The sequence below is a fragment of the Paenibacillus plantarum genome (genome assembly GCF_013141695.1).
Classification (GTDB): Bacteria; Bacillota; Bacilli; order Paenibacillales; family NBRC-103111; genus Paenibacillus_E; species Paenibacillus_E plantarum.
Genome location: NZ_WHNY01000067.1, coordinates 1 through 115343 on the forward strand (window position 1 = coordinate 1; position 115343 = coordinate 115343).

Consider the following 115343-nt stretch of genomic DNA (forward strand, 5'->3'; position numbering starts at 1 on the left):
TCAAAATTAATGAGTATACATAAATAAGCATTTTTTATGCATGTTCCAGTAGAAGAATAATAAAAATAACGAAATAAGCCCGGGGATTATGCATAAATTTCATCCTAGGGCTTATTTCGTTTGTCTAAGTAAAAAATATCTGTAAACAGATTATTAACTCAACTTTCGCACCTACGAGATACTAGATAACCCTTATGGTTACAAGAAATAATGCTACAAATTGGTCAACTCTTACGAAAAGCTGGAATTAACAAGTCGTTTGGTCCGTCTAGTTTAGCTGTGTTTCAGATCTTGTTCTCTCTCGTGTTTGAAGGTCGAAACTGGTTCCGTCTTTTGGAAAGTGAGCGTGGTGCATCGCTACCTGGAAAAGATGTCATTTATCGTTTTCTTAATCAAGGCACTTTCGCTTGGCGGAAGTTTCATCATAGCTTTGCTTTAAAAAAATCCAACACTTTGAATCGCTTATTGCTCCTTCGCGTACGCGTGTTTTCATCATCGACGATTCCGTTTTAAACCGTAATCGGAGTAAGAAAGCGGAACTGCTAGCTCGTGTATTCGACCATACAACGGGACGTTTCACCAAAGGATTTACCATGCTAACACTTGGTTGGTCAGATGGGTTTAGTTTTGCTCCAATTGACTTCGTCATGCTTTCTTCGGCTAAACTAGTGAATCGAATTTGCGAAATGAAGGAACATATTTACAAACGCAGCCATGGGTATAAGCGTAGATTGGAAGCACTCACCCGTAAACCGGATGCTGTCGTAGACTTGTTACAGCGTGCACTTTCTGCCGGATTTACAGCTGACTTTGTGCTGATGGACAGTTGGTTTACTCAAGCGCCGTTACTTCAAAAGCTACATGCAATGGGACTTTCGGTTATTGGAATGATCAAAGAGATGAAACAACGCTACCGCTTGAATGGCAAGTTAATGAGCTTAAAAGAGCTGTACAGCACACTTCCTAAGAACAAAGACAATGAAATCCTTGGCTCAATCATTGTCGAAACAGCATGTGGATTACGGGTTAAGTTAGTTTTCGTTCAGAACCGTAACAAACGCAGGGAATGGTTGGCAATTCTCAGTACCGATCTGACGGTAAGTGCAGATGAGATCGTTCGACGGAATGCGTTGGAGCATCGAGACTTTTTTCAAATTCACAAAAAGTTTTCTAAAGCTAGGAACAGAGTTCCAAGGTCGTTCATTTGACATGCTGATCAGCTATACAACGGTAGTATTTAGCCGTTATTTAGTTATGGAATTTGAGTGTCGGCAGGAGAATGATGCCAAGTCGCTAGGCGGTCTATTTTTCCTCTTTGCCGATGAAGTAAGAGATCTGGATTACCAAACCGCCTTGCAGCAGCTGATGACGTTTTTCCTGCAGATCGCCGCAGCCAAGACAAAACTGGAGAAGTCCAATGTATTTTGTCAACTCCGTGAGTGGATCCTCGGTTTGCCTAGCTACATCAAGGGATTGCTCATAGATTTAAGCTGCGAAAGTTGAGTTAATTAATAGTAATCAGGTTGTTTACGTTGGTCCTTTTGATGGACTTAATAGCTGGCAGAAGAATATATCTCAATGGAACAATTACGTTATCGACAAATAAATAAGTCAATAAATAAAAAAATAGAGTAAGGCAGTAGACCTGAAACAGGCGTATAGTAAGATACGATTCCGACGTAAATGGAGGGGAAGTATCCAACTGAGTTTCCGTTAATCCGGTTTATACTCCTGCTAGGGCTGCACTGTTAACCGGAAAGTTTACACATCAAATTGGAATGACTTCGATGTCGACCCACAAATTCACTCGGGCCGTTAGCAGCTCGGCTTTATCAGGTAAGATTGTATGTTTAGATGATTGCCATCTTTTCGGGCTGGATGAATTACGTCGTCTTGATGAAAATGGATTAAATCCTGGTTATGATGAAAATTTATCATAACCTTTTTTAAATTCTATTAAAGACTTTACTTGCAAATATCCTGCCTCACCACTTTAGTACTACTAAATATGTAAAACAGTCAATGATTGTAGTATATTATGACGGCAAAGCATGAATATTCCTTAGCAGAAATAGAGACCCTCTGAATAGGGTATTACTAAACGCAAACGCTATCAAAGGAATCGGCAGGAAGGAATGGGTGACATTTATGTATCAAGTACTTGTTGCGGAAGATGAATTCTGGATCCGAAATCAGGTCATTGAGTTGATTGAAAGGGTTGAAGGATTTAAAGTGATTGGCGAAGCCAGAGACGGCGAAGAAGCGTGGAACCTAATGAATGAGTTGTGGCCACACGTGTTGATAACCGACATTATGATGCCGAAGATGGATGGGCTCTCACTGCTGCAAAGAGTGTATGAATATCAAGTGTCTGTTGTACCGATTATTATCAGCGGTTATGACAACTTTTCCTATGCCCAAGAAGCGATGAGGTATGGGGTTGCAGAGTATGTCCTTAAACCGATTTCAGAAGAGAAAATAAAGAAAGCCCTTACAAACTCCGTGGAAATTATGCAGCGTACGCACCGACACCGGGAACATTGGCTTCACATACACGAATTTATTCATAAGCTGGATACGTTTGATCAGCCAAAAGCTTGGCGGGAATTATCTGAGTTAATTAAATCCGTGTTAACTGTCAAGAATGCAGCACATGGTGAAAAAATGGGAATGCTGCGTATCTTATCGGACAAGTTATATGAACAAACCGGCCATACAGCGGACAGACAGGAATGGGCTTCCTTAGACGGACAAGATAAAGAAGCGGTTCTGAAATATTTTTATTCCTTATTAGAGAATTGGTTTCGGTATATGGAAACGGCTCCGACTCAAACAACGAATCTGATTATGAAGAGAGTTCAAGAGTTCGTACAGAAAAATTATATGAAAGAAATTGCGCTGTCTCAAATTGCTGAAATTGCGGATTTAAGTGTTTCGAGGTTTTGCGTCATATTCAAAAAGAATACCGGAGATTCGTTCGTCAACTATTTGAACCAATATCGAATCGATAAGGCGAAACAACTGCTGCTGCTTGAGACGGATTTGAAAATATATGAAATTGCCGATATGGTGGGCTTTTCGACGCTTCCGTATTTCAACCGCCTGTTTAAAACGGTAACAGGGCTATCGCCGAACGAATATAAAAGGAGTCTGGGACTATGAGGCTGGGGTTGTTTCGCATTTCCTCCCTTGCAGCAAGAATGTTCACCATTTTCATGTGCTTGTCCATTCTGGTCGTTGTCTTAATGACCAGCTTTTCTTATTTTTTCTACAACAAAGCGGTGAAGCAGGATTTCAAGACGATCACGGGAGAAGCCTCTGAGCGCCTGAGCCATCACCTCGAGTTTTATTTGAAGTTAATGTCGCAATCGTCAACCACCCTAATCTCGACGGAGCTGATTCAGAGGTGGCTGGAAGGAGCCTCGCCCTTATCCCGGGATGAAGTCGCCGATATGCAAAAGGAAATGGAATTATATACGTCTTTTCATTTTTCGGAGATCGTCAACCTATACTTGGTTTCGGCTGACAAGCGAGTGGTTGCGCTGAATAAAATCGACACTTCGTTTACCGATGCGCCATGGTATCAGGAGATTCCGGCAAACCATACGAAAACACTGCCTACGTACAAAGTTTCCAGAAACGAATTGCCAGTTATGAGCATGCTCATTCCCGTATACAGTTCTCAAAGTGTAACCTTCCTAGGAAACCTAGTTATCGAGTTCACTTTGGCCGAAATCAACGCTACGTTCCAAAAATCTACATTAGGCAAAAGCGGCTTCTTCTTCATCCTTTCGCCGGAAGACGACGTTATCTATTATCCGGACGAAAGGTGGGTCGGCTTTCCTCGCAGCAAAACGGATTTGGCTAAGCTTTCCCTGAAGCCGGACGGCCAATCCAGCATTCAGGAATGGAATGGCAAACGATCGCTCGTTCATGTGACGAAATCCGAACAAACCGGCTGGTATATCGTTGCGATCGTCCCGTATCAGGAAATCGCGAGCGGATTGAATACGGCTATCAACTCTTCCATCGTCACCGTTGCCATTATGATTCTCTGTCTTATCCTGATTATTCCACTAGTGCTGAGGCAGTTTGTCAGCCCAGTCAAAAAAATGAAGTCCGCTATAGAGAAAGTAGCCAGAGGAGATTTAAGCGTGCGCTTGGAGCCGATCTCCGACATCAGTGAGTTTCAAATATTAAGTCACAGCTTTAACAAGATGACGGAGCAACTGAACGATACGATGCGTATGGTAGCCGAACTGGAAATGAAGGAAATGAAGCTGCAATTGCATCAGCAGGAGGCCACCATCCAGGCGCTGCAAAACCAGATCAATCCCCATTTACTCTATAATACGCTGAACATCATCAGCGGCATTGCGTGCCTAGAGGGGAATCCGTTAACGGAAAAGCTTTCCCAGAATTTGGCCGATGTATATCGCTACGCGGCGAGCTTCGCCAATATGGAGGTAAGGCTAAAAGACGAGCTATCCATTCTGACGAAATATTTGGAAATTATCCATATCCGGTTTCCCAAAAACTTTGAAAGCAAAGTCGTGATCAACGAAAAGTTTTTAGATTGCCGAATCTTGAAGCTGACGCTGCAGCCAATTGTGGAGAATGCGGTAAAATACGGGGTCGAGCCGCGTGGAGGGAACGGGGCGATCATCGTCACCGCCTATGCCGAAGGCAATGATTTGATCATAGAAATCGCCGATAACGGCCCCGGCATTGACGAAAGCAAGCAGCAAAGCTTTGAACATTTGCTCGCGATGAAATTGTCCGAAGATTCGGAGCTTCAACGTGAGTCACTCGGTCTGCCCAATGTCCACAATCGCATTCAGCTCAAATATGGCCGTTCCTACGGAGTCTCGATTCACTCTTTTCCGGGCAGAGGCACTGTGATCGGCATTCGAATTCCTTTGGAGAAAAAAATAAGTCAATAAATAAAAAAAACGGGTAAAGAATTAGGCCGGGCAGAGCAGGTATCGTAGGTAGCGGGATAACTATGAACCTAGGAGGGAACGTATGCCGCAGTCTATGAAAAACATTATTTTGCTTATGACCGATCAGCACCGGCTCGATCACGTCAGTTATCACGGATTAGGCCGGATGGCAACGCCAAATATCGACCGTATCGCCGAAAGTGTCGGGTTTACGAATTGCGTCTCCGTCAATCCGGTCTGCACGCCGGCACGTTGCGCTCTGCTGACAGGCAAATACACGCATCAAATCGGCATGACCGCGATGTCGGGCGATTTATCGCTGCAGCATCCGACCTACCCGCGCGCGCTGCAGACCGCCGGCTATAAAACGTACGGAATCGGCAAATTTCACTGGCTGCAGGGGTGGAAATTCGGCTGTCCTATCGGACAAGGCCATCCGCTCATCAGCATCAAGGAGGAGATTCGCGGGTATGGCTTTGACGAGGTTTGGGAAGCTTCCGGCAAGCAGCTCGTGAGTCGCAACTACTGCGATTATGCGGAGCACCTAGATCGTCAAGGCTTGCTGGAATCGTATCGGGCGTTCAACGACAGGAGCGGCAAAAACGGCAACGACGCCGAAACCCAAAATTTCAGCGGAGAACCGTTCCCGTTTGGCGAGCACAATTACATGGATATCGTCATCGGCGACAAGATCGTGGAAGCGATCGAGCATCGGCCTAAGGATATCCCGTTTTTTGTTTTCGGATCGTTCGTCGGACCGCATCCGCCTTATGATCCGCCGCAATCGTATCTGGACCAGATTCCGTACGAGGAGATCGCCGATTTTCTTCCCGGCCCGAAGGGGCAACTTACCGATGAAGCCAAGAAGCGGCTGTACAACATGCGCCGGGCCTACAAGGCCATGATCGCGGTCATCGACGAGCAGATCGGACGTATCCTCGCGAAGCTGGAGGAAGCCGGCATTTTGGACGAAACCGTCATATTGTTTACGGCCGACCATGGCGAAATGATGGGGGATCACGGCCGCGTGCAGAAGCAATCCCCTTACCATGCTTCCGCAGTTGTGCCTACGGCGATCCGCCATCCAGACTATTTGTACAGGAAGCTGAATGCTTCGCCGGTAGAGCTGACGGACCTAACGGCAACGATGCTCGACATCGCCGGCATCGATTCGAAAGCGGCGCTCAATAAAGACTGGCCAGCTTTTCACGATCGGGTGCCTTGCCGCTCGCTGCTGCCGATCGTCACCGGGGAAGCCGAACGCATTCGCGACTATGCTTTCTCGGAATGCGCTGGAGAGTGGCAAATGATACAGTCGGACCACTTTAAGTATGTCCGCATGCTTCAGTACGACGATCCCGACCACGTGCCGGAGCAATTGTACGATCTCCAGGAAGATCCGCAGGAGCTGGTCAATGTGATCGGTCATCCGGCTTATGCGAAAGCAGCGGACTGGTGCCGCAGGCGCCGGGATTTCGTGCTCGACCGTACGCCCGCCGCCCAGCTGCAATGGGCTCCGATAATCGGGGATCACGGTGCAATAAAATGAGACAATAAATAAAAAAATCGGATAACGTTAATTCGATAAGATGCTTGTATAGTAAGTGGTGTGATAAAGATCACATCGATACCTTCAAGGGGGAATGAATAAATGAAGAAACTCGCCGTAATCGCCTTATCTTCATTACTGGCTGTAAGTGTTGTCGGCTGCGGGAAAGCAAGCAATACAACTGCGCCTAAATCGTCGGGAGAAGCCAAGGGGGCGGATACTTCCAAGAAATTGACGATCAGCCTTCTTGCGCCGAGCTTTGCCGGCGGCGGATGGCCGAGCGATAATGCCATTGTACAAAAGTTGGATGAGAAGCTGAACATCGATTTGCAAATTCAGTGGGTACCGGCCGATACAATGGCCCAAAAATTAAACGTTATGGCTGCTTCCAACAGCTTCCCGGACGTATATTGGGTTCAGCAAAATGAATTTATCAAGTGGCGAGATAAAAATATTTTCATGGATGTCAAGCCGGTTTTGAGCCAGTATCCGAATCTTTCCAAGCAAATTACTGCGGAAGCTTTGCAGCTCAATAATCCGAAGGATAAATACTACGGACTGCCCTATTATATCCAGGATACCCGGGATTCAATAGCAATCCGCCAGGATTGGCTGGACAAGCTGGGACTGAAAATGCCGACGACCGTCGATGAGTTTGCGGAAGTAGCCAAAGCCTTTGCAACCAAAGACCCAGACGGCAACGGCCAACAAGACACAAGCGGATTTTCGTTCGGTTTCTTGAACAACAAATTTACCGGGGCTGGGCCGATCATGGCAGCATTTGGTCTCGGCAACGAGTGGATCAAAATCGGCGATCAGCTGGTCAACTTCAAAACACAAAACAAGGAAATGAAGCAGTTTGTTACCTATTTAAACAAGATGTACCAAAGTGGGGCTTTGGATAAAGACTTCGCTACCAATAAAGTCGCCGATCACAAGGACAAATTTGTAGCCAACAAGGTAGGGATCGCGGAATTTGTCCCTGGCGAGTTGTTAACTACTTCGTTCCAGACGTTGAAAAAAGCGCAGCCTAACGCTGTGATCGCGCAAGTGATTCCGCCTAAAGGTCCTGATGGAAAGCAAGGTACCACGACAAACTCGATGACGACGGCTAAAGTTGTAATCAACAATGCCATCGACAAAGACAAGCAGCAGCGCATCCTCAAGATGTTGGATTATATGGTGTCCGACGAAGGTTACGACTTGATCAAGAACGGTATTGAGAATGTGCACTATAAGTCGGATAACGGAAAGATAGTCAAGCTGGAAGCTTACGACAAGGAACGCCCGCAACTGTTGTCGATATGGTTCTTCCGACGTTTCGACCCGCTTATTCAAATGCATAAATGGGAGGATCCGAACCTTGTAAAGCAGCTCGAGGCCTGGAACGCCAATAACGCCAAGTATCCTTGGCCGAACCAAGGAGCCGAAGTGCTTACGGAATCCCAGTCTAAACTCGGCCCGAATATCGACCAGAAGTGGATCGCGGCCATAACCAAAATCATTATGGGTCAAGCGCCGGTGGACAGCGTCGACCAAGCGGCAGCTGATTGGCTCAAGAACGGCGGCGAGCAAATTACGAAGGACGTTAATGAAGAGTACATGAAGCTGAAAAATTAACGGTTGGAGTTGATTCGTTCTTATGCGTAACATTGGGAATCGCAGTATACCGCTCTACCTCATGATTCTGCCCGGACTGCTATTTTTCTTGTTGTTTCGCTATATTCCGATGGGGGGGCTAGTCCTTGCATTCAAGGACTACGACCCGCTTAGCGGATTTGCAAGCAGTCCGTGGGTTGGCTTTGATAATTTTCGCAAGCTGTTCGTCGATCCGGATTTCTGGATTATTCTGCGCAATACGTTTGTGTTAAGCGGCATTAATTTGATTTTCTTCTTCCCGGTTCCGATCATTATGGCGCTTATCTTGAACGAAGCTAGATTGCCGTGGGTGAAGAAAATCGTGCAGACGACGATTTACATCCCGCACTTTGTTTCTTGGGTCGTTGTCGCCGGCATTACCATCGTTTTATTTGCCACACAGGATGGCGGCATCAACAAGCTGTTGGTGCAGAACGGACTACCGCGATTTGAGCTTTTGACCGATCCGTCTTACTTCCGTGGCTTGTTCTTATTTCAAAATATTTGGAAGGAAATGGGCTGGAGCACCATCATATTTCTTGCCTCTTTAGCCTCTGTTGATCCAGGTCTATATGAAGCGGCTTATGTCGATGGTGCAGGTCGCTGGCGACAAATGTGGCATATCACGCTTCCGAGCTTACGTTCTATTGCCGTCATTTTGTTTATTCTTCGATTGGGACAAGTGATGGATGTTGGCTTTGAACAAATTTTGCTTTTGCAAAACTCTTTGAATCTGCAAGTGTCTGATGTTTTCGATACGTTTGTGTTCCGGAAAGGGGTTCAACAAGGAGAGTTCAGTTTTACGACAGCAGTAGGATTGTTTAAATCGGTTGTCGGCTTGATTCTTGTGCTGTCGTTCAATTGGATTGCCAGGAAGTTCGGGGAGGAGGGGGTTTACTAATATGAAAAAGGCAAACTTTTTGTTTGATGGTTTCATCTATCTGTTACTGATTGTCTGTTTTCTCTTTATCGCTTTTCCATTTGCCTATGTATTATTCAGCTCCTTCTCCTCGAACAGCGAATATTTGACGCGCGGATTTTTTATACTCCCGCATAAGTGGACGATTAATGCGTACGGGTATTTGCTGATGAATAAAAATTTCCTTCAATCTTACCGAAATACGTTTGTGATCACGATTTGCGGAACGGCCATCAGCCTGCTGTTCACGGTATTAATGGCTTACGGCCTGTCCAAAAGCTGGCTCAAGGGACGCAAAGTGCTCAATATGATGGTGTTGTTCACGATGATCTTCAACGGCGGCATGATTCCGACTTACTTGATCGTGCGGCAATTGCACCTGCTCAATACGTACTGGGCCCTATTTTTGCCAGCGGCGATCTTTCCGTTTCTCTTGATTATTATGCGCAGCTTTTTTGCCAGCGTTCCCCTTGAGCTGGAAGAAGCGGCAAGAATGGACGGTTGCGGGGAGTGGCTGCTTCTATTCCGCATTATTTTGCCGCTGTCGCTGCCTTCGGTCGTGACAATCGGGCTTATGTACGGGGTCGCTCATTGGAACAATTATTTCCAAGCCATTTTGTATTTGAATGATTCCAACAAATGGCCGGTACAAGCATTCCTGCGTCAATTTTTGCTCGACTCCGATACCGGGATGCTGACCGACATCGGCGGGTTCGAATATGGGCCGCCGGTCAAGATGGCCGCTGTTATTGCGACAGCTTTGCCGCTCATCCTGATCTATCCGTTCGTACAAAAGTATTTTAATAAGGGCATGATGGTAGGATCTGTGAAAGGGTAAGAAATTCAATGAGGAGCCCACTATGCGAAATATAATCATGATTGCAACAGATCAGCAGCAAATGCAGGCCATGAGCTGCGCCGACCCGAGCTATCGCACGCCCAACCTGGATCGTCTCGCCCGCATGGGCGTCAGGTTTACGGGGGCAATCAGCACGTCAGCCCAATGCTCGCCTTCAAGAGCGACATGGATGACAGGTAAATATCCTCATCAGGTAGGCGTCAACAATATCGGCCATATGTTGGATCCGAACGAGTGGGGAATCGCCAAAGAATTCAACGCTCACGGATTTGAAACGAGCTATTTCGGCAAATGGCATCTTGGCCTGACGCCAGCCGATCACGATTTTCAGATTACCAATTACCGGGTTGACGGACTGGAGCTGGACGGTGCGAACGAAGATCCGCGGTTTCACAGCTACAAGGATTCCGTTACGACGATACAAGCGATCAATTATTTGGCGGACTACCAGAGCGAGAAGCCGTTCTTTATGACGGTTTGCTGGTACATGCCTCATCCGAATGCTCCGGAGGATTACCCGTTCGAATACCTCCCGCAGGATGTTGCCGCATTCTCGAAAGAGCTGATGCCGATGCCGGAAAGCTTTTACAAAGACGATTTATCTACGAAGCCGGCATTCCAAAGAGAGCGGGCTACAAAAAACGAGTCAGTGCTGACTGAGGAGATCGTGAAACGCGATGCATGGCGCTATCGCGCCATGCTGAGTTTAATGGACCGTAATTTGGGTCGTTTACTCAACCAACTCGAAAGCAAAGGACTGAAGGACAATACAGTGATCTTATTTACCAGCGATCATGGAGATATGCAGGGTGCGCACAGGCTGCGCTTAAAAGGAGTTATTCCTTATAAAGAGCTGTACAATGTACCAATGATTCTTTATGTCCCGGGAATGAAGCCGCCTAGGAAAGTGGTTCCAGATCTCTTTTCCACAGCAGCGGTTCCAGGAACGCTGCTGGAAGCGGCAGGACTTCCGGTTTCCGAGCATTTTGAAGGCGGATCGTTTCTACATCTACTACAGAGGGTGGAACGTCCTTCGGAGGAAATAGTATTTTTCGAGCACTACAAGGCATATTGGGGATACCATCCGTTCCGGGGCATACAGACGGCGAAGTGGAAGTATGTGTTTTATTACGAAGAAGGCTTTGAGGAAATGTATGACCTAGTAGAAGATCCGGACGAGAACGTCAATATAGCGGACAGACTTGATGTCGATGAGATTCGACGAGAGCTCAAGAACGCGGTAGACCGCTGGTGGGAGGAGACAGGAGCGCTGTCCCGGGAGCCGATTATCGACGAAAACAATCCGTGGGGTAAAGATATTTAAGGACGATGGGAGAGGTTGGGAAAATGAGAATCTTATTTTTGGATTTGGATTCACTGAGCCCAGATCATATGGGCTGTTACGGATACGAACGGAATACGACGCCGAATATTGACAAAATCGCAGCCGAAGGCGTGCGGTTTACGAACTATTACACGTCTGACGCCCCGTGCGCCCCTTCCCGGACCGCGCTTATGAGCGGCAAGTTCGGCATCATTAATGGTCTTGTTGGCCACGGCGGAACCGCGGGTGACATGAAGCTGGAAGGAACGGAACGCGAGCTAATGGGCAAGCTGTCGCGCGGAGGCGCGCTCCCGACTTACTTGGGGCTGGCGGCCGATCTGAACACGGTTCTGATCAGCCCTTTTGCTCAACGGCATTCGACCTTCCATTTTTACGCTGGATTCAATGAGATTCTGAATACAGGCAGATATGGCAATGAGTCGGCCGAGCATGTAACTCCTGTCGCACTTGATTGGATCGATCGCAATGGGAAGAAGGAAGACTGGTTCCTGTATATCAATTACTGGGATCCGCATACGCCATACCGCGCGCCTTCGGAGTTCGGCAATCCGTTCGAGAACGAGCCGCTGCCAGCATGGCTTACGGAGGAAGTGCTCGAGAGGCACAAGCAAATGGTCGGTTCCCATAGCGTGAATGAATTGAACATCGATTACCGCAACAAAACCTACGATAACCAAACGAGTCCGGTATTCCCAAGGCACCCAGGGGACATTCAAGACATGGACGGCATGAGAACGATGATCGACGGCTACGATTGCGGCATCCGTTATATGGATGAGCATCTTGGCCGGTTGTTCGCCTCTTTGGAAGAGCAGGGCGTCATGGACGATCTAATTATTATCATTTCCGCCGATCACGGCGAGAATATGGGGCAATTGGGCATTTACGGGGAGCATGCAACCGCTGATCAGGGTACCTGCCACATTCCAATGATTATTCGTTGGCCGGGCATGAAGCAGGGAATCGTGGATGACGGGCTGCATTACCATCTCGACCTGCTGCCGACGCTGGCGGACATGCTGGGGACTCCGGTCGTGCCCGACTGGTGTGGTGCCAGCTACGCTCCTGTCCTGAAAGAAGGAACGGACTGCGGACGCGAGTATTTGGTCGTCTCACAATGCGCGCATGTCGTTCAGCGCAGCGTTCGCTTCCGGAATTGGATATACATTCGATCCTATCATGACGGATTCCATCTGTTCGATGAAGAGATGCTGTTTAATCTGGACGAAGACCCGAAGGAACAGTTCAATGTTGCGTCCGAACATCGCAATGTTTGTATGGAAGCAGTCTATTATTTGAACCAATGGCATGACGAGGCGATGCGCCGGAATAGCGACGCCGTAGACCCACTGTGGACCGTGATGAAAGAAGGCGGGCCGTTCCATGCCAGGGGCTATCTGCCTGGGTATGCCAAGCGGTTAGAAGAGACAGGCCGAGGTCATCTTGTGCCAGAGCTCGTGCGCAGGCATCCCGGCGAGTTCCCGCAAGAGCCGAATACCGTCATGGCGCAGTTCCAAGCAAAAATTGGCGCCAAAATGGCGGGGAAATGAGGAGCAGACTGACAATGGACATTGATCATATCATCCGCAAGCTGACGGTTGAGGAGAAGATCAGCCTGCTCGCCGGAGCATCGTTTTGGACCACACAAGCAATCGAACGGTTGGGGATTCCTTCCGTCACTTTGACTGACGGCCCCCACGGGCTCAGACTTTCGACCGGTTCGGACGTAGGAGAGATGTTATCCAATACGAAGCCAGCCACTGCCTTTCCAAACGAAGCAGCGATGGCGGCTACGTGGAACGAGCAGTTGGTCTGTGAGCTCGGCGCCGTGATCGCTGAGGAATGCCAACACTACGGCGTCGGCATTCTCCTCGGCCCCGGCATGAACGGCAAGCGTTCTCCGCTCGGCGGGCGCAACTTTGAGTATTTCTCCGAGGATCCGTACCTAACGGGGAAAATGGGAACTGCCTTCGTACAAGGCGTGCAAAGCGGCGGCGTTGGAACGTCCGTGAAGCACTTTGTCGCCAACGAACAGGAAATGAACCGGATGGTCGTCAGTTCGGAAGTGGACGAGCGCACCTTAAGGGAGATGTATTTGCTTCCTTTTGAAATGGCAGTAGAAGAGGCGGAGCCTTGGACGGTCATGTGTGCTTACAACAAAGTGAACGGCACCCATATGGCAAACAATGACAAGTATCTGAACGGTGTTCTAAAGCAGGAATGGGGCTTTGATGGGCTGGTGATGTCCGATTGGGGCGCCGTTGTGGACAAGGTACCGTCCGTACAGTACGGTCTGGATTTGGAAATGCCGGGACCCGGCCTTCGCAGTGAAGAAGTGATGGAGGCGTACCTCAGCGGAAAGGTAACGGACGCGCAGCTTGACGATCATGTCCGCCGGGTTCTTACGGTCGTGCAGAAGGTACTGGGTAACAAGCGAAACGTACCATCAATCGATGCGACACGCCATCATGCGGTTGCCCGCAAGGTGGCGGAAGAAGCGATCGTACTTCTGAAGAACCAAGACGCAATGCTACCTATTTCCAAGCATGCCAAAGTGGCAGTACTGGGCAAGTTTGCAGAAGAGCCCCGTTTCCAAGGCGGCGGCAGCTCCCATATGAACCCGGCAAAGCTCGATATTCCGCTTCAAGAAATCTCCAAATATGCCCAGGTTACATATGGAGCGGGTTATGACGAAACGGATGACAACGAAGCGCTTATCAAAGAAGCTGGCAAGCTGGCAGCTGGGCAGGACGCCGCGATCGTTTTCGTCGGAACAACGGAGAAAATCGAAAGCGAAGGATATGACCGTACGGACTTGAACATTCCGCGCAGTCATACGCGGCTGATCGAAGAGGTTTCGAAGGTCAATCCTAACGTTATTGTCGTAGTCAATAGCGGCTCGGCAACCAATATTGGTGCGTATGATTCACAGGCAAAAGCAATCGTTCAGGCGTGGCTGCCAGGCCAGGCGGGAGGTTCGGCGATCGCAAACGTTTTGTTCGGCGAAGTAAACCCGTCAGGGAAGCTGACGGAAACGTTCCCGATCGCTGTGGAGCATAATCCGTCCTATCTTACTTTTCCAGGTAATATTAACCGGGTGAATTACTCGGAAGGCATCTTTGTCGGGTACCGTTACTACGATACGAAGAAGCTGGAGGTGCAATATCCATTCGGATACGGTCTTTCCTATACGGAGTTCGAGTATTCGAATTTGCGTCTGTCAAATGGCAGCTTGAAGAACGGCGATGTGTTGAAGGTAACAGTGGATGTGAAAAACGTAGGCGGGCGCGCCGGCAAAGAGGTCGTTCAGGTGTATGTGAACGACGTGAAGTCGACCGTGAAGAAAGCTGATAAGGAGCTGAAGGGCTTTGCGAAGGTTGAGTTGGCCCCAGATGAAACCCAGTCCGTTCAGATTGAATTGAATGAGCGCGCTTTCTCCCATTGGGTGGAGCATTTCGGCAAATTTGCCGTCGAAACCGGCGAGTTTCACATTCTCGTAGGCTCCTCTTCTCGCGATATCCGCCTTGCTGAGACAATCGAGTTCACCGCTTCCGAAGATACGAGAGAGCCGCTAACTGTTCTGCACTCCCTTCATGAATGGAGAATCGACGACCGTCATACGGATAAAGTCCAGTACGTGATGGATCAAATGAATCTGACGGAAGAGAGCCCTATGTTCCCTATCTTCCTTGGTATGCCGATCCGGACCCTGATCGCTTTTCTTCCACGGCGTTTCGCTGCGGAGCAGGATGCGGTCGATAGGATCTGCACAATGTTCGGAGTGAATCAGTAAAAGTAACAAATCGTTCGTCGCGCAACCCTTTGTCAAAAGGGTTGCGTTCCTATTCTCAGTAAAAGAGGGATGTTATGGACAGGCCCAATATTTTGTGGATCTCGCTCGAAGACACTAGCCCGCGATTCGGCTGTTACGGCGATTCTTTAGCAAGAACTCCCAACATCGACAGCCTTGCACAGCATGGGACTCTGTACTCTCATGCGTATGCGGTTGCCGGTGTGTGCTCCCCTAGCCGGTCGGCTGTCATCACAAGCATGTATCCGACATCGATCGGAACGCATCATATGCGGACCGAGCATACGAATCATTATATGCCGGAGCTTCCGACCCCGTATTTTGCGGTTCCTCCGGCCCATGTCAAGACGTTTACGGAGTATTTGCGCGCGGACGGCTATTTTTGTACGAATAATTTTAAGACGGATTATCAATTCGCTTCGCCTTTAACGGCATGGGACCAAGACGGGAAGGAAGGCCATTGGCGCCATCGGGAGCCGGGCCAGCCGTTCTTTGCCGTGTTCAACCATTTGCTAACGCACGAAAGCAGTATGTGGGGAAATATGATGCGGAAATATGTTCACCCTGATCAGGATAACGATGTGACGCTTGCTACCGACCCTGATAAAGTTCAGATTCCACCTTACTTGCCCGACACGCCGAAGTCGCGTGAGTCACTCGCCAAGTACTATGACCTCATTGCCGAGGCGGACGATTATGTCGGTGAGCTGTTACGGCAGTTGGAGGAAGACGGGCTCGCGGACAATACTGTCGTATTTTTGTGGAGCGACCACGGCGAAGGTCTGCCCCGCGCCAAACGCTGGCCTTACGATGCGGGAATCCGCGTTCCGCTTATTGTCCGCTGGCCGGGCGTGGTGGAAGTGGGGCGGGTCAGTGATCAATTGGTTAGTATGATCGATTTGGGAGCGACGGTGCTTTCGCTGGCGGGAGTAATCCTTCCCTGCCATTTGCAAGGGCAGCCTTTCTTAGGTCCCAAGCAGGACAAACCGCGAAATTATGTATTCGCCACCCGCGACCGGTATGACGAATCGTACGACATGATGCGCGCCATTCGTGACAAGCGGTTCAAATACATCCGGAATTATTACCCGGAGAAGCCTTATCTGCAGTGGATCAAGTTCAGCCACCAGCATCCGATGTTCCAGGAGCTGTGGAGGTTGCATCTTTCTGGTAAGCTGGAAGGGGACACGAAGCTCTTCATGCAGAACAATCGGCCTGCCGAAGAGCTATACGATTGCATGGAAGATCCTTACGAAATCCGCAACCTGGCGGACGACCCGAAGTACAAGGATGACTTGGAACGGCTGCGGAGCGCGTTGGACAAATGGCGGAGTAAATACGACGTATGGGGCGACGTACCGGAAGAGTGGATGGTGGCGCAAATGTGGCCGGGCGGCGTGCAGCCGGTTACTGCGGCGCCGATCTTCATCCCGATCAACGGTCATATACCAGGGATAGTGCCTTGTTTGCAAGGAACCTTTGATGAACAAACGGCGGTCATGCTGCATACAGCGACTCAAGGCGCGTCCATTGCCTATACGACAGACGAAGGGTCGAAACCGCGTTGGAAGCTGTATACCGGTCCCATTATTTTGAACCAAGGGTCCGCGACCATTCGCTCGAAAGCGATTCGAATCGGCTATAAAGATAGTGAAGAAGCGATTGCCTCTTATGTGATCGCGTACTGAATTGTGAAGAACGTGAAGAACGTCGGTACCCGAATATCACGGGGCTGATTATTTATGCGGCCAAACATTTCGGTTTTTCAGGTACGGGCAGGGGGAACATAACTTGGAAAGAGTGACACGTTAGAAAGTGAGGTAATGAATATGACAGATTCGAATAAGCCTTCCTGCTGCTCTGCTTCCAGAAGTCAGGCTTCCTTGAAGTTCATCCCTGATGTGAGGGACAAAGAAATTGAAGCGAATCAGGCTTGCCCACCAACTCGACCTGCCAAAGAAGATATGATTTACTCACCGGGCGGGGAGTTTCTGATGGGGACAGACGATAGGGAGGGCTTTCCCTCGGATGGGGAAGGTCCTGTTCGAGCCGTCACCATTGATCCGTTCTATATTGATCCGTATACGGTAACGAATTCGGAATTCAAGAAGTTTGTAGACGCAACAGGGTATGTAACAGAGGCGGAGAAATTCGGATGGTCGTATGTCTTTCATCTGTTTGTACCCGGAACCGGAGTCAACATTATCGGTTCGCCTAGACAAACGCCGTGGTGGCTGGGAGTCGAAGGTGCCAGCTGGCATGTTCCGGAAGGGCCTGGCTCTGGCATCGAAGAAAGGCTCGACCACCCGGTGATTCATATTTCTTGGAATGACGCGGAAGATTACTGCAGATGGGCTGGCAAACGACTGCCGACAGAAGCAGAATGGGAATTCGCAGCCCGCGGAGGACTCGTTCAGAAACGATATCCTTGGGGAGATGAGATCAAACCTGGCGGCAAACATATGTGCAATATATGGCAGGGGAAATTCCCAGAAAAAAACAACGCTAGTGATGGATTTGCCGGGACGGCGCCAGTAAAGTCCTTTGAGCCGAATGGATTCGGCCTATATCAAGTGGCCGGCAATGTGTGGGAATGGTGCGCGGATTGGTTCAGTCCAACCTTTCATATGAACGCTCCGCGGGTTAACCCTTCTGGTCCGCCGGAGGGGACGGGCCGTGTCATGCGCGGCGGGTCATATTTATGCCATAGATCCTACTGCAACCGCTACCGTGTAGCTGCCCGCAGCAAAAATACACCGGACAGTTCGACAGGCAATATGGGCTTTCGCTGTGCTGCTGATGTTTAGGTTGTACTCACTTTCGAAACTAGATGAATGCTGGTCATGTCCCTGTTTAATAGATATTATGTAGGTGAATTTTTAAAAGACAAAAAACACGATAACCCACATTGGGGATTCGTGTTTTTTGTCTTTTAGGAAGGGGGATATGCTCTTAAATGTTCCCACCTGGGAGGGGATTCCTCGTATGCATCTAAATGAATAATCATACATTTCCTTGGTTGCGGATAGTCTCAACAATTATGGTAATAAGGATATCTTTGCGATATGGCGTATGAGTGAATTCTCACTATTTATGAAAACTACCCTTTAAAAAATCGCATAAAACATCAATATTTTCTTAGTAATTATGACGCCACACACCATTGCCGATTGAAAATGATCCGCTAATAACTGGTAGATACTATGCTCGGATTGTCTTATTTCCTGTAGTTGTTCCTCATTTAAAAAGGGCTCAGCCTCTCTCAGCATCGTTTCGATTTCGGCATGGGGATTGGTTAACCGTGCTCAGCTACTGTAACCAATCCCTCTTCGAGGTGTTCGGCCTCCTGTAGAATACGAGATATATGCCTATGTACTTGATTTAAGACGGTCGTAACTGCCACATTAAATAATTCCGGTTTGCTAATGAAATGATAATAAATAGCAGGCTTGGACACTTGGCATTCTTCGGCGATTTGAAGCAGCGACACAGACTCGTATCCGTACTCCATAAAGCGTTTGGATGCAGTCTTAATAATCATTTCTTGTATGGAAGGATCATTTTTTGCATGCTTGGGTCTACCTGGCGCGCTTTGCGAGTGTTTTTTATCATAACTACCTCCATGAATATTTTATGACAATTCATCATTTTAAAAAGCGTCTTGATAATTAACCTACTGGTATATATAATTTAATGAGATCAAAGTATCTCCTCCATGAAAATTATTGTCATGGTTGCATCAAGAACAGGCAGGTGAAAAATACTGGCAACGATTACTCGGTTGAAATGGCTTAGTTACGCAACAACGCTGTTTATGTTTTTCGCGACATTTGGAGGTGGCATCGTCACCAGAACAGAGTCCGGTCTGGGATGCGGCACGGAATGGCCACTGTGTCACGGGAAATTTGTTCCGGCTCATACGCTTGCTTCTGTCATCGAATACACGCATAGGCTGGTGAGTACGACTGCAGGCATTTTGGCCGTGGCTACACTGCTAACTTTTTTAGTGTATTTGAAGCAGCGAAAAGATTTGCAATTTTTTGCAGCGCTAACACTGGTTTTTGTCGTCATTCAAGGCACAATGGGTGCATTAGCAGTCGTATTTTCACAATCTCCCCCCGTGATGGCGCTCCATTTGGGCTTCGCTTTTATCGCTTTAGCGAGTTCTTTAATGACGAGTCTTGGCTCGAGGCAAGAACAGAAGGCGCGGGGACTTGCGAAATTCGAGCAGATGCCGAGGACAAGCAAGGCATTTCGCAATTTTGTATGGTGCTTGACCGTATATTCTTATTTGGTGGTCTATACCGGCGCATTTGTAAGTCATACCGATTCGGCAGGTTCCTGTACCGGATTGTTTTGCACAGGCAGTCGACTGCAGGAAGTGGCAGGAGGGATAACAATCGAATTGACTCACCGGATCGCCGGAATGCTGCTGGTTTTGCTGGTTGTCATGTTGTGGTTTTGGATTTACAAAAATTACAAGAGCAATCGTGAATTGACGATGCAAGCCCAGTTTGCTGTTGGTCTCATTTTGTTCCAAGTTCTTACTGGCGTAGGCATGCTGTATACGCTTAGCCGCCCGGAAGTGTACATGTTCGTTGTACTAGCCCATATGACCACTATTGCTGTACTATTTGGCATGCTTGCCTACATGAGCTATCTGACATGGAGGCTTTCCAAGCCCGCAACAATTGAAAAATAATGAAAGTTATTCAAAGGAGAGTTGCTCAGTGACAAAGACAAAACGAAAACGCATATGGCTGCGCATCCTGTTGGCGGGCTTCGTCCTCATCGCGCTTGTTGCCGCCGGATCATTCCTGTATCTAAAATCTCAAACATACGCACCAAGCAATAAAGCGGAGTCGGCATTGCAAAGCAACAGCGAGGTAAATGTAACAGAGGGGAAAAACGGGTATACATTCGAGCCTGCGGATGGAAGCATCATGCAGCCCAACATTATTTTTTATCCTGGCGGATTAGTTGAGCCGGGCAGCTATTCGCCGTTTGCAAGCGAGCTTGCTAAGCTAGGTCATCGTGTATACATTGCAAAAATGCCGCTTAATCTGGCTATTTTTGGGCAAAACAAAGCCGATTCCTTCGTGAAGGAGCATCCGGGCGAATCCTTTGTCATCGGAGGACACTCGCTAGGGGGCGCGTTTGCGGCCAGATATGCTTCAGAGCACAGCGATCAACTGGCAGGCATCTACTTCTTAGCTTCGTATGCTGATGAGAGCGGAAGCCTTTCCGAAACCGACCTTGCCGCGCTGCAAATTACAGGTACGTCTGACGGGGTTCTTAAACTTGAGGAATGGGAAAGCTCAAAAGCCAATCTTCCCGAGTTAACGGAATATGTTTCGATCAATGGCGGGAATCACGGACAATTCGGATCCTATGGCCCGCAAAAGGGAGATAGTGATCCTCAAATCGGAGAAGATGACCAGTTGGAGAAGGTTGTTGATGCCATGCAGAATTGGATGGAGCAATTTAAAAATAATTAGCACAATCTAAAGGATATGTGCAATAACGGCATGAGGGCAGCCATCATCGATCGGCTGCCTTCATATCATTTAGTTGTTCAATCTATTGTCGCCTTCCTTCCAATACACCATAATGATCAAATTAATAAGGTTGAAAGTGATTTTTTAATTAATATTAATGCTTTTTGGCGGAGACTTTATGGAAGTGAAAAAACTGGATAAGAATTGGTATTAGGTATCGTGTTTTTTTGCGTTCTTAAATAATTTCACGACGTATCATCTTACAATTTTCATATGAAATGACAGAACTTGAGTATAGTATCCCGTGCGGACACTCTTTTTTTACGACAGTACATGTTTGCTGAAAGAAAGCGCTCTATATTTCATGTATGCGCTTTAAAAATTACAAGAAATCATAGAAAAGTGATATATGCCCTTAACTTTGCCTTTGATAAAATCAAATCAGAAGGAGAGGGAGAGCATATGTCAGAAGCCATCACAACTGTGCAAACGAAAGAAAATACGAAGAAAAATACAAAGAAAAAATTATTTTCGGATTTTAGAGACCATAAAACGTATTATTTCATGCTTGCCCCAATGATCATATTCTTTATCCTATTTTCATATCTGCCGATGTTTGGTGTCTATTACGCCTTTGTGGACTATGATTTTAGCAAAGGAATCGCAAGTAAGTTTGTCTGGTTCAAAAACTTTGAGTTTTTGTTCCAAGGTGGGTTTGACTCCATCATATGGAAATTAACGAAAAACACAATTCTTTACAATATTGCTTTTATTGGACTAAATACTTTTTTTCAAATCGTAACGCAAGCAGCTCCGGCAAAAGCAGTATTGTCGAACAACAATTGGGATAATGACGGGAACTTCAACGTCACAATGAATATGTGGTGGGGAACGAATGGTACAAGTTATCGTTTATATGAAAATGATGTTGTCATCTATTCGCAAGAGTTGACGAACAATTCACCGTCAGCTCAATCGGCAACAGCCATAATAACGAACAAGGCCTATACCGCGCGGAGTTAGTGAACTATGCTGGTGCAACATCCAGCAATACGATGAGTGTGACAGTAACTAAGTAACAAAATAAGTCCTGCATAATCCCTCTTACGTTCATTTCGTTGGATATTTCATTGCCAATCGCGTAAGAGGGATTTTTGTATAGGCGTGATAATGGATGTCTTGAACAGAGTACGTTACAACGAACATTGGAAATATTCGAAGCATGAGAGATATATTATAGATGGGTAGTTTAGCTTTCAATAGTTATTAGCCATTTCCTCTTGTTTAATCTCTTCAAAGCCAGTGTCAATCCAACCCGTTGGCGTAGCCTGTTTAGCTGCGGCGAGAAGTTGCTCAATGATCAGATTACCCCATAGATGCTCATTTTCAGAAACCACAGCATTGATTTGACCATTCAATAAGGCCTCTTTCACTTCAGGTGTCAAACCGAACGTCATCGCATAACGCTTCAGTCCTTGCGATTTCCACACCAAGATTGCATTGGAGCTGGAAACAATATCGAGCGGGACGAGAGCGTCAAAATGTGGATGCTCATTAATCATGGATTCTAGATCTGTAATAGCTTTCTCATTATCGCCGTTATGATATTTCTTCTCCAGAACTTGAATTTCCGTGTTTAATTTCAAATATTGTTCTAATCCCTGTAGTCGTTGGCGTATTTGAGGAGAGCCGGACATACTTCCCTCGATCATGATCATGCCTCTGCCTTTCAGATTATGATCAATCATTTGCCCCATGAGCGTACCTTCTTGAAGTGGATCACTGCCGATAAAGGAGTAACGCTTACTGTTAGGCACGTCGGATTCGAAACAAATCACAGGAATACCAGCCTGCACGGCCTTATTAATCAAGGGCTCGAAGGCAATAGGATCAATGGGATCTATGGCGATTCCGCTGACTCTCTGAGTAATTAGAGTTTCCATCATTCGCATTTGCTGCTCTAAGTTAATTTCATCAGGTGCTTTGACAATTAATTGTACAGGATGTGGCTTACTCGCAATCTCAATAGAATCGGTAATCATTTCATAGAAAGGATGGGCCATCGGATAGATGATTCCAAATGTGAGCATATCGGCACGTTTCGTGTTAGAACTCGTTGAATTTGGTGAGCTTGATGTCGAATAAGATACTTCAGGAGTGGAAGCTGAACTTCTACATCCCGTTAACACCAGTAACATCAACGTTCCAAGTGTCACCCATTTAATCATCCTCATGAAGAGAATCTCCCTTCGTGCTATCGAGAGCTTCATCAGCAGTCCCATTCTTTCTAAATTCTTTGGGGGTCATACCGGTTAAGCGTTTGAATAAATTGGAAAAATAATGGGGGTCATTATAACCCACTAAAAAAGCGATCTCATAGGATTTCGCCGACGTGCTTTTAAGCAGATCCATCGCTTTGCGAATGCGTATTTGGGTCAAAAACTCAATGAAGGTTTGACCCGTTTCCTGGCTGAATACTCTGCTCAAGTAATTAGGACTTAGATTGACATACTCGGCAGCATCTTGTAAGGAGAAATTATCCCTCTCAAAACTCAATTGCATGTAATCTTTGACCTTCGTAATCATATCACTGTATTTATCGTAAATACGAGAACGCCAGTTCCAGAACTGTTCGATCAAACTGACCAAATAAGCACAAGTTTCTTCCCAGCTCCGTATATTGCCGATCATCTGTTGGAATTGATGAAGTGACTTTTCAGGTTCAGCAAGATGTCGATACATATCTTTATTGGAACGGAAAGCTTCAATGGTCACGTCATTTAAAATATAAAAACCAATGGAAGAGGAATGCCAATTAATATCAGCTAATGCTGCAGCATATTCAGCGACGAAGGATCCTAATTTATTATGCGACCCAATTTTCAAAAAATCCATAAAAGCACCACGGTCCAAAAAGAGCGTCGGATCTAAGGTTTCTGTCTTCATCTCACTTAGCACATTTCGATTTTGACGGGATAGCCTCCGCCAGTGAGCATCTTCCATGGCATCAAGAAAGGATAAATGTACATTCTGGAGGCGATCTTGCACACTGCCAATGCCAATGGAGATCGGCAGAGAGTGAGCTTCTTCGGAGATCTCTTTTTGTAAATCTTGAAATACCTGTAACTCAAGTTTCAAATTCTCTAAGGTATCGCTCTTAATGATCCAAACACTTTCAGAGCGGCTGCGTTGAAACATCAAATGCTCAACATTCACCTTCAATCGAACACACTTGTCCAATAGTAAGCGCTCATGTTCATACATAGCATTCAAGTCATTATGTTTATATGCCTCTGTCTCACGTAAATCCAGTACGGTTACGACATAATAATGAGCGATAATAGTCAATTGAATAGAAGCACTATGATGCATCACCTCTGAGGTGGTCATGAAACCACTGCAGAGATCATTCAATAACTTTTCTTGCGAAATGACGCTATGTTCGTTTTCTTTATCTTTAAGTAATTGGAGTTGAGTTTGTATGTCTAGCTCTTTATCAATTTGTTGACTGACTCTGTGGAGCACCTTCAACAGCTCATCTGGGCTAATTGGTTTCAAACAGTATTCTTCAACACCAATTTGCATCGCTGTTCTTGCATATTCAAACTCCGCATGGCCACTAATAATAATGATCTTCATATCTGGAAACTGCTTACTCATAATGCTGCTTAATTCCAGCCCGTTCATGAAAGGCATAAGAATATCCGTAATCAAGATGTCAGGTTGTAAGCTTTCAATAATAGGAAGGGCAACCTCGCCATCTGATGCATCGCCACAGTATATAAACCCTTCTTTCTCCCAATCAATACAATCACGAATGATCTCTCTAATTAATATCTCATCGTCAACTAGCAATATTTTTTTCACGGACATCATCCCCAATCACACGGTATTCGAATGCTAACAATCGTTCCTTCACCTTCCATGCTGTCTACCTGTACGCCATAAGCTTCTCCATAATATAAGCGAATTCGTCTATGAACATTGTGCAATCCGAACCCTCCGGATACCTCATTTCCAGTTTCCTTCGGCGTATGCGGTTCCATTAAATCCTTCCGCAGTTGTTGAAGTCGCTCTTCCGTGATGCCTTTACCGTTATCTTGTACCACAATTAGGAAATTATCTTCGTCCTCAATCTTCGCGGTAATCCGAATTAACCCTTTGCCCCGCTTATTTTTAAGCCCATGATAGAGGGCATTTTCAACAATGGGCTGCAAGGTCATTTTAAGAATAAGTAGAGAGTTAAGGCTTGAATCTATAGCAATTTCATAGTCTAAAATATCCCGATACCGCATCTGTTGAATGGTTAAATAGCTCTGAAGGTGTTCAATTTCAGTTTCAAATGTGATCCAATCTCTTCCTTTGCTTAAGCTAATTCGAAACAGTTTGGATAAAGCCATGACCATCTGGACGACTTGATCCTTTTTCTCAGATTGTGCCAACCAAAGGATGGAATCCAATGTATTGTATAAGAAATGGGGGTTTATTTGCGCCTGTAAGGCTCTAAGCTCCGATTTTTTGATTTCTTGCTGTTCTTTAATACTCTGATCAAGCAACATGCGAATTTTCCCAATCATAATGTTAAAGCTATTGCCCAAATCGGAGATTTCATCCGTACCCGTAAGAACGACTTTAGCTTCAAGAAAGCCAGATGCGGCGAGTTGCATTTTATTTTTGAGTATGCGAACCGGTCGAGTCAAGCGAGTAGAGACAAAGAAATGCAAGGTTATAGCAAAAACGATGCTAAGCATAACGCTAATGATGATGAGTTGACGAATGGAATTGGCCTCTTCCACAATTTCTTGCAGCGGTACCACTCCAACGATATTCCAACCCGTGGACATGGAAAGAGAAGTCACAATAAATTCTGGTTTACCTTCGGAAGAATCCACATAGTCTTTGGTTTTGTTTTCTATTATAGAAGAAATATTTTTATTCTGTAGCCGATTTGTACTATTGGTGGCTTTAGATGGTAAGAATATGGCGTTACCTTCGTTGTCTGCGACATAAAAAAAACCGCTTTTCCCTATTATGACGTTATCACTAAACTTTTTTACAATACTGTCATCGACATCAATAATAATGAATCCAATGACTTCATGCGTAACGCGTTGTTTAACCGTGGAAACGATGGATATAATATTATGCTTTTTGTATTGAAAACCATCTAATGGATCTATAGAGGCAGGATCATCAGGTGGGATATTCAAGACAGCCTCAGGATGTTGAATCAGATATTCAAAATGCGGATTTCGTAAGGCGTTTTTATTAAGTTGAAAGACACCTTTCCTCTCGCTGATGCCTCGGCCATAAAGATTAATCATCGTAATGTTCAACACGCCATCATATTGATACGTCTGTCTATAGGAAGACATTGTTTGTAAAATCTCTCGTGCATCTAAATTGGAATCTGTTTGTGAAAAAAGAAAATGTAAAACATTAGGGTTTTTCTCCAGTTCCAATAGTTTCTTCGTATCTGTAAATACATTATCAATGTCTGTGGCTAGTTGTGTTGCAAGCATCATCGTTGCTGCTTTGCTGTTATTAAATACGGTATTGTACGATTTATTATATGAAATGAGACCTACAACAATTAAAGGAAGACAGGTGAGTATAACAAACATCGTTAAAAGTTTAGCCCGAAGGCTGGAAGTGATTTTTCGATATATATCCATCCTACAAATACCTTTCATTAGATCAGAAGTGTCGAAAGCTTATTGTAAATTATGAATCAATCGTTTTGAAAACGCAATCATTAAACAAAAAAGTGCACTTTTTGAATAAAAAAGTACTGTTTTTAATTTTGGGATTCAAAAAGTGAATAATAATTTACAAGAAGTGTCTACGAAACTCCGTATACCCTTGCCTGATTCGTATCCTATACTTTAGTTACACCGAAGCAAACAGGTGAAATAAGGGAGGAAATATAAAATGAAAAAGTCTCTAGGGGTAGTATTAGTAGCTTCAGCAATGATGATGTTCACAGCAGCTTGTGGTAGTTCAGGCGAAACCAAGACAGCAAGCAGCACAGCTGCAGCAGCTGTAAGCCCAAGTACAGCAGCAGTAGCGACTGCGAAAGCGGACAAGAAAATCACAATGGGCTTTGCTCAAGTAGGTGCTGAGAGCGGATGGCGTTCAGCGAACACGAAATCCGTTCAAGATTCTGCGAAAGAAGCAGGCATTGAATTGAAATTCTCCGATGCACAACAAAAACAAGAAAATCAAATTAAAGCTATTCGCACATATATCCAGCAAAAAGTTGATGTCATCGCTTTCTCTCCGGTTGTTGAATCCGGTTGGGATACTGTATTGAAAGAAGCGAAAGATGCTGGCATCCCAGTTATCTTGACAGATAGAGCTGTAGATTCCAAAGATACTTCCCTTTACAGAACGTTCATTGGTTCAGACTTCGTAGAAGAAGGCCGCAGCGCAGGGAAATGGGTAGTTGACAAATATAAAGATACGAAAGAAGCAGTTAATATCGTAGAGCTTCAAGGAACTACAGGTTCTGCTCCTGCGAATGATCGTAAAGCTGGATTCGACGAAATTATTAAATCCAATCCAAACCTGAAAGTCATCGCTTCACAAACAGGTGATTTCACACGTGCCAAAGGTAAAGAGGTTATGCAAGCCTTCTTGAAAGCCAACAAGAACATTAATGTTCTCTATGCACATAACGATGATATGGCACTTGGCGCAATCCAAGCGATTGAAGAAGCGGGACTTAAACCAGGTAAAGATATCATCATTATCTCGGTTGATGGCGTGAAAGATGGCTTCGTAGCGGCAAGCGAAGGGAAAATCAACTTCATCGTAGAGTGTAACCCACTACTTGGTGGACAATTGATGCAAGCGGCTAAGGATGTACTTAGTGGTAAAGAACTTCCGAAACGTATTGTTACGAAAGAAGGCGTATTTACTTCCGAAGATGCGAAACGTGAATTGCCGAATCGCCAATACTAATCGATCGCATACGTCATTGTTTTTATAAATAAAAAGGGCAGAGCTGCTCCATCTTGCTAGTAGGGAGTAGCTCTCGTTCATATAGGAGAGGAGTGGCATGATGAAACAGGGTGGTCCGGTATTGCAGATGACCGGAATTCATAAGCAGTTTCCGGGTGTTAAAGCGTTAACTAACGTTAATTTCAGCATGTTCCCCGGAGAAGTTCATGCATTAATGGGAGAAAACGGGGCAGGTAAATCTACATTAATCAAAGTTCTTACAGGCGTGCATTCCATCGATCAGGGTGTCGTTGAGATGGATAAACAGCCAATTCGAATTCTTAGCCCGCTTGACGCGCAAAATGCAGGTATTAGTACGGTTTACCAAGAGGTTAACCTCTGCTCGAACTTGTCCGTAGCTGAAAATATTTATATTGGACGTGAACCACGTCGTTTCGGTCGTATTTTATGGAAAAAAATGAATGAAGATGCTGGGCAATTACTGAAGAAGAGAATGAATCTTGAAATCGATGTTACACAACCCTTGCATGTGTATTCCGTAGCTGTTCAACAACTTGTATCGATTGCCAGAGCCTTGAGCATTTCGGCCAAAGTGTTAATTCTAGATGAGCCAACCTCCAGTTTAGATAGAGGCGAGGTTATACAACTATTTTCTGTCATGACTCGATTGAAAAATGAAGGACTTGCAATTCTATTCGTCACTCATTTCTTGGATCAGGTGTACGACATTTCAGATCGCATAACCATACTCCGTAATGGAGAGTTTATTGGGGAATATTTAGCCAAAGATCTTCCTCGTATAGAGCTGGTTTCCAAGATGATTGGAAAAGACCTTGAGCTGTTAGAAGAGTTGCCCAAAGGTGATGCAGCTAATCAAATTAGTCATGAGGTATTCATTCAAGCAACTGATTTCGGGAAGAAAGGTTCCATCGAACCTGTTGATCTCACCATTCACAAAGGAGAGATTGTTGGTCTAGCGGGCTTGTTGGGTTCAGGTAGAACGGAACTAGCTAGATTATTCTTTGCAGCAGATAAGGCTGATTCAGGTGAAATGACCATTGCAGGTTCAAGCGATGCGATTCATACGCCAAGACAAGCGATTGATCAAGGAATTGCATTTTGCTCCGAGAATCGTAAGTTAGAGGGAATTATAGATGATTTGACGATTCGAGAAAATATCATTCTTGCCCTTCAAGCGTCTCAAGGTTGGTTTAAAACCATCTCAAGAAAGCGCCAGGATGAAATGGCAGATGAATATATTCGCGCATTAAACATTAATCCACCTAACCCTGAACATCTGATCAAAAATTTGAGCGGCGGGAATCAACAGAAAGTGTTGCTTGCTCGTTGGTTGCTCACAGATCCTAGCTTGTTGATCCTGGATGAACCTACGAGAGGTATTGATATTGGAGCTAAAGCTGAAATTCAGAAATTAGTTTTGTCATTAGCGCAAAAAGGGATGTCCGTTCTATTTATTTCATCGGAACTCGAGGAAGTTTTACGTGTCAGTCATAAAATCGTCGTTCTACGAGATCGTCACAAGGTGAAGGAAATGGTTGGCGATGAAATCAGTCAGAAAAATGTCATGAAGGCAATTGCGGGAGGTTAATAGACATGGTGAAGCATCATTTGTTTTGGCCACTCATTTTTTTGGGTGCATTATTAGTATTTAACTTAATCTACTCCCCTGATTTCTTTGCGATAAAAATGCGTGATGGGCATCTATATGGGAGTTTAATTGATATTTTAAACTTTGGCTCTCCGCTAATGATTGTATCCATTGGAATGACATTAGTTATTGCAGCTACGAAAGGGGTGGATCTTTCCGTAGGTTCAGTCGTAGCCATTTCAGGAGCGATAGCGTGCCTGATGATCAGTAATGGGGACGGTGGTTTAGTCAATGTTATCATTTCAGTGGGTACTGCACTGCTGGTTTCGCTTGTACTAGGTGTTTGGAATGGATTCCTAGTTGCCAATATTGGCATGCAACCGATTATCGCGACGCTAATTTTAATGGTTTCTGGACGCGGTGTATCGCAATTAATAACGAGTGGTCAAATCATTACGATTTCGAACCCTCATTATAAGTTCATTGGTGCAGGATCGTTACTAACACTTCCATTTTCCATATTTATCGTTGCCATTGTATTCACTATTGCTTATCTCTTAACAAGAAAGACAGCACTCGGTTTATTTATTGAATCTGTTGGTTGTAAGCCAACAGCAAGTAATCTTGCCGGAGTGAAATCGAAGACGGTTATGTTCTTCGTATATATGTTTTGTAGCTTATGTGCAGCAATTGCTGGACTAATTCTGAGCTCGAATGTCTCAAGCGCAGATGGCAATAATGCTGGATTATGGTATGAACTCGATGCGATCCTAGCTGTCGTTATTGGCGGAACCGCACTAACTGGTGGACGCTTTTACTTAGCTGGTACATTAGTTGGAGCGTTAATCATTCAAACATTGACGACAACGATCTATATGATTGGTGTACCGCCAGAAATAACGTTGGTTGTAAAAGCCTTCGTTGTTCTAATTGTTTGTTTAATTCAATCGGAATCTTTCCGCAAATCGATTGCCTTCCGTTGGAAAACGCGCCATTATCCGGCTGAGAGGGAGGTCAAACAGCATGCTTAAGAAACAGCATATTCCAATCCTAGTGACCATGGGATTATTTGTACTCATGTTCGCTATCGGTTCTTTCCGTTATACAGGATTCTTTTCCTTACAAGTATTGATGAATTTGCTCATTGATAATGCCTTCTTATTAATAACGGCAGTTGGAATGACATTTGTCATTGTATCTGGTGGTATTGATTTATCGGTTGGTTCCGTCATTGCCTTAACGACGATGATCTCGGCAAGTTTAGTCCAAGCAGGATGGCCGCCTGGCCTTGTCATTCCGATGGTACTGTTAATCGGCGCTCTATTCGGATGGGGGATGGGGGCCATCATTCACTACTTCAAGATTGAACCCTTCATCGTTACTTTATCGGGGATGTTCCTTGCTAGAGGATTGTGTTACATCATTAGTATTAATACCATTACCATCGATAATGGCTTCTACACGAGTGTGGCTCAAACGAAAATCAGCCTACCTGGTGGTAACTTTGTCTCGATTAGTGTCATCATTGCCTTGTTGGTTGTTTTTCTTGGGTTCTACATTGCCCATTACACGCGTTTTGGTAGAAATACGTATGCACTGGGTGGAAGTGAGCAATCTTCCATATTGATGGGATTACCGGTTGGACGTACGAAAATGTTAATTTACGCTTTTAGCGGATTCTGCTCAGCACTTGCAGGTGTGGTATTTACCTTTTACATGTTGTCAGGTTACGGCTTGCATGCGATGGGGATGGAGTTGGATGCGATCGCAGCGGTTGTTATCGGGGGTACACTACTCACCGGAGGCGTTGGATACATTGTAGGAACTTTCTTCGGCGTCATGATTCAAGGTGTTATTCAAACAATTATTAGCTTCGAAGGGACGCTAAGTTCTTGGTGGACGAAGATTGTTATTGGAATTCTATTGTTTATGTTCATTATCTTACAACGTTTGTTAAGTCAACGGCGCTGGATGCAACGTAGATAAAAAAGTCTGAAGAAGGGCATTCATTGACATGTTTTGTCGAGAGATGCCCTTTTTTCATATGTAAATTGGGGGATCTTACATGACATATATGATGAACATCGTGCGGATGCTATTTCAACGGCCTAGTCGGTCGATCGGTACTAAACTTTTCCTCATCTTTTTTTGCTCCTTAGGTGTCTCCGTTATAGGGATGGGGTTATTTTCTTCCCGTATTGCTGAAAACGCAATCATTGATCAAATGAAAAAGAGCTCGCAGGATTTAGTTACAACTGCGGGGGAGAAATTAGACATGAAGCAGCAGTTTTACATAGATTTATCGAATCAACTTATTAGTGATAGCACGTTTACGAAAAATTTATTTCAAATTTCTAATGCAGGGATTGCAAAAGCTGAATTGCAACGAAGGACTTCCGAAATGAGAGATGTATTCGACCAATTAGCATTATCGGATCAGAGCATTCGAGATATCACACTGATTCCCATTCAAACTTCCCTTGATATCATAAGTACGCAGCGAGAAGGGCTGAGTTCAGATCTAAGAACGGCTAGTTGGATTCAAACGATTCGTAGTGCGAGCGGTAAACCCGTCTGGATGCCCATTGAAGATAAAGGGTACTTAGGAGATTCACCTAAGCCACTCTTTGCTTACGGGAGATTACTAGGTAAAAATAATGTAGGCTCTGAGGATTTCATCCTAATCGTTCAAATAGAAGCTAATGTTTTGCAAACGATGGTCAATGCTTTTCAGCTTAGTGATGGCGCGGAAACGTTTATCACAACTCAATCTGGAAAGTTGATTTTGAGCAATAACAAGGTATCGAACACTCATACTATTTCATTACCAGCGAATCCAACAGTTTCAGGCAGCTTCATAGATAAACATGTGAGCGGGGTTCGAAATTTGATGGCCTATCGCCAATCATCTATCAGTAATTGGTCATTCATTGCGGTTGCGCCGTTGGCTGAGTTAACGAAGTCTGTTAGTAAAATTCAGAAAATGACCTATTTATTTATAGGTTTGAACATTCTGATTGCTTTGATGATTGGTTTATGGATTGTATTCATGGTTGGCAAACCACTTGCTCATATTGTGAAGTTAATGAGGTTAGCTGCCGATGGCAATTTAACCGGAAGACTGTCTGTTCAGAATCGGAACGATGAGATTGGACAGGTAGAATTCGCATACGAGCAGATGATGGAGAATATTGGAGCTCTTATTTTGAGCTCTAGAGAAAGTGTGATTGAAGTCACTGAATTTAGTAAGCGTATGAGCAGTGCAGCCGAAATCACCGTTATCTCTGCAAGAGAAATACACGCAGCGACAGATCAAATAGCTGGTGGTGCGATTGACTTGGCTTCGAATGCCGAGCAAAGTGCGGAGCGTATGGAACAAATGAGTACTTCTTTAACTGATGTGTTTTCACTTCAACGTATAATGGCTCATTCCGCTGAAGAGGTAGAAGAGGTTTGTAGAACGGGTGGAAACTCAGTACATGATCTCTTGCGTAAAGCTGGGGATACTGAAGCTAGTTTTCGAGTTGTAGCAGGTAAAGTTAACAGTCTCCAGGAATCTGCAAGTTCTGTTCGTGCGATACTGAAAATTTTGAAAGAGATCACGAATTCAACCAAGATATTGTCTCTTAATGCCTCGATTGAAGCAACCAGGGCTGGAGCCGCAGGAGCTAGTTTTAAAGTCATTGCGACTGAGATACGCCAACTGGCGGTACGATCCAATGCCTCCATTGGTCAAGTAGGACAATATACAGATATTATTTTGCAAGAGGTGGAATCTACAGTTGGGGCTATGTCTGATGCACTGCCTTTCTTTCAAGATATGAATGTGGAAGTATTTGAGGTGTTCAACTTATTTACACGAATTCAAGAAGAAATGAAGCAGTTATTAACACGAGCAACGGATGTTACCTTGTCATTGAATAAATTAAACGCTGTACAAAGCGTACTCGGTCAGGCTATATTCGAAGTATCTGCTGTATCGCAGGAGTCATCAGCTTCAACGGAGCAAGTCGCTTCACTCTGTTCAACGCAGCTAACGATCGGCGAGCAACTTTTAGAACTCTCTACGAGATTGAATCAGATATCAGGGCAATTAGCACGACATATGTCTCATTTCCACACGAAATAATCTTCAAGGGGGACTTGAATAACATGTACAAGAGTAGACCGAAGAGTATGTTGTTAGCGCTTACCAAACTGATTGTGTCGCTAAGCATTCTAATGTGCTTCTTTGGTTGTGAGCAAGTTCAAGTAGATGAAGCAACTAGAAAGGTTGGACAAGCAAGACATGAGGAGTCTGTAACAACGCCTTCAATTAAAGAGCCGGTCTTAGGATTCTCGCAGTTAGGATCTGAAAGTGAATGGCGTCTTGCCAATACGTCATCTATTAAAAATTCTGCAGCCGAATCTGATGTCGAACTCAACTTTCAAAACGCAGAGCAATCGCAAGATAAGCAAATAGAGGCTATCCGAGAGTTTGTCAAACAGAAAGTGGATGTCATCGCCATTGCTCCTGTTGTAGAAACGGGATGGGAGCCTATTCTGAAAGAAGTAAAACAAGCAGGAATTCCAGTCATTATTATTGATCGGCTGGTCGATGTCACTGACCCATCGCTGTATGTGACCTATATTGGTTCTGATTTTTATGAGGAAGGTCGAAAAGCAGGGAAGTACTTATTAGATAAAATTCCTAAATCGATGAAATCAGTAGGTATTGTTGAATTAAAAGGTACAGAGGGATCAACGCCATCCATTGCTCGGGGGAAGGGATTCCGTGACGTCATTTCTTCACGCAGTGATTTACAATTTTTAAAGAGTGAGAACGCGGATTTCACTGTTGCCAAAGGCAAAGAAGTGATGAAGAAATTTTTGCAAGAAAAAGGGAGTGAGATTCGTGTGTTATATTCCCATAACGATGATATGACCTTTGGTGCCTTAGAGGCGATAGAAGAATATGGATTAGTTCCGGGCAAAGATATTGTGGTCATCACCGTAGATGGCACGAGGAAAGCACTTGAGAAGATGAATGAGGGTAAAATTAATTTAGTGGTTGAGTGTAATCCGTTGCTGGGGCCAAATATCATTCAAGCTGTGAAAGAAATCGTGAAAGGCAGCACACTGCCGAAACGTATTGTTACTCCTGAAAATGTATTTACACAAGTGACAGCAGAGAAAGAAATCGCTTCTCGTAGTTATTAAAGGAAGAATTGGAATAAATCATAAAAGTAAAACGGTTATTATTTTATAGTAAATGTATACTTTTATATGATCCACTTATTGGTTGAATTTATATCGTATATTCGTAGAAATATTCACTTTTCGAATAAGAAATTACATTCTGAAATGATTGCTTTCTAGTTATACTGAACTTAGTAATTATCACGCCACAGTAATTTTGGTAATTACAACTGACTAAAAGTAGCAGTAAGAGCTTTTAATAGGCAAATATTGAAGCTGTTGTAGATAAGACAGCTTTGATAGTAGCCAATACCGTTTGTAATATAAATATTACTATCCTTGCGTATGTTTCAGCGAAAATAGTTGAAAAGGAGATTAACATGAGAAAAGGAAAATTAACTGTCGTAATGTGTGTACTTGCAGTGATGATAGTTGCTAGTATACCCCGTGCAGGATATGCAGAAGGGGATACGGGTTTTACTCTTAATAAAAGTGCAGAAAACGCGTTGCCTGATCAAGCGCTCGAAGTTACGGTGAATGGAAACAACTTGAAAGCCCTTTACGCCTATGAAGCATTGATTACGTTCGATCCTGATATTGTTGAGTTGGATACGGCGAAATCGAAGTTGGAGGGTTTTTTTATACCTCCAAAGGTGGTAGATAACAGAAAAATGACGGTTGCCTTCACAATGGTTGGAAAGAAGGCAGGAGAGCAAGGAAGCATAGCACTGAGTACCATCACCTTCAAAGGGAAGGCTCAGGGAAATGCCAATATTAAGCTGATCTCCGTGAAGGCATTGGATCCGAGTCTGACAGCAACTATATACAGTTATGGAACCACCTTCGACGACCTTGAAGGCTATGAATGGGCGAATATGGAGATAGAGGCTCTTGCATCTTCGGGAATAATCAAGGGAGCATCCGCTACTACCTTTAAACCTGGAGACAACATCACCAGAGCAGACTTCATTTGCTTGCTCATCAGGGCATTAAATCTTAATGCAGAAGTAGACGGCAATTTCAATGATGTGGAAGATTCCGACTATTATTACAAAGAAGTAGGGATAGCCAAAAAACTTGGAATTGCTCAGGGAACTGGCGACAACCAGCTCGAGCCGAGGTTAAGTATATCCAGACAGGATATGATGGTGGTGGCAGCACGAGCAATGGAAATTGCCGGAAGAATGCAGCATGAATCAGTGTCAGACTTAAGCAGCTTTAGCGATTCCAGTGAGGTAGCAGCTTATGCAGTAAGCCCATTGGCTCAACTGGTCAAGAAAGGAATCATCCAGGGCTACAATGGCATGATAAAGCCAAATGATACGGCGATAAGAGCGGAAGCGGCCGTTATTATACACAGGTTATTGAACAAGTAGTAACTTATGGTGGCATTCAGGATACAGGAAATAATTACTGCATCAGCAGTGAAAGGAGGTGCTTCCTTTTTCGGAGGAGTCAAATGAAATAGGAGTCAAAATGCTATTATTAATCAATTCATGAAGGTGGAGGTTATTCTATGAAGAAATTGAACAAAATGCTGGGGATGACGATGGCTTTAACTCTTGCATTTACATTAAGTCCAGTTATGGAAAAGCAGGCAGCGGCAGCTACGACGCTCACTCCAGCGCTGGCTAAAACACCTGGTAATAACAATCCGCTATTTACGCAAAAGTTTGGTGCCGATCCGTATGCCATGGTTTATAATGGCAGAGTTTATGTCTACATGACCAATGATGTATTGGAGTACAATGCTGACGGGACAGTTAAGGATAATGGATACGGTAAGATCAATAAGATTACGGTTGTTTCGTCCGATGATATGGTGAACTGGACAGACCACGGAGAAATACCTGTAGCCGGGCCACAAGGTGCGGCAAAATGGGCAAACAACTCCTGGGCGCCGGCGGCTGCACATAAAACGATTGATGGCAAGGAGAAGTTCTTCCTATATTTTGCGGATAATGGAAGCGGCATTGGTGTGCTCACAGCAGATAGTCCGATCGGCCCATTTACAGATCCACTAGGCAAACAATTGATAAGCAGAAGTACTCCTGGGGCGAGTGATGTTACATGGCTTTTTGATCCTGCGGTGCTAGTTGACGACGATGGAAGCGCTTACATATATTTTGGCGGCGGTATTCCGACAGGCAAAGATGCTGACCCAGGAACAGCACGTGTTGCAAAGCTTGGTGCGGATATGATCAGTTTGGATCTGAGTGCAAGTGGCGGATCTGCAAAACCTATCAATCCGCCGTGGTTGTTTGAGGATTCAGGTATCCACAAATACAACGGGAAGTATTATTACTCCTATTGTACGAACTTCTCTAGCGGGCATCCGTCGGATATCCCTACGGGAGCAATTGGCTATATGGTAAGTGACAACCCAATGGGGCCATTTACCTTTGTCAAAACAATACTGCCAAACCCTGCTACGTTCTTTGGTGCAGGAGGTAACAACCACCATGCGATTTTTGAATTCAACAACCAGTGGTATGTTACCTACCACGCACAGACCGTAGCAAAGGCAATGGCTGAAAGCGGTATGTATCCACAAATGGGTGGGCAACCGCATGGATACCGTAATACAAACATCAATAAGGTCAGTTTTGATGCAAACGGGGTTATTAATCCTATTACTGGCGATTACGCAGGTGTTCCGCAGCTCCAAAATTTGAATCCTTATACAAGGGTTGAGGCCGAAACAATTGGTTGGAATGGCGGGATATCCACTGAAACTACTACACAACCAGGAGGCATGGTAAGCAGTATAAATCTGGCTGTCAGCAGCATAAATGATGGAGACTGGACTGCGGTATCCAAAGTTGATTTTGGAGCTACAGGCGCAGGAACATTCAAAGCTAATGTTGCAAGTGGTTCGGGCGGTGGAAACATTGAACTTCATCTTGACAGTGCTACTGGCCCATTGATCGGGACACTTCCTATTTCCAACACAGGCGGAGACGATGTTTGGAAGACAAAAACAACGAGTGTTTCTGGTGCTACAGGTGTCCATAATGTATATATGGTATACACGGGAGCATCAACAGGTAATCTCTTCAAGGTAGATTCTTGGCAATTCGAGCAAAAGACAGTTGCTCATGATCTAGTTGCCATCAACGCATCCATTGATAAACAAAAGATTGATACTGTTTCCGGAACTAATCAGGCTAACCTGAAGGTTTCAGCCATATACGCCGATGGAACAAGTGCAGATATTAGTGCTCAGGCCCTTGCAACACCGGCACAAGGCGGTATTGTAAGTGTAAACAACGGAGTTGTCACTGGGGTGGGCTATGGCTCCACAAGCATTGACATAAGCTATGGTGGAAAAACAGATACAGTTAATATGCTTGTAAAAGACTTGAACAGCGAACTGACGGTGAAGAAGATTACCATTGACAATGGTTCAGTTACGCTGGATTCTGGCAAAACTGCAACCTTTAAAGTAACAGCAGAATATGTTGACGGACACACGGAAGATGTAACCAAAACAGCAACGTATTCCAATCCAAGTCCTACTATTGCAGAAGTTGCGGGCGGTACTATAACGGCTAAAGCAAGTGGAACGGCAAATGTTACTGTAAGTTTTAAGGGAGCATTAGGCGCTGCTGCAACATCGCAAATTAGTGTGCTTGTCAATACGCCTTCTGTTGTGGCCATTGAGGCAGAAACAGCAGCAGAAAATACAGTTAATGCCTATGTATATGGCACCATAAATGGTCATACTTGGTCGCTTGTTGATGGACAGTCCACGAAAGCGATGTTTTTCGGGCCTAATACGGTGTTCACTGCGTCAGGTACGGATGCAGCTTCACTTGCAGCCAATTCCAGACTTGGATATAAAGTTAACTTTCCAACTTCAGGAAGCTATAATGTTTGGATACTTGTCAAGACGCTTGGCTACGATTCGGACTCCATCCACGTTGGATTAGATAATCAGTATAAATTCACTACTAACGGTATTGAGGGTCTTACTCTTGGTACTCAGTATAAATGGGCGAATATCAGTGGTTCTAGCGGTGGTATGTTTGGCGGTGCTACTTTGAATGTTACCGCTGGCGTACATGAATTGAACTTCTGGGGAAGAGAAGACGGACTTGCAATTGACAGAATCTATCTAACCACAAGCAATGCAACGACAGATCCTGTGTGGCCTCAGCCGCTTTTACCTACAGCTGCCATTTCAGCAGACAGCAGTGTGCAGCCTGGAAGCAGCTTTACAGTGGCTGTTAGTGCGGACAACGTGACACAAAGTGTTTATGCGCAGGACATCACTCTATCTTATGATTCCAACGTATTTGATTATGTGAGTGCGGCAAGTGCAAACAACAACATCCAGATCTTGACAGAGGACAAAGCTACAGCTGGAAAAGTTAGACTCATCACAGCAAATACAGGAGTTGGCGTAACTGGAGCCAGTACTCCGGTGCTGAATCTAACCTTCAAGGTAAAGGCTGGTGTTCAGAACACCAGCGGAACGATCGCAGCTACACAGGCAAAGTTTGGTGTGGCTCCAGAAGGAACCGTAATTGATGCAGCTCTTGGCAGTAAGAGCATTTCAGTAGGCGCAATTACAGTGGTTAAGACTGCTTTGACAACAGCCATTACTAATGCACAGAGCCTGTATGACGGTGCAGTTGTAGGTACAGCGGCAGGCCAATACCCGCAAGCGGCCAAGGATGCATTCGGTGCAGCTCTCGCTGCAGCAAGAGCTGTAAGAGACAACGCAAGTGCGACACAGTCCGATGTTGACAGTGCCGTAACAGCACTAAATAGCGCAAGCACAACCTTTAGTGGGGCAGTTATTGTAGTGGTCATTGATAAGGCAGCATTGACAACAGCCATTACAAATGCACAAAGTCTGTATGACGGTGCAGTCGTTGGTACAGCTTCTGGCCAATATCCGCAAACAGCCAAGGATACATTCGGTGCAGCTCTAACTGCAGCAAAAGCTGTAAGAGACAGTGCAAGTGCGACGCAATCTCAGGTTGATACTAGCGTAGCGACACTGAGCAGTGCAGTTGCTATCTTCAAGGCAGCCGTAATTAAATCTGCTGACCTCAATAATGATGGAAGCATCGATGTAGGTGACCTTGCAATAGTAGCTTACAATTATGGTAAGGACTCCTATAGCACAGACTGGACAACTGCCAAGAAAGCTGATATGAACAACGATAATAAGATCGATATTTTTGATCTTGCGTATGTAGCATCCAAGATACTTCAATAAGTGACCCACACAATCGTAGTTGATCGTGATCGCTAAAAATTACTAAATCCAAGAAAAGGGCGAGGGGAGACGTTTGTCTCCCATTCGTTCCTTATAATGAGGGATCGTGAACATGAAACATAAATTCCAATTTTTCTTCCTAGCTATTATGTTCATTGCCACTGTACTCCCATTTTCGGCTGCAGCCCAAGCAACAGATGAATTTGTATTGCGTTCTTCAGCCGCAAGTGTCGAGATAGGAGACAACATTACGATTACCATTGCAGGCAAAGCACTTACTGACTTATATGCTGCCGAGATGGAATTAACGTATGATGAGCAACAACTGGCGTATACAGGCTACACAAGCAACCTGAATAATCAAGCATACGTGCTTGAACCTCACGTACAAGGCAACAAAATATTGCTGGTTTTTACGTTAACAGGAAAGAAGTCGGGACTAACTGGGGATAAGGACTTATTTACGCTTTCGTTTAAAGCTTCCAAAGCAGGGGCAGCTTCCGTTTCCCTAAGTTCTTTGACAACTATCAATAGTCAGTTGGAGAAAACGCATGGGAAGATGGGTAACGGAATTACATTGTCGGTTAATAATTCGAACTCTGGAACTGATCCCGGCACTAATCCTGGCTCCAACCCTGGTTCCCAAGGGGCAGAAAATCCGTCAACGCCGAGTACCTCAGGTACATCTATTTTGTTAATTGACGCATTGAATGCTACTAATGGTGTTGCTTCTATTGATGTAGGGTCAAAAGCTCTTCTTGAAGCGGGCAAAAATTCCAAAGATGATTCGGTAACGATTAAAGTCAACTCAGGCTCTGACGTTAAGGAACTCCAATTGAATCTGCCGGCGATGCAGCTTCAACAGCTCCGTTCAGAATCGGGTGACGTCAAGACGCTAAGGGTTGAGACGGAGCTTGCTACGGTTTCCATTAATCGAGATGTTCTTGATACAAGGACCCTGTCGGATACATCTAATTTGCAACTAAGTATTGCAAAGGTAGACCCTGCCAACCTTTCGCAGGATATAAGAGATGAAATTGGAAATTCTGTTGTGTACGATTTTCATCTGAGTCTAGATGGCAGCCTAATCACAAACTTTATCAAGAACAGTGTCATAGTAGAATTACCTTATAAATTGGGACCTAATGAAAATCCTTATCAGGTAGTCATCTACTATATTACAGAAGATGGCAAAATGGAAGTAGTCAGGAACGGTAAATACAATACCGATACAGGTAGAGTACAATTTCTACCTACGCACTTCAGCAAGTACACGGCTAACCATGTTCAGGTCTCCTTTAGTGACATGAATGGGTATACCTGGGCAAACGAGGGTGTTCTTGGCTTAGCAGCTCGTGAAGTAGTGAGCGGTAGAAGTGATGGCCATTTTATTCCGGCTGGGGAGGTAACAAGAGCAGAGTTCGTTAAGATGTTGATTCAACTCTTCGATCTAGCGGATTCTTCAGCAACTGCTGCCTTTACAGATGTTGATGCGGGTACATGGTACTACAATTCCATAGCCTCAGCACAGAAGATCGGCCTCGTTCAAGGCAAAGATGACGGCAGCTTCGGGGTGAACGACCAAATCAGTCGTGAGGATATGGCTGTGCTTATTTATCGGGCATCCAAGATTATTAGTTCTTCGACTGTACAAGCACATGGTGCAACTTCAAATTTCCTTGATGGCGATCAAATCTCTACATACGCCAAGGATGCTGTTTGGGCTGCCAAACAGGCAGGCTTAATGGACGGAGTGTCAGAGGGATATTTCGATCCGAAAGGAAAATCGACAAGAGCACAAGCTGCTACGGTCATCTACAGACTCTATCAAGAATTGAAATAAAATTCATTCATACAGGCATCTGGCAATTATGTAGAGAGTATACAATTCCTTATTAAGATGGTAATGGGTCCATGATGCTAACAAGCAACTGGGCCCATAGCTTTAAGGTAAGGTACAAGAATCATTTTAATGAAGGGAAGATATAAATGGAAAAAGGAAGGGTTGACGCAAGAGCTGCTTTAAAAGTTTCCCTCTGTCTTAGTCTGATAGTATCATCCATGCTTAGTTTTCATAAGAGTACCCATGCTGCATCCATCCCAATGGTTAATATTGATTATAATATTGAAAAGCAGGAAATTGACGGCTTTGGTGCATCCAACGCTTGGTCGACAGGGATTGTACAAAATCTCGCAAACCCACCACAGAAGGAAATACTGGATGCGCTTTTTAGTACTTCTACTGGCGCAGGACTTAGTATGGTAAGAAACAGGCTTCCTTATGACATCGTATCGGAATCAGGCACATGGAATTGGAATAATTGGGATATTAATGGTACAACCTGGCTTTTTAATAAAATAAAAACGGATTATAACGTAACCAAATTTTTCACTACTCCCTGGACGCCTCCGCCGTTTATGAAGACTGGTAACACAGGAACAAACGGAGAAATCGGTGGTAAGCTCAGAACTGATAAATATCAGGCATATGCTGATTTCTTAGCTGACTATGTGACTGGCTTTAAGACCAATAAGGGAATCGATATCTCAGCTGTATCTATTCAAAATGAGCCAAACTGGGCACCGAATTATGAATCTAGCAGTTGGACAGCGGAAGATTTTCATAATTTTGTAAAGGGCTATCTCAAACCTACTTTTGCACAAAAAGGTGTGACTGCGAAGCTTATTATGCCAGAGGGGTTAAATTTCAGTGAAGATCTGGCTGTTCCAACATTGAATGATGCCGATAGCAGGGATCGCGTAGACATTGTTGGTGTACACCAATATGCCGTAAATCAGCAGGACCCCAATCTTGGCGCGAAGTGGCTGACGCAAACAAAGATTTATAATAAAAAATTATGGGTGACAGAAGCATCTGTAGGTGAACCCAATGATCCGACCATAAATGACGGTATCTATTGGGCGAAAATGATCCATAAGGATATGACGGTAGCAGAAGTAAATGCATTTAACTACTGGTGGCTTTGGAATAACACAAAAGACAGTGTAAATTCGGTTGGAGATAAAGGCGCACTGATTACATTTCATACGGACGATAATGGTGCTGTCAAAAGTTACGATTTGAATAAAAGATTGTATACTCTTGGTCAATACAGCAGATTTATCAGGCCGGGTTATAAAAGAGTCAATTCGGATGTAACCCCAGCAACGGGTGTATATACAACAGCGTATAAAGATCCTTCGAATGGAAAGTTAGTTATTACAGCTATAAATGACACTAACACGGACACTGCATTAACTTTCAACGTAAATGGTAAAACTGTAAAATCGTTTACTACTTATAGAACTTCGTCTAGTGAGAATATTGCAAATTTAGGCGATACCACTGTGAATGGAAGCTCACTTCAAGCCACGCTTAAGGGAAAAAGTGTTACAACTTTTTATGCAGACGTTTATACACCGATTGCCAAGAACCCAATCATATGGGCGGATGTACCGGATGTTGATGTGATCAGAGTAAATGATACGTATTATATGACCAGTACTACCATGCACGTGAATCCTGGCGTACCTATCATGAAGTCCAAGGATCTTGTAAATTGGGAAATCGTCAATTATGTATATGATATTCTTGCGTCTACGGATAAACAAACGCTTTCGAATGGGCAGAACATATACGGGCAAGGCTCATGGGCAAGCAGCATAAGATACAATAATGGCAAGTTTTATGTGGTATTCGCTTCCAATGATACGGGTAAAACGTATATCTTTCAAACCACTGACATCGAAAAGGGCACATGGGAAAAGTATGAGCTTGCTGGTGGTGTTTATCATGATATGTCATTGCTGTTTGATGATGACGGACGTGTATATATGGTATATGGCGGCGGGTCCATTAAGATTATTGAACTTACTTCAGATGCCACTACGATCAAAGCAGGCGGAATGAATAAAACAATCATTCAGAATGCAAGCGCTCCTGGAGGCTCTGGGGGTCTTGGAGCTGAAGGCTCGCACATTCAAAAAATTAATGGTAAATATTATATATTTAATATCTCATGGCCATCAGGGAGTATTCGCACTGAATTGGTACACAGGGCTGATACGATAGATGGCACCTATGAAGGAAAGATTGCTTTAAGATCAGGCAGTACTTCCAACAGTGCCGGTATAGCACAGGGCGGAATTGTTCAAGCCGCTGACGGAAAATGGTACGGCATGTTGTTTCAGGATTATGGGTCCGTAGGACGTATACCTTACATTGTGCCGATGACATGGAGTCAGGATGGATGGCCTGTATTCGGGGATGTCAATGACACGGGGATTCCTGCTGTACTGTCAAGATCCTGGGTTTCATCAGATAACTTCGATCAAAGGACAGGGAAGGTTGAAGCTTATCATACCGAGGTAGCAGGCGGAGAAAATGACTACAATGGATCCAATCTTGCACTTGTATGGCAGTGGAACCATAATCCTGACAATAGATTCTGGTCTCTTACCGACCGACCGGGGTATCTAAGGCTCACTACCGGAAGAACGAGCACTAGTATTCTTGATGCCAGAAATACGCTTACACAAAGAACCTTCGGACCTGAAAGTTCAGGAACAATTGCTATCGATGTTAGCCATATGAAAGACGGGGATTATGCGGGAATTTCCGCCTTCCAACAGAACTACGGGTTTGTCGGTATTAAAATGTCCGGCACTACAAAATCAGTTGTTATGGTGAATGGAAGTTCAGGGTCAGCAGTGGAAGTAGCAAGTGTCCCCCTTACTCAGAACACCGTATATGTAAGGACTGAGTTGGATTTTAAGAATAGGACAGATAAAGCAAAGTTTTATTACAGTCTTGACGGTGAGCGTTGGGCATCCATAGGAAATACACTTCAAATGTCATATACACTACCCCATTTTATGGGCTACCGTTTTGCCTTATTCAATTATTCAACAAAGACAACAGGTGGTTACGTTGACTTCGACTCATTCAAATTAGATGACAAGTTGGTTGGATCTAACTTTGATACGAATTTGAAGTCCCTCCAGCTAAACGGTGCACAGGTGAACGGGTTCAATCCAAGTACATACACCTATTCCCTAGATGTTCCTGTAGGATCAGCTCCGCCGCAAGTTACTGCTGCTTCAAATGATCCTGGCGCGAGTGTTACGATTACACAAGCATCGGCGATACCAGGAAAGGCCACGGTGACTGTAAGCAGGGAAGGCTTACAAGCTACGGTATATACCATTAATTTTAATACACCAGCCATCGTGGCCGTTGAGGCAGAAGCTGCAGCAGCAAACTCAGCCAATGCCTCTGTATTTGGCACCGCAAATGGCCATACCTGGTCGCTTGTTGACGGATTGTCCACGAAAGCTATGCAATTTAGTCCCGATGATGGTACTGCTGTCACACCAGGTACTGACGCTGCCAGCCTCGCTGCTGGTTCCCGACTGAATTACAAGATCAACTTTACAACGGCAGGAACCTACTATGTCTGGATACTTGCCCAGAGTCATAGTTTCCAAACGGACTCCGTCCACGTTGGATTGGATAATACGTATAAATTCACTTCCAACGGTATTCAGAACGTGAGTAACAGTCAGTTTAAATGGGTCAATCTCAGTAATGGGGGTACACTTGTAACTGGTGGCACGCCATTGAATATTACCGCTGGTGCCCATGAATTGAACTTATGGGGAAGGGAATCCGGATTAATCATAGACCGGATATATGTAACCACAAGCGATGCAACCACAGATCCTGTTTGGCCTCAGCCGATTGTACCTACAGCTGCCATTTCAGCAGACAGCAGTGTGAACCCTGGAAGCAGCTTTACAGTGGGAGTTAGCCTGAACAACGTGACACAAAGTGTGTATGCCCAGGATATCACCCTGTCTTATGATTCCAACGTATTTGACTATGTGAGTGCGGCAGGTGCCAACAACAACATCCAAATCGTATCAGAGGATAAAGCCACCGCTGGGAAAGTGAGACTCATCACCGCTAATACGGGGGGAGGGATATCTGGAGCCAGTACGCCGGTTCTGAATCTAATCTTCAAGGTAAAGGGCGGTGTTCAGAATACCAGTGGAACGATTGCAGCTACCCAGGCAAAGCTTGGTGTGGCTCCAGAGGGAACCGTGATTCAAGCGGAGCTTGGCAGTAAGAGCATTTCAGTAGGCAGTATTGGAGTGGTTGTAGATAAGACCGCTTTGACAACAGCCATTACGAGTGCACAGAGCCTATATGGTTCAGCGGTTGTTGGTGCAGCGATCGGTCAATACCCGCAGGCAGCCAAGAATGCATTCGGTGTTGCCCTCAATGCTGCGAAAGCCGTGAAAGACAACCCAAGTTCGACACAGTCCCAGGTTGATAGTAGCGTAACAGCATTGGGCAGTGCAGTAGATACCTTCAAGGCGCAAGTTATGAAGTCTGCAGATCTCAACAAGGATGGAAACATCAATGTAGGTGACCTTGCGATGGTTGCTTACTATTACGGTAAGAATTCCAATAGCACAGACTGGGCGACAGCCAAGATTGCCGATATGAACAATGACAATAAGATCGATATTAGTGATCTTGCGGTTGTTGCATCCCAAATACTCCAATAAAAACTGAATGCTAGTTATGCCCTATCCCGATAGAAATCTTCATCGGGATAGGGCATACTTGTATTTGTTGGTTTTTCTTAGAATCTACGAAGTCATTCATAGAAATCTTCACTTTTTGAATAAGAAATTACATTCTGAAATGATTATGTTTAAGTTACACTGTAAACAGTAATTATCACAGCATAGTAATTTGTTACATACAAATTACTAAGAAGGAGTGTAATAAATGGAAGTGAAAAAGAAACATGAGAGGAATCTTGTGCTTATGAGTAAGAAGCTAGGGGTATTTTTATTAGCGCTTACATTATTGCTAAGTATTGTACCAAGTGCTTCGATATATGCACAATCCAATGAAGACACCTTAGAGAACCCATTTATATGGGCTGACGTTCCCGATCTCGATGTCATCAGAGTAGGTGATGCTTATTATATGAGTAGTACAACCATGCATATGAACCCTGGTGTTCCTATTATGAAATCATATGATCTCAAAAATTGGGAAATCGTCAATTATGTTTACGATATGCTTGCTGATAATGATGAACAAGCACTTAGAAATGGAAAAGACAATTATGGGAAAGGTTCATGGGCAAGCAGCTTAAGATACCATAATGGCAAATATTATGTGGCATTTGCTTCCTATGATACTGGCAAAACCTATATCTATCAAACAACAGATATAGAAAAGGGTCCATGGACCCATTCAGAGCTTGATGGCGTTTATCATGATATGTCATTGCTATTTGATGATGATGGACGTGTCTATATGGTTTATGGCGGCGGTGATATTAAAGCCATTGAACTGACTGCAGATGCGACCGCAATCAAAGCAGGCGGCTTGAATAAAGTCATTATTCCTAATGCGAGCCTAGTTGCAAGTACAGCGGAGAATGTCAATCTTCAAGCTGAAGGCACGCATATCCAAAAGATTAACGGTACATATTACGTATTCAATATAACATGGCCTAAAAATTCTGGTCGTGTTGAAATCATGCATCGAGCAGACCGTATTGATGGTGTATACGAAGGCAAAGTTGCCTTAAACAATGCTGGTATCGCACAAGGCGGTATCATTGATACCGTTGATGGCAAATGGTATGCAATGTTATTTGGAGACCGTGGCTCAGTCGGACGTATACCTTACCTAGTGCCAGTTACATGGAGTGATGGTTGGCCAGTATTCGGCATTAACGGTACGGTTCCACAAAGTATGGCTATTCCCGTTAGTGGTGTAGCATCTAAGAACAATTTGGTAGCTTCTGATGAATTCTATCAAAGCTCCCAAAAAGTGGGGGCATCGCATACCGTTATTAATACAACTTCAACTACAGCACCTACAGTGCCAACACCTGTGACACCACTACCTATAAATGAAGGAACAGAACTTTTTGTGAACGGTGGGATGGAGAACGGGTTAACGCCATGGGAGAAACATGATACTGCAACGGTTGCGGTATCAACGGATGAGCATTTTAGCGGAAGCAATAGTTTATTTATTAGCGGCAGGGGAGCTACTGGTGCTGGTGTGCAACAATTTGTTACTGGAAAAATAAAAGCGGGAGCTATCTATAAATTTTCCGCGAAAGTGAAATATAACTCAGGTCCTGCTACGAAGCAGTTTAATCTCGATTTCCAAGATGGAGATTGGACGACGATCAAGATTCTTGGATCAGGCATCATGACCAAAGGTGAATGGGGCACAATTGAAGGCACCTATACGGTTCCGGCGGATGCAACCTTCACTCAACCACGTATATTTATTGAAACGGTCTGGACATCAGCGCAAGATCCCACGAATGATTTAATGAATTTCTACGTCGATGATATTTCTTTCGTGGATGTAACGCCTGACGGGAACCTTTTGACAAATGGTAAGATGGAGAAGGGGCTAACGCCTTGGGAAAAACATGATACTGCAACGGTTGCGGTGTCAACGAATGAGCATTTTAGTGGAACCAATAGTTTATTCATTAGTGGACGGGCAGCAACTGGAGCTGGTGTGCAACAGTCTGTTACCGGAAAAGTAACGGCTGGCAGTAAATATAAGTTTTCTGCCAAAGTGAAATACAACGCAGGTCCTGCTACGAGAACATTTAATTTCGATATCCAAGATGGAGATTGGACGACGATTAAGGTACTTGGATCTGGCGTCATGACCAAAGGTGTGTGGGGCACAATTGAAGGCACCTATACAGTTCCTGACAATGCTGTTTTTAATCAACCGCGTATATTTATTGAAACTTCCTGGACAGCAGCCCAAGATCCGACGAATGATCTAATGGATTTCTATGTCGATGATATTTCTTTCATAGACGCTACGCCCGCTGGCGGTTTGGATAAAGCGAAGAACGGGGAATACGATTACAATGGATCTAATCTTGGATTAGTGTGGCAATGGAATCATAATCCCGATAATAACCACTGGTCCCTTACGGAACGTCCTGGCTATCTAAGACTTACTACTGGAAGAAAGAGTACAAGTATTCTTGATGCCAGAAATACACTGACCCAGAGAACATTTGGTCCAGAAAGCTCAGGAAATGCTGCACTGGACATCAGTAAAATGAAGGATGGCGATTATGCTGGGCTCGCTGCATTCCAAAAGGAGTACGGATTTGTAGGGGTGAAAATGTCCGGGACTTCGAAATCCATTGTTATGGTGGATGGCAGTTCTGGAACTCCAGTTGAAAAAGCTAGTATTCCTGTCACTCAGGATAACGTATATTTTAAAGCTGAATTTGACTATAAAAATCAGACAGATAAGGCTTATTTCTATTACAGCCTTGACGGCATTACATGGACAGCAATAGGGAATACATTGCAAATGCATTATACATTGCCTCATTTTATGGGATATCGATTCGCATTATTCAATTATGCAACGAAAACAACAGGCGGTATTGTTGATTTTGACTATTTTAGAATAGATAATAAATTGACAGGAACGAATTCGCCCGCAACAGTGCTCCAGGCAAATCTAGCGAATGTTCCGAATGTAATCGGCGTTCAGAACATCGAGCTGCAAGTCCCAGTTCAAATGAATGCATTACCGAATGGGAATTATTCAGCAATTTCAGCTTCCTTTTATATACCGAAGGAGCTCACGGTAACGGGTGTAGACTTTAATACGGCTAATATTGTTGGAGAACCTTCTTATACGTTTGCCAACAATCAATTGCTTTTACATGTAACTGGAAATACCGTAAACTTTGCAAATAATCAATCTTCTAATGTGTTCGCAACGATTAAGTTAAAGGTTAATGGTTTTGTCCCTGCTGATCAAACCGTTCAAATTAAGACGGATTACATCAAAGTTGATGGTGGAAATGTTCAATACAATGTTAACAATACCGTATCAAACATTGGATTAAAGCAACTGCCTACAAAGGCATATGCCAAGATTCCAGGGTATGCGAACCCGCTTATGAGTCATATATTAGGAGCAGATCCGTTTGCGATGGTTTATGACGGCAGAGTGTACATTTATATGTCAAGTGACGATTATGAGTATGATTCAAATGGAAATATCAAAGATAATTCATTTAGCAATTTGAATAGAATATTTGTGATATCCTCAGCGGATATGGTCAATTGGACAGATCATGGTGCAATTCCTGTAGCTGGAAAGAATAATGCGAATAATGGCGCGGGTGTTGCCAAATGGGCAGATCTATCTTGGGCGCCAGCAGCAGCACATAAGAAAATGAATGGTGTAGATAAATTCTTCCTTTATTTCGCAAATGGTGCTAGTGGAATTGGTGTACTCACCGCGGACAGTCCGATTGGACCATGGGCAGATCCACTGGGCCAAGCGTTGATCACGAGTAGCAGCCCTGGAGTTCCTGGTGTAGCATGGCTATTTGACCCAGCCGTATTGGTTGATGATGATGGAACTGGTTATCTCTATTTTGGTGGGGGAATCCCGGGTGATCCGAATCCAACCCCAGAGCAAATTGCTCATCCGAAAACGGCTAGAGTAGTGAAGTTAGCTGCTGATATGATTCATATGGATGGGGCAGCTGTTACAATTGATGCTCCTTATATGTTTGAGGATTCAGGTATTCACAAATACAATGGTAAATATTATTACTCGTACTGCTCTAATTTCTCTGGCACACACCCGGATGGAACACCTCCCCCTGGAGAAATTGCTTACATGGTAAGTGATAGTCCTATGGGTCCGTTTACTTACGTTTCACCGATCCTGAAAAATCCGTCTGTATTCTTTGGCGTTGGCGGTAATAACCATCATGCGATTTTCGAATTTAATGATCAGTGGTATGTGGTTTACCATGCTCAAACGGTTAGTAAAGCAGTCGTAGGAGATGGCAAAGGATATCGTTCTCCTCATATTAATAAGGTTGAGTATTATGATAATGGATTAATTAAAGATATTAAGGGGGATATGAAAGGTGTATCCCAGATAGCGAATCTTGATCCTTATACGAGAGTTGAAGCTGAAACGATTGCTTGGAACGCAGGTATTCTTACTGAGGTGAGCACAGCACCAGGCAACCCGCTAGCAAGCCTTAACCTCGATGTAACGGATATTAATAACGGAGACTGGCTGGCAGTATCTAATGCTGACTTTGGCGATACGGGAGCTGCTTCGTTCGAAGCAAACATCGCATCCACAGTAGGCGGTAAAGTAGAAATACGTTTGGACAGTCCGATTGGTAAGGTGATAGGAACGCTTGATGTAGCTGCTACTGGTGGTAGTCAAGTATGGCAGTTGCTGAAAACGAATGTGGAAAATGTGAAAGGGATCCATAATGTTTTCTTCATGTTTAGTGGCACAGGCAATAACTTATTCGCTATGGATTATTGGAAATTCAATACGAAACCGACGGGGACAGATGTCATTCCATTAGAATCTGTCCAGATTGTAAACGGAGCGCAGACTGTTAAAGTAAATGAGCAATTGACCTTTAACGCTGTAATCAATCCATCAAGCGTAACGGATGCAACATATCTATGGGAAACAAGTGGCGGTATTAGCATTGTAGGCAGCAACAGCAATGATGCGGTAACCATCAAAGGAACCAATTCCGGGACAGGATCACTTAAATTAACAGTCATTGGCGGTGGCACGGAGAAAACGTCCGATACGTCGATTACAGTGACGCCAGCAAGTGTAGATCCAGATCCAAATAGCGATACATTAGAATCAGTTACAATTACTAACGGAGCTCAATCGGTTATCGTGAATGATCTCTTAACTTTTAACTCCGTCATCCATCCAACTAGCGTAACGGGTGCAACGTATCTCTGGGAAGCAAGTGGCGGTATTAGCATTGATGGAGACAACAGCCAAGATACGGTAACAATTAAAGGAAACGCGGCTGGAACAGGAACACTTAAATTAACAGTTCATGCGGGTGATACGGAGAAGTCAGCTGAAACGACGATTCAAGTAAAGCCAATAAGTGTAGAAACAGTTGCGATCATGAATGGAGCCCAAACTGTTACGGTAAATGATCTTTTAACTTTTGACTCGTTAATAAATCCAACTAGCGTAACGGGTGCAACGTATCTCTGGGAAGCAAGTGGCGGTATTAGCATCATTGGAGACAGCAGTAAGAATTCGGTAACCATTAAAGGAACGAATGTCGGAACAGGGTTGCTTCAATTAACAGTCCATGCTGGAGGCACAGAGAAGACGGTTCAAAAGACGATAACGGTAATTCCACTGAATAACAACAGTGATAGTGGTAACAGCGGTACACCGACAACACCAACAACACCAGTGACAAGCGGTAAAGAGGCTGACATTCTGGTTAACGGAAAAGCAGAAAGTGCTGGAAGCACAGAAACAACTAAAGTGAATGGCCAGACAGTCACGACTATTGCATTTGACCAGAAAAAGCTTGATCAATTGCTCGCGGTGGCTGGGGAAAAAGCTAACATCACTGTGCCAGTTACTGGCGATTCCGATGTTGTAATTGGTCAATTGAACGGTCAGATGATCAAAAACTTACAAGCAAATAAAGCTGTAGTAGAGATTAAAACTGATCGAGCAACGTATACGCTGCCTGCACAACAAATTGATCTTCGTGCGATCTCAGATCAAGTTGGAGGATCAGTCGCTTTGCAAGACATTACAATTCAGATTCAAATCGCTAAGCCATCCCCTGACATGGTAAAAGTCGTGGAGAATGCAGCAGACAAAGATAAGTTTACACTTGTCGTTCCGCCGATTGAATTTACAGTTGAAGCGAAGTACGGCGACAAGCACATCGATCTATCTAAATTCAACGCTTATGTAAAACGAACGATTGCGATTCCTGATGGTGTAGACCCGAATAAGATTACTACGGCGGTTGTTGTAGAGCCTGATGGAACTGTTCGTCATGTACCAACTAAACTTGTCATCATAGACGGTAAATATTATGCAGAGGTTAGCAGTTTAACGAATAGTACGTACTCCCTGATTTGGCATCCAGTATCATTCTCTGATGTCTCGACGCACTGGGCAAAAGATGCTGTGAACAATTTAGGATCAAGAATGATCATTGGTGGAATTGGCAATGACCTATTTAATCCCGACGCAGATATTACTCGTGCTGAGTTCGCTGCCATCATAGTTCGCGGATTAGGCTTGAAGTTGGAGAATAGAACACCGAACTTCTCTGATGTAAAGGCTGCGGATTGGTATAGTAGTGCTATTATGACGGCTCAATCCAGCCATCTTATTGACGGTTTCGAGGATGGCACTTTCCGCCCTGGAGACAAGATTACTAGAGAGCAGGCCATGGTTATAATTGCTAAAGCGATGGCAATCACCGGTTTGGAAGCGAAAATCACAAACCACAATGACGCTGATGTATTACGTAGTTACACAGATGCAACAGAAAGTGCACCTTGGGCAATGAGTGGTATTGCTGATAGCATCCAAGCGGGCATTGTAAGTGGAAGAGACGAAGCCATTCTTGCACCGAAAGCTTATATAACAAGAGCTGAGGTTGCTAAATTGGTACAACAATTGTTACGGAAATCTGATTTACTATAATGATCACATAAATTAATACTGCGAATATGGTGCCCTACCCCTTAAACATTGCTTCTGAGTAAGGGGTAGGGCAACTAATTACACTAAGATGAAAGTGCTTACTTTATTAAGGGGGGGGATATATATGTTGGAAATGGATAATATCAAAAAAAAGCATCAATACACCGTATCCGTCAGAGTTGATAATCGTAACGCGAAAGGGCTTCTTCTCAAGATGAAGGAAAAGCTGATAAGTGAAAACGAGCTCTCCTCGGAAAACGGGCTCTCTTTTACTGCGTATGCTTGCATACAAGAGAATATCCTTGTAGTCGCCGCCGATCGGATATAGTGCTGATTCGATTTGTGCTTCGCTGTACGGTTCAATCACTCATACAGATTCCGATACTCCGTTGGAGTTCTTTCTGCAACTTGTTTGAAAATTCTACTGAAGTAATAAGGATCCGGATAGCCTACACGCTGAGAGATTTCTCTAATAGAGAGATTCTTTTCCTTTGTAAGCAAATATTTGGCGTGATTGATGCGCACGGTTGTCAAGTATTTGGAAGGCGGCCCCCCCGAATGTTTGATGAAAATTTTACTAAGATAAGAAGGATGAAAATTAAAGTGCCTGGAGATCGATTCCAGTGTAATTTCTTCATAAAAGTTTTCTTTTAAATATAGTTGAACCATCTGCACGATTTCTTCAGGTGCACGCATCGTTTTCTCGGAAGAAGGCAGTGACTTAGGTAACTGCCTTTTGTTTTCAATTGACATCTTAATCTTGATTAGGACTTGTTCTAATTCGCTGGTGATGATCGGCTTTAATAAGTACTCGTTCACATTGAATTTAATGGCTTGACGCGCATAATCGAAATTGTTGTAACCACTGATGATTACCTTTTCGATATGGGGAAATTGAAGTGAGACTTGCTTTAAGAGCTCTAATCCATCAATGGCAGGCATTTGAATATCCGTAAATAAAACATCGACAGTATTATTTTCAAGTACCTTCAACGCGGACAAACCGTCTTGAGCAGTACCAATGATGACAAAGGCAGTATCTAGAGATTGAATTTTCTTAACAATATTATTCAAAATCAATTCTTCATCCTCAACGACTACAACGCGAATCTGTGTTGTATGCTCCACTTCGACTCACCCCTTCAACGTTTTCCTCCAACGGTAACCTTTGCCCCGCCATCTGGTAAGTTAACAGTTTGCATATACAAATCTGAACTGTAAGAAATTTTCAGCCTGAGATAAATATTCAGTAGTCCCATACCATCAAGCTGCAGGCCAGGAATGATCCCGGTTTGTTCGATTTCCTGAATCCTATTCGTAAATTCAGCGATGGCACGCTGATCAAATCCAGGTCCATTATCGGTAACTTCTACGAACCAGTGGTCGTTCTCCTGATATCCTCTCACCTTAATTGTCCATGGAGGCAACAGTTTGGATGAGTACTTCAGTGAATTCTCAACAAGTGGTTGAATAATTAATCTTGGAACTGGAATATTTTTCATATCATCTGCCATTTCAAATGTATACAGAACGTTTTGTTTATGTCTGATTTTAATACATTCCAGATACTTTTCGGTATAAGCTAGTTCAGTTTCTAAAGGGACAAGAGATGAATTATCAGCGGATATGTATCTTAACATCATGGATAAATTCTCAATCATGATTACAATTTGCTCGTTCATATTTTCTTCGGCCATGATGGAAATCGTAGTTAACGTATTGTATAAAAAATGAGGATTCATCTGCGATTGAAGCGCTAACATTTTAGCTTGAAGTTCCTGTAACTGGGACATTAACAATTGGTCCATGGATTCTTTCAGTCGTTCGCTCATCTTGTTAAAAGCGAACTGCAAGCGATCAAGCTCGTTTAAACCGCTGTTTAGTTCCAAATGTGTATGAGAGGTGATACCGACTAAGTTTGTGGATTTCATAGTGGCATGCATTCTTGCTATGGGCTTTGTGATTCGTTTAGCTGCAAGGTAAGAAAGTGAAATAGCAAGTAGTAGAATGGCGAAACTAACCATGGCGATTTTCTTGGTAAAATCATTTAAAGGGCCTAATAATTGCTGTTCGGAGACAAGTAGCGCAATGTTCCAACCTGTGTACTCGGAATGAGCGATACTATAAATTTCTTTCTCATTTGTAATAGGGTTACGGATGTTACTCATAGCTGAATGGGAATTGGTTTGCAGAAGGGTAAAGTAAGAAATTTGTTCCTTAGCTTTGGTGTCAATGGGGTAAATAATGTTCCCATTATCCGTATATACAATAACCTTTTGCCCGTCGTTGTGCTTCATGTAATCATTAATGTTGGTAAATAATTTGTCTGCATCTTGCTTGACTTCTACGATACCTTCCGGGGTATTATTAGCGTCAAAAAACAACCGAACCAGTGAGATGGAATACGCATCCTTGGAGGATAGGAATAGTGAAAGCTCATCATCCTTCTCCGGAATTGTGATGTATTTGCCGTTGGTATTTGCGAGCACATCTTCATACCAAAGTTTATTAGGCAAGTTTACTTTCGTTCTCCGGTTGTCGATGCCGGATCCAAACATGTTTCCTTCTAAATCATATAGATTAATTTGATTAACCGGGAGAGCAGGTCCATTTGCTGCAACTAAAATGTCTGCTAGATCTTTATTGTTATTGATCGTGTCGCCAGATCCCCCAGTAAATTTGAGAAATCTGTCTTTCACTAGATTGGAATACAAAATATTTAAGGATACAGAGTCAATTCTTCTAATTTCTAGGTCTAATTTGTCCTGCATGGATTGTGAGAGATTATCAAGAGATTCAACAGCCTTTTTCTTTAATAAATCGGATGACCAGATATAGAAAGGTACAACCACTAACGATAATACCACTATGATGATTAAGGAATAGGTCTGAAAAAGAACGAATCGAATGGTACGTTTTTGAATGACCATAGTCTCCTACTGAATACATGAATAAGATTTTTTATGTTTAGTTTGCGGTGTTTATAGGGAATTGTCAAAAGAAATTTGATGGAGGTAAAGAATGTCCAGTTATAAAGCATTGTAAATCCATGGAAGGTAGAAATGAAATGCATATATAATGAAAGCGTAAACATTATCAACGACAAGTGAAAAGGGGAAACGAGACCAATGAAAAAAACTTTTACGGTGATTGTGTCGATTGGGATTATGGCGTCTATGTTAGCAGGATGTGGAAGTAAAACGGAGACCGTAACACCAGCAGCTTCAAGCGGTGCTACCAATAGTGCGAAATCAACAGAAATGCCAAAAGAAAAAGTTACACTGACATACATGGCTAGCCAAGATTGGATAAAGGATTCCGAAATGCAGCTCGCAAAGAAGTTTGAGGCCGAGACAGGCATTCATATCGATTACCAAATCGTTCCATCAGATCAGTACCAGAATATTTTGAAGACGAAACTCAATGCGAAGGAAGCCCCGGATATTTTCGGTGGACAGGACGGACAGCTTGATTTGAACAATTTGTACGGTGTCGAAAAAAATGCGGTTGATTTAAGTGGAGAAGAATGGGTAAAACGAGAAGACCCTCTGTTTGTAGAACAAGGATCCTTTAATAAAAAGGTGTATGCACTGACCATTTGGGATCCAAGTTATGACTGGGTTATCGTATATAACAAAAAAATATATGAAAAGCTAAACCTAAAAGTGCCGACTACTTATGCTGATTTTAAAGCAGTATCAGAGAAGATCAAGTCTGCAGGCACGACGCCTATTTATGAACCCGTGTCTGATGGCTGGCATCATGTGCTTTGGTTTCCTGAGCTTGGGCCTAAATTCGAAGAAGCAAATCCTGGATTAACGGATAAGCTAAATAGTAATAAGGAGCAATTCGCGAACGTACCGATTATGGAGCAAGCACTTACGCAACTCAATGAACTTGCGAAGTCGGGTTACATGGGAGATAACTACTTTTCAAATACGTACGCTGATACAGAAAAGAACATGGCAAGCGGCAAATATGCGATGACGGTGTATAATCTTGGGCTGCCGGCGCAAATCGAAAAAGCGTTCCCAGAGGTTAAGGCGGATACATTTGGCTATTTCTTGATGCCGCTTGCTGACAATCAGATATTAAATGTGAACCCTGCTGCGCCAAGTAAATTTATTTATTCAGGATCCAAACACATTGATTTGGCAAAGAAATATTTTCAGTATCTGACGAAGCCAGAAAACTTGCAATTCTATTTGGATAACGAACCGAAGTTCTTAGCTTTGAATTTCAAAGATATTAAAAACCGTTACACACCTGATCAAAAGGCATTCTTTGATACGTATGGCAAAAAACAAGGCACTGTGTATCAAACATCCATTAGTTACCTAAATCCGCAATGGATGGATATCGGGAAAGACATTTCAGCGATGTTTACAGGGAAAATGCAGCCTAAGGATATTTTGAAGGGCATCGATAAGAGAAGAAGTGATGCCGCAAAAGCAGCCAAAGATCCTGCTTGGGCACAATAGTTTGACGAAAGTATAAATTCAGAACAGCCCAGTGAATAGGATAATGCCTCTTGCTGGGTTGTTACTGTAGATAATAGGGAGTGGAGAGTCCTACAATGAACAAAAGCATATATCCCTTTTATTTTTCAATTGGCGCATTGGTACTGTATCTGCTGTTTTTTGTAATTCCAAGTTTCATGGGAATTTACTTTTCTTTTACTGATTGGAACAGTTACAGCGAAGGAATTGAATTCATTGGACTTGATAATTTTCGAACGATCTTCTCAGGGAATGAGAAATATGTATCCTATTTGAATCATACAGTTACGTTCACGATAACAACGGCCATACTGAAAACGGGAATCGGGCTCTTCCTTGCTCTGATCTTAAATCATGGCATTAAAGGTAAAAACTTTCATCGTGTTGTTATTTTTATGCCGGTTATCGTACCTACTTTAATTGTAGGATTAATTTTTAAATCCGTATTGCATCCTGAATTTGGATTAGTCAATGAGTTCCTAAGATCCATCGGTTTGGAATTTATGGCTAAAAGTTGGCTGACGGATATCCATTTGGCGTTTAAATCCATTATTGCTGTCGATACCTGGAAAGGAGTCGGTTATATCATGGTCATTCTGTTGGCAGGTCTTCAAGCCATTCCGGATATGTACTATGAGGCTGCAGAGATTGATGGTGCTAATTTTTGGAATAAATTCCGGCATATCATTCTACCGCTCTTGATGCCAGCGCTTACAGTTACGACAGTTCTTAATTTTATTTATGGATTCAAAGTATTTGATATTGTGTACGCGCTTACGAACGGTGGGCCAGGATACGAGACAGAAGTACTGTATACGGGTGTGTTTAAGGAATTCTCCCTCGGTCGTTATGGTGTAGGTACTGCTTTGTCTACAGTCATGTTTCTCGTTATGATCGTGATTGGCTTTTGGGCAGTCAAATGGATGAGCAACGAAGATGAGGTGGGCAAATGAAGCTGAAAATGGTGAAGAATGGTTTGAAAAATATAGCTGCTTGGATCGTGAGCATGATCACACTAGCTCCACTCCTGTTAATTGTGATTAATTCGTTAAAGGATAAAACGCAAGCTAGCTCGATGGGTTTTGATTTGCCTAAACAACTACATTTCGAAAACTTCCTGGTCGTTATTGAAAAAGGGAAATTACTTCGTTCGCTTTTGAACAGTTTATTTTATACTGGAGCTTCTACAATTTTATGTATTTTATTATCCGCTATGGCAGCCTACATCTATTCTAGAAATCGTTCAAGATTGAATCGCTTCCTTTACCTTTTCTTAATTTTAGGCATTGCCTTGCCCATCAATTATTTTACATTAACCAAGATGATGCAAATGACTCATTTAATGAATACGCAAATCGGAATTATTATTCTATACGCAGTCGTGCAAATTCCATTCAGTGTATTTATTTTATATGGATTTGTGGGAACCGTTCCCAAAGAACTCGACGAATCCGGTATTATTGATGGTTGCGGCCCACTAAAGCTATTCTTCTCCATTATATTTCCATTATTAATGCCTGCTGTCGTGACCACATTTATTCTAGCTTTCATTAATTCATGGAATGAATTCTTACTTCCGCTCTACTTCTTAAACAATGCCAAACAGTGGCCTATGACGTTATCTGTCTATAATTTCTTCGGCCAATTTCAAATGGACTGGAATTTAGTGAGCGCTGATATTGTAATGACATGTCTGCCTGTTGTTATTTTGTATTTATTAGGTCAGCGATACATTATTTCAGGTATGACATCTGGCTCGGTCAAAGGATAAGGAATCATATTTTTGTGACAAGGAGAATTATGATGCAAATCATTCGACATATGGTGCAGAGCGATCGTCTGCTTTTAGAAACGACAAGCGGGAGAATCATGCTCGTGCCTTATTCCAACAAGATCATTAGAATTCGATATACATTGGAAGCTGAATTTAGTACGCAAGAAAGTCTAATGATAACAGGTTTGCCTGATTCGAAGATTTCCTTCACCGTAGAAGATCTCCAAAGTCATCTAGTATTTTCAACGCCAGAACTGACAATCCGTATCCTCAAGAAGACGGGGGCTTTTACTTATCTAGATGCTTCAGGAGCCGTATTAACCAAAGAGCCAGATCGTAGAGGCAAAACGCTGGTTGCCATGGATGTTACGAAATCCGTGTTTGATGAATCCGCCAATATCGAAGCTGGACAAGGAGCCGATGGCCTGCGTGTTCGAGCCGACAACGTGAGAAAAGTGATAGATCGAAAAGCATTTCATACTAAGCTTGAGTTTGAATGGATGGAAGATGAGGCTTTATACGGCTTGGGTTCGCATGAAGAAGGCGTAATGAATTTGCGGGGAACGCATCAATACTTATATCAACAAAATATGAAGGCGGTTGTTCCCGTCCTTGTATCTACGCGTGGATATGGCATTGTAGTGGATAGTTATACCATGATGACGTTTCGTGATGATGCTTTTGGTTCCTATATATGGACAGAAGTAGACGATGAAATGGATTATTACTTCATTCATGGTCCGGAGATGGACAGTATTGTGCATGGGATTCGTGAATTAACTGGAAAAGCGCCGATGCTGCCCAAGTGGTCGTTCGGTTATATCCAGTCCAAAGAACGTTATACGTCGCAAGAAGAATTGATAGCCGTTGTTCGCGAGTATCGTGAACGAGGACTGCCGCTTGATTGCATTGTGCTGGATTGGAAGTCCTGGACTGGGGAACTCTGGGGTCAGAAAACGCTCGATCCTGAGCGGTTTCCAGATCCGAAAGCTATGGTGGAAGAGCTTCACGGGATGAATGCACGATTGATGGTTTCTATCTGGCCCATTATGAATCCTCAGAGCGATAACAATAAGGAAATGAATGAAAATGGTTGCTTGCTGGGCAATCAGGCAACGTATGACGCTTTCCAGGAAAAAGGTAGACAATTGTACTGGAAGCAGGCAAACGAGGGTCTTTTTGTACATGGCATTGATGCTTGGTGGTGTGATTGCACAGAGCCTTTCGAAGCAGATTGGCATGGATCTATCAAGCTTGAACCCGAACAACGGATGCAAATTAACACAGAAGAAGCGAAGCTTTATCTTGATCCGGAGTTCATTAACGCTTATTCCTTGCTGCATTCCAAAGGCATTTATGAAGGGCAACGCCAAACTACGGAGAGCAAACGCGTCGTGAACCTGACCCGTTCAGCTTATGCAGGGCAGCATCGTTATGGAACGGTAACATGGTCGGGGGACATTGCGGCAAATTGGGAGACGCTGAGGAAGCAAATCCCAGCTGGATTGAATTTTTGCGCAACAGGATCGCCATATTGGACGGTAGATATCGGCGCTTTCTTTGTTCAAAACAAACCTGATCTATGGTTTTGGAATGGCGATTACGACACAGGCATCCAGGATATGGGGTACCGGGAATTGTATGCTCGCTGGTTCCAGTACGGTTCGTTTCTTCCTATGTTTCGTTCTCATGGAACGGATACCCCCAGGGAGGTATGGCGATTTGGTGAGACAGGTGAGCCTGTGTATGATGCCATTGTTAAATTCCTCCGTCTTCGATACGAATTAATGCCATACATCTATTCCTTATCTGCCCACGTTCATCACGATGATTATACGTTTATGCGAGCGTTATCTTTTGACTTTAGGCATGATCCGAACACATATAACATTGGGGATCAGTTTATGTTTGGTCCTGCTTTTTTAGTAAATCCAGTCACTGAGCCCATGTACTACACTAGTAATTCTGACGTGCTAGAAGGTGTGAAGAAAACTAGGGATGTTTATTTGCCAGCAGGAACGGCGTGGTACGATTTCTGGACGAATCGCATCTTTGAGGGTCGGCGAATGATAGAAGCTGAGGCTCCACTTGACCGTATACCGCTTTATGTGAAGGCTGGATCGATCGTGCCTATGAGCGGGAGTATTCAGTTTGCTGAACAACGTACGGATGATAATAGACACATTCGTGTCTACACGGGGCAGCACGGCACTTTCGATTACTATGAAGACGAAGGAGACAATTATAACTATGAAAAGGGTGCTTATGCTCTAATTCCTATGGTGTGGGATGAGGAGAACCGAACTTTCATTATCAAAGAGCGGCAAGGAACTTATCCAGGGATGAGGGCAAATCAGTCATTTAACCTAACATTTTTCGGTGTTAAAGATGGTGGTGGATCTCTCAAAGAGGCAGAGAAGACAACGCAAATTCACTACAAAGGAAACTACATAGAAATCAGGCTCAAAGACTTGTAAGAGGAGATAGCCAAGACATAGCTTGAGTACGTTAGCAAAGGGTACTTGAGCTTTTCTTTTTCTTACCTTGGCATTCTAATACGATGTCCAATCAATGTTCCTACAATATTCCTTCCGGCCGTATGATTGTCTCTGTACGAAAGAGTCGTAAAAAAACTACAATGAACACAGAAATGATATCGCTTACAAAACACTGTTAAGTTCGTAAAGGAAGGGGGTGATTCGAACAAAACTCCTACTAGCGTGCTAACCAAAACAGTTTTAAATTTCAAATCCAAGGAGGTTTTATGAAAGTGAGAAACAGAGCATTCATTTGGATTATGACTTTGGTAATGCTATTATCCATGTTACCATTTTCAGGGTCGATAGTTGAGGCTGCCAGTGCGCCAAGTGCAACGATCTATGTTGCTACAAATGGCAATGATAACACAGGTGACGGAACACAAGCAAAGCCGTATAAAACGCTTGCCAAGGCAAAAACAGTAGTAAGGACTCTGCCTAAGACCGGCGGTGATATCGTCGTTCAAATTGCGGATGGCTATTATTCGCTTTATGAAACCCTCGTTTTTGACAAGGATGATTCCGGAAGTGCAAGCAGCACGATTCGCTATGAAGCGGCGCCGGGTGCGAAGCCGGTAATCAGCGCTGGTGAAATGTTGAATAAAGGCGTATGGACAGAAGCAGTTGGCCTTACCCAGACTGGCGGCTTAAAGGCGTATAAAACGACCCTTAACCGGAGCGATAAGCTGCGCGCACTCTATGTAAACGATAAGGGCGCCACCATGACGAAGAGCTCGGAAATAGGTTCGGCCAACAGAACCGTCACGGGCACCCCCACAGCCAGCTTTACCGCTGCCAATAACCCTTGGGCGTGGCAGAATGGCACCAACATCCGGGCGGGTATCGTATTCGATGCCAGCGTAGGTCTGACGACAGCAACGAAGAACCCCCAAAACATCGAAGCCGAAAGCACGGGCGGCTCCACCGCCAGATGGGCGAGGCCTTTTATCACCTTCGCGTCGATCGAACAGGCGCCGGCAGCCAGCAACAAGCCCGGCGGTATCATGTTCCGATTCCAGATGCCGTATGGGTTCATTTCACAGTCTTTGGGTAATAACACGCAATACAATCCTGGTAACAATCAAGTCATCCGCAACGCTTTCGAATTCTTCAACAAACGCGGAAATTTCTATTTCGACCAGGCGGAAAGCACGCTTTATTACATCCCGCTTGAAGGCGAAGATATCAATACCGCCGACGTGGTCATTCCAAGGCTTGAGACGGTCCTCGACATAAGAGGGATCCCTGTAGGAGATCGGTTGAACCCTATTGCGGGCTCGGATGATGGACGTGTCAAAAACATAACCTTCAACGGGCTGAAGTTTGCCCATACCGACTACAAACTGACTGAACTGACGGGCACCTATACATATAGCGACGGATCCGGTCCAGTAACGACCAGTTCTCGCGGCTATGCATCCGTTCAGGGCTCTATCGTGAACAAAGCTTACTTTCCCAGCAGCATCAACTGGCATGAGACGTTCTACCGAGGGTATGACATACCGCCGGCAGCGGTAATGATCAACGCGGCGAGGAACATCAAAGTGCTGAACGGCGAGATCGGGCTTACCGGATTTAATGGCATCCATGTAGAAAACGATGCCAAGGATATCGAAATCTCGGGTAACTATATCGTAGATACACTGGCTTCAGGAATTGTAATCGGACATCCGCAGCATATCTATGAAAACGATGTGGCGATTACGCATGAATCCAGTGTATCGGCCTCTGGCACGCCAATAAAGAACTGGGCCGGCGTTGATAAGGAAAAATTTAAGGCGGGTACGGAAGCCGTGCCGGAGAATATTTATATTACAAATAACTTTTTGTACAGGACCTGCTACGGATTCCCGGGCGCCAACGCACTGGCATCTTTCTACACAACGAATATGCAGGTACTGCATAACTACATTTATGACACCACATACGGTGCCATGAGCATCGGCTGGGGTTGGGACGAGTATGATGGGTTCGGCTTTACCTCCCAAGGGACCAACAAGACCGGCGGTCCTTACAATGGTACGAGTGAAACGAGCATCGCAAGGTCTCCAGCCATATCTACGACCTCCAGGAATAACAAAATAAACTATAACCGGATAGAGCAAATTTGCACGGTAGTTAACGACTCCGGAGCTATTTACTCACTGGGACGGCAGGGCGATCCGGGTAATTTGCCGGGCGGAGGGACATGGGACACCATTAATACCGTCTACCCTTTGACAAATGACCCCGTCACCAACAAGAATAGTAACTGGAATTCTGACAACTGGACGAATTTCACCGAGATGAACTACAACTTCCTTAACCCGAATCCAACGGACAAACCCACAGACTCCAACAACTGGATGAATGGGTTCCATCCCGATGAAGGAAGCACGTTCATCAAGATGATAGGCAACGTCGTGCAGGCAAAGCTCTCCTATGCCGCAGGGCAGAGCCGTCTTATTGAGTTTAACAACTGGAAGCGCAAAAGTGATATGATCATGGTCCAAGGTTACGTAGACGGGGATAACAACCAGAATGGCGCCCCTAGGACTACTTATGACAATTACAAAAGCACAAGCCGCATCTGGCCACTTAAGGGCAACGAAATCGTTCTGAATTCGGGTCTTACCAACGAATACACGAAGATGATTCCTAGGAGCATCATTGCCGATACCGAGTTTGAGTTGGCTTCAAACGTCATCATGGGTAAAGGTGAAAAGCTGAACCGCAGGGGTCTGCTAAAAGCGCAAGACACAGTTTGGGTCGCACCTGCGAACACAACTGTCTTTAATGAAAGCACTACGATGACAAAAGCTGCCGGCGATGTCAATTCAATCAACGCTCCTGCTGTCGCAGGAGAATACAAACTATATATCAAATATGGAGACGGCAGAGAAACGGCCACTTCTAAGTACACGGTATACGTCGACGCGAGCGGTTCAGCAACTAATGTGGAAAATGGGAAAAGCTACGAAGTTTCAGCGGTACGGCCGCTTAAACTAACTTTGAGTACGGATTACACCTTTACGCTTAACGGCAAGCCTGTGGCGAATGGGTACGAAATCCCCACCGCAGGAAGCTGGACTTTGGTAGGCAGCACTTCGACGCCTGCAATGACGATCAATTTTACCACCACGGTATCCGAGGCGAATAAGCTGCTCACAGCTGACGTGTCAGTAGCCCCCGGCGGGAAAGTCAGGTTGGCATACGATTTGGACGACGCTACAAAACAGATATGGATTTCCTCATCAAGCGACGGGAATCTTATTGAGAGCGACAAAGAAACAATGGCCTCCGGCAGCATGATAGAATTAACAGCGCCAATGTTGCCCGGTCCATACATTATTTATGTGCGGTCGAAAGAAGGCAATGTTCTAAGCCAGTCGCACGCTCGCGTCGTGGTGCGCGATATGACGCCTGTCGATATTCCTAGAAATGGTCTTGACTTATGGCTCAAGGCTGATGAGGGCGTGGAAAAAGATAGCTCTGGGAACGTGACTGGATGGACCAATATGGGAAGCGTCCCGGTGAAGCTTGTCCCAGCGAACGTCCCAGGTAGCGGCGGTGATAATCTTGGAACACCAACCGGCAACCCAACGCTAAAGAACGATGGATACGACTATGTAGATTTCGCAGCGATGTCAAGACCGCTGAAAGCTGCAGGCTTTAAAAATTATAACGGCAGTACACAGATGACGATTTACACACTTGTAAGACCAACAACCACAGCCAACAACTCTAGTGATCAAAGTGGTCTTGTTTATTTCGGATTGAACGAGGCTTACCAAACTTGGGCGGCCAACAGCGGTTGGAGCGGTATTAATTTGGGTGTAGGAACAAACAGAGTGAACGTCCGCTTTGGTAACACAGATGGCGGCGTATCGGGTGGCGGGCAACAAATTGCAACAACAACCACGGACGGTCTAGTCAGTGTTAGGGCGCAGCTAAACGGAACTAGTAGAGCCGTTTCTGTTAATAACAGTGTCATCGGCACTGGAACCAATGCTAAGGCGCTTTTAGGAAACAGCTCAGATCTGGGCGTAGGTTACACGATGGCGGCTGCAACCCCATACCGCTTCCTGGGCAGGGTCTCGCAGATTCTCATCTACGACAGGGTGCTGACAGCTGACGAAATTACGAAAGTAGAAACATATTTTAGCAATGTCAAAGCGGGCCGTGGTGGACCTGCAAACGCAATTGTCACAGTGGTCGACAAAACCCTGCTGACATCCTTGATTGATAGTGTCAAAAACAAGGATGCAACCATTTATACAAGCAATTCATGGAATGCTTTTGCAACCGCATTAAGTGATGCCAAGACTGCCGTCTCAAATAGTGAGATCGGGCAGGCAGCAGTGGATAATTCATACTACGCGTTGCGCAGTGCGATCAAAGCACTTCAATTGGTACCTATCGGTGTTTCGACTGCTGTATACGGTACGCCTGTTCTCGGCGGTGCCGTTCTCGACCTACTTTGGGATAAGGCCCCCACCCTGCCGATACTTAAGCATCTGACCATGGCGAACGGTCAGACGGATGGCTCCGCTAAAGTGCTATGGGACGATAGTAACCTGTATGTTCTGGTGCGTGTAAAATCCCCTGAGCTTAACAGCAGCAGCAGCAACGCGCATGAGCATGACTCGGTCGAAGTCTTTGTGGATGAGACCAATAGTAAAAAAACCTCCTACGGCACAGGTATGGGACAATACCGTATTAACTATCTGAATGCGAAAAGCTTTAATCCAAGCAGTGTTAGTGTGGGTTTTGAATCTTTTGCCAAAGTCGTGGATGGCGGTTATTACATTGAAACCAAGATTCCCTTTAAAGCTACAGTTCCTACAGTTGATCGTGTAATTGGATTTGATTTGCAGATTAATGATGCGAAAGCAACGGGTGGTCGTCAGGACGTTATCATGTGGAACGACGCGACCGGACAATCTTATGCTAACGGTTCACAATGGGGTGTGGTTACCCTTGTCGGCAAGCCGCCGGTAGTTTCCGCCGCGGCAGGAGCGACCTCCATCACGACGAACGCCGGCACGCTGCAAATGTTGGCGGGAGTGCCCGTCGTATGGTCGGTAACCGCAGAAGACGGTTCGCAGACAAATGCGGCAATCATCAGCGAGACGGGATTGCTGTCGGCCAAAAAGAATGGTGTCGTGAAAGTTACGGCGAAAGCCAGTGGGTCCAGTTTGAGCAGCAGCGCGCTGATCACAATCAGCGGTCAAGAAGGTGCGCTGCTGAGCGGAGCGGCTTCCATCTTATCCGGGCAACCATTCAAATTGAATTTTGGCTTGAACAATGTGACTTCTAACGTCTATGCAATCGATCTAACCGTTCATTACGACCCTGCGAAGGTGGACTACGTGTCAGGTATCTCTCTGGTAAACGGCTTCTCGATTGTGCTTGACCATGAAGGAACTTCGGGCGGCGGTGAGGCCAACATCCGATTCCTTGCTGCAAGCGTAGGCCAGGCCATTTCCAATACAGACAATCTGCTGGAACTGAGCTTCAAGGCCAAAGACGTTGGTGCGACTGTCGAGGTTAACGCCATCACGGTCGATCATGTCATCATCTCGGACGGCGTCACTGAAACGCAGGTAAGCTCGGCCAGCCATAATGTGAAGATCGAGCGTATTAGCAAAACGGCTCTGAGCGCAGCAATTGCCTTAGCCGAAAGCCGCTTGACCGGCGCGATAGAAGGTTCGCTCCTTGGACAATATGCACCAGGTTCCATAGCGCTGCTGCAAACCAAACTGGCTGCCGCCAACATCGCGCTGGCCGATCCGGCCATGTCCCAGGCAGGCATTCAAGAAGCGGCAACTCAATTGGAAGTAGCGACATCCGTATTCAACGGATCGTTAAAAACGTTGTCCGGATCAAGCGTATTGACGATCGGGGATTTGGCGGTCATTGGAAGACACTACGGGCAAAGCAACTCGGACATCAATTGGACGTTGTACAAGGCGCTAGGTATTACTACGCCGCGTCCAATTGGCATACAGGATCTGGCGTCGGTCGCTTACCGCATCTTGGGAATCTCGCAGTAATCGAGCCGATACTATCATTTAACGAAAGGCTAAACGGTCGGGAGGAGGCGCCTTCGCGCCCTCCGCCCCCAGCCATTTGGAGAGGAAGTTGACGAATGAGACAAACTAAGAGGATAACTGCGCTGCTGTCTGTATTTCAGCGATCGGGAGACGTTCACGGTAATTACGCCGTGCTGAGAAAGATTCGAACCGTCTGCTTAAGTCTTTTGCTGGCCGGCTCGTTTCTGTTAAGCGTGTTTTCCTTGGCGACTGTGGTCGCTTACGCCGCTCCGACGTACACGCTTTCCGTTTCGAACAATCAGCCGATCACCGGCCGTGAAGTCAGAGTCCAGGTGATCGGTCAGGGTCTATCCGATGTGTACGCGACAGAGCTTCAAGCGACGTTCAACACCGATCATTTGCGATTCATAAGCGCATCCAGCGCCCGATTCGGTTATGCCGTTACTCCTGCCGTAAACGGCAGCCAAATTGTATTGGCGTTTACGAAAGTCGGACCGATATCCGGAGAAACAGGGAATGTCGTGTTGGCGGAAATGATTTTTGAGGCGACGGCATTGGGAAGCGGAACGGTCGAGTTGAAACAAATAAAAACCGTTGACAGTGCAATGAACGTTGTCGATTTCGACGCGAACGCGATTGCGAGCTTGAAGGTGGTCGCGCCGTCGAACGATTCGGGCCAGGGCAATCCGGGGCAGAGTTCCTCTGTCTCGACCCCCGAACCGGAAGGCGCGGTTAAGGTGTATAAAGACACAGGCGGCAATGTAGAGAATAACGGGGCGGCAGTTAACTTGCCGGCAGGAGCACTAGGAAGTGATATTTATGTGAGCATTAAAAAGTTGAGCGACACCTCACAGCTGAAGCCGGATCCGAATTTGAAGCTGGCTGGAGATGTGTATGAGATTATCAAGGATGTAGCAGGACTGTTCCAGAAACCAGTCACGATCACCCTTCCGTTCAACACCAGCTTGTTGGATGATGAGCATGAGGTGGCACTGTACTGGTACAACGAAGAAACTGGCAAATGGGTCAAATTGGACGATATTAAGATCGACCTCGTAAAAGGCACCGTTTCCGGTAGTGTGACGCACTTCACCAAGTTTGCCGCATTGGTGTCAGCAAAGCCAGCATCGGTCAAACCTCCGGTCTTGACCGATATTAAAGGACACTGGGCAGAAGCAGGTATCCAAAAACTTGTAAAAGCAGGCGTGATCGACGGCTACCAAGATGGCACTTTCCAGCCTGATTCAACTGTAACAAGAGCCGAGTTCGTATCCATGATCGTCAGAGTGTTCCACTTGACGGCTACAGGTGGAACTGTATTCTCCGATACCGGCAGCCACTGGGCAAAGGATGCAATTGCAATAGCATCCGCAAGGGGGATTGTAGTCGGTTATGAGGACGGAGCATTCGGTCCTGATGACAACATTACCCGGGAACAAATGGCCGTAATCCTTGCACGTGCTGCACAGTTGGCATCTGCCAACAGCGGCTTGGACTATAAGGATAGTGGAGACGTCTCCTCCTGGGCAGAAGGGCCGCTTGCGACTTTGACCGCTATGGGTGTGCTGAACGGCTACGAAGACGGTACGCTGAAGCCGAAGGCTTTCAGCACCCGTGCAGAAGCGGCGGTTAGTATGATTCGGATTTTGGATGCTCAACAGGTACAATAACGCTCGCGAGCATGAATAAGGAAGGCTGTCCGCACATGAATCTCATGTGCGGTAGCTTTGTTTTGTGGTTATGATGGTGAACGCTTACATGAAAGTTTGTCTGCTTCAGTTGAAAGGTGGCATCAACATGAAAGGGTATAAGCAATATTTCAATGGGCTATCGATTAAAAACAAAATCTTCTCCACAAATATTTTGATTATTATCCTTTCGATTTCAATTATTGCGCTTTTTGCCAACATCGTCTCTCAAAAAGCAATTATCGAGAAAGCAGTCAAAAATTCGTCAAGGGAACTCGTTCTCATTGACAATAACCTGCAGACATTAATCACGACAGTCGAAGATTATTCGAAAATATTGGCAACGGATTACAGGCTGCAAAATGAACTCTATAACGATTTCTTAGAAAATAATAACTTATCGACCTCTCATTATGTGGGGGGGTTAGATAATTTATCAATGAAAAAGACGCTCTCTGAAGTCATTAGCAACATTGTTGAGCCCAATACCAATATCAAAGCGGTAAGTGTTCTCACCTCGAATCACCAATGGGTCGATGTAGGCTTTGCGGATAATGAGTTTGCTTCCCGTATATTCGGATCCGGCCCAGAAGCCATCGATCATTCCTTTCAGCCTGTCTTGACAGGGTTAATGAAGTTCAAATTCCGCTATGAAGGGGATGACAACGTATTTGCCGTTTCCAAAACTGTGATCCATAAAGATACTGGAAAAACGGTTGGATTGGTTGTTTTATACGTAAAAGAAACGGTTATCGCCTCTATTTATGAAAGGAAAATGAACTACAAGGGAGGAAATTTCTATATTCTCGATAGTAACGGAAAAATTATCTCCTCCCAGAATAAAGCTAATTTGTACCGAGATTTCAAAGAGGCAACCTCGATATCCATTCCTAATTCGACACAAGTAGAAACAGGCTTCTTTCAAGGAAACGGGAGCGAGAAGGTGCTGGTATCTACTCACCGATTGGAACCACTAGAATGGTCGATTGTAAGTGTTATTCCAATTGATGAAATTACGGTGGAGCGCAAAGAAATTAACAAATTAATTATTTGGATCGGCTCATTATGTCTATTGCTCGCATTTATTGTCTCCTATCTGTTGTCCCGATCGATTACGAGGCCGATCTTCCAACTTTCCAGAACGATGAGAGATATTCGGACTGGCCATTTGACGGTCAGAAGCTCGTACCAATCATCGGATGAAATCGGTTATTTAAACGATGTTTTTAATAATTTGATGGACCGTATCGAAGAACTAGTGGCCGAAAATGTGGAGGAACAGAAGACGAAGGCTGAGATTGAATTCAAATTGCTGCAAACGCAGGTACAACCCCACTTTTTGTATAATACCCTTGAAACGATCATATCGCTTATTAAGCTGAATATGAAAACAGAAGCCATTACAGCAGCGAAATATATGGCCAATTTCTATAAAATTTCTTTAAGCAAAGGAAACGATATTATTACACTTAGAGAAGAAATGCAACTATCTGAGAGTTATTTGGAAATCCAGCAATTGCGCTATGTAGAGTATATGGAATATACAATGGACATTGATGAGGAAATTATGTCGTGTTCAATTTCGAAGTTAACGTTGCAGCCGATCGTGGAAAATGCTATCTATCATGGACTTAAGAGGAAAATGGAAAAAGGCTTATTGAGGATCACTGGGCGCCGCTTGGGTGACGAGGTGCGTATTGAAATTTACGATAACGGCGTGGGAATAGAAGAATCGCAAATAAAGGGATTGTTGAGGGAAGTTTCGGACTCCAGTGAAAGAACTGGCTTCGGAGTCAGAAGTGTCCATAATCGGATTAGAATGCTGTATGGGGACAGATACGGATTAGAGGTAGAAAGCGAAGTAGGCTTATATACCAGAGTTACCATCCGTTTGCCGTTCAAACCAATGCGGGAGGTATGAGATGTTAAAAGTGCTCATTGTCGATGATGAATATTACTTTAGACAAGCGTTGAAAATTTCATTGCCCTGGGAAGAGTTGGGTTTCCAGATCGCTGGCGAAGCGAAGAATGGAGCGGAAGCTCTATCATTGATGTCTGAAATTGCTCCGGATATCGTCTTGGTTGATATTAATATGCCTATTATGGACGGCATGGAATTTATTCAGAAAGCCAAACAATCTGAGCAGGAAACAAAATTTATCATGTTGACAGGTCAAAGCGAGTTTGTATATGCCAAAATGGCCGTGCAGCTTGGGGTTTTTAATTATGTGCTCAAGCCGATTGACGAAGATGAACTTAGAAACTCCCTACTTGAGATTAAGAATTTGATTGACAAGGAGCACGCCGTAAAGCTGGATTATGAACACTTAAAGAAGCAGGCAAAAGAGCATATGCCGATGTTGAAGGAGCGATTATTAAATGAATGGCTGCAGGGCAGTAGAGTTATAGATCCCTTGTCCTCTAAAGAACGGTTGCAGTATTTGGGCATCAATCTGGATGCTCCATTTCATATGGTGGTCGTAGCCGATATTGATTCACAGGATGATCTTGTTACCAAAGAAGACATGCATATTCGCAAGCTGGCGGTTCAAGATATAGCCCAAGAGTTTATTCAAAACACATACCCGTATGATAGTTGCCACGATACGAACGATCGGTATGTTATGATAATTGGTGTTCCTAACGCTTCTTACGAAAGAATGGAAGCGATTAGTGAAGCGATTAGGAAATCGGTTCAGGCGACTTTGGGATGTACGGTAACGATCGGCGTTGGCAATGGATACCCTGCCTTTGAATCGATATCCGTGTCCTACCAAGAAGCGTTATTTGCTTTGAAACATCGGTTTGTTTTAGGCGGCAATCAAGTTATACTTCATTCCATGATCGCCGAATCGGGTATGAAGGTCAGTTTATTCTCCGTAGAAAGGAGAATCGGACTGTTGATGAGTATGCGAATTGGTAATCTCTCTGAGGCAGAAGAGTGGCTCACGACTTTTTTCCAGGATGCTCGTACCAAGAACGCTTCCACTGAAATGCTGTTTGTAGCCGCACTTGAAATCGTATCCACTTGTTTGGAATTTTTGGATGAGATGTCTCAAAGCTTCGAACATGTATTTCAGGATACGGCTCAAACTGATATTTTTCAGTTCATTCAACAGATGAACTCTTTTGGCGAACTGGAGAGATGGGTTCGTAACCTGATTCTCAAAGTGATTGCACATGTACATGGCAGGAAGCAAAATAGAGCGGTCAAAGTCGTGGACGAGGTAAAATCGTATATTCAAAGTCATTATGGAAATGAAGAACTACGTATCGTTGATCTCGCAAAGAGTGTCCATATGAACTACAATCATCTCTGTTATGTATTTAAAAAAGAAACCTCCATTACAATTAACGACTATTTGACCGAAATACGCATCACGAAAGCAAAGGGACTTTTTGATCAAGGAGAGAAGATCGTACAATATGTCGCAAGTAAGGTCGGGTATGCTGATGCCAATTATTTCGGTAAATGCTTTAAGAAGTATATTGGAATTACCCCCAGTAAGTACGTGAACAATATCCAATAGCGTAGTTTTAAGTATAAGGCATAATGAGGCATTTATCGATAATGTCTCATTGCGTCTTTTTTTTGTAATTGCAAACAATTTTCCTTTCTGTCCGAGAATAGTCTCTGTAATTATTTGTATGGAATCCGTAGAATGAAATTAAGGATGATACCGCTTCCATTAGGGAATCAACCACGTAGATACGATACTATGAACAAACTTAGGAGGTCAACAAATGGTAAGAACAGTAAAGGTACTCGGCACTTCTCTAATGGCAGGTATGCTTCTTGTTTCAGCTGCTTGTAGTACGAAAAATGAAGCCCAACCTTCCTCTACCCCCGGAAATTCATCAACCCCGGCGGCAACGACAGAAACCAAGGCTGGGAGTGATAAGAAGGTAAAACTAAGAGTTGTAACAATCACAACGGACGAGAATCGCAATAATATCATGGAAAAGCATATTAAACCGAACGTTGCCAAGGCGTTTCCGAACGTAGAAATTGAGTTTGAGCCAGGTGGCGGCGGCGAAGATATGGCGAATAAACTGAAAACGTTTAACGCTGCAGGTGATATGCCAGATGTATTCTGGAACGATGCAGGTTACTTTACTCCGTTGAACAATACCGGCAGTATTATGGATTTAACCTCACCGATCACCAAGGACGGGTTTTTGACCAAATACGCTGTTCCTGATGCATTGAAACATGTTGACGGAAAGATTTACAGTTTGTCTTCCGGAGCGGATACGTATTTCACCCCGGTCATTTTCTACCACAAGGACATGTTCGAGCAAGCAGGGGTGCAAGTACCGAAAACATTCGACGAATTTATCGACGTATCGAAAAAACTAAAAAGTAAAGGCATGGTGCCTGCGGTTACCCCTGGTAAAGATGGATGGGGACCGAAGCTATTCTTGCTTCAGCAGATGATTCAAATCGGCGATCCGCAAGCGATGGCAGACCTTGTGAGCAATAAGACAGACTTTAATAATCCGTCGGTTAAGGCTGGGGTGTCTCGCATTGAGAAGATGGTTAAGGAAGGTGTCTTTCCGGAAGGAATTGCTAATCTAGATTACGGTCCTGCCAACGAAATGTTTACAGCTAAGAAGGCAGCTATGTACATGATGTTTACTTGGGAGCTTCCGAATTTGGCTAAAGATGATACAGTCGACTTCTTCCCGTTCCCAAGCGCTAGCGACAAATACGACCCAGCGAAGCACGTTCAGTTCTGGGGATCTCCACTCAACGGATATGCCGTTAGCGCAAAAACCAAGTTTCCTGAAGAGGCAGTAAAATTGGCAGAATTTCTAGCTATGGCAGACGCTCAATATTTTGAAGCTACGGGTGCACCAATTGCTTTAAAAACGGGCAATACAGTGGCCGAGGCTAAGCCGCTTATGAAGAAATTTGTTAACTGGTACAATCCTATTCCTACAAAAATTGCTTCACTAGCACTTAACTCGTTGGATGCAAAAACATCGGCAGAGCTTGCGACACAAGGGGCGAAATTGCTGACGGGGCAATATCCAGCCGATAAGTTTAGTACGGAGATGGGCAAGATCTGGAGTGAAAATACGTGGTTTAAAAAGTAAATGATATAAGTTCATTTCATAAACGGAATCCCCCTTGGAACCTTAAGTTCCGGGGGGATTCTAAATCAAATCAGACGGTGGAGAGAGCCATGAACAAGTACTACAGCACCAAATTGTCCATATTTGTATTTTCCGCACCTGCGTTGATTCTGTTTACCGTTTTCTGTGTTTATCCACTTTTGCCTGAAATTTGGATGAGTTTGAATAATCATGATGGTTTTCGAACTTTAGGGTTTGTTGGTTTAGATAATTATAAGGATATCCTAGCTTCTGCTTCTTTCTGGACAGCTCATAAGAATACGTATCTAATCGTAGGAATTTCCGTTTTTCTGGGTTTACCGCTTTCCTTAATGTTTGCTCTTTTTATGGATGTTCAAACGCCAAAGTTACGTCTTTTTTTTAAAACATCGGCCATGCTTCCCGCAATTTTGTCAGTTACGGTCGTTGCAGAAATGTGGATATCCTTCTATGAACCAACCTCGGGGTTATTTAACAGTATTCTGAGATCCATAGGTCTTGAATCTTGGACTCATTCCTGGCTTACTGAAAAGAACACGGTGATGCCAAGCATCGGCTTGACATTTCTATGGCAATATATTGGGCTGAACGCCATGCTATTCTATACGGGAATCAAGACGATCCCCAAAAATTATTACGAAGCTGCTTTAATTGATGGTGCTAGCTTTACCCAAGTCTGCTTACGAATTACGATTCCACTGCTTCAAGATGTAACGAAATACGTATTAATCTTGTCTACGTTAGGTTCCATGGCATTCTATTCGCAAGTCCGCGTCATGACAGCCGGCGGTCCTGGGGATTTGTCCAGAACGGTTATATACCAAATGTATTATGTGGCTTTCGAAACGTCAGAATTTGGTAAAGGAACGGCGATTGCGGTTGTATTTATTCTAGAGTGCCTATTCATCTCCTTTCTGATTCAAAGGTTCGTCGCCAGAGAAAAACTGGAGTTTTAAGGAGGAGACCATCATGAAATACTTAAGCCGTGTATTTTGGCTAGCGATTAGCGGTACATTTCTGTTTCCCTTATACTGGATGTTTACGATGTCACTTAAGTCCAAAAGTGAAGCTTATAATAATCCATTCGGCATTCCCTATTCATGGGATTGGATAAACTATAGGGAAGCGTTGTCCAAATATCATTTCTTTGTTTACTTCGAGAACAGTTTGATTTATACCATAGGGACCATTGTGATCACACTGACGACAGGGAGTATGCTTGCGTATTGTCTGAGCCGGATGCAATGGAGATTCAATTCGGCGGCACTACTCTATGTGTCCTTAGGGCTGATTGTGCCTATTGAAGTTGTATTAATTCCATTATTTCAATTAATTAAATGGTTACATCTGAAGGATACCTATTGGGGGCTCATTTTGCCCTATTCCGGATTCGCAATCGCTTCTTGTGTGCTGATGTTGTTTGCCTTTCTCCGTTCACTTCCTAAGGAATTGGAGGAAGCTGCTTGTATTGATGGAACCAACGTTTATCAGACATTCTTCAGAATTATTTTTCCGATTGTCACGCCAGCGCTAATGACACAGTGCGTTTTATTGTTCATGCGCATTTGGAATGAGTTCCCGCTTGCTTTCATTATAGCTTCAAAAGATCAATTCCGGCCGCTAACTGTCGGCTTGCTAAGCTTCTTCGTTAGCGTCGGTGTTTCAGACTGGGGACTTATTGGTGCAACGATGGTACTCTCGAGTTTACCTATGATTATTGTATATATGATAGGTAATGAAAAGATTGAAAATGCCTTGACAGCGGGAGCTATTTTGAAGTGAGAATAATAGGCACACTTTGTTATAAAACAGCAGCAGCCATGGACGAGAAAATAATGTCCTAGACTGCTGCTGTTTTATTTATTCGATCCTCCCATAAAGGTTGTATTCGTGTTCTTGACTTTGTATAGTGTAAATTAACAGCTGTAATTCATAGGGGTAATACCTATATTCTGTGAATTGTAAGCGCATTCTTTATCCGTATAATAAATAGTGTAAGCAAATAAATGATTGACCTATACAAACATTCATCTTTATGGAGACAATAAGGGAGGATTAGAAAAATGGTTAAGAAAATAAAACGTCCTGTTTTAGCAACTTTGGTACCTGTTCTGGCTCTAGGATTAACGTTGACAGGCTGCACCGACTCGAAGGATGCGGCAAGCAGCACCACTTCGCCTAATGGAAGCCAAACAACACCTGCTGCAACTCAGAGCAATGAAATGAAGCCAGTCACATTGTCCTTGTTCATTGACAGCCCTTATCAACAACCGACTCCTGACAACAAGATATACAAGATGATTAAAGAAAAGACTGGCGTTAGCCTAAAAATGGAGTTTCTGGTCGGTGACTTGCAGCAAAAGCTGGGCGTTATGATTGCCGGAGGCGATTATTCGGATATTATGACAGGGAACGATAAGCTAATAGCGGCGGGTGCTTTTATACCCCTCGAGGATTTGATTGAAAAGTACGCACCGAATTTGAAGAAGCACTATGCGAACGTATGGAATCAAATGAAGGATCCTGCGAGCGGCCATTTATATGTACTACCGAATTACAATGTGTTCAGTGGTCAATTTAACGAAACCGCTTACGAAGGACCAGGCTTTTATCTTCAAAAGGATGTCCTGAAAGAAATGGGTTATCCAACACCTAAAACGTTGGATGAATATTTCGATATCATTGCCAAATACAAAGCGAAACATCCAGATATGATCGGCTTCGAGACGTTGAACTTCGATTGGAGAAACTTCCCGCTGCTTAATCCGCCAGAGCATTTAGCTGGACATCCTAATGACGGCGGGGTTATCGTCGAGAATGGGAAGGCGCAAATCTTTGCAGACAAGGACATCGCCAAGACATATTACAAAAAGCTGAACGAGATTAATGCGCAAGGCTTAATGGATAGGGAAGCTCTGGTGCAGAACTATGATCAGTACTTGGCGAAAATTGCGAGCGGTCGTGTCATTGGGATGTTTGACCAACACTGGAATTTCGGTGATGGCGAACGCTCGTTGATTTCACAAAATAAAATTGGCAGTACCTATGTCGGGTTCCCTCTCGTATATCCAGGCGCCAAAGAGTACTACCGTGACCGTCCTGTATTAAACATCAACCGTGGATACGGGATTTCGACGAAAGCCAAGGATCCGGTTCAAATTATTAAATTCCTGGATTCACTAATGACCGAAGATTGGCAGAAGACACTCCAATGGGGTATTCAAGGCGATGACTATTTGGTGAAGGATGGCAAGTTCGCTCGTACCCCTGAACAACGTGCTAAAGCGGACGATAATACATGGAAGCTTGGCAATAAAGCGGAAGCGTTCTTCGCTAATTTACCTAAAATGCAAGGGACCTATAGTGACGGGAATGCGACAGATCCAGGAACACAGCCGCAAGAATTCTATGACAGCTTGAAGCCGCAGGATCAAGAAGTATTGAAAGCTTACAACCATAAGACCTGGGCGGAGTTCTTCAAAACACCAGATGAGAATCCCGTATATTACCCAGCGTGGAGTATTGATTTGGTAGATGGTTCACCTGCAAAAGTGGCCAATACGAAGATGAACGACCTTGCTGTCAAATATTTGCCGAAAGCTATTTTGGCCAAACCAGATGACTTCGAAGGTGTATGGAAAGATTATGTGGATCAAATTTCCAAAAGCAACTTCAAAGCCTACGAAGATCGTATCAATGATCAAATCAGCTGGCGTATAAAGAACTGGAGTAGTAAATAAAGGGATAGAACATGTAGTGGAGTGGGGGAGACTCAGGTCTTCTCCGCTTTACTTCCTAGGAGGAAATGTCGATGGCCGAGACCATACTGCCCAAAAAATTAAAGAAAAAGCAAAGAATTGATCCGGAAATCGGCGTCGGTTTAAGCTGGAAGACGATAAAAAACCAGAAGCAGTTAATTATGATGTCTTTTCCCATCGTGATATATATTATGATCTTCAATTATGTACCGATTTGGGGCTGGTTGATGGCGTTCCAGAATTATCGCCCTGCTTTAAAATTTTCCAAACAGCAGTGGGTGGGGCTGAAGCATTTTAAATTTCTGTTTCAAGATGATACGTTCTTGACGGTGCTTCGCAACACACTGGCTATGAGTATAATCAATTTGGTTTTAGGTTTTGCAACAGCCATATTATTAGCTCTATTACTGAATGAGATCAAAGTTCGTTTCTGGAAGCGGTCTATCCAAACGATATCCTATCTGCCTCACTTTCTGTCATGGATTATTGCTGCGGGTATCGTAGCGACTTCGTTATCGATTGATGATGGTATCGTGAATCAACTGTTGATGAAGTTGCACATCATCAAGGAACCCGTGATGTGGCTTAGCGAAGGTAAATATTTTTGGGGAATTGTGGGCTTGTCTAATGTGTGGAAAGAGGTGGGATGGAATACCATCATTTACCTCGCAGCAATCACTTCGATTGATCCATCGCTGTATGAGTCTGCCGGGATCGACGGTGCAAACCGCTACCAAAAGATCCTGTACGTCACACTGCCCGGGATCAAGTCGACTTTTATTATTCTATTAATTATGAACATTGGGCATATCCTAGATGCAGGCTTTGAGATTCAGTACCTGCTCGGCAACGGGTTAGTCGTAGACTGGTCACAAACGATTGATATATTCGTTCTTAAGTACGGTATTGCGCTAGGTAATTATTCGCTGGCAACTGCGGCAGGCATTTTCAAAACGGTTGTAAGCATAGTCCTTATTCTAATTGCAAATTCTACCGCCAAGCGTCTTGGTGAAGAGCGGTTGATATAAAGGAGAAATGACGATGGGGACAACAACTGTCAGCAGAGCTCGAATTGAGCCCATTTTGTTCCATACGATTAATGGCATCTTCATGCTCCTTCTAGCTATAGTTACGCTTTATCCTTTCCTTCACACCTTAACGATTTCATTTAATGAAGGAAATGATGCGCTTCGTGGGGGCATTTATTTATGGCCGAGATCCTGGTCATTGCAAAATTATAAGGCGATTTTCATTTCCGGTACGATCTATCATGCGGCTTGGATTTCAGTGGCTCGCACACTGACAACAACCGTATTGGGTGTGTTTCTCACCTCCATGCTGGCATATACGCTGGCGCAGCCCCAATATATTTTCCGTAAAATAATAGGTGTAATATTTGTGTTGACGATGTATTTCAATGCAGGGCTAATTCCTAATTACTTTCTGATTAAAAGTTTGGGACTGTTGAACAATTTCTGGGTATACGTTTTCCCAGGGATGGTAAGTGCGTTTAATCTTATCGTCATTCGGACGTACATTCGTACGCTTCCATCAGGCTTGGTTGAGTCTGCAAAGATGGATGGAGCAGGTGATTTCACCATTTTTGTACGAATTATTCTCCCGTTGTGTACGCCTGTCCTAGCGACCATTGCCTTGTTCATTGCCGTTGGATCTTGGAATTCCTGGTTCGACACCTTCCTGTATGCCTCTTCTGATTTGAAACTGAGTACACTTCAGTACGAAATGATGAAGCTCCTTGGATCTACGATGAACAGCAACAATGATCCAGGTCTTCTAGCGGGTGCAAACACGAATCAAACGAAGGCTATGGTTACGCCTGCTTCCATACGTGCGGCAATTACAATTGTGGCGGCGGTTCCGATTCTGTTCGTGTATCCTTTTCTGCAAAGATATTTTATCGTCGGTATGAACCTTGGAAGTGTCAAAGAATAAGACTTAGCAAGCGATGATCATAATCATTTCCCGTTTCAGCTCGGTGCTGGGACGGTTTTTGCTTTATACAAACTCATCTTATCCTATATAATAGTTCATATCGACTTTCTGAAGTGAGGTGATTCCTATGTTAAGGGTTATGTTTGCCGATGACGAGCCTTACATGCTAGAGGGACTGCGGACGATGATTGATTGGAACAAACTAGGCTTTGTCGTGTGCGGGGAAGCTTTAGACGGGGAAGACGCATTAGCTTTGATGGCGTCGGCCCTGCCTCATTTGGTGCTGACGGATGTTCGAATGCCTGTAATAGATGGCTTGGAATTGATTGAACAAGCGTCGAGCCTCCATCCTGAAATGAAATTTATCATTCTAAGTGGGTATGCGGATTTCGAATATGCCAAAACAGCGATGCGGCATGGTGTCGCCAACTATTTGATGAAACCGTTGATTGAAGATGAGCTTATAGCTGCAGTGGAAGCGGTTGCGGTTACGATTCGAGAGCGTATAGCTGCTAGCCAGTTCGAAAACGTTGCTTTGGATTGCTTACGATTGGAAACGATTTCAAAGTTGTTACAGGGAGAAAATAGGCAGAAATGGATCGAGCAGGCGAGCGCTTTGTTGGATATTCATGAACATTCGAGCTTTCGCTGTATTTTACTTGAACCTAACATTCAAGCCCAAAATCAATCGGACCTGAAGCAGATTATTGCAGATAAGATGAAGCTTATGCAAGTAAGGATGCTTCCATTTGGCGTAGGGAAAGAACGCCATGGATTTTTACTGGTCAGAGGACCCCAGGAACGCGAACTTTCTACTGCAATCTTAACAGAGATCATGACCAGTGTTAGACAGGACTGGGGCACAGCGATCTCCTTTTCGATTAGCAGTGAACATAAGGGACCGCATGCGTTAAAAGAAGCATTTCGTGAGGGGCTCATTGCCGAAATGTGCAAGTTCCCTTCTGGAGCGGAAGGGATTTACATCTATCAAGGAGAGTGGTCAGCGGAGACGCTTCCTGCATTTGGTATGACGGAATCCATCCTAGATGCCGTAGGGAGTGGGTGTCCAGATACTGTGCGAGCCCATGTACACCAGTTATTCATCGCTTTTTCGAGGCAGTCCGTATCTGAATCTTGGGTTAGTGCTTATTTAGATAACATTAAGCTTGAAATTCTTAAGTTAGTTACCCAATTTGGCGGTGATCCTAATTGGACTTCAAATTGGTATGTTCCCACTGTTCCAATGGATGTTGGCCTCTTGGAGCGCAAAGTAACACAAGAGATTCTGCAAGCTGTAGAGTGGATCGGTCAGAAAAAAGGCGTAGGGCAAGATGAAATCGTATCCGCAGCAGGAGACTATATCAAATCGCACTATAAGGAAAAGCTGCAACTGCAGGTTGTTGCAGAGCATTTTAGCCTGAATGCTGCGTATTTTGGCCAGAGGTTTAAGAAGCAAGTTGGCCTCACCTTCAATGAGTATTTACATGTCGTACGAATCGACGAGGCCAAGAAGTTACTTCGCCGAGAAGAACTAAAAATATCCGATGTCGCTGATCGTGTCGGTTACTCGGATTCCGAACAGTTCGTAACCAAGTTCAAGGCACTTACTGGCCTGTTACCCTCTGCCTACAAGAAGGGTTAACCTATGACTGACAAGGAGAGCAAATATGAGCCGGAAATGGAAACTGTTGCGTATTGTTAATGATATTCCCCTGAAGTTCAAGTTTCTGATCATTTACTTGATGTGTGTCTTGCTGCCAATATTGTGTATAAACAGCTTGTTTTTCTTACAGGATAGCAAAAATACAGAACGTAGAGAGATGGATAACTTGCGGATTTCTCTGGATAGGGTCGGAAATGAAATCATGCAAATGGTGAACTCAGGCGTTGTGATTGGCAACGCTGTTTCCGCTGATCGTGTATTTAATGAGATGCTAGAATTTACGTACTCGGATAATGTTGCTTATTACGAAGAATACGACAGTTACCTCCGAGACAAATTGGGGCAGTATCCGAATATTTATCCCTATATCTCTTGGATTGGCGTATACACATCGAACCCAACGCTATCCAATGGTGGAAGCTACTTTATGTTTAAGCCTAATGATCTGAAGAGTGAATGGTATCAGAAGATGAACGAAAATAAAGATAAGGTGACAGTGACCTCTTATTTGGATACGAATCCCATGAATCCCGAGGAAAAATTGGTATATGTCAGCATTATTCGGAAGCTGGACAATTTCCCAGACCTCATGAAATTCTCTAAATATTTGCGTATCGATATTCGAATGGATAAGCTGCTAGAGCTGTTTGACAAAGAGCGTAATTACTTGTTAATCAAGCTCGTGGATGAAGAAAATCGACTTGTTCTTGAATCAGCAGGTGCGTTTAAGGGAAGTGACCCTTTGCTCCCGACCCTGCCTGTGTCAAAGGTTTCTCAGCTGACAGGCTTACCTGAGAAGAGTTTTGTCAATCCTCTCAGTAACGCTAGTTATATGCTTAACTGGCGGCTGGTAGGAATTCCAGAGGGAAGTCGAATTGCGGAAGAGAGAAGAGGGGTTATCCATTTCTTTATCTGGCTGACGCTCATTAGTACGATCATTCCGACAATATTGATTTACATTATTATGCATTCTTTCAATTTCCGGGTAAGAAAGCTCTCCAAACATATGCAGCTGGTGAAAAACGAGAGGTTCGAACCCATTACGTTGTATGAAGGAAAAGATGAGATCGGTCATCTTCTTCGCAGCTTTAATTTGATGACGGAGAAAATTCGTAATTTAATTAACGATGTGTACAAACTCGAAATTCAGAAAAAAGATTTGGAGTTAGAACGCGTACAGGCCGAGCTGAATTATTTGCAGAGCCAAGTAGATCCTCATTTTCTGTTCAATACGTTAAATGCGATTCTTGTTGTATGCAAGAAATATCGTTATGAGCATGTGATAGAAATTATTCAAAACTTGTCCCAGATTTTGAGAAGACTGCTAAGCTGGAAGGAGGATTTGGTGACAGTAGAAGAAGAGCTAAGCTTCACTGACATGTACCTCCAGATCGAGAAGTTCAGATTCCAAGATCGGTTTCACTATGAGTTGTCCATTGACGACTCTGTTCTATCGTATCGCATCCCGAAGATGAGTATTCAATCGCTCGTGGAGAACTCTTGCAAGCATGGGCTTCAATCGGTGAAAGGGAATCGCAGAATTCGGATATCTGTTGAAAGAGCTGGGATGAACATGCTCATGAAAGTTGAAGATAACGGAATCGGTATGAACAGCACGAAACTGGATGAAATTGTTCAGAGTCTGTATAAAGGAGAAGACAACGGCAAGAACATCGGACTTCGCAATGTGTACCGACGTTTAAATCTGTTTTATGCGGAACGCTCATTGTTCCAAATTGAAAGCATTCCCTTCGAGAAAACGAGCGTTACTATACAGATTCCTTTGAGTCTTATTAGGAAACAGGAGGAGACGATCGGACATGTATAAGGTTATCTTCGTGGATGATGAGCCTTTCGCTTTGGAAGGTATCAAGCTCATGGTCGAATGGGAAGAGCTTGGCTTTGAAATCGTACACATGTGCGAGAACGGCGAAGAAGCTTTAGCCTGCATAGAAGCCTGTAAGCCTGATCTCGTTGTGACGGATATTCGGATGCCGGTCATTGACGGATTAGAATTAATCGATCGGGTGCAAAAGGCAGGCAACGATCCCGTATTCATCATTTTAAGCGGCTATAATGATTTCGAATATGCGCGATCCGCCCTAAGGTATGGGGTAAAGCATTATTTGCTTAAACCGGCTTTGGACAGGGAATGGGAGGCTGTTATTCAATCTGTTATGGAAGAGCTGCAGCAGAGAGAACAGCAAAGGCTACGCCATGACCTAGTTACCGACCGTCTAGTTCCTACTCTGCTTGCTCAAATGCTTCGGGGGGAAATTTCGGCAACAGACGGAAACGTTGGGGACATACTAGATCCCTTGGCACAAGGAGATCAGGGCTGGAGGTACATTCATGTAGAATGGCTTAGCGGCACAAAACAGGAGCTGGATGCACGATACTTACACTCCCGAAAAGCTCATGCAATCGACTTGTTTGGGAGCCAGGACGGCCTTGTTATGGAGTCATTCCCTGAGATGGAGGAATGGGCTGGGCAGGTATACGAAGATCTACATGAGCAAGGTATCGAATGCTGTCTCTCGATAGGACCACGGGTGGAATCCCTCCGTCATATAGAAGAGTCGTATGCAGGTGCTCTAGAGACATCCGTGCATCATTTCTTTCATGTATCTGGTGGTCCACTCGATTACGATAAGATTCATCACAAGCAAATCAGCTATGATCTTCATGCTGTTTCTATCGTAGATGACATTCAAAGTGCCCTTGAGGCGCTTCAGGATAAGCGGGTTGAGGACCTGATTAAGCAAATGTTTGGGATACTGTCAGCTAACAAAACGGCTCGGGAAGTCGTTCATTTGCTGGTCATACGCATTGTTTTGAAAAGCGCTGCTGTCATGCGGGAGATGGGTATTGACTCGGAGGCGCTGCCTCGTGTTCGCGATTTTTTGAGAAGGGAGCATCGTTCCCTACAGGAAGTGGAGGAGTCCCTGCAGGCGTATGTGCAGCAGTATATGAGCCAGCTGAAGCAGCATAAAGAAAAGTTCTCCGGTCACCCCCTTCGAGTTATTGAGCGTTTTATCCAAGAGCATTACCGGGAAACGCTGACGATTAAAGACATCGGAGAACGGTTCTTCATGAACCCCGTATACTTAGGTCAAGCGTTTATGAAGCGGAACGGTGTAGGCATCATTGAGTATATTCATGACCTGCGTATTAACGCGGCGAAGCGTATGCTATGCGAAACGGATGAGACGATTCGTCTCATTGCAGAGCAGATCGGATACGTGCACTATCATCATTTCCTCAAAGAGTTTGAGAAACGTGTGTCTGACAAGCCCGGTGTGTTTAGACAGTTAAGCAAAGCATAAAGGGTGTCAAATGAAGGACGTGTATCTCTTTTCTAAGAGATACACGTCTATTTGCTACCACATAAGAATTTATAAGTTTCCGGTACTCGGAAGAACAAATTCTTATTGGCGATAAAAACTACCTTTTAAACGCGGTCGCTCATCCTCGAAGTGCTTCGATAGAAGTTTTTCTCATGAGCGCGACTAAAAATCGCACACAATCTTGAAAAATTTTAAGAAAATGGGGGAGAGTTCTTTAATCTGTGAATGGTAAGTGTAGTCAGATTCTATATCATATAACATAGAAGACCTGTTTAAACAGGGGATGATGAGGAGGTTTATCAATCTATGAACAACAAGGTACCGAACTTATACGAGGCTTATCAGGGCATATTCAGAATTGGGGCTGCTGTTAGCACGAAGACCATCCGATCCGAAGGAAACTTCATCGCCCAGCATTATAACAGCATTACAGCGGAGAACCAGATGAAGTTCGAGGAGATCCATCCAGAGGAAGAGCGGTACACATTCGAGGCTGCGGATGAAATCATGGATTTCGCCATGCAGAACGGGATTGCCGTTCGGGGGCATACGATGGTCTGGCACAATCAAACCTCCGATTGGATATTCGAAGGGCCTTCTGGCGGTGTAGCCAGCAAAGAAATGGTTCTCTTGCGGATGCAGGAGCATATCCGTACGGTAGCTGGTCGTTATAAGGGCAAGGTGTATGCGTGGGATGTCGTCAATGAGGCGATAGAAGATAAGGCGGACCTGGTTATGCGTAATACCAAATGGTTGGAGATCCTGGGTGAGGATTATATTCGTCATGCTTTCGAGGCAGCACATGAAGCCGATCCGAATGCACTTTTATTCTACAATGACTACAACGAGACAGAGCCTGTCAAACGGGATAAGATTTATCATCTCGTCCGTTCATTGAAGGAAAAGGGGGTTCCTATCCACGGAATCGGCATGCAGGGGCATTGGAATATCTATGGTCCCTCCTTGGATGAAATACGGCAAGCGATCGAGCTTTACGCATCTCTCGATCTGGAGCTTCACATCACCGAGTTAGATCTCTCCATGTTTCAATTTGAGGACAGGCGGACCGATCTGTTGGTACCCACTGAACAAATGGTGGAGCTTCAGGATCAGCGGTACGAGGATATCTTCAGGCTATTTAAAGAATATCGAAAAGTCATTACGTCGGTAACGTTCTGGGGAGCGGCTGACAACTATACGTGGTTGGACAACTTCCCTGTTCGCGGCAGAAAGAATTGGCCGTTTCTATTCGATGGGGATCTCCAGCCTAAGCAAGCATTTTGGCGTGTAATCGGGTAGGCAAATTGACATAATTGAGGGGGGATTATTCTTTATTTTGAGTATGTGAAGCCAATTACCTAAGTTGTAGAATGAAATTGGAATAAAATTGTAAGCGATTGCAGAAAGAGGAGGATGAGAATGCTAGTGAGAAAACAACTTCATGTATGGATGGCAATTGTGCTGCTGTTCGGGATGATCGCCCCACAACTATTAATGCCTCTGATGGCATCGGCTGCCGGTAATACGGTCGTTTTGTCCCAAAGCTTTGAAGACGATCAAACTGGCGGTTGGGTTAAGGTATCTTGGATGGGAGACGGTACCATTGCCGTGACTTCGGCAACGGCCTCCGATGGCTCCAAATCCTTGGCGATGACGAACCGTGCTGCAAGTAATAGCAGCCCGCTCTTGGATTTGACTTCGTACACGCAAGCCGGCCATACGTACGATTTGTCACTGAAGCTTAAAGTGGGTGCAGGAACCGATAATTTTCATATCGCTTCCAATGTCGATGCCGCCTCGCTGACCAACAAATATCCTTGGCTGGTGGGAAATACATCGGTTAGTTCCACCGATTGGAGCACTTTTGAACTGAAAGGATACGAGCTGCCGGGAGATACGAAGGGGTTTAAAATATGGGTAGAGTCGGATTCAGCTTCTACGACTACGGAGGACCTCTATATCGATGAAGTGCAGCTAACAGATGTCACGCCGACTGCACCGATTGATCCGGGAGCGGTTGACCAAACTGGCATCCAATCTACCTTTGAGGATGGGCAAGGAAATTGGGTGCGCAGAAACGGCTCCGGCAATATCGAGATATCGACGGCAGACAATCACACTACAGCCGGCTCCAAGAGCTTGCTGACCACGGTATCAGAGCAATATGACGGGCCTTTGCTGAACGTCCTTGGCAAGATGTCCAAGGGCTACAAGTACAATTTATCTACTTGGGTAAAAATGGCTCCAGGACAATCCCCCACTGTATTGCGGCTCTCTGTACAGAGTGGTGATAGTACATATACGAATGTTTCGTCTAACGCAACGGTAACTTCTGATCAATGGGTACATTTGACGGGGGCGTTTACAGTTGCTGCCACTCCGACCGTAATGAATGCATACGTGGAAGTAGCCAACAAGTATGAAGATGCAAGATCCTTCTATATGGACGATTTCGATTTGTCCTATGTGGGTCAAGTATCCGGGCCGAAGCCGATTCAAACGGATATTGATCCTTTGAAGGACATCTATGCGGACAACTTCAAAGTCGGTGCTGCCGTAACAGGAGATCAGCTTACTTCCGATGTCCACACGCTTCTGGATTATCACTATAGCTCCCTCGTAGCTGAGAATGCTACAAAGCCGGGGTCTCTGGAACCGACAGAAGGGCAATGGAACTGGACGGAAGCAGATAAGATCGCACAATATGCCAAGAATCACACGATGAATTTCCGGTTGCATACCCTTGCTTGGCATTCGCAGGCTGCGGAATGGATGTTTAAGGATGCGCAGGGCCAGCCGCTTGCAGCTACACCGGAGAATAAACAGTTGGTGCTTGACCGTCTGACAACATATATCCAAACGGTGGCGCGCCACTATAGTTCCATGGAAGTGCCGATCAATGCCGTCGACGTGGTCAACGAAGTTATTGATCCAGGACAGCCGGATGGCATGCGGAAGAGCGAGTGGTATACGCTGACTGGATTGGATTTCATCCGTACAGCCTTTAGGGTTTCTCGTCAAGAGTTGCCAGACGCTAAACTGTATATCAACGATTACAGTACGCAGGATCCGGCCAAACGCGACTTTTTGTTCAATTTGGTGACAAAGCTGAAAGGCGAGGGAGTTCCGATTGACGGCGTGGGTCATCAAACGCACATCAGCATTGGCGGCCCCTCGATCGAGCAAATTTCTGATTCCATACGGAAATTTGGAGAAGCCGGATTCGACAATCAAATAACGGAGCTTGACGTTTCGGTTTATACCGACAACAACTCCACCAGCTATGATGAGCCCAGCCTTGTGAAACAAGGCTACCGTTATAAGCAATTGTTCCAAGAGTTTGTTCGACTGGACAATGAGGGCAAACATGCTGCCTCGAACACGCAGGCCTATAATCCTGACGGATGGATTAGCAATGTTACGATATGGGGGATTGCAGATGATCATACCTGGCTTGATAACCAAGGTGCAACCCGTAAAGATGCTCCTTTCCCATTCGATGTGCAGTATCAAGCCAAATATGCTTATTGGGGAATGATTGAAGCAGTCAAGACGTTGACGCCATCCCATCTTCCAATAACCGCGCAGACAGCAAATACAGCGAAAGGTACACCGGCTAATGCTTCGGATCCGGTTTGGAACACGGTTCCGGCATTGAAAACGCAACAATTGGGTACCCTTCAGGCTGAAGTGAAAACCTTGTGGGATGAACAAAATATGTATGCTCGCGTAGCGGTCAAAGACATGACCAAATCCGCGACGGATCTCATAGAACTCTTCGTGGATGACAATGGCATTAAGAAATATACATTCGCACGAAATGATGCTCGAATGACAGAAGGAACCGACGGTTATGTGTTGCAAGCATCAATCCCGATGGCAGGCACATTAGGCAAGGGAGTGAAGTTTGACGTAAGAGCCACCGATAAGGGGATTAATGACGGTACGGAGCATGGGAGCAATGGCGTCATCGTATCCTGGAGTGATCCACGGAACACGCAGGACAACGACGTGCTTGGTTACGGGATCTTGACTTATATCGATGCGGTAAAAGTGGCAAGTGCTTCTTACGGAACTCCTGCAATCGATGGCGAAATGGACAGCAAGTGGGCGAACGCACCGGTTAATACGACTGATGTGATGGTAGAGCAGCATAATAATGCAGTCGCCAAAGCTCAATTGCGTGCCATGTGGGATGAGCATAACCTCTATGTCTATGCCGTTGTGTTAGACAGCAATTTGAGCGATGCCAATGCCAACGCATGGGAGCAGGATTCGATGGAGATTTTCGTTGATCAGAACAACGGAAAAACGGACAGTTACCAAGGTGACGATGGTCAATACCGAATCAATTTCAAAAATGTAAAGACCGTCGGCGGCCATGCAACCCAGAATAACTATACATCGGCTACCAAAATTATTGATGGAGGTTACGTTGTAGAAGCGGCTATAGCGCTGGATACGATTACTCCACAAGCTGGAACCGTGATAGGATTTGACTTCCAGGTTAACAATGATCAGGACGGAGGAAGCCGTGACAGCGTATTTTCTTGGAGCGATCCAACAGGGCAATCCTATCAGAATACTTCGAGATTCGGCGTTATGAAGCTTGAGCAAGCGCAGCCTTCCGACCCGTCGAACTCGCAGACTTCCTCTTCCTCTGTCTCACCTCCAGTACTGGAAGGGTCAGTTAAGGTGCAAATAAATACAGGAGGCAAGGTAGAGAAGAATGGGGCGGCAGTTGACTTGCCGGCAGGAGCAATAGGCAGTGACATATACGTGAGCATTAAAATCCTGGGGGACACTTCACAGTTGAAACCGGATCCGGATTTGAAGCTGGCTGGAGATGTGTACGAGATTATCAAGGACGTAGCAGGAACGTTCCAGAAACCAGTCACGATCACCCTTCCGTTCAACACCAACATGTTGGATGATAAGCATGAACTGGCATTGTACTGGTACAACGAAGAAACCGGCAAATGGGTCAAGCTGGACGATATTAAGATCGACCTGTTGAAAGGCACCGTTTCCGGCAGTGTGACGCATTTCACTAAGTTTGCCGTATTGGCGGCAGAAAAGTCCGCATCTGTTGAACTTCCAGCCTTGACCGATATTAGAGGACACTGGGCGGAAGCAGGTATCCAAGAACTTGTAAAATCAGGAGTAATCGATGGCTATCAAGACGGCACATTCCAGCCTGATTCAACCGTAACAAGAGCCGAGTTCGTATCCATGATTGTCAGAGCTCTTCATCTGAACGCTGTAGGCTCAACCGATTTCGCTGATACCGGCAGCCATTGGGCGAAGGAAGCCATTGCAAAAGCATCCTCACTGGGCATCGTAGTCGGCTTTGAGGATGGAACCTTCGGCCCGGATGACAACATCACCCGGGAACAAATGGCCGTAATCCTTGCACGTGCCGCACAGTTGGCACCTGCCAACAGCGACTTGGACTATAAGGATAGTGGAGACGTGTCCTCCTGGGCAGTAGGGCCGCTTGCGGCTTTGAACGCTAAAGGTGTGCTGAACGGCTACGAAGACGGTACGCTGAAGCCGAAGGCTTTCAGCACCCGTGCAGAAGCAGCGGTTATCATCATTAGGATTATGGAAGCTCAAAAGGTACATTAACATTACCAGAATGAATAAGGAAGGCTGTCCGCACATGGATGACATGTGCGGCTGCTTTGTTTTAGGGCTTTTAGTGAAGAATGGGGCTAACTGTAAAAAAATATCCGAAAGGAGAATAATGATCCATGAGAAGTAAGAACGTGACGGCAGGGCCTGCCGAATATTTTAAGTCAGTTAATGATGAGCTTCAAGGTACGGTTCAGGAAGTTACCTATAAGGTAGGCAACTATATTGATTTGTCTCGACAGTTTGTAACAGATAGGAGCATCGACCCCGGTGAAGCAGGAAGAGAAACCATTGCGGGAGATGCCATATTGAAGAAATGCAACGTCTACTTGCCTGCGGGATATGACCCAACCGACTCCACAGTTAGATATAATGTATTGTATTTGCTTCATGGCGTCGGTGGGGATCAAGATGAATGGTTTAGCAGTAACGGTAAGTCTGACGGGCGATTTATCATTTGCAATCTATTGGATAATCTTATTGTGAGCGGCGAAATGGATCCACTAATCGTCGTATTTCCCAACGGAAGAAGCGCGTACGACTGGACAGATAGCTCATTTAATACCGAAGGAACTAATATGCTGGGATTCTATTACTTTGATTATGAGCTGAGATACGATCTGATTCCATTTATAGAATCCAATTACAATACCTTCGCAGATATAACAGACACCTCCCGTGAGGGAATTCTATATAGCCGCACTCGAAGAGCGATCGCTGGGCTTTCGATGGGGGGAATGCAAGCCCTGAATCTGATCCTCGGTGGTTATCGGCATGATTCGACGCGAATCACAGGCACAGAGAGTCCCTGGAACAACGGGTTGGATAAGACTGTACTCGCGCCAGGCATGATAGATTTATTCGCTTATGTCGGTGCTTTTTCAAACGCTCCTACATCGAGTGATGGTACAACGCTTGGAGTCAGTCTTACGTCTTGCGAATATAATCTTCATTTGCTATATACTACCTGCGGCGATGCGGACGGAGTAGCAATTGGCAGCTATATAAAATCTATAGATGGGCTTATGCATCAATCGGAGAATCATCTTCATCATTTTTTTCAAATTCTGATTAAGGATGGTTTTCATGATTTCCATGTTTGGAATAACGGTGCCTACAATTTTAGTCGATTGATATTCGGAAATTGTGACGATCTTGGAAGGCCCCATGTTAGGAGTAAAACAATTTAATATTTTTGGCGAGACTTGATAGCACCAGAATACGATATATCGATTTTTCATAAAACATATCGCCTTTTAACATTTACATTCGAGTTTGTCAAGCCTATGATTAATTTATCAAAATGTTTAACACAACTCATGTATGAAAAGGAGTTTTAATGTATGAAAAAAACAGATTTTATCGAAAACAAGTCACAAGCGTATGAGACTCGTCAAAATTGCCATGGTGGCACAGGTCCTTTTCAATTAAAGGATATTATTAAAACGGTTGCATCGAGCGATAGGCAGTACATCAAATTCATTCATGATGATATAATCCCGCCAGGTTCTACCTTCGGCTATCACCAACATAACAGCGATGTTCCCATGGAAGAGTGGTATTACTGCATTTCTGGACACGGAATCATGGAGCTTGATGGTAACCAATACGAGATGTCGGCCGGCGATATAAGCGTCTGCCGTGCAACCGGTAGTCACGGTCTTATTAACAACGGTCCAGAGGATTTAAGAATTATCGTGATCTATGCTTCTGAAATAAAATAACGGGGGGGATAAGATTGAGTAACAGAAAACTTAAAGTAGGTGTTGTCGGATTAACTGTAGGAGCAAGTCATGTTAAAGACTACGCTAGCAGCGACACCGTGAAAGAAATTGTGTTGTGCGACGTTGATGAATCAAGATTGAAAGAGATAGGCTATAAGTATAACATTATAAAAAAATATACGGATTTCGATAAGATGCTGAAAGAGGAAAATTTGGATGCGATTAGCCTCTCAGTTCCTAATTTCTTGCATATGAGGCTTTCCATTCAGGCGATGGAAGCGGGCGTACATGTGCTGTGTGAAAAGCCTATGGCGAGAAATGCGGCAGAGGCGAGAAAAATGCTTGAAGCCGCTCAAAAGCACAACAAGAAGTTGATGATCAATTTCAATCAACGTTTTCTACACGAATGCCAAACGTTAAAATCCGTGATCGACGAAGGCAAGCTCGGCGATATCTATTATGTGCGGACGCTGTGGCAACGAAGACGAGGGGTGCCATGGTGGTATCCACTTTCATCTGGAAAAGAAGTATGCGGCGGTGGAGCTCTTATTGATCTTGGCGTCCATGTGCTTGACCGTGCAATGTGGTTTTGCGGGTATCCAGATCCGGATTGGGTACTAGGAAACACGTTTTGCAAGGTCTCCAAGGACGAGGCTGCACGCAAAGGCATTCAGAATTTCGAGCTTGAAGACATGGGGGTAGCTATGTTTCGTATGAAGGGTGGGGTTATGCTTGAATTGGAAGCATCCTGGGCCAGCAACCGAGAGAACGAGGTGATTACAACACGGATCTATGGCTCCAAGGGTGGCGCGGTCTTGCATAGAGTAGTTGGAGATGGGAATGCTGCGAGCAATAAATTGTTTTTGGAAATCGGTGGGGAAGTCCAAGACATTCCTTTAGATGATAAGATCATTTCAAAAATGCCGAATGTTCGGCAAGCGTTTTTGGATGCCATTGTCAATGATGAAGAGGTACCTTGCACGCCTCAACAGGGACTTAAAATCACACAAATGTTAGATATGGTTTACTTGAGCGCTGAAAATGGCACGCCCGTCCAATTTGAATGATGGACTGAAAAAGCATTTCAATTACGAAATCTGCTTGGAGACATTCCTGTTTTTGACTGAAAAAAACGAGAAAAATTATAGATATCCGAAAAGCCGCAACTGCTCGCAATGTCCGTGATACTGAGAGTAGACATGCGTAACAGAGTCTTGGCAGTATCCAGTCTGCAGTTCTGCAGATAGGCGTAGGGCGTAACACCACGTTCCTGTTTAAAAATGCGAATAAAATGATCTGTCGTAAGAGAAAAGTTCTGTGCAAGTTCGCTCATATCATATTGCTGCTGCGGGTGTTGTTGAAACATACGGCATAGCTCATTCATTTTTATTGTATATGCTCCGGTTAATGTTGGCGTTACATGTTGATATTCCGTAATAAGAGCTTGTAGCCATACTTCCATTTGCATTATGTTATTACTCTCTTCTGCTAAACGAAAGCGATTGAAAAGCTCAAGTACAAAATGATATTGATCAAAATGACGATGCTCAGGCAAGTCACACAAGATATCCGGATTTTGCAATGTGAAATCTATGTAACGTACATCAAGACTGGTATGTTCACTTTGATAGGCGTCGACCTCGTTCTGATAATTGATAAAAAAAACATCGCCTATGCTTAATTTGTAGGAGTTCTTGCCTAGCCTGATTTGACCTTCTCCGCCCCAAATACTCCACAAGGTAAACCCTGGATGACAACCGACGGGAACATGCCATTTCCATTCTGGAACGCAGTGTTTCCCGTTATGCATTGATAGTATGTCCATATAATCACTCCAATTAAAAGGTATCGATTTTTCATAAAAAATTATTTCATTTATATCCCAATTAGTCAAGTCAAATGCTGGGTTGGATTGATAAGCTGCAATGTCTCGTCATCCCATTCTTCTTCGGCTCAGTGTTCACCGCGGTAAACGGTTTTTTTTTGTTTATTAAGGGGAAGACACTTATTATTAATAGATCGCTTCTATTTATCATCATTAGCTTAACCATCAAGCTATTTACAGTATTATTTGTTTTTTATACATGAAAATAACAGCGTTAAACAGCTAAATAAATCAATGTATTTGATAATACAGCAAAAACGATTGAAGAAAAGCTTGAAACAGCATATAATCACATTACAGCGATACTCAATGATCTACGCTCTAATGATTATTTGTATCCAAATAATTGATAATGATCTCAAGCTTTTACATGACGATTGGGAGAGATTCTTATTACATGAAATGTGATATGTGAGCCTTTACTGGAATGAATCGTTCGTGTATAGCATTAAGGAGAGAGTATGAACGTTCAAATGTCTATGATACAAAAAGATACGCAGCGTCCTGTGGTGATTATTTCCATCATTACGGCACTCTGTCTTCTGGGAGACTCGATGCTCTATATCGTTCTTCCAATTTATTGGAAGGAAGTCGGCCTGAACGCCTTATGGGAGGTAGGGGTTCTCTTATCCATAAATCGACTCGTAAGACTGCCAATGACACCGCTTATTGGTTTACTCTACCGAAAGATATCATTGCGTAAAGGTCTTATCTTTGCTGTTATACTTGCAGTGGTTACAACGATTGGTTATGGCGTCTTTAAGGGATTTCTGATGTGGCTCATTCTTCGCAGTATATGGGGGATTGCATGGTCCTTCCTTAGAATGGGTGGCTATTTAAGTGTAATTAACTACTCGGACAAATCGAATCGCGGCCTGCTCATGGGACGATATAATGGCATATCTCGTTTAGGCAGTCTAGTGGGTATGCTCGTCGGAGGCGTACTTGTTCCACTCTTCGGAATACAAACTGTTTCCATCGCGTTTGGTTTGTTGATTATCGCAGGTATTCCATTTGTTTCTATTTACGTTGCAAATACGAAAGTGAACGATAGTAAGGATGCCGAAGTCCAAGAAAAACGGATAAAGCAGCAGGTGATCTGGACAAAACCTGTAATGAAAATAATTAGTACTAGTCTTATCGTAAATTTGATGATAGCCATATTAAGTGCAACAGTAAGTTTGTTAATTGATACAAATTATTCAAAGCCGCTAATGTTCATGGGGTTCGTTGTTACGAGCACGATGTTATCTGGCTTACTACAAGCGGCCCGATGGGCGTGGGAACCGTTTCTTGCCACATGGGTTGGTTATAGATCAGATGGACCGAGAGGGCGAATACCTATATTCATCCTGGTACTCATAGGATCTGCGATTGGATATGCCTTAGTTCCATGGCATTTTCCGATCTATGTCTGGTGTGGAATTATTTTATTCATCTTTGCGAACAGTACGGCTCTTTCAACTTTAATGGACGCAATGGCATCCGATGTCGCCCGGCATTCATCTGTAGTAACCGTGATGACCGTGTACTCGGTTGCGGCTGATGTTGGCTCAGCATTAGGCCCAATGCTGATCTACTTATTAATGAATTTGTCTCATGGTATGATATATATGTATATAGGAAGCGCACTTACCTTTTTGCTGCTTGCTCTATGGCAACGGCCGAATTTAATTGCCAAATTCATGATATTTACAAGTGGAAAATCGGTCCGCAGGTAATCAGACTGTATAACCCCAATAGATGCTGTCTCAAAAGGTCTAATAAACCTAAGAGGCAGCTTTTTCGTTTGTGGTTGGTGAAAGAAAGGACAGTTATCACAGATGGCGGAGTTACCGTAGATGTAGATTGGCAGAATGGAAGAGTACGGGAAGTCCATTTAGTCTCGGATCATGGGGGATGTATACTGTCAGATGAGATTGCATTACCAGCATCCAGCAAAGTTTCTATGAAAGTTTTGAAGGAATGACATATGAACATCTGATAGGAGAGGGTTGTTTTAGGTTTCAAAGGAAATGAAATGGAGATGATTTCGTATTTAAAACGCTTTAAAGAAAAAAGGTTTTATGGTTTGAAAACTCAAGGTTAGAAAGGTTATCTGAGGGAACAATCGGAGCATCATCCATAGATGGTGCTTTTTTCTCATCTTTCTTCCAGTTCCTCTTTCAGTTTCCCGGTAAACGTTGATAATCCGTGCAAAACGTATTGTAGTAAGTTGATAGGTGACAATTTTCAGAAAAAATAATTCAGCATTTGCAAAAATTGTTGAATGTTTAAGTGAAAAGTTTATCGTATGATTAAAAAATTAGAAAAATTTCCATGAAAAGGCGACGAAGTGAAATTAATCTTGAAAAGATATTGATTAAAGCTAAAAAAATATTGAATTCCTCATTTATCTATGTCCCTATATATTCATTTTATAGACAACCTACACACCAATCAAATATCTGATCAAACTATGGAGGGGTTACCCTGTCATTCATTCGGAATCGTTCGTTGAAATCGACCATATTAGTAATAATTATCCCAATTATTATGTTATTCGTATTTACTACTGGCTTATTTTCCTACCTACTTGCTTCCAGTCAGTTGCAAAAAAATGCATTTACGAGTATTTCCGATACCGTCTCTCAAACCCAAAGATTTCTAAACGATAAATTAACAGATGTGGTGACGAGTCTGACTATTCTCGTTAGTGATTCCGACTTATCCGATATTTCGATGCGTACGGAAGATCCAGCATATAACTTACAAACGGAAGATTATCTGCAATTGAACAGAGTATTAAACAGAGCTTCTCCCGATCGAGCTTTGATCGATTCTATACTGATCTATTACAACCATGACCGTCCAGCGTTCTACAGAAAAGATGACCTGACCGAACAGGTGAAATTTTCGCTTGAACCTTACAGGATTGGACAAGCAACCGACCCGATTTCTGTTATCCATTGGGAAACCCTTCATACTGATGCTTTTGGGACTTCTCATAATCAGAATGATAGCGGGAAAGTGGTAAGCTTATATAATCTGCTGGGTAAAGATGTGGAGCATAGTAAAGGTATTATTCTTTTTAATATAAAAAATTCATTTTTTCAAACGATTTTAAGTAATCCAACAATCAGTAATAATGGCTATTTAAGCCTAATTAGCGAGGACGGAATTATCTCCTACAAAAATGTTGCGAAAAAATATAAGATTAAGGATTCTGAATTGCAGCGGTTAGTCATGCAAACCCCACAAGCATCTGGACAAATCACAATTACCAATGAACTTGGGAATGAAATGCTTGTTGTTTACGATACATTAAGAATCAACAAATGGAAAATAGCTGCGATTGTACCTAAGGATGAATTACTCCATAAAGTGAGCTACATCAAATACCTGATCTTAGTGATAATGTGTATTTTATTTGTGATTGCAATTTTCTTGTCAAACCTTCTGGCCAATATCATTACGAAGCCGATCATTCGACTCACGCGAAAAATTAATACGATCGAAGAAGGCAACCTAGACATCGAATTCAAGGAACTGTCGCGAAATGAGATTGGCGTGTTGAATAGAGGGATAAGGGACATGATCCATAGGATCAAACAGCTGCTTTTGCAGATAGAGAAAGAGCAGGAAAAAAAGCGGAGGGCGGAATTAGCAGCACTACAGTTTCAAATCAGGCCGCATTTTCTGTATAACACACTGTATTCTATTAAGCATCTGATTGAACTGGACGAAAAGAAAGAAGCAAGCCAGATGGTAACCTCGCTTTCCGATTTTTTTCGTATATCGATTAGTAAAGGCAGCGAGATTATTCCTGTGTCTCAGGAGATCGAGCATATCAATCACTATTTTACAATTCAAGAGTTGCGTTACGGGGACAGCTTTACCTATGAAATAGATATGGAACCGGCTATGCTTGATTTTAATATTGTAAAGTTGACCTTGCAGCCACTTATTGAAAATGCGATTTACCATGGCATTAAGAATAGTCGTACAAAGGGCCATATCCGTATCAAAGGTTTTATTCAAGAGGATGATTGTGTAATTCGTATAGAGGACAATGGTGCGGGTATGGCTACTGAGAAACTTGAACAAATTAACCGATTCTTGTCGAACATGTGCACGAGTGAGGATGGGGATGGAACTGGTATCGGTATTTATAATGTGCATAAGCGACTTCGGTTGAATTATGGCATGAAGTATGGACTTAGGTATGAGAGTAGTTCCGAAGCGGGAACCATCGTTGTTGTCACATTCAGATAATGGAAGTTTTGCTATCGTGATGCTTATGCACAATAACATGGCTAACATAAAACGCTAGGGGGGCCTGTATGTATAAGGTTGCAATTATTGATGACGAAGTGATTATTACTCGTGGTTTAAGTAAAAACATTGATTGGCAGTTTAACGGCTTCGAAGTGGTGGGCTCTGCAGCGAATGGTGAGGAGGGCTTGAAACTCGTAGCTGAGAAAAGACCTCACTTGATAATAACCGATATACGCATGCCATTTGTCGATGGTTTTGAACTGACTGAGCAGGTAGTTAAAGCCTATCCCGAAACCAAAATTCTGATGTTGACGAGCTACGATGATTTCGAGTTTGCTAAAAGGGCGTTACAACTTAAGGTATTTGACTATTTATTAAAGCCCGTTGATAGTGAAAAGTTACTTGAAACGGCAAAACGTGCAATGAAAGAGCATGAATATGAGTCTGAAATGAAACAGAAGGTCGTTGAAGGAATACCGCTGTTGAGACAGCAATTTTTGGTCAAACTAATTAACGGAAAGCTGGCTCCGGCAGAAATTCATTCAGGTATCGATTTCCTTGGTCTTCAGCTTAATGCTGCCCGCTTTGTTGTCATTTTGCTGAAGGCGGATGACTATAGTTACCCTGATTACCAGAATCGTTTTGGAAAAGAAGTGCTCAAGTACTGTGTTATCAACGTTGCTGAAGAAACGCTTGCTAGCTTGGGACGAGGCATTGTTTTTAATTCCATTGACGATGAAATCGTACTCATTGTTTTTGCTGAAGATTTGCATGAGGACGTGGAACGCCAGGCTTATAAGATTGCAGAAACCATCCGTGTCAATGTAGAGAAATTTTTGAAAACCACGGTGACGGCAGGCATTGGTTTTGATTATGAGCAGGCTGCAGACATTGCTTTTTCTTATCAGGATGCCCGATCTTCTCTGGAGTTCCGTCATATTTTGGGGACGAACCGCGTGTTAACGGTTGCCGATATCGGTCTCGCACCTCATAGTGAATCTGCCGTATTTGAAGGACTGGAGAAAGAACTGGCTTTGAAGGTCAAGTTGGGCTTGGAGGGAGAGGCGCTTTCCATATTAAGTACGATGGAGCAGTCCATTATCAAGAGCCAATCGATTTCCTTATCGAGAGTACGTCTAATCGGAGTTGAAATTACCGTGGTGATGTACAAAGAATTAGAAGAACATGCCAAACAGTTAGATGAGTTTTACTCGATCTACACGAAGCAGCAACAGATGCAAACGGTCAACGAAATTTTTGCTTGTATTCGCCAACTTGTGATCCAATTCGTGTCCATCGTCAATCATCAACGCGATAATCAGATGAAGAAGGTCATCCATCAGGTTGTGGCGTATATGGAGACGCATTTTGCGCAAGAGGGCCTTTCTTTACAGGACGTTTCGAGTGTCGTACACATCAGTCCGACCTATTTAAGTATTATTTTCAAAAAGGAAAAAAACATTAATTTCAGTGAATTCCTTAATCAATTACGTATGAAAAAGGCTATGGAGCTTCTTCGAATTTATGATATGAAGTCGTATGAGGTTGCTGAGAAGGTAGGCTTTAGAAATCCGCATTATTTCAGTCTCTGTTTCAAAAAATATACAGGTGTATCCCCGTCAGAATTTAAGAATGCGTCAAATTAATTCCATATACGCTTACTTATTAGCCAGAAAAAGCACTTCCTGAATCATAGGATAGTGCTTTTCATTTTTAAAAATATTGAACTATTAGGATGAAAAGATATTGATAAGAGCTGAAAAGATATTGAATTCCAAGCGTAACCAATTATCTCTATATTTAATTTATAACCAAACGGAGTGAAGCGAATGAGTAAGTTAAGGCCCGTCATAGGGATCCTTATTCGCTGTAATTCTGTAATTCATGAAGGAAGAGAGGAAACAAATGAGTGCCAACACGATCTACACAGACAAACTGTCGACGAGTCCGACAAACAGACCAAAGCGAAAACGAATGAAACGCCCACGAACGCATTGGATGCCTTATTTGTTGATTGCACCAGCCGTTCTACTCATTATGAGCTTCTTATTTTACCCGATGGCTAATGTATTTTATTACAGTTTTCAAAATTTTAATCCAGCCAAGCCTTATTATAACGGATTTATCGGTTTGGATAATTTCAAGACTATCTTTAGTCAGGATGAATTGTTTTACTCCAGTTTGTTGATTTCTTTTAAGTGGGTTTCGATAGAAGTTGTATTTCAATTAATATTTGGACTGCTGATTGCCCTTCTCTTAACGCAGACTTTTGCTTATCGCGGTTTGTTCCGATCGATCTCGATTATGCCTTGGGCGGTCTCTGGGGTCATTACTTCAACGATGTGGTCACTGCTCTTTAATGAGCATATGGGGCTTATCAATAGTCTACTCGTAAGATTCGGATTTATCGAAAAAAACTTTGCTTGGCTGGCGGACTTGAATACGGTATTCCCGGCTGTGATACTCACGGAGCTCTGGAGAGGCATCCCGTTCTTTACGATCACGATGTTAGCGGCTTTACAAACGGTCCCCCAAGATTTATACGAATCAGCTAGGGTAGATGGTGCGGGACGATGGAAGTCATTCATCCATATTACGCTTCCCTATTTGAAAAATTCGATTATTCTTTCCACCTTGCTGAGAGCCGTTTGGGAATTCAATAATGTTGATTTAATTTACACGATGACCGGTGGAGGACCGGCTAACGCAACTACGACGCTAACGATGTATGTGGCCAATCAAGCGATTATCTCACAAAATTTTGGATATGGCTCTGCCCTTACGGTAATCAGTTTTATCATACTGCTAGTGTTTGCAATGGGCTACTTGAAACTGAGTCGTTATGGCAGGGAGGAATAGACAAATGTTAAGAAAATTGGATCGATTGTTCGTATTGAGACTGCCCCTCCTTTTGGCTATGGCTTTCACTCTATTTCCACTATATTGGGCCATCGTGACATCTCTCAAGCGGGAGGGGGAAATTACCAAATTACCTATCAGCTATTGGCCTGAGAGAGTCACTTTTGAAAATTATGTAGTTGCCTGGAAAAATGTCGGGTTTTCGGTTTTTTTCAAAAATAGTGTATTCGTCTCGGGAATGACTGTCATTATCGTACTTGTCTGTTCTGTATTGGTAGGGTACGCGATCAGTCGATTTAAGTTCAAAGGAAAGAGTGCCTTCATGATTATGCTGCTATGTACGCAATTTGTACCTGGTGCAATGCTACTGATTCCGTTATTTATGATATTCAAACAATTGGGGCTGACGAGTAATCTACTTGCGCTCATTATTACCTACAGTACGTTCCAACTTCCTTTCAATTCATTGCTTATGAGCGGGTTCGTCAGCAATATCCCGGAGGCGCTGGAGGAAGCTGCAATGGTGGACGGCTGTAGCCGACTGAAAGCGATTTTTCTTGTGATATTTCCAATTCTTCTTCCTGGTATCGTCGCAACCACAGTATTCACATTCATTAGTGCATGGAACGAGTTCTTGTTCGCATTGATGTTCATAAGTAAACCGGCACTGTTCACGCTTCCAGTCGGTTTACGCTATATGCAAGGTGAGTTCGATATCCATTATGGCGCTCTTGCTGCCGGAAGTCTTATATCATTAGTACCAGCAGTGATTTTATTCGGTTTTGTACAGAAGTATCTTGTTCAGGGTATGGGGTCTGGAGCCGTCAAAGGCTAAGTTCGAACTAATTTCCCACTGGGAATTAGCCTATATACGATTAGATGAAAAGGGAGATGTTGAAAGCATGTTTAGAAAAATGAGTTCTGTTCTTACTTTAAGTGCCCTCAGTGTTACCGTGCTATTGTCCGCTTGCGGAACAGGCACGAGCAGCAGTACAAGCAGTCCAGCTAGCAGCCAACCTGAGGATACTACGAAGCCCGCTGTTACGGCAAAGCCAGCCGAGAATGTGAAACTCGTCTTCTGGGATGAAAATGCCGGACCAGATCGCACGCCTTATTTACAGGAAATTATAACCCGTTTTCAAACGAAGAATCCGAACATCACGGTTGAATATGTTGGGATTCCATTCTCCTCGGCTAAACAAAAGTATGATGTCGCAATCGCTTCAAACGATACACCGGATATTGGCGGAGTTACTGGGATCTGGATCTCCGACTTTGCGGCCAAAGGAACACTCCTAGCATTGGATCCTTTCTTCGATAAATGGTCTGAGAAGGATAAAATCACCAAAAGTCTCGTTGATTACAACCGTACTTTGGTACCTGATAAAAAGCTGTACCAAATTCCAAGTACCATGTATTTAGATGTCTTCTGGTACCGGTCCGATTTAATCAAAAATGCGGGACTAAAGCCGCCTACGACGTGGAATGATTTTTTCACAGATGCTGAGAAGTTGACAGATGCCAGTAAGAATCAATTCGGATACACCATCCGTGGGGGATCAGGAAGTATTAATCAGTTGACTACAGTCATGTATGCTTATTCTGGTGTGGAGCATTACTTCAATGACAAGGGCAAAGCTACAGTAAATGATCCAAAGAATGTGGAGTTCTTGAAGAAATATGTAGGAATGTATAAAAAGTTTACACCTACAAGCGACATTACGAACGCCTATAAAGAAATGGTAGCTACGTTTGATACGGGAACAGCAGCGATGGTTCAGCATAACTTCGGATCCTACAACAACCATCTGCAATCGCTTGGTGAGGGGAAATTCGCGTCAACCATTTTACCGAAATCAGACAACGGCAAAACCATCGTGGCTCCAACTGCAAATGGTTATGGCATATTCAAAAACAGCAAGCATCCGGCAGAAGCATGGGAATTCTTTAAATTTATTCTTTCCAGTGAATCTCAAGCCTATTGGAATGAAAAAATCGGTCAAATGCCTATTAACGTAGATGCGTTACAAAGTGACTATGTTAAAAAATCCCAACACATTCAAGGCGGTGCCAATGTAATGGCTGACAAAAATACGGTTGTATTGGATGTGCCGACTTATTTACCTGACTACAGTAGTATATTGGCTCAAACATTAGAACCTAATTTCCAAAAGGTAATGTCCGGAACGATGACAGCCGAAGCCTTTCTTGATGGTTGGGCCAACGCGATGGAAAAGGCGAAAGTGGAATATGACAAAGGAATTAAGAAATAGCTAAAAATTGCCTAACTATTGGAGGAAGAAGGTCGTTTAACCCATCCGTGAAGTTCATATAAAGTTCGGATGGGTTGGATTCAGCTTGATTGAAAGCGCATTCAAAAGGAGTGGGAAGATAACTTGTAAAGAAAGTTCTTCAACAATATTTAGAAGGGGGTGATGCACTTCGGAATCGGAGTTAACAAACATTCTGTTGGTCTGGATAATGGTTGTGCACTCATCAGAGCGCCGTAACCGTTTCGGGACATAGAAGTGTAATGAGCGTAAGTCGTAAATACCAAGCTGTTTGAAGACTAGTATACCATTAGGAGGAATTCTGTTTGGCTTCTATCTTTCATACGAAAAAACTTACTTTGGCTTCACTTATTTTGTCGCTGACCTTCACCTTTGCCGGCAGCGCCTTTGCAGACACGGCGACAACAAGTCCATCTATGCCCTGGATGAACACGTCGCTCACGCCCGAGGTGCGTTCCGGACTTCTCATTGGTGCGATGACGCTGGATCAGAAGATTCAGCAGATTGCCATGAAGCCGGTGGCGAACACCAACCTCCCCGGTTGCGATTTTTCCGCGCAAGGGCGCCACGTCGAAGGGATCCCCAGCCTGGCCATCCCCACTCTCCGGATGACCAACGGTCCCTTTGGCGGTGGTGACTGCGCTGTGGCACCGACTTCAACGGGTCTGACCAGTGCTCTGACCGTCGCCTCATCGTTCGACCCAGCCGTCTCATCGGCATGGGGCGACATCATTGGGGAGGAAACCCGTGCCAGCGGCCACAACGTGTTGCTCACTCCAGGCATCAACCTGGGCCGGGTTCCGAACGCCGGACGCAATTTTGAGTACTTTGGTGAAGACCCCTACCTCGCGGGAGTCATGGCCGTCGCCCAGGTCAACGCCGTGCAGGCAAGCGGGGTGCAGTCCGTGGCCAAGCACTTTGCGGCCAACGAGCAGGAGACCAGCCGCCAGACCATGGACACCATCGTCGACGACCGAACCATGCACGAGCTATACCTGCTGCCGTTCGAAATGACGATCCAAGAAGCCAACCTCGCATCAGTCATGTGTTCCTACCCGCACTTGAACGGTGTGTACGCCTGCGAAAGCTCTGAACTGCTCACCGATTGGCTGCGCGAGGACCTGGGATTCAAGGGCTATGTCATGTCCGACCGTGGGGCAACACACAGCACGGCACCGGCCATCAAGGCAGGCCTCGACCTCGAGTTCGCCAGTCCCCTCTGGTTTACTCCTGAGCTGATCCACAAGGCTTTGGATACGGGGGCGCTGACTGTCGCCGATATCGACAAGCAGCTCGACCGGCGGTACACCGTGATGTTCCAGCTGGGGCAGTTCGACGATCCTATCAACAGCCTGAGGCCTATCGACTTCGTAGCCAACGGGCGGCGGATCCAAGCCATCGGGGAACAGGGTAGCGTCCTATTGAAGAATGACCACAGCACACTGCCATTGAAGGCGGCCTCACTCAAATCGGTCGCACTCATCGGGACCCCGACGTTCGCCGGCTCGGCGAAGTTCAACTCGCAGGGACCTTCGATTACGATCGTCGTGACCTCGCCCTATACCGTGACGCCCGAGCAGGGCTTGAACAACGCGCTCCACACGCTGAGCTCCAATGCCTCGGTCACCTACAACAACGCCAGCAACATCGCGAAGGCAGCGGCGCTGGCCGCGAATTCTGATGTCGCCGTGGTGATGGTCGGCGATATCTCCCGTGAGGGAGTCGACCGCTCATCGCTCGCGCTGCCGGTTACGGACGGGGTGGACCAGGACGCACTGGTCGCGGCTGTGGTTGCAGCCAACCCGAACACCGTCGTCGTCCTCAAGAACGGGGGCCCGGTGCTGCTTCCGTGGCTCGACAAGGTGCCAGCGGTCCTTGAGGCTTGGTATCCAGGTCAGGAGGACGGCAACATCGTCGCCAACCTGCTGTTGGGGATCGACAATCCCTCCGGCAAACTACCGATCACGTTTCCGAGCAAGGAGCGGGAAGCCGCAAACGCTACGCCTGCGCAGTGGCCGGGGATTGACCCCGACGGAGCAGGTCCCCTGCCGTTGACAGCGACGTACAGCGAAGGTCTGGAAATGGGCTACCGCTGGTACGATGCGAAGAACATCAAGCCGCTGTTCGCTTTCGGCCACGGGCTGTCTTACACTAATTTCAAAATTTCTAAGCTCTCCGTCTCGCAGAAGTCCAACGATGGGACCAAGCCATTCCAAGTGTCGGTCTTCGTAAAAAATACTGGAACCGTCGCGGGTGCCGAAGTGCCCCAGGTCTACCTGGGTCTGCCTGAGAGCGCGAACCAACCTCCCAAGCGCCTAGTAGGCTTTAAGAAGGTTTGGCTCGCTCCCGGAGAGGAGAAGCAAGTCGCGATCACTATCGACCCAACCGCGTCGAACCACCCGTTGTCCATTTGGGACACTAACGCAGATGCATGGAAAACTGTCCCTGGTATTTACAAGGTGCTTGTCGGCAACTCCTCGGACAACATCACGTTGACAGACTCCATCACAGTGGGGACAACCGCTACGCTTACTGGAAAAATTTCCGCAACAGCGGGAGAAACATTCTCCTTGAAATACGGCTTGAAAAATGTAACAAGTAGTGTTTATTCTGCAGTTTACGCACAGGATCTGACACTTCAATTTGATCCTACCGAATACGAGTTTGTTGGTGCGCAACCCCTGAAACCAGGCTTATCTGTTATAAAACAAGAGCAAACCGAGCCCGGCATCGTGCGGATTATGCTCGCAAGCTTAGGCGCAGCCAATGCAATCAAGTCGGATGCTGACTTGCTAAGTATCCAATTGAAAGTAAAAACAAACATCGTGACGGCGAATCCCATTTCCTTAACAAGCATCTTAGTATCTAATGCGCTTGGGGGAACGGCCCAGTTGGCCAATGTTTCTCAAATTTACAATAAAGCCGACTTCAACGTTAACGGCGTGATGGACATTGGTGACTTGGGTATCATTGCCGCTGCATACGGCAAGAAATCAAGTGATGCGGATTGGGCTAAGTATCAGTTAATGGATCTGAACAACGATGGCAAAATCGATATTGTCGATCTAGCTACGGTAGCACAACTAATTTAATCAACTAAATGTAAAGGCAGGGGCGAAAGTTTAGGAACTTTCCCCTGCTTTTAACGAAAGGATGGTCTTCAAAGTGAGAAGAAACTTACAGTCATTCGGCTTAATGGTATTGATGAGTATCATGCTTTTGCTGCCACAGGTCGCTTTTGCTGATACGGCTCCATCTTTTTCATTGGGGTTGAATGCCTCTCAGGTGACGCTAGGCAATGACATTCAGGTTACCGTCACGGGAAGAAATATAACCGATCTGTATGCTTATGAACTGAATCTCGATTTTGACAATGCGATGATGGAGTTTAAAGGGATCAGCAGCGGTGTCTCCGAAGGGTTTTCCGTTGAGCCTCAGGTGAATGGCAATCATCTGCAATTTGCGTTTACCAAGGTAAGCAAAGTACCGGGTGAGAATGGAACTGTAAATCTTGCCACCGCAACATTTAAAACAATCATTCAAGGGAGCGCAGAGCTTCAACTGAAAAGCGTGAAGCTTGTAGATAGTAAATTAAATGATTATACATCCAATGCAGATGCGAAGGTGAGGGCGTCGATCGTCTCGAGTAGTAACGGTAATCCACCACCACAAACACAAACATCAACACCTAATACACCAAAAGATGACCAAGTAAGCAAGGGAACCATTGTCATGCAACCCGGGGATGGGAATTTGGACGCAGCAACGAAAACGGCAACCTTTGTTTTAAGTAATGCCAATTGGGATAAGGCAATTCAACAGGCAGCTGCAAATGAAAAGGGAATCAAGAAAATCAATATTGAAATGAAGGAAATACCTGGTGCGGAAGCATATAAACTGCAAGTTCCGGCGAATTTGCTCTCAAATGACGTGAACTCGGTTCAAATACAAGTTATATCGCCGTTTGCATCGGTAAACATCCCGAATAATATGTTTCGTGCCAATGAACTATCTGGCGACAGCGTCACGCTGGTAATCGGGAAAGCTGATGTCAGCAAGTTGGATAAGGGTGTATTGAATCAAATTGGTGATCGGCCTGTGATTGATATAAGCCTGCAATCCGGAGATAAGAAGGTATCATGGAACAATCCGAATGCACCGGTGACAGTACGTTTGCCTTATTCACCGAATGATGATGAAAAGCAGCATCTTGAGCATATCGTTGTATGGTATTTGTCCGGCGATGGACAACCGATCCCGGTACCAAATGGCAGATATGATGAGAAAACGGGTACAGTTGTCTTTACGACAACACACTTTAGTATATATGCATCAGCATTTGTTCAAAAAACATTTGATGATATTGCCTCCCTGGATTGGGCAAAAAATCAGATTGAAGTTCTGGCTTCTAAAGGAATTATCAACGGGAGCTCGGACAAGTCATTTGACCCTGATCAGCCAGTCACACGCGCGGATTTTTTAGTTTTGTTAGTTCGCACTTTAGAGCTAGACCGCAGCAGGGGAATGGGAGACAAATTCGCAGATGTACGTGCAGGCGAATACTACGACGAAGCTTTGAGAATTGCAAGAGGAATGGGCATTACGGAAGGCGTGGGCGATAATTTATTTAAGCCTAGCGAACCGATCACAAGAGAAGACATGATTGTAATGACAGAGCGTACGCTGAGAGTGTTGAAACAAATTACAACCAATTCAAAGGAAGAGCAACTAAAACAATTTAAAGATTATGCCAATGTATCAGCTTATGCGGCTCCTAGTATAGCTGCACTAGTCGAAGTGGGGCTTGTTCATGGTTATGATAATGCTGTCCATCCTAAAGAATTTACGAATAGAGCACAAGCCGCTGTATTGATGTATAACATTTTTACAAATTTGTTTAAGTAATTAGAAGCTTTTTCTATAAGAAATGAAAACGCTTAATAAAATTTGCCCTTAAAGATTTACGAAAGGGGGCGAACACTATGCTGCGTATTCCACCTACATAAATGAAAGTTTAATATTTAAGATTTATTGAAATGGTTTTATTGATAAAAGAAAGTGAGGGGAAAGAAAATGACTATTAGCTCGAAACATTTTAAAAAGGTTTTACTATCTTCGCTTGTTACGTCGGTGTTATCTTCGTCCTTTGTTGTATCGAATGCAAAAGCGGCTGACCCCGTTCAACCTGTAATCTCAAGTCATTTTAAGAGCATCCTGACGATCGATGGCAAGCAGTTCAAAGATTTAAATGGAAACACTTCACTCGACCCGTACGAGGATTGGCGCTTGCCCACCAATCAGCGAGTGGCAGACCTCATTACGCGCATGACTTTGGCTGATAAAGCCGGCCTCATGCAGATCACCTCCCTGCCAACTGTCCTCGAGGGCACAACCGGTCTAAAGGACTTTGTCAACAACCGCCGCATCCACTATCTCATCATCCGTGACAACCCTTCGGCCTTCGATCTGGCCACACGGGCGAACACGTACCAGGAGGTCGCGGAAGCCACGAGCCTGGGTATCCCACTCGTCTTAACCTCCAACCCGCGGAACTACGTTATAGAAGATGCTGAGTTCGGCAAAATTGAGGCCTCTGGAAAGTTCTCGACCTGGCCCGGACCCTTGGGCCTCGCGGCAACGGGCGACCTCCCTCTTATCCGCGACTTCGCTGAGATCGCCCGCAAAGAGTGGCGCGCGTCCGGCATCCAGAAAATGTACGGCCCCCAAGTTGAGGTCGTGACAGAACCACGTTGGCGCCGTATCAATGAAAGTTTCGGCGAGGGCACGGAACTAAATGCGGGGATCGCCCGTGAACTGGTCCTCGGCTTCCAAGGGCAGAAGGTAGGAAGCGATTCTGTAGCTCTTACCGCCAAACACTTCCCCGGTGACGGCCCTCTAATTCGAGGTCTGGACCCGCACAGAGAGATCGGCAGATGGACACAATACCCGACAGCTGGAAGCCTCTTCAAGTACCAGCTCCCACCGTTTCAAGCTGCAGTTGATGCAGGGGTGAGCTCGATCATGTCCTTCTACAATTCCCCTAGCAACTCGCTGAGTGCTGATCAACTCCCCAAAGAAATGTGGTACTCTGAAACCCAGCAGTTCGAAGAGGTGGCAGGCGCCTACAACAAGGGAATCATCACCGACCTACTGCGGACCAAGATGGGCTTTACTGGCTACGTGAATACCGATAGCGGCCCGCTGACCAGCACGGATTATGGTGTGCATGACCTGACAATTGAGCAGAAGTTCGCCAAGGCGATCAAGGCCGGAGCGTCCATCTTCTCGGACAACAACAACCCGAGCGGGCTTATCAACGCGGTTAACCAGGGCCTGATCGAACAACAGGATCTCACCCCATCTTTGACGCACCTGCTCACGGAGATGTTCAACCTGGGACTTTTCGAGAATCCGTACACGAACCCGACAGAAGCTCAGGCCATCGCATCATCGCCTGTGTCCCAGGCACGGGCTGACGAGGCGCAACGCAAGTCAGTCACGCTCCTGCGCAACAACAAGGGACTGCTGCCGCTGACCGATGTAAACCTCGCCACTACGAAGCTGTACGTGGAGGTTTTCAACGGTAGCAAGAGCGCCGATCAGACCGCCGCACTTAAGGATCTTATCGCCAATGATCCGTCGGTTAAAGTCGTCGGCACGCTTGCGGAGGCGAACGCCGCCCTCTTGTGGCTGAGGCCCAAAGCATACGAGTATCCCGATGATTCCACGGTGGAGATTCAGTTAGGCACGCTCACTGGTATCGACGTTGACAAGGTTAAGGCAATCGAGGCGGCCGTCCCGACTGCACTCGTAGTCAACATGACCAATCCGTGGGTCATCAACGAGGTCGAGCCTGGGGCTGCGGCGGTCGTGGCGACCTACAACATCAAGGGCGACGCCTTGCTCGACGTGCTTCGTGGGCGCTTCAACCCTACAGGTCATCTGCCGATCACGGTACCAGCCAATCAGGATGCTGTGGAGAAAAACGCTTCGGACGTCCCGGGCTACGCAGAGAAGTTCCACTACGCCTACACGAATGCGGTTGGTGACGACTACACATTCGGTTTTGGCTTATCTTATGCTAGTGCTTCTCTAACTGGAAATACTTCGGCACCACTTGGAAGTACCTTCAGTTTGAATTATGGCTTGAATAATATATCGAAAAGTGTTACACATGGCGTATATGCGCAGGATCTGACACTTAGTTTTGATCCAACTCAATTGGAATTTGTCAATGCGCAGTCATTGAAAACAGGGTTGTCCGTTGTAAGTAAAAACGTGACAGAGCCAGGAAAAGTACGGATTTTACTCGCAAGCTTGGGATCAAGCAATGCGATAAATGCGGATGGCAATCTACTAAGCATTCAATTTAAAGCGAAGTCAGCTGCACAGACGCCTCCTGCCGTGGTTTCGTTAGCTAAAATCGTTTTATCTGATGGAAAAGGTAATGCAACTCAGTTGGGCCAAGTTTCTCAAAGTCTAACAATAAGTTACACAAAATACGATCTGAATGGCGACGGTATAGTGACCATTAGTGACTTAGGTCTCGTTGCATCGGCATACGGGAAGAAATCAAGCAGTGCAGATTGGGCCCAGTTTAAGTTAGCGGATGTAAACAATGATGGTTTTGTTGACATAGTGGATCTTGCATCTGTAGCTCAAACAATCAATTAAAAGGGGTATCGGCCCTGGTGCGGAATCATCCACTTGACCATATATTGATATTGCCAACCCAGGCACCCAACTCACTCGTCGCCTTCGTTTAAACTACAAGAAAAAAACGGTCTATATTCGCATCTATTTCGCGATAAGACCGTTTTGTTTTTTGTGATTTTGGTTTAAATGGCAAAAGTCATTAAGATAATAACCAAAAGGATATAAAGAACTAAAACAGCTGCTGAGCTAGTACCAATACCATAACCTGCACAACTTGCACCACTCATGTTTACTCATTCCCCTCAAGTGAAATTTCATTACGGTATAATCATACGCTAGGTACCTAGATATTGATTGGACGTATGTCAGGTATGCTTGTTGAAATGAATAAAAAATACAAAATAAACCTTTCCTAAATGGAGAGTGCAGCTGGAAACGATTACCGTCTGTACATCGGACAACAATCCAGAGAAGTATCCTCCAATTCAGAAAAGAAGAACGTCGGCCCTCAAAGGTTATTTGGGGACCGGCGTTTTTGCGTGCCCGGACGATTTGGTACAGATGCCCAAAAAATGGGCCTTTGACTTAGTAACAAACGCGGAGCATCTACCATAAGTTGGAATCATGTTGATATGAAAAATTACTGGAGGTTTATCACATGACGAATATTCAAAATGAGCTTCAGCAGTTGGGTGTTTCGCAATTCCAAGCAACCGAAATGACGCCTTGGGAGCAGCAGGCTCAGTATTTTGCCGGCCAGTTTCCGAACGGCCAAGTGCCTGCGGATCCGTCGCGTCTTTGCGTCGGAGTTTGTGCCGGTGTTTGTGCTGGAGTTTGTGCCGGATTTTGCGCTGGATTTTGCGGCGTGTTTTGCGCCGGAGCTTGTGGTGGGGTTTGTGGCGGCTTCTGCGGCGGCGTTCGTTGCCATAACTGCGCGGGCTTCTGTCACCAATGCGCAGGCAATTGCCACCAATGCGGCGGTGGAGGACACCGCTGCCGCTAACGCCTTAGCCTTCTCATCTGGATTGTCGTAAACCGATCGCCCATGCACGGCGCTGTGCATGGGCGTTTTTATATCCCTTAAGGAGTTGTCTGACATGAGGGACAAATAGTCGTACATATGATAGAGAACGAAGATTGCAAATTGGAGAACACGTTTACGGCTAGGAGGGCTGAGATGTCAAAGTTGACCTCGTCTGCGCGCCTTCAGGTAAAGGCGGATACATTTTTTTTGCCGGTTCAGAATGACGGCGTCTATTTCCGAAACAACGTTGGCACGTTCCACATGAAAGGTGAGATGATTGACCGATGGTTGGAAAAGCTCATCCCCCTGTTCAGCGGGGAGCACACACTGGCGGAATTGACGGACGGGCTATCCGCCCCGTACCGGGACCAGGTGTACGAAATCGCGGAAGTGCTGAGGGAAAATGGCTTTGCGCGCGATGTGAGCCAGGATCGCGCTCACAATCTCTCGGAGCAAACTTTCCGCAGGTATGCAGGGCAAATTGCATATCTCGATAGCTTCGGTGATTCCGGTGCTTACCGGTTTCAGAGTTACCGGCAGGCTGAGGTGCTCGCGGTCGGCTCAGGCCAGATCTTCTCCGCGCTTGTGTCGTCGCTGCTGGAGTCGGGCCTGCCACGGTTCCGCATGCTGATTACGGATTCGTTGCCCACGGATCGTAGTCGGCTTGCGACTTTGGCGGAGCACGCTCGCTTGACGGACCCCGAGGTGGCGATTGGGGAAGTTGTACTGCCGAACAAGGGTGCCGACGGTTGGAGGGAAGCCGTTCGGCCGTTCCAAACGGTCCTCTATGTGTCTGAGCAGGGCGATTGCGAGGAGCTGCGGCTTCTTCATAAGGCATGCCAAGCGGAAGGCAAAACGCTGATTCCCGCCATACGACTGCATCAGGCCGGCATCGCGGGCCCGCTTTTGCAGCCAGAGAGAGAGGTATGTTGGGAATCGGCATGGCGGCGCATCCACGAGTCCGAAGTGTTCAAAGATCCGGAGAGGTTTGCCTTCTCCTCAACAGGGGGGGCACTGCTCGCGAATGTGATTGTTTTCGAGCTGTTTAAGACTGTGACGGGCACCGCCAATCCGGAACTGAGAAACTCACTGTATCTGCTTGATTTGGAGACATTGGAAGGAAGCTGGCACCCATTACTGCCGCATCCGCTCGTTGCCGGAAAAGTTAATGCCGCAGCCAACTGGGTGGAAGACGCGGAGCTCCGGCTCGAGGTAGAGCCAGAAGGCAGCGCAGTGAACGGGCTCTTTTCGTACTTCAGCAAGTTAACTTCGGACCGAACGGGAATTTTCCATAGCTGGGAGGAAGGGGACCTTGGCCAGTTACCCTTGTCACAGTGTCGCGTTCAGGCAGCCGATCCGCTTTCGGAAGGACCAGCTGGTCTGCTGCCTGACATTGTTTGTTCGGGATTGACGCACTTGGAGGCGCGGCGTGAAGCGGGGCTAATCGGGCTTGAGGCGTATGTGACGCGGCTTGGAGGGGTTCTTGTTAACACCGAGCAGATCATCGGAGTCGGTATCGGGGAGACGGCTGCAGAAAGCGCGGCTCGCGGACTGCAAGCTTGTTTGACGAAGCATTTGGAGGTGCGGCTGACAGACCGGAAGCCGTCTATCGCTCGGGTTCGGCTCGGCCAGATTGAAGATGAGCCGTGCTTATTTTATTTACAGGCGCTGACCACGATGCGGGGCACACCGACGATTGGGCTTGGAGAGGAAGTGTGCGGGTTTCCCGTCGTATGGGCAGGCACGGAGGATGGATGGTTCGCAGCCACCGGATTGACCGTGACAACGGCGCTCCGTAGGGCGCTGCAGGCGTCGCTGATGAAGGCGCAAAACGGGTCCGCATGCCGCGTGCCGAATGCCGTGGAAGTGAGGACCGTCCAGCTTGGTTCAAACGACCTGCTGGAGCTGTCCATCCCCGCAGAGGAGTCGGAGTCGAAGCTGGATCGGGTAAAGGATGCGATGCGGAAGCTGAAAATAAGCGGCCGGGAAGTTTTCATCATCGACTTGGCGGTGGAGCCGTTTTTGCGTGATGGCCCTGCTGCTGTCTTCGGCGTGCTGTTGGGAGAGGGGGAAGCCGGATGAGCGCGGTCGTAGCCGTTGTCGGAGAAGGAGTGCTGGCGGAGCTGGTGTGTGTGGAGCTGATCACCGAGTGCCGAATCGTTCGAGTGACCGATATCAGGGAGGGGTTGCCGGAAGATGCGGAATTCGCCCTGGTGCTCAACGATGGCTGGCATCCAGCCGTTCATCGTGAGGCGGAGGCGGAGCTGCAGGCTGCTGGCATCCCGTGGCTTCGCGGATTCGTCGCCTTCGGTGAGGGCGTTGTCGGTCCGCTCGTCAGGCCAGGCCAGTCTGGATGCTCCAGGTGCGCCGATACTCGGCAGCTTATAGCGGGGCGCGACAGCAGGGAAATGTGGGGGCTGCAGCAGCGTTTGATGGAGATCGGGGGAATCCCGTCTGACACATGGGCATCGCGCACGGGACTGTTGCAGATGGCGTATCTGATTACGGCGGAATCGC

68 protein-coding genes and 1 pseudogene (1 of these 69 running past the window's edge) are annotated in these 115343 nt (G+C 44.8%); 61 read left to right on the forward strand and 8 right to left on the reverse strand.

The annotated features are described in order from the left end of the window. The first annotated feature begins 210 nt into the window (after positions 1 to 210). From GC096_RS23340 to GC096_RS23395, 12 genes and pseudogenes are all read left to right on the forward strand, one after another. Positions 211 to 1503, forward strand: a pseudogene (locus tag GC096_RS23340) (IS4 family transposase). Positions 1504 to 2148: 645 nt separating this feature from the next. After that, positions 2149 to 3162: a response regulator gene (locus GC096_RS23345; protein WP_171634285.1), complete on the forward strand. Its 1014-nt coding sequence runs from the start codon at positions 2149 to 2151 to the stop codon at positions 3160 to 3162. Continuing rightward, positions 3159 to 4943, forward strand: coding sequence for a sensor histidine kinase (locus GC096_RS23350; RefSeq protein WP_171633617.1), 1785 nt, complete (start codon positions 3159 to 3161; stop codon positions 4941 to 4943). The genes GC096_RS23345 and GC096_RS23350 overlap by 4 nt, the downstream gene beginning before the upstream one ends. Positions 4944 to 5025: 82 nt before the next feature. Beyond that, complete coding sequence (locus tag GC096_RS23355) at positions 5026 to 6492, forward strand: sulfatase family protein (protein ID WP_171633619.1); 1467 nt, start codon at positions 5026 to 5028, stop codon at positions 6490 to 6492. Positions 6493 to 6594: 102 nt separating this feature from the next. Beyond that, on the forward strand, positions 6595 to 8112 hold the full coding sequence (locus GC096_RS23360; protein ID WP_171633621.1) for a type 2 periplasmic-binding domain-containing protein: 1518 nt from the start codon (positions 6595 to 6597) through the stop codon (positions 8110 to 8112). Positions 8113 to 8134: 22 nt separating this feature from the next. Then, complete coding sequence (locus GC096_RS23365) at positions 8135 to 9031, forward strand: ABC transporter permease (protein ID WP_171633623.1); 897 nt, start codon at positions 8135 to 8137, stop codon at positions 9029 to 9031. Between the two features lies 1 nt (position 9032). Beyond that, on the forward strand, positions 9033 to 9887 hold the full coding sequence (locus tag GC096_RS23370) for a carbohydrate ABC transporter permease (RefSeq protein WP_171633624.1): 855 nt from the start codon (positions 9033 to 9035) through the stop codon (positions 9885 to 9887). Positions 9888 to 9909: 22 nt separating this feature from the next. Continuing rightward, positions 9910 to 11232, forward strand: coding sequence for a sulfatase family protein (locus tag GC096_RS23375; protein ID WP_171633626.1), 1323 nt, complete (start codon positions 9910 to 9912; stop codon positions 11230 to 11232). A gap of 23 nt (positions 11233 to 11255) precedes the next feature. Further along, positions 11256 to 12803 (forward strand): sulfatase family protein, encoded by a 1548-nt coding sequence (locus GC096_RS23380; protein ID WP_171633628.1) that lies wholly within the window; start codon positions 11256 to 11258, stop codon positions 12801 to 12803. Between the two features lie 14 nt (positions 12804 to 12817). After that, positions 12818 to 15046: a glycoside hydrolase family 3 C-terminal domain-containing protein gene (locus GC096_RS23385; RefSeq protein ID WP_171633629.1), complete on the forward strand. Its 2229-nt coding sequence runs from the start codon at positions 12818 to 12820 to the stop codon at positions 15044 to 15046. A 74-nt stretch (positions 15047 to 15120) separates the two neighbouring features. Next, the gene (locus GC096_RS23390) at positions 15121 to 16752 is read left to right on the forward strand and encodes a sulfatase family protein (RefSeq protein WP_171633631.1); all 1632 of its coding nucleotides are present in this window, start codon (positions 15121 to 15123) and stop codon (positions 16750 to 16752) included. Between the two features lie 135 nt (positions 16753 to 16887). Further along, positions 16888 to 17871 carry a formylglycine-generating enzyme family protein gene (locus GC096_RS23395; protein WP_216626244.1) on the forward strand — a complete coding sequence of 328 codons (984 nt, stop codon included), beginning with the start codon at positions 16888 to 16890 and terminating at the stop codon, positions 17869 to 17871. Between the two features lie 488 nt (positions 17872 to 18359). On the opposite strand, the gene GC096_RS23400 is transcribed toward GC096_RS23395, so the two are convergent. Next, positions 18360 to 18605: a TetR/AcrR family transcriptional regulator gene (locus GC096_RS23400; protein WP_171633634.1), complete on the reverse strand. Its 246-nt coding sequence runs from the start codon at positions 18603 to 18605 to the stop codon at positions 18360 to 18362. A 240-nt stretch (positions 18606 to 18845) separates the two neighbouring features. Here GC096_RS23400 and GC096_RS23405 point away from each other — a divergent pair, with 240 nt between their 5' ends. The 3 genes from GC096_RS23405 to GC096_RS23415 all read left to right on the forward strand — a co-directional run bounded on the left by GC096_RS23405 (position 18846) and on the right by GC096_RS23415 (position 21585). Continuing rightward, the gene (locus GC096_RS23405) at positions 18846 to 19766 is read left to right on the forward strand and encodes a COX15/CtaA family protein (protein WP_281366834.1); all 921 of its coding nucleotides are present in this window, start codon (positions 18846 to 18848) and stop codon (positions 19764 to 19766) included. Between the two features lie 28 nt (positions 19767 to 19794). Then, complete coding sequence (locus tag GC096_RS23410; RefSeq protein WP_171633635.1) at positions 19795 to 20562, forward strand: alpha/beta fold hydrolase; 768 nt, start codon at positions 19795 to 19797, stop codon at positions 20560 to 20562. A gap of 462 nt (positions 20563 to 21024) precedes the next feature. Further along, on the forward strand, positions 21025 to 21585 hold the full coding sequence (locus GC096_RS23415; protein WP_171633637.1) for a hypothetical protein: 561 nt from the start codon (positions 21025 to 21027) through the stop codon (positions 21583 to 21585). A gap of 233 nt (positions 21586 to 21818) precedes the next feature. Here GC096_RS23415 and GC096_RS23420 read toward each other — a convergent pair whose 3' ends face one another. The 3 genes from GC096_RS23420 to GC096_RS23430 are packed head-to-tail and all read right to left on the reverse strand — an operon-like array spanning position 21819 to position 26237. Then, positions 21819 to 22796, reverse strand: coding sequence for a sugar ABC transporter substrate-binding protein (locus GC096_RS23420; RefSeq protein WP_171633638.1), 978 nt, complete (start codon positions 22794 to 22796; stop codon positions 21819 to 21821). Further along, the gene (locus GC096_RS23425; protein ID WP_171633640.1) at positions 22783 to 24429 is read right to left on the reverse strand and encodes a response regulator; all 1647 of its coding nucleotides are present in this window, start codon (positions 24427 to 24429) and stop codon (positions 22783 to 22785) included. Before GC096_RS23425 ends, GC096_RS23420 begins: the two co-directional genes overlap by 14 nt. A gap of 5 nt (positions 24430 to 24434) precedes the next feature. Continuing rightward, positions 24435 to 26237, reverse strand: coding sequence for a cache domain-containing sensor histidine kinase (locus tag GC096_RS23430; RefSeq protein WP_171633641.1), 1803 nt, complete (start codon positions 26235 to 26237; stop codon positions 24435 to 24437). Positions 26238 to 26493: 256 nt separating this feature from the next. Here GC096_RS23430 and GC096_RS23435 point away from each other — a divergent pair, with 256 nt between their 5' ends. From GC096_RS23435 to GC096_RS23505, 12 genes are all read left to right on the forward strand, one after another. Further along, a complete protein-coding gene (locus GC096_RS23435; RefSeq protein ID WP_171633643.1) occupies positions 26494 to 27525 on the forward strand; it encodes an ABC transporter substrate-binding protein in 1032 nt (343 codons plus the stop codon). A 97-nt stretch (positions 27526 to 27622) separates the two neighbouring features. Further along, entirely contained in the window at positions 27623 to 29134 is a 1512-nt protein-coding gene (locus tag GC096_RS23440) for a sugar ABC transporter ATP-binding protein (RefSeq protein ID WP_312886331.1), read from the forward strand. A 5-nt stretch (positions 29135 to 29139) separates the two neighbouring features. Continuing rightward, positions 29140 to 30165 (forward strand): ABC transporter permease, encoded by a 1026-nt coding sequence (locus GC096_RS23445; RefSeq protein ID WP_171633644.1) that lies wholly within the window; start codon positions 29140 to 29142, stop codon positions 30163 to 30165. Further along, on the forward strand, positions 30158 to 31120 hold the full coding sequence (gene yjfF / locus GC096_RS23450) for a galactofuranose ABC transporter, permease protein YjfF (protein ID WP_171633646.1): 963 nt from the start codon (positions 30158 to 30160) through the stop codon (positions 31118 to 31120). The genes GC096_RS23445 and yjfF overlap by 8 nt, the downstream gene beginning before the upstream one ends. 79 nt (positions 31121 to 31199) lie before the next feature. Then, positions 31200 to 33263 carry a methyl-accepting chemotaxis protein gene (locus tag GC096_RS23455; RefSeq protein ID WP_171633648.1) on the forward strand — a complete coding sequence of 688 codons (2064 nt, stop codon included), beginning with the start codon at positions 31200 to 31202 and terminating at the stop codon, positions 33261 to 33263. 23 nt (positions 33264 to 33286) lie between these two features. Beyond that, positions 33287 to 34333 carry an ABC transporter substrate-binding protein gene (locus GC096_RS23460; protein ID WP_171633649.1) on the forward strand — a complete coding sequence of 349 codons (1047 nt, stop codon included), beginning with the start codon at positions 33287 to 33289 and terminating at the stop codon, positions 34331 to 34333. A 359-nt stretch (positions 34334 to 34692) separates the two neighbouring features. Next, positions 34693 to 35688, forward strand: coding sequence for an S-layer homology domain-containing protein (locus GC096_RS23465; RefSeq protein WP_171633651.1), 996 nt, complete (start codon positions 34693 to 34695; stop codon positions 35686 to 35688). A gap of 140 nt (positions 35689 to 35828) precedes the next feature. Beyond that, a complete protein-coding gene (locus tag GC096_RS39375; protein ID WP_171633652.1) occupies positions 35829 to 39542 on the forward strand; it encodes a carbohydrate-binding protein in 3714 nt (1237 codons plus the stop codon). A 112-nt stretch (positions 39543 to 39654) separates the two neighbouring features. Next, on the forward strand, positions 39655 to 41385 hold the full coding sequence (locus GC096_RS23475) for an S-layer homology domain-containing protein (RefSeq protein WP_171633654.1): 1731 nt from the start codon (positions 39655 to 39657) through the stop codon (positions 41383 to 41385). A gap of 146 nt (positions 41386 to 41531) precedes the next feature. Next, the gene (locus GC096_RS23480; protein ID WP_171633656.1) at positions 41532 to 46115 is read left to right on the forward strand and encodes a beta-xylosidase family glycoside hydrolase; all 4584 of its coding nucleotides are present in this window, start codon (positions 41532 to 41534) and stop codon (positions 46113 to 46115) included. 265 nt (positions 46116 to 46380) lie between these two features. Further along, positions 46381 to 53124, forward strand: coding sequence for a family 43 glycosylhydrolase (locus GC096_RS38840; RefSeq protein ID WP_246302918.1), 6744 nt, complete (start codon positions 46381 to 46383; stop codon positions 53122 to 53124). Positions 53125 to 53248: 124 nt separating this feature from the next. Continuing rightward, complete coding sequence (locus GC096_RS23505) at positions 53249 to 53452, forward strand: hypothetical protein (RefSeq protein ID WP_171633657.1); 204 nt, start codon at positions 53249 to 53251, stop codon at positions 53450 to 53452. A 35-nt stretch (positions 53453 to 53487) separates the two neighbouring features. On the opposite strand, the gene GC096_RS39380 is transcribed toward GC096_RS23505, so the two are convergent. Continuing rightward, positions 53488 to 54252, reverse strand: coding sequence for a response regulator transcription factor (locus GC096_RS39380; protein WP_171633659.1), 765 nt, complete (start codon positions 54250 to 54252; stop codon positions 53488 to 53490). A gap of 14 nt (positions 54253 to 54266) precedes the next feature. Continuing rightward, positions 54267 to 56054: a sensor histidine kinase gene (locus GC096_RS23515; RefSeq protein WP_171633660.1), complete on the reverse strand. Its 1788-nt coding sequence runs from the start codon at positions 56052 to 56054 to the stop codon at positions 54267 to 54269. Between the two features lie 198 nt (positions 56055 to 56252). Between GC096_RS23515 and GC096_RS23520 the strand changes: the two genes are divergently transcribed. From GC096_RS23520 to GC096_RS23630, 22 genes are all read left to right on the forward strand, one after another. After that, entirely contained in the window at positions 56253 to 57605 is a 1353-nt protein-coding gene (locus GC096_RS23520; RefSeq protein ID WP_171633662.1) for an ABC transporter substrate-binding protein, read from the forward strand. 95 nt (positions 57606 to 57700) lie between these two features. Beyond that, positions 57701 to 58576, forward strand: a complete 876-nt coding sequence (locus GC096_RS23525) for a carbohydrate ABC transporter permease (protein ID WP_171633663.1) — start codon at positions 57701 to 57703, stop codon at positions 58574 to 58576. After that, complete coding sequence (locus GC096_RS23530) at positions 58573 to 59394, forward strand: carbohydrate ABC transporter permease (protein WP_171633665.1); 822 nt, start codon at positions 58573 to 58575, stop codon at positions 59392 to 59394. The genes GC096_RS23525 and GC096_RS23530 overlap by 4 nt, the downstream gene beginning before the upstream one ends. Before the next feature lie 29 nt (positions 59395 to 59423). Beyond that, positions 59424 to 61874, forward strand: coding sequence for a glycoside hydrolase family 31 protein (locus GC096_RS23535; protein WP_246302919.1), 2451 nt, complete (start codon positions 59424 to 59426; stop codon positions 61872 to 61874). A gap of 287 nt (positions 61875 to 62161) precedes the next feature. Then, the gene (locus tag GC096_RS23540) at positions 62162 to 67969 is read left to right on the forward strand and encodes a sugar-binding protein (protein WP_216626245.1); all 5808 of its coding nucleotides are present in this window, start codon (positions 62162 to 62164) and stop codon (positions 67967 to 67969) included. Positions 67970 to 68064: 95 nt separating this feature from the next. After that, positions 68065 to 69639 carry an S-layer homology domain-containing protein gene (locus GC096_RS23550; protein ID WP_171633667.1) on the forward strand — a complete coding sequence of 525 codons (1575 nt, stop codon included), beginning with the start codon at positions 68065 to 68067 and terminating at the stop codon, positions 69637 to 69639. Between the two features lie 127 nt (positions 69640 to 69766). Then, complete coding sequence (locus GC096_RS23555; RefSeq protein ID WP_171633668.1) at positions 69767 to 71578, forward strand: sensor histidine kinase; 1812 nt, start codon at positions 69767 to 69769, stop codon at positions 71576 to 71578. Between the two features lies 1 nt (position 71579). Beyond that, positions 71580 to 73187, forward strand: coding sequence for a response regulator transcription factor (locus tag GC096_RS23560; protein WP_171633670.1), 1608 nt, complete (start codon positions 71580 to 71582; stop codon positions 73185 to 73187). A 214-nt stretch (positions 73188 to 73401) separates the two neighbouring features. Beyond that, on the forward strand, positions 73402 to 74757 hold the full coding sequence (locus GC096_RS23565; protein WP_171633672.1) for an ABC transporter substrate-binding protein: 1356 nt from the start codon (positions 73402 to 73404) through the stop codon (positions 74755 to 74757). An 89-nt stretch (positions 74758 to 74846) separates the two neighbouring features. Then, a complete protein-coding gene (locus tag GC096_RS23570; RefSeq protein ID WP_171633673.1) occupies positions 74847 to 75731 on the forward strand; it encodes a carbohydrate ABC transporter permease in 885 nt (294 codons plus the stop codon). A gap of 13 nt (positions 75732 to 75744) precedes the next feature. After that, complete coding sequence (locus GC096_RS23575) at positions 75745 to 76557, forward strand: carbohydrate ABC transporter permease (RefSeq protein ID WP_171633675.1); 813 nt, start codon at positions 75745 to 75747, stop codon at positions 76555 to 76557. A gap of 281 nt (positions 76558 to 76838) precedes the next feature. Beyond that, positions 76839 to 78515, forward strand: a complete 1677-nt coding sequence (locus GC096_RS23580; protein ID WP_171633677.1) for a type 2 periplasmic-binding domain-containing protein — start codon at positions 76839 to 76841, stop codon at positions 78513 to 78515. Positions 78516 to 78586: 71 nt separating this feature from the next. After that, positions 78587 to 79561: an ABC transporter permease gene (locus GC096_RS23585; RefSeq protein WP_171633678.1), complete on the forward strand. Its 975-nt coding sequence runs from the start codon at positions 78587 to 78589 to the stop codon at positions 79559 to 79561. A gap of 13 nt (positions 79562 to 79574) precedes the next feature. Beyond that, entirely contained in the window at positions 79575 to 80486 is a 912-nt protein-coding gene (locus tag GC096_RS23590; RefSeq protein ID WP_171633680.1) for a carbohydrate ABC transporter permease, read from the forward strand. A 127-nt stretch (positions 80487 to 80613) separates the two neighbouring features. Continuing rightward, the gene (locus GC096_RS23595) at positions 80614 to 82128 is read left to right on the forward strand and encodes a response regulator transcription factor (protein ID WP_171633682.1); all 1515 of its coding nucleotides are present in this window, start codon (positions 80614 to 80616) and stop codon (positions 82126 to 82128) included. 25 nt (positions 82129 to 82153) lie between these two features. Further along, a complete protein-coding gene (locus GC096_RS23600) occupies positions 82154 to 83977 on the forward strand; it encodes a sensor histidine kinase (protein WP_171633683.1) in 1824 nt (607 codons plus the stop codon). Continuing rightward, entirely contained in the window at positions 83970 to 85475 is a 1506-nt protein-coding gene (locus GC096_RS23605) for a response regulator transcription factor (protein WP_171633685.1), read from the forward strand. Before GC096_RS23600 ends, GC096_RS23605 begins: the two co-directional genes overlap by 8 nt. 327 nt (positions 85476 to 85802) lie before the next feature. Beyond that, complete coding sequence (locus GC096_RS23610) at positions 85803 to 86795, forward strand: endo-1,4-beta-xylanase (protein WP_171633686.1); 993 nt, start codon at positions 85803 to 85805, stop codon at positions 86793 to 86795. A gap of 120 nt (positions 86796 to 86915) precedes the next feature. Further along, positions 86916 to 91124: an endo-1,4-beta-xylanase gene (locus GC096_RS23615; protein ID WP_171633688.1), complete on the forward strand. Its 4209-nt coding sequence runs from the start codon at positions 86916 to 86918 to the stop codon at positions 91122 to 91124. Between the two features lie 125 nt (positions 91125 to 91249). After that, positions 91250 to 92320, forward strand: coding sequence for an alpha/beta hydrolase (locus GC096_RS23620; protein WP_171633690.1), 1071 nt, complete (start codon positions 91250 to 91252; stop codon positions 92318 to 92320). Positions 92321 to 92473: 153 nt separating this feature from the next. Then, positions 92474 to 92854 (forward strand): cupin domain-containing protein, encoded by a 381-nt coding sequence (locus GC096_RS23625; RefSeq protein WP_171633691.1) that lies wholly within the window; start codon positions 92474 to 92476, stop codon positions 92852 to 92854. Positions 92855 to 92868: 14 nt separating this feature from the next. Then, positions 92869 to 93921 carry a Gfo/Idh/MocA family protein gene (locus GC096_RS23630; RefSeq protein ID WP_171633693.1) on the forward strand — a complete coding sequence of 351 codons (1053 nt, stop codon included), beginning with the start codon at positions 92869 to 92871 and terminating at the stop codon, positions 93919 to 93921. Between the two features lie 17 nt (positions 93922 to 93938). Here the strand turns inward: GC096_RS23630 and GC096_RS23635 are convergent, their stop codons facing one another. Beyond that, a complete protein-coding gene (locus tag GC096_RS23635; protein WP_171633695.1) occupies positions 93939 to 94679 on the reverse strand; it encodes a helix-turn-helix transcriptional regulator in 741 nt (246 codons plus the stop codon). Between the two features lie 521 nt (positions 94680 to 95200). On the opposite strand from GC096_RS23635, the gene GC096_RS23640 reads away from it, so the two are divergent. The 9 genes from GC096_RS23640 to GC096_RS23680 all read left to right on the forward strand — a co-directional run bounded on the left by GC096_RS23640 (position 95201) and on the right by GC096_RS23680 (position 111820). Then, positions 95201 to 96460: an MFS transporter gene (locus GC096_RS23640; RefSeq protein ID WP_171633696.1), complete on the forward strand. Its 1260-nt coding sequence runs from the start codon at positions 95201 to 95203 to the stop codon at positions 96458 to 96460. Between the two features lie 775 nt (positions 96461 to 97235). After that, positions 97236 to 98993 (forward strand): cache domain-containing sensor histidine kinase, encoded by a 1758-nt coding sequence (locus tag GC096_RS23645; RefSeq protein ID WP_171633698.1) that lies wholly within the window; start codon positions 97236 to 97238, stop codon positions 98991 to 98993. 68 nt (positions 98994 to 99061) lie between these two features. Next, a complete protein-coding gene (locus GC096_RS23650) occupies positions 99062 to 100642 on the forward strand; it encodes a response regulator (RefSeq protein ID WP_171633699.1) in 1581 nt (526 codons plus the stop codon). A gap of 259 nt (positions 100643 to 100901) precedes the next feature. Then, positions 100902 to 101855, forward strand: a complete 954-nt coding sequence (locus tag GC096_RS23655; RefSeq protein ID WP_171633701.1) for a carbohydrate ABC transporter permease — start codon at positions 100902 to 100904, stop codon at positions 101853 to 101855. Between the two features lie 4 nt (positions 101856 to 101859). Further along, positions 101860 to 102690: a carbohydrate ABC transporter permease gene (locus tag GC096_RS23660; protein ID WP_171633702.1), complete on the forward strand. Its 831-nt coding sequence runs from the start codon at positions 101860 to 101862 to the stop codon at positions 102688 to 102690. Between the two features lie 67 nt (positions 102691 to 102757). Next, positions 102758 to 104128: an ABC transporter substrate-binding protein gene (locus GC096_RS23665; RefSeq protein WP_171633704.1), complete on the forward strand. Its 1371-nt coding sequence runs from the start codon at positions 102758 to 102760 to the stop codon at positions 104126 to 104128. Between the two features lie 323 nt (positions 104129 to 104451). Then, positions 104452 to 107238 carry a glycoside hydrolase family 3 C-terminal domain-containing protein gene (locus GC096_RS23670; protein ID WP_171633705.1) on the forward strand — a complete coding sequence of 929 codons (2787 nt, stop codon included), beginning with the start codon at positions 104452 to 104454 and terminating at the stop codon, positions 107236 to 107238. Positions 107239 to 107311: 73 nt separating this feature from the next. Next, positions 107312 to 109051 carry an S-layer homology domain-containing protein gene (locus tag GC096_RS23675; RefSeq protein WP_171633707.1) on the forward strand — a complete coding sequence of 580 codons (1740 nt, stop codon included), beginning with the start codon at positions 107312 to 107314 and terminating at the stop codon, positions 109049 to 109051. Between the two features lie 168 nt (positions 109052 to 109219). Further along, positions 109220 to 111820, forward strand: a complete 2601-nt coding sequence (locus tag GC096_RS23680) for a glycoside hydrolase family 3 N-terminal domain-containing protein (protein WP_171633709.1) — start codon at positions 109220 to 109222, stop codon at positions 111818 to 111820. A gap of 164 nt (positions 111821 to 111984) precedes the next feature. Here the strand turns inward: GC096_RS23680 and GC096_RS38495 are convergent, their stop codons facing one another. After that, complete coding sequence (locus GC096_RS38495) at positions 111985 to 112089, reverse strand: YjcZ family sporulation protein (RefSeq protein WP_216626246.1); 105 nt, start codon at positions 112087 to 112089, stop codon at positions 111985 to 111987. Between the two features lie 431 nt (positions 112090 to 112520). On the opposite strand from GC096_RS38495, the gene GC096_RS23685 reads away from it, so the two are divergent. The 3 genes from GC096_RS23685 to GC096_RS23695 all read left to right on the forward strand — a co-directional run. After that, a complete protein-coding gene (locus GC096_RS23685; protein WP_376769520.1) occupies positions 112521 to 112805 on the forward strand; it encodes a hypothetical protein in 285 nt (94 codons plus the stop codon). 174 nt (positions 112806 to 112979) lie between these two features. Continuing rightward, on the forward strand, positions 112980 to 114908 hold the full coding sequence (locus GC096_RS23690) for a putative thiazole-containing bacteriocin maturation protein (RefSeq protein ID WP_171633712.1): 1929 nt from the start codon (positions 112980 to 112982) through the stop codon (positions 114906 to 114908). After that, positions 114905 to 115343, forward strand: the 5' end (the start) of a protein-coding gene (locus GC096_RS23695; RefSeq protein ID WP_171633714.1) for a TOMM precursor leader peptide-binding protein. It continues 1505 nt past the right edge of the window; 439 of the gene's 1944 nt are visible here — the first part of the coding sequence; it begins with the start codon at positions 114905 to 114907; its stop codon lies off the right edge, out of view. The genes GC096_RS23690 and GC096_RS23695 overlap by 4 nt, the downstream gene beginning before the upstream one ends.

Bases quoted from the DNA above. Each gene is read 5' to 3' on its own strand.
- GC096_RS23345 (WP_171634285.1), top strand. From the start codon at position 2,149: ATGTATCAAGTACTTGTTGCGGAAGATGAATTCTGGATCCGAAATCAG.
- GC096_RS23350 (WP_171633617.1), top strand. From the start codon at position 3,159: ATGAGGCTGGGGTTGTTTCGCATTTCCTCCCTTGCAGCAAGAATGTTC.
- GC096_RS23355 (WP_171633619.1), top strand. From the start codon at position 5,026: ATGCCGCAGTCTATGAAAAACATTATTTTGCTTATGACCGATCAGCAC.
- GC096_RS23360 (WP_171633621.1), top strand. From the start codon at position 6,595: ATGAAGAAACTCGCCGTAATCGCCTTATCTTCATTACTGGCTGTAAGT.
- GC096_RS23365 (WP_171633623.1), top strand. From the start codon at position 8,135: ATGCGTAACATTGGGAATCGCAGTATACCGCTCTACCTCATGATTCTG.
- GC096_RS23370 (WP_171633624.1), top strand. From the start codon at position 9,033: ATGAAAAAGGCAAACTTTTTGTTTGATGGTTTCATCTATCTGTTACTG.
- GC096_RS23375 (WP_171633626.1), top strand. From the start codon at position 9,910: ATGCGAAATATAATCATGATTGCAACAGATCAGCAGCAAATGCAGGCC.
- GC096_RS23380 (WP_171633628.1), top strand. From the start codon at position 11,256: ATGAGAATCTTATTTTTGGATTTGGATTCACTGAGCCCAGATCATATG.
- GC096_RS23385 (WP_171633629.1), top strand. From the start codon at position 12,818: ATGGACATTGATCATATCATCCGCAAGCTGACGGTTGAGGAGAAGATC.
- GC096_RS23390 (WP_171633631.1), top strand. From the start codon at position 15,121: ATGGACAGGCCCAATATTTTGTGGATCTCGCTCGAAGACACTAGCCCG.
- GC096_RS23395 (WP_216626244.1), top strand. From the start codon at position 16,888: ATGAATATGACAGATTCGAATAAGCCTTCCTGCTGCTCTGCTTCCAGA.
- GC096_RS23400 (WP_171633634.1), bottom strand. From the start codon at position 18,605: ATGATTATTAAGACTGCATCCAAACGCTTTATGGAGTACGGATACGAG.
- GC096_RS23415 (WP_171633637.1), top strand. From the start codon at position 21,025: ATGTCAGAAGCCATCACAACTGTGCAAACGAAAGAAAATACGAAGAAA.
- GC096_RS23420 (WP_171633638.1), bottom strand. From the start codon at position 22,796: ATGAGGATGATTAAATGGGTGACACTTGGAACGTTGATGTTACTGGTG.
- GC096_RS23430 (WP_171633641.1), bottom strand. From the start codon at position 26,237: ATGGATATATATCGAAAAATCACTTCCAGCCTTCGGGCTAAACTTTTA.
- GC096_RS23435 (WP_171633643.1), top strand. From the start codon at position 26,494: ATGAAAAAGTCTCTAGGGGTAGTATTAGTAGCTTCAGCAATGATGATG.
- GC096_RS23440 (WP_312886331.1), top strand. From the start codon at position 27,623: ATGATGAAACAGGGTGGTCCGGTATTGCAGATGACCGGAATTCATAAG.
- GC096_RS23445 (WP_171633644.1), top strand. From the start codon at position 29,140: ATGGTGAAGCATCATTTGTTTTGGCCACTCATTTTTTTGGGTGCATTA.
- yjfF (WP_171633646.1), top strand. From the start codon at position 30,158: ATGCTTAAGAAACAGCATATTCCAATCCTAGTGACCATGGGATTATTT.
- GC096_RS23455 (WP_171633648.1), top strand. From the start codon at position 31,200: ATGACATATATGATGAACATCGTGCGGATGCTATTTCAACGGCCTAGT.
- GC096_RS23460 (WP_171633649.1), top strand. From the start codon at position 33,287: ATGTACAAGAGTAGACCGAAGAGTATGTTGTTAGCGCTTACCAAACTG.
- GC096_RS23465 (WP_171633651.1), top strand. From the start codon at position 34,693: ATGAGAAAAGGAAAATTAACTGTCGTAATGTGTGTACTTGCAGTGATG.
- GC096_RS39375 (WP_171633652.1), top strand. From the start codon at position 35,829: ATGAAGAAATTGAACAAAATGCTGGGGATGACGATGGCTTTAACTCTT.
- GC096_RS23475 (WP_171633654.1), top strand. From the start codon at position 39,655: ATGAAACATAAATTCCAATTTTTCTTCCTAGCTATTATGTTCATTGCC.
- GC096_RS23480 (WP_171633656.1), top strand. From the start codon at position 41,532: ATGGAAAAAGGAAGGGTTGACGCAAGAGCTGCTTTAAAAGTTTCCCTC.
- GC096_RS38840 (WP_246302918.1), top strand. From the start codon at position 46,381: ATGAGTAAGAAGCTAGGGGTATTTTTATTAGCGCTTACATTATTGCTA.
- GC096_RS23505 (WP_171633657.1), top strand. From the start codon at position 53,249: ATGTTGGAAATGGATAATATCAAAAAAAAGCATCAATACACCGTATCC.
- GC096_RS23515 (WP_171633660.1), bottom strand. From the start codon at position 56,054: ATGGTCATTCAAAAACGTACCATTCGATTCGTTCTTTTTCAGACCTAT.
- GC096_RS23520 (WP_171633662.1), top strand. From the start codon at position 56,253: ATGAAAAAAACTTTTACGGTGATTGTGTCGATTGGGATTATGGCGTCT.
- GC096_RS23525 (WP_171633663.1), top strand. From the start codon at position 57,701: ATGAACAAAAGCATATATCCCTTTTATTTTTCAATTGGCGCATTGGTA.
- GC096_RS23530 (WP_171633665.1), top strand. From the start codon at position 58,573: ATGAAGCTGAAAATGGTGAAGAATGGTTTGAAAAATATAGCTGCTTGG.
- GC096_RS23535 (WP_246302919.1), top strand. From the start codon at position 59,424: ATGATGCAAATCATTCGACATATGGTGCAGAGCGATCGTCTGCTTTTA.
- GC096_RS23540 (WP_216626245.1), top strand. From the start codon at position 62,162: ATGAAAGTGAGAAACAGAGCATTCATTTGGATTATGACTTTGGTAATG.
- GC096_RS23550 (WP_171633667.1), top strand. From the start codon at position 68,065: ATGAGACAAACTAAGAGGATAACTGCGCTGCTGTCTGTATTTCAGCGA.
- GC096_RS23555 (WP_171633668.1), top strand. From the start codon at position 69,767: ATGAAAGGGTATAAGCAATATTTCAATGGGCTATCGATTAAAAACAAA.
- GC096_RS23560 (WP_171633670.1), top strand. From the start codon at position 71,580: ATGTTAAAAGTGCTCATTGTCGATGATGAATATTACTTTAGACAAGCG.
- GC096_RS23565 (WP_171633672.1), top strand. From the start codon at position 73,402: ATGGTAAGAACAGTAAAGGTACTCGGCACTTCTCTAATGGCAGGTATG.
- GC096_RS23570 (WP_171633673.1), top strand. From the start codon at position 74,847: ATGAACAAGTACTACAGCACCAAATTGTCCATATTTGTATTTTCCGCA.
- GC096_RS23575 (WP_171633675.1), top strand. From the start codon at position 75,745: ATGAAATACTTAAGCCGTGTATTTTGGCTAGCGATTAGCGGTACATTT.
- GC096_RS23580 (WP_171633677.1), top strand. From the start codon at position 76,839: ATGGTTAAGAAAATAAAACGTCCTGTTTTAGCAACTTTGGTACCTGTT.
- GC096_RS23585 (WP_171633678.1), top strand. From the start codon at position 78,587: ATGGCCGAGACCATACTGCCCAAAAAATTAAAGAAAAAGCAAAGAATT.
- GC096_RS23590 (WP_171633680.1), top strand. From the start codon at position 79,575: ATGGGGACAACAACTGTCAGCAGAGCTCGAATTGAGCCCATTTTGTTC.
- GC096_RS23595 (WP_171633682.1), top strand. From the start codon at position 80,614: ATGTTAAGGGTTATGTTTGCCGATGACGAGCCTTACATGCTAGAGGGA.
- GC096_RS23600 (WP_171633683.1), top strand. From the start codon at position 82,154: ATGAGCCGGAAATGGAAACTGTTGCGTATTGTTAATGATATTCCCCTG.
- GC096_RS23605 (WP_171633685.1), top strand. From the start codon at position 83,970: ATGTATAAGGTTATCTTCGTGGATGATGAGCCTTTCGCTTTGGAAGGT.
- GC096_RS23610 (WP_171633686.1), top strand. From the start codon at position 85,803: ATGAACAACAAGGTACCGAACTTATACGAGGCTTATCAGGGCATATTC.
- GC096_RS23615 (WP_171633688.1), top strand. From the start codon at position 86,916: ATGCTAGTGAGAAAACAACTTCATGTATGGATGGCAATTGTGCTGCTG.
- GC096_RS23620 (WP_171633690.1), top strand. From the start codon at position 91,250: ATGAGAAGTAAGAACGTGACGGCAGGGCCTGCCGAATATTTTAAGTCA.
- GC096_RS23625 (WP_171633691.1), top strand. From the start codon at position 92,474: ATGAAAAAAACAGATTTTATCGAAAACAAGTCACAAGCGTATGAGACT.
- GC096_RS23635 (WP_171633695.1), bottom strand. From the start codon at position 94,679: ATGGACATACTATCAATGCATAACGGGAAACACTGCGTTCCAGAATGG.
- GC096_RS23640 (WP_171633696.1), top strand. From the start codon at position 95,201: ATGAACGTTCAAATGTCTATGATACAAAAAGATACGCAGCGTCCTGTG.
- GC096_RS23650 (WP_171633699.1), top strand. From the start codon at position 99,062: ATGTATAAGGTTGCAATTATTGATGACGAAGTGATTATTACTCGTGGT.
- GC096_RS23655 (WP_171633701.1), top strand. From the start codon at position 100,902: ATGAGTGCCAACACGATCTACACAGACAAACTGTCGACGAGTCCGACA.
- GC096_RS23660 (WP_171633702.1), top strand. From the start codon at position 101,860: ATGTTAAGAAAATTGGATCGATTGTTCGTATTGAGACTGCCCCTCCTT.
- GC096_RS23665 (WP_171633704.1), top strand. From the start codon at position 102,758: ATGTTTAGAAAAATGAGTTCTGTTCTTACTTTAAGTGCCCTCAGTGTT.
- GC096_RS23680 (WP_171633709.1), top strand. From the start codon at position 109,220: ATGACTATTAGCTCGAAACATTTTAAAAAGGTTTTACTATCTTCGCTT.
- GC096_RS38495 (WP_216626246.1), bottom strand. From the start codon at position 112,089: ATGAGTGGTGCAAGTTGTGCAGGTTATGGTATTGGTACTAGCTCAGCA.
- GC096_RS23685 (WP_376769520.1), top strand. From the start codon at position 112,521: ATGACGCCTTGGGAGCAGCAGGCTCAGTATTTTGCCGGCCAGTTTCCG.
- GC096_RS23690 (WP_171633712.1), top strand. From the start codon at position 112,980: ATGTCAAAGTTGACCTCGTCTGCGCGCCTTCAGGTAAAGGCGGATACA.